Genomic DNA, 113,460 nt, shown 5'->3' with positions numbered 1-113,460 from the left:
TCCTATGCCGGCATGGCCGAACAGAAGGGGCTGGTCATCTACAGCTGTATCGATACCTCGACGCCGGCGTGGGTGGTGGGCGACGGCGGCCGTATCCGGCAGATTCTCAACAACCTGGTCAACAACGCCATCAAGTTCACCGATTCCGGCCATGTGGTGGCGCGGCTGCGCGCCGAGGTCCTGCCGGACGGCCGCGCCCGCCTGCATTTCCAGGTGGTCGACAGTGGCGTCGGCATCAGCGCCGAAAACCAGGTCTGCCTGTTCGAGCCGTTCTACCAGATCGATAGCGGATCGCACCTGGTGCGAGGCGCGGGCATCGGTCTGTCGATCTGCGCGCGCCTGGCCGAATTGATGGGGAGTACGATCCAAGTGACCAGTGAATTGGGATTGGGCAGCAGTTTTTCGATCGCCATCGACCTGGATACGGCCGAGCCTCCGCCCGGGCCGTCGCCGCGGTTGGACGGATTGCGCGTCTACGTGCGCAGCGCGCGCAAGGAGCTGAGCGAGAACATCTGCCAGTGGCTGGCCTATTGGGGCGCGCAGGCCAGCGTCGCGCCGGCGGTCATCGCGCGCGACGAGGACAGCGACGGCGTGCTGGTCGACGTGCACATCGTCGGCGATGCGGCGGCGCCGACCGAATGGCGGGGGCCGGTGGTCTCGGCCGGCGGCCGCGACGTGCGCGGCACCGCGCTGTACCGCGCCGACCGCCACTACCTGTCCAGCATCGGCTTCGCGCTCGAGCGATGGGCCCGCGGCGATACCGATACCGCCAAGGACACGGCGACGCCTCACTACGCGCCATTGAACCTGCGTATCCTGGTGGCCGAGGACAACCCGATCAACCAGGTGACGATGTGCGATCAGCTGGAGCAACTGGGTTGCCAGGTGACGGTGGCGCCGGATGGCGCCGAGGCGCTGGCGCAATGGAACATCGAGCCGTTCGACGTGGTGCTGACCGACGTCAACATGCCTCGCATGAACGGCTACGAACTGGCCGGTGCGTTGCGCGCGCAGGGCGTGACCGTGCCCATCATCGGCGTCACGGCCAATGCGCTCAAGGACGAAGAGGCCCGCTGCAAGGCGGCGGGCATGAGCAACTGGCTGGTCAAGCCGATCAAGCTGAGCCTGCTGTGGAGCCAGCTGCGCGCCGTTCGCGGCGAGCCGGCGGCGCCTCGGACGACGGCCGGCGCGGCCGAGGCCGCGAGCCCGCGCGCCGCGCCGCCCATCGTCGGCAAGTACCGCGAGGTGTTCCTGGAAACCATGACCCAGGACCTGGCGCGCATGGAACAGGCCGAGGCCGATGGCAACGCGCGCGACCTGCGCGCCGTGCTGCATCGCATGCGCGGCGGATTCGCCGCGGTGCAGGCGATGGATCTGTACCAGCAGGCCGAAAGCGCCGAGGACCGGTTGGTGGCCGATGGCCTGAACGACGCGGTGAGGGCGTTGCTGACCGCCCTGGCGGTATCGCTCAGGCAGACCCTGGCCGAACTCTGACGTCGGCCGCCCCGGCACGCGGTCACCAGCGATAGCTGACATTCAACATGCCGCCATAGCCGTGCTGGCTGTGGCTGCCCGTCTGGCCAAAGAGGTGGCCGGACACCTGCACCGCCTTACCCACCCGGCCCTCCGCGCCCACCTTCAGCTCGAGGGCGTTGCGCGAGGGTTGGGCCTGCAGCGTGGTGCTGCCCATGCGCACGGTCGGATCGTCGCTGCGGTGCAGCCAGTTGGTCTCCAGGAACGGGCGAACGCTGCTCTTGCCTGGCCGCGGCGTGACCTGCGGATAGAGCCGCACGCCGACGCGCGACTGCCAGCTGCCGTTGTCGCCGCTGCGCATGCGGGTGCCTTGCAGCGTGGCGTCCTGGGCGCGGTAGCGGCTGTAGACCAGTTGCGCGTTCGGTTCGATCACCAGGGCTTCCAGCGCCGACCCGGCGGCGAAGGGCTTGAGGGCATAGCCGCCTTCGAGCGAGGCGCTCCAGACGTTCGAGCGGTAGCGCACCGACCCGAGTTCGCTGCTGACCTGGTTGGTGTAGCGGCCGTACTGGATCCATGTGTCGGCGTAGGCGCCCAGGCGTGTGAGGTCGTTGGCATAGAAGGTGCCGTAGACGCCACCGGCATAGCCGGAAACCTTGCCGCGGGCGCGGGCATGGGTCGACTGCGTGGCGCCCGGCAGCATCAGGGTCGATACCGAACGCGAGCGCGCGTCGCCATAACCGCCCATCAGGCCCGCATAGAGGGCGCCTTCCCGGCCCAGCGGCGCCTTCAGCAGGTCGCCGCCCAGTTGCACCATCGCGCTGTCGGTGTCGACGTCGACACGCCCCTCGGACATGCGCAGGCCGCTGTCATGGCGGCCTTGCACGCGCGCCCACAGGCCGCGGCCATGGCGGGCGTCGGCGTCGCCGTCGGCATAGGCCGGCACGCGGTCATGCAGGCTGTGGGTGAAGAGCCGGGTGGCGGCGAGCCGGTTGCCGGCATAGGCGCCACTTTCGGGCGAGACGTTCTTGAAGCCGGGACCGCCCGGCAGAACGGGGTCCGGCGGGGTCACCGGACCGGTCGGATCGCCGGGGTCGGTCGGGTTGATCGGATCGACCGGATCGGGCGGCGTCACTGGCGGCGTGTAGTCGGAGGTCAGGTACCAGTCGGGCGCCACGGCACCATTGCCGCCGCGCACCAGGCTGTAGTCATAGCCGTTGAGCGACACGGTACGGGCGCTGGCGCGGTAGCCGGTCGAGCCACTGTCCAGGTGGAACGCATCCGCCGTGGTGGTGCCGCCGTTGATGGTTTCGACCACGCGAATGCCATAGGTGGTCTGGCCGCCGCTGCCGCCGGCGTTGACGATGCGCAGCGCGGTATTGCCGGACGTTGTGCCGCCGTCGATCACCAGCTTGTCGGTGGGCGAGGCGTCATCCCCCAATTGCGTGTTGAGCACCAGCGTGCCGCCGCCCACGTAATTGTTGACGGTCAGGGTCTTGAAGCCGGCGCCGCCCGCCGGGGCCGCGAAAGCGACGGTGCCGGCGTTGGACAGCGTGGCCAGGCTGGAATCGCCGCGCACGATCCAGGTGCTGGTGCCATCCAGCGTCAGGCCGTTGATGCGGCCCGTGCCGCGCTGCACCAGGGCGCCGTTCAGCGTCGAGCCGTTCGCCAGCGACACGTCCACCGTGCCGCTGTCGGCCAGCACGTCGCCGGTGAGCCGGGCGTTGGTGGCGTCGAGCGTGACCTGTTCGCTTTCGATGACGGTGGATACCCCGCCGCTGGTTACGGTCACCGCGCGCGAGTGCAGCAGCACGCCGCTGCCGACATCGCCGCCGGCGCGCGCGGTGATATCCGAGTCGGAGACCAGGAAAGTATGGCCGCCGCCCGAGGCGAGCAGGCCAACGCCGTCCTGGGTGTCGATGCGGCTGCCATTGCGCAGCGTGACGGTGTTGCTGACACCGGCGGCGGTGACGTAGCTCCAGATGCCATGGGCGCCCGCGCCGGCCAGCGTGAAGCCGGTGTTGTCCAGCGTGACCGCCGCGCGGTTGCTGACGGACAGGCCGGTCGCGTTGGCGCCGCTGGTGCTGACCTGGGTGTTGCGCGCCGACAGGCTGACGCCGGAGCCGCTGGCGAACAGACCATAGGCGCTGGCGCCCTCGGTGGTCACGCTGGCGTCCAGCAGTTCGATGGCGGCGCCGCTGGCGCGCGCCAGCACCCCGACCGCGCCGTCGCCACGGGTCTTGACGTTGACCTTGGTGGCCTTGATGGTGGCGGAGCTGCCGTATTCGCGGGATACATACAGGCCGTGGGCATTGGCATCGCGGGTCGTGACGTTGCCGTCGACCAGCGTGACCCGGCCCGCGCGGTTGTCCACGCCCACATGGGACGAGGTGAGATCAAAGCCGGTGGCCGTGAACGAGGTGCCGGTGGACGGCAGCCAGACGCCGGTGCCGTAGTAGCCCAGCGCCGAGATCGAAACGTTCTCGACCGCCGCGGAGGTGTCCTTGGCGTTGATGTTGATGCCATAGCCAAAGTCGCCGGTGGACGTCAGGGTGGCGTTGCGGATGTCGACGCTGGATGCGGCGCCGGTGCCCGAGCTGAGCATCACCGCCGAGCCGCCGGCGGTCAGGCTGCCGCCGTCCATCACGAGCCGGCCGCCCTCCAGCCGCGCGCCCATGCCGACGCCCACGTTGATCTCGGTGCCATACACGGACACCAGGGCATTGGCGCCGCGCACGCTGATGCCGTCGCCGTAATTGCCCGTGGTCGTGATCTTGCCGCCATGCAAGGTGATGCTGGCGCCGTTTTCGGCATAGGCGCCGCCGGCGTTGTACGCGGCGGTGGAGAGGACCACGTCGCGGGCGACGATGACCGAGCCGGCGCCCTCGGCGCTCAGGCCGCGGCTGCCGCTATTGGTGGTGGTGATGGTGCCGCCGTCCAGTTCGATGCGGCCGCCGGACTGCGCGTAGGCGCCGTGAGAATACGTGCCCTGGGTGCTGACGTCGCTGCCGCTCACGCTGACCACGCTGCCGGCGCCGCTGGCGGCCAGGGCATGCGCGCCCTGGCCGTCGCCCAGCGTCTTGATGGCGCTGTCCGACAGCGTCACCTTGCCGCCGGCGCTGGCGCGCACGCCGATGGTGCTGCGGGCGGAGGCCGATCCGGCCGTGACGGTGATGCCGGCGCCACGCACCGTGTTGCCGGCCACCGAGACATCGATGGCGGCGCCGGCGCCGGCATAGGTGGCGGTGTCGCCGTCGCCGAGCATCAGCTGCGTCGCGCCGGCGGCGTCGTTGACCAGCACCTGGCCGCGTTCGGCGGCGTCGGCCGAGCCGGCAAGGGCGGGCAGCGTGAGGGCAAGCAACCCGAGCATGATGGGGTTGAGGGGACAGTGCATAGGGGCTCCTTGGCCCTTGGCCTTGGCAACCCCATACACTTTTATCGATCAGATCCGGGCCCCGGACGAAACGGCGGCCACTGAAGCGTACTGGTGCGTATCGGACAAAGGCGATGACGTGGCAGTAGCGTCCATGGTGCGTTTCGGAAGCGCGCAGAAAAATAAGACGATTCTTAGAAGCGCTGTATAGATTGGAAGGAGAAGTAATGAATTGAAAACGGGCGCGGAAAGGCCGCATTTCCCGGCGGAAAAATGCGGCCTTTAAGAAAATTCTTGACTCCGCCGAAGCGGATTTCAGGTAGGAAAATGCGTCAGCCCAGCGCCGCCAACAGCGCGCGCGCCTGCGCCACGAGATCGCTGTCGTTGGGACGGAACACCACTTGCAGCGCCTGGGGCAGGCGCGTGAAATGGGCGTGGCTGCTGCGGGCATAAGCCGGGTCGTAGTGCTTGTCGATCAGCTCGCGCGCCAGGTCGGCGTCGCGGCCTTCGTCGACCATGCGCAGCCAGCCGCCGATGGTGTCGCGGCTGTGCAGGCCGACCAGGCGTTGCAACTGCGACTTGAACGCGGCGGGGTCGTCCAGCAGTTGCGCATAGTCCTGCCGCAGGAAGGCGGCGCGGTCTTCGGGGCTGGCAGAGACCGCGACGCAGGCGCCCTGGTGCATGGCGGCCAGCAGCGTGGCGGGCAGCGCCACCGCGCCGATCTTGCGGCTTTCGGCTTCGACGAATACCGGCCCCGAGGCGTCCAGCTCGCGCAGGCGCGCCGCCAGCAGCGTGTCGAAGCGTTTTTGCGTCGGTTGCGGCACGCCCGGCCGCGCGCCCAGCAGCGAGCCCCGGTGCGCGGCCAGCGCCTCCAGGTCCAGCGTCTGCGCGCCAGCCTGTTGCAGCGCGTTGAGCAGGCGCGTCTTGCCGCTGCCGGTGGGGCCGGTCAGCACCACGAAGCGCAGGCCGGCGGGCAGCGCGTCCAGCGCTTCCAGCGTGGCGCGGCGGTAGGTCTTGTAGCCGCCATCGAGCTGGCGCGCGCGCCAGCCGATCATGTTGAACATCACCGTCATCGAGCCCGAGCGCTTGCCGCCGCGCCAGCAGTAGATGAGCGGGCGCCAGCCTTGCGCCCGGTTGGCGAAGGTGGTGTCGAGGTGGCGGGCGATGTTGCGCGCCGCCAGCGCGGCGCCCAGGCGCGTGGCTTCGAAGGGCGATTGCCGGTACAGCGTGCCGACGCGGGCGCGCTCCTCGTTGCTGAATACCGGGGCGTTCAGCGCGCCGGGGATGTGGTCGTCGGCATACTCGAGTGGCGTGCGCACATCGATGATGTCGTCGAACTCATCTCGTCTGTCCAGGCCGACAAGCAGGTGTTTCAAGGCGGGAATATCCAGGGAAGAAGAGCGAATTCTCGCACGCCGCCGGGGGACCTGCCGGACTCGCTAGTCCAGGAACACCCGGTCGGGCCGCGCCATGAAGGCGAAGGCGCGTTCGATATCCTGCGCGGCGACCCGGTCGCGGCACAAGTGCGGCAGTCGGTCCGGCGCGAAGTAGGCGGCGTCGGCGGTTTCCGGTCCCGGGGCGGGAGCGCCGTCGTCCAGCCGCTGGCACAGGAAATACAGCTTGTAGAAGTCGCGCACGTCGGGGGCGAAGGGCCCCTTGGCCTTGTGCCGCACGCCGTACAGGGCGCTGGCGCGCACCTTCAGGCCGGCTTCCTCCATGACTTCCTTTTCGGCGTTTTCGGCGGCGGAATAGCCGATCTCGGCAAAGCCGCCCGGCAATGTCCAGCGGCCGTTGTTGCGTTCCTGCACCAGCAGGATGCGGCCGTCGCGGATGACGGCGGCGCGCACGTCGACCTTGGGCGTGGGATAGGCGCGGGCGTCGGGGGACAACTGGGCGATGCGCTCGACTGGAGCCGTGGCCAGGCGCGCCAGCATGCCGTTGGCGATGTCCAGGGTCTCCTGCAAGCGCTCGCGTTCGTAGTCGTCGTCGCAATAGGCCAGGCCGGTGCAGGCGATGGCCTGCAGGCGCTTGGCTTTGGCGAACCAGAAGTCTTCCATGGCGGAGCATCCTCGCGTTGGCGGGGCGGCGCAATTGCGCCGCCCCGGGGAAGATTCTAAGCCGTATCGGCGCGCGACGTTCAGGCGTTGAAGGCCAACGCGTTGGTCAGGTCGCCCATGGGCTGCTGGCCACGCGCTTTCATGGCGTCGTCGCGGGCTTTCAGGCCATCGAGGGTGGGCAGGTCGAACAGCCGCGCGGCCAGGCGCAGGATCGAGCCGGTATCGTAGATGGTGTGGTCCACGGTGCCTTTGCGGGCGAAGGGCGAGACCACCAGCGCGGGAACGCGGGTGCCAGGGCCCCAGCGGTCGCCCGCCGGCGGCGCGACATGGTCCCACCAGCCGCCGTTCTCGTCCACGGTGATGACCACCACCATGTTCTCCCATTGGGCGCTCTTGCGCAGGCTGTCGACGATGTGGGCGATGTGCCGGTCGCCCGAATCCACGTCGGCATAGCCAGCGTGCATGTTCAGGTTGCCTTGCGGCTTGTAGAACGTCAGCGGCGGCAGCTTGCCGGCTTCGGCATCGGCCAGGAACCGGTTGGTCGATGCCAGGTCGCCCAGGCCGCCGTCGCGCAGGTGCGCGGCGCGGGCCGCGGTGCCGGGGCCGGTGCTCTTGAAGTAATTGAAGGGCTGGTGGTGCGCCTGGAAATTGGGCGACGACGGAAAGCCGGAATTGGCGGTCGAGTCGACCGCCGCCTGCCAGCCGCCCGCATACCAGGCCCAGTCCAGGCCTTTGGCGTCCATCAGGTCGCCGATGTTGGGGTGTTCCTGCGGCACCATGGTCTGCGGGCTGGTGGCGTCGGCCAGTTCCGGATGCGCGGCGTCGCGTGAGAACGACGGCCAGTAGGGCGGGGCCATGGTGTTGACGCCATAGCCGTCCGGCGTCAGCGCGCTGGCGCCGAATTGCGGGATGCCGGTGAGGGCGCTGGCCGGCGAAGCGGGCTTGGGCTGCAGGCGCGGATCGGCCGGATCGCTGCTTTGCAATTGCGCGATCTGGGTGCTGGCGACCGAGGCGGCGGCGTTCGGATAGAACGGCGGACGACCGGCGATCAGGTACTGGTGGTTCAGGAACGAGCCGCCGAAGGCGCCCTGGAAAAAGTTGTCGCACAGCACGAATTCCTGCGCCAGCTTCCACAGGCGCAGGTTGTACGCGGAGTCGCCATAGTGGCCCATGACCAGCGCGCCCGAGTCGGCCCAGGCCACGAAGCGGTCGTTCTTGCCGCCGTTGATCTGCATCTGGTTCTGGTAGAACACGTGCCACAGATCGCGCGTGACCACGCCCTGCGGCAGCGGCTCGCCCTGCGGACCGCGCAGGTCGAACGGCGCGTTGGGCAGGTTGTTCATGTAGGGCGCGTTCTCGGCCACCTGATAGGCAACATGGTTGGCCTGCTGCGAGGTCGGCACCATGCCGCCCCACACGGGCGGCAGCACCGGCAGCGGCGTGCCGTCGCGATCGTTCTGCGTGTAGTCCGCGGCGGTCAGCGCCGACAGCGGTTTTTCCACGCCGGGGAAGTTGGCGAAAAGGTTGTTGAAGCTGCGATTCTCCGCGAAGATCACCACCAGCGTCTTGACGTTCTTGCGCAATTGCGCCGTCACGTCGACCGGCGCGGGGGCGGGGGGAGGCGTGTTGTCGTTGCCGTCGTCATCGTCGTCGCTGGAGCAGCCTGCCAGGGCGCCCATCGCGGCGGCGCTGGCGCCGAGCGCCGCGATGCCGGTCAGGAAGCCGCGGCGGGTCGCCCGGGCGGGGGCATTGGCATCCTGGGAATCGGCGGCGGTCGGTGTCGCGGCGGCGGGTGTGGCCGCGCCCTTTTCTTTTTCAGACATGTTGTAGACCTTGCGGTGTGGGCGGCGCCCTGTCATTGCGCCACGGGTCGCCGGATGACAGCCGGCTTGAAATGGGTTTGCAGGCCGGTAGGCTAGAGACCGCAGGTTCTATCGATGTGACCGTCCGCTGTCAGAAAGCTGTACGCTGGGGAGGCTGGCGCAAAATTCCCTTAGACTGGCGCCATGGATGAAATCCGAGTGAAAGCAATGACCGATCACACCGCAGACGACTCCGCGCACAGAACGGCGCCGTCCCGCACCAAGCCCGCGGAAGTGCGCCTGGACGAATTGATGGGCGCCGCGCAGGCGCTGTTCCTGGAAAAGGGTGTCGAGGCCACCACCATCAGCGAGATCACCGAGGCGGCTGGCGTGGCCAAGGGCACGTTCTACGTGTACTTCCCGTCCAAGCAGGAAATGCTGGTGGCGCTGGGTGAACGGTATGTGCGGGAGTTCGTCGAGCGGCTCGAGCGCGCGGTCGCCGCCTGCGCCGAGGACGACTGGGAGGGGCGGCTGCGCGCCTGGATCCATGCCAATGTGTCGATGTACCTGCGCACCTATCGCGTGCACGATATCGTCTTCACGCATCCGCACCATCATGCGCGCGAGGGTCATACGGAAAACCAGGTGGTCACGCAGCTGCAGGGAATCCTGCGGGCCGGCGCGCAGGCCGGCGCCTGGCGTCTCGACAATCCGCGCATGATGGCGCTGCTGATCTATGCCGGCGTGCATTGCGCGACCGACGATGCGATCCTGTCGCGCCAATCCGATGCCACCGATTTCGCCCGCGGCATCGCCGATGCCTATCTGCGCATGCTGGGCGCGCGGACTGATTCCGAGTAGCCGTCGGCGCCGCGTGAAGCGGAGTTCATGCGGACGACAACAGCGTGGCGTCCAGGTCGCCGGCCTGGACCTGCTGGCGCAATTGCGCGGGCGTGCCCTTGGCGACCAGGCGGCCGTGGTCCAGCACGAGCACGCGGTCGGCTACCTGCAGCGCGGCGGCGGCATCGGTCATGGCGATGACGGCGCGGATGCCCAGCTCGCTGGCCGCATGCTTGAGCAGGGCGGCGATGCGCGCCTGGCACGAGGCGGCCGGCGGGCCTTCGGGTTCGTCCATCAAGATCACGTCCGGCTTGCGGACCAGGGCCAGCGCCAGTAGCAGGCGCTGGCGGGCTTGCGCATCCAGCCGTTCCACCAGCAGGCCGGCGGCGTGCGCCAGGTCGGCTTGCCGCAAGCAGGCGTCGACCGCCTGGATCTCTTCGGTTCCGAGCGCCCAGCGCCCGCCTTGCTTGTGCGCCAAAAGCAAGGCCTCGAACACGCGCAGCGAAGGTACTGTCACGGGTGGCGCGGCCGCCAGGATGATGCGCGCGCCGCTCTCGCCGTCGGCCATGTCGCGCGCCAGCCGGCCGAGCAAGCCCGTCTTGCCGGACGCCGCCGGCCCCAGCACCACGGTGAGCATGCCGATCGGCAACGGGCCGGGGCGCAAGGGACCCAGCCCGGGCGGTGGCACGGGGCACGGCACGGGCGACGAAGCGGGGTGAGGGAAGCGGGCGATCATGGCGGTAGCGGGGCAAGCGGCGCGCCGATGTCGACGCGCGGTCCGAGACAGACTATAGATAATGACTGACCGCCAGTCAATGATAATGAGAGGTGTTGTCAAACAGTGCGCAGAATGCGACGCCCCTTGCCGCCGGCAAGGCCATGCTTGGTATAAGCACGCCCGCGGGCGGCATGCCGTGCAGGCGATCGCGGCACGCAACTTGCGCGGTTTGCGAAACAACGCTATGATTCAAGGCTTGCTTTTTCAAGCGCCCGTAGCTCAGCTGGATAGAGTACCTGGCTACGAACCAGGGGGTCGTAGGTTCGAATCCTGCCGGGCGCGCCATTGAAAATGCAAGACAGCAGTAAAAAGCAATGCAAAAAAAGCAGTGCAAAAAAACCTGCAGTGCGAGCGTGAAATTATTCTGATATAATTTTGCCTCTTTGCCGGAGCGCCCGTAGCTCAGCTGGATAGAGTACCTGGCTACGAACCAGGGGGTCGTAGGTTCGAATCCTGCCGGGCGCGCCAAAGTAAAAAACGAAAGGCCTTTGATTTTTTAATCGAAGGCCTTTTTGTTTTTCCGGCGACGCCTTGCTTGCGTGGTGAGGTGAGGCGTGGGTGTGCGAGGGGAAACGAGGCGGCGCGAAGTGAAGCCGCAGGGCGGGGGAAGGCCTTGAAACACCTCGCGGCGGGTTCAGCCCGCGGTGGTGGCCGCGACGGTTTTTTCCTCGCTGTCTTCCAGGTCCCAGTTGCCAACCGTGTACCAGTCGTCGCCCAGCAGTTCCGCCGGATGCATGGTGCGATCGGAACCGTTGCCACAGGCCAGCGCGTCGGTCGGGCAATAGCGGTCACAGCCCCAGCAGATGCGTTCGGGGTGCTTGGGATGCAACGGAAATTTCTTGGACATGCTGATGCCTCCATCCAGGCTGCCGGAGGGTGCGCGACAAGTTCGGGCTCGCCCGGTTTTTCTTCCGGGGGGCCGCGGATTTGCTGCCGCGCATTGATGGCTTCAGCGTAGCGCCGTTGGTCCGTGCGGGAATTGATCTGGCGCAAGGCGCGTGGGAGCGTGCCGGCCTGGGCCATGCTGTCCGGCGCATCGGTCCCCGGGTCCGAGGGACGCCGCTCCCGAATGTCGCTCCCGTGTTGCCTCCGAACCCGGCACGGGCGGGCCGATTTGCCGAGCCCAGCCGCTTCATGTTATAAACACGCCTCTTTAGCGCGCCCGTAGCTCAGCTGGATAGAGTACCTGGCTACGAACCAGGGGGTCGTAGGTTCGAATCCTGCCGGGCGCGCCACCTCATTTCGGGCAGCGCCACTGCACGCTCTTCATTGCACCAGACAGTGAGTTTGAGACCAGTGGTGAAACCAACGGTTGATGCAGCGCTGGGAAAGCACAGCGCGAACAGCATTGCGAAAAGCACTGGAAAAGGCCTGGCGGTCACTCGCCAGGCCTTTGTCATTGTGGGCGCGCGGGCGCCCGATGGCGCGGCACCGGGGGCGGGTTATTGCCGCAGGTCCTGTCGCTGGCGCTGGTAGTCGTCATGGGAGGTGGAGGCCGATCCCATGCAACGTTGGCGTTCCTGCATGTCGACGATCTTGCCGCATTCATTGCGTTGCCAGGCCTGGCCGGTATCGTAGGCCTGGCGCGAGGTGCAGGCGCTGGTCAGGGCGGAGGCGGCCAAGCAGGCCAATAGCAGGGCATGACGCATAGGGGTTCTCCCAAGGATGGGCCGAGTGTACATTCAGCCCTTTGCGCCGCCGCCATGATCCGCCTCGATATCCGACTTGTCGCCCTTGAAGATGCCGTCCACGTTGCGCCGTTGTTCGATGCCTATCGCCAGTTCTATGCGCAACCGGCCGATCCGTCGGCCGCGCTGGAATTCCTGCGCGCGCGCCTGGCGCGCGGCGAATCGGTGATCTTCCTGGCCGAGGACGCCGACAGGGGCGCGCCGCTGGGCTTCTGCCAGCTGTACCCCTCGTTCTGCTCGGTGCTCGCCGCGCCCATCTATGTGCTGTATGACTTGTTCGTGGCGCCGGCCGCGCGCCACGGCGGCATCGGACGCGCCCTGCTGCAGCGCGCCGAGGCGCATGCGCGCGCGGGCGGCTTCGCCCGCATGGACCAGACCACCGCCCGGACCAATCTGCCGGCGCAGGCCCTGTATGAATCCCTGGGCTGGCAGCAGGACCAGGTTTTCCTTGCCTACAACCTCGACCTGGTCGCCTGATGCCGCCATTGCTGTCGTGCGTCGCGCGGCAACGGCGGCACAGCGTTACCAGACGCGGTAGGTGCGGCCGGTCTGCGCGCCCTCCACACTGCGGCTGTAGGCCAGCGCGACGCGTTGCGCCGGCGCGGCTTCGAAGCCGGCGAAGTAAGGGCCGTAGCCCTCCCACGATTCGCGCAGCACGGTCGGACTGACCGAGTTGATGCGCACGTTGCGCAATTCCACGGCCGCGCCTCGCACAAAGCCGTCGATGGCCGAATTGACGGCGGAAGCGTTGGCGCCGAAGCGGATGGGTTCGTCGCTGACGATGCCGCTGGTCAGCGTGATGGAGCCGCCCTGGTTCAGGTAGTGCTGGCCGATCAGCGCCAGGTCGACCTGGCCCAACAGCTTGTCATGCAGGCCGATCCTGAACTGGTCCGCGGTCATCTCGGCCAGCGGGCCGAAGTGCAGCGTGCCGGCGGTCGAAACGATGGCGTCGACCTTGCCCACGCGCTCGAACAGCTCGCGGATGCTGTCGCTGCGCGTGATGTCGACCTGGTATTGACCCTGCGTCTTGCCCACGGCGATGATCTCGTGGCGTTGGCCGAGTTCCTGGGCGACGGCGCGGCCGATGGTGCCGCTGGCGCCGATAAGTGCGATTTTCATGGGGACTCCTGGTATGCGGGTTGGGGGCGCGGACGGGGTGCCGGCGCATGCAAGCATTCTGCGGATTCCATTCCTGTGGAAAAATCCACGAATGGTTGGAACTCTTCATACCCAGGGTGCGTAATTCAATGGATCGTCTGCTCAGCATGGAGATCTTCGTGGCGGTGGTCGAGCTTGGCAGCCTGACCGCCGCGGCCGCGCGCCACGAGATGTCCGCGGCCATGGCGGCCAAGCACATCAAGGGCCTGGAGACGCGGCTGGGACTACGCCTGATGAACCGCACCACGCGGCGCCAGAGCCTGACCGAGGCGGGGCAGGCGTATTACTCGCGCTGCAAGGCGATCCTGGCCGACATCCGCGAGGCCGAGCAGGGCGCCGAGGCACTGCGGATCGCGCCACGCGGCAATCTGCGGATCACGTCCACGGTGTCGTTCGGCTCGTTCGCGCTGGCGCCGGCGATTGCCGACTACCTGAATCTCTACCCCGACGTCAGTGTGGAGCTGGCGTTGAGCGACGCGGTCGAGGACCTGGTCGCGTCCCGCTACGACCTGGCGGTGCGCATCGGCGAGCCGCGTGATTCCGGCCTGGTGGCGCGCCCGATCGGCACCTACCAGATGATCATCTGCGCCGCGCCGGCCTACCTGGCGCGCCATGGCACGCCCGAAGCGCCCGCCGATCTGGCGCGCCATCAGTGCCTGGACTTTTCCTATTGGAGCCGCCGCACCGGCTGGCGCCTGGGCGGGCCGGAAGGCGCGGATGCCGACTTTCCGCCCACCAGCCGTTTCATCGCGAACAACGGGCAGGCGCTCAGGCAGGCGGCGCTGGCCGGATTCGGCATCGTGCTGCAACCCGAACTGCTGCTGGCCGAGGATGTGCGCGCCGGCCGCCTGGTGCCGATCCTGCAGTCCTATTGGCCGGCGGCGCGGCCGGTGACGTTGCTCTATCCGAAAGACAGGCAGGCGTTGCCCAAGCTCACCACGTTCGTGGAGTTCGTCGTGGCGCGCTTCACAGGCGGCGCGAAACGGCGTCAGGGCCCGGCGGGCCGGTGACGCCGTCAGCCGCCGCGCGGGCGGGGAGATGGAAGATCAGGCGCGTCGTCGGTCCACCGCCGTGAGCGACAGGCCGGTCTTGAGCAGTTGATAGGCCTGTCCCCCCAGCCAGGCGACTTTCTCGCCCGAGCTGGTGCGGCAGACACAGTGGGTCTTGGGGTCGAAGCGTGATGTGCCCAGCGCGGAATAGGCGTCAGGATCCGACACGAATCGCTCGATGCGATACAGCGTGCCGTCCGGGGCCGTGGCCAGTACATCGGTCAATCGTCTTGCGGTTCCGAGCATTTTTGATACCTCCCCATGCGCGGGCCGTTCTTGCGCGGCGCCAAAGTTGTTCGAACATCATTCATTGGCCGAGGCGGTTGCCGCCAGGCGTCAATGAAAATGTCCTCCTAACGATGAATCATCGAGCTGGTCGGGCGATACGCCCAGGGCTTCCGAAATGCGGTCCAGGATGATCTGGCGGGGCCGCGGGCGGGGCCTTTCCAATTCGATGTAGATGGAGTGGTCCACGCCAAGCCGGGCAGCCATATCAGTGGTGCTGATATTGAGGTGCTCACGCCAGGCGCGTATCAGGCTCCAATCGTTGCCGGTTTTTAGACTTGCTACAGCAGATGGTACGACGTTTTCCCGCGCCGCGTGCGGTTGGCGCGCGGTGGCGGGGCGGACGTCCCGCAGGGTGTTGCGGGCCTTCGCATTCTTGCGGGCTTCGGCCATGGGCGGCGCGGCGCCGGATTCGGCGGTGAAGATCGCGCCGCCATTGAGCTGGCGGTAGCGATTTTCGCCGATCCAGGCCAGCGCCTCGCCGTTGTCGAGCATGCATTCGCAATCCAGGTGGTAATTGCTGGGAATGCTCTCGAGCTTGGCGATGGTTTCCGTGGTCGTGGCGTGCCGCACCACGCGATGCAGGACACCGTCTGGCGAGCGTACGAACACGTCGGGAAGTCTCCAGGAAAACGGAATGATGATCTCCATGGCTGCACTGGTTCGCTACCACTGTATCCCTCTGCGTGCGCGATGGAATTTGGGGTTTCCCCTGCATCGCGGACGTTCGTTCATGGTAGTCCCGATCCACTCAAAACATCTTCACAAATCTTCACGTCGCCATCGGCTTTGAATGGCCGCAAGCCCGCAAGATGAGGGATTCGAGGCCAGAGTCGGCGTGATGGTTTTTGTTGTGACGGGCGCTTTGCGGGAGGCATCGGCCGCGCCCCGCGGTCGCGCGATGGCGTGGGGCGCGGCGGGGCTTGCCTGCTGCCTGCACGTGCTGGTGGCCTGCCTGTTGTGGCGGGCCGCCGATGATCGGCGCCCCGCGCCCGGGCGCGGAGACGATTTTTTCGTGACGTTGTTGCCCCCGCCCGCCGCCGCCCCGACGGCGCGCTCCCCCTACGCCGACGGGCCGCCACAAGCGGGGCCCGGGGAGCCATCGCCGCCGGCCTCGCGGCCATCCATGCCCGCGCCGCCGGCGGTGGCCGCGCCGGCGCGATCGGACGCTGCCGGCGCGGCGCCGCAAGGGCTGTCGCCGGCAGGCTCCAGGCCGGCGCCGCATGCCGCGCCGGCCGGCGCATCGCCGCGGCAACGGGCGTCACCGCCGCGCGATGCCGGGCCTTCGTCCTCGTCGGCGTCCGCGCCGCCCGCCGCCGCGCCCGCGCATGATTTTCGTTGGCGCGCCGAAGATGCGGCGGCACTGGGCGCGCCGCGCGCGCGCGGCCAGGCGCGGGTGGACCTGGCGCCCAAGGCGCCGGCCGAACCGTCCGTGCTGGCCAAGGGCATTGCGCAAAGCGCGCGGCCGCCTTGCCGGCAAGCGCATGCGCACCTGGGATTGCTTGCGGTCCCGTTCCTGCTGGCCGACACGGTGCGCGACAGCGGCTGCAAATGGTGAGGGGCAAGACCGGGTGAGGGTCAATACAGGGCGAAGGCGGGGCAGGCAACGCCGTGGGCGACGCTCTGCGATACGTGAGAAGAAGACGGCGCGTGGGAGCGCCTTGAGGCCTTCAGAAGCCGGCGGCGGCCAGCAGCCGTGGCAGGACCTGGGCGGCCGCGCCACGCAGATTGAAATCGGCATGCGCGTCCAGCGGCGTGGCCTGCGGATTGACCTGCACCACGGTCGCGCCGGCGCGCGACGCGCGCAGCGGCAGTTCGGCGGCGGGGTAGACCATGGCCGATGTGCCGATGCTCAGGAAAAGGTCGCATTGGCTGGCGGCCTCGCGCGCCGCGAACCAGGCGTCGGCGGGCAGGCTTTCGCCGAACCAGACCACCCCGGGACGTACGGCTGCCCCGCACCGCGCGCAGGCTGGCGGGGCGATGGCGCGGCCGGTTTCCGGTTCGTCGCCGTGGTTCGCCGCTGCGGCCGCGAATTCGGCGGGTTCACCGCAGGCGGCGCAGCGCGGCGCGTGCAGGCTGCCATGCAGATGGATCACGTCCTGGCTGCCGGCGCGTTCATGCAGGTTGTCGACGTTCTGGGTGATCAGCGTCAGCGCGGGCATGCGCCGCGCCAGCGCCGCGATGGCGTGATGGGCCGCGTTCGGTTCGGCGCGCGCCACCTGCGCCCGGCGCCACTCGTACCAGCCCCAGACCAGGTCCGGCTGCGCCGCGAACGCCTCAGGCGTGGCCAGGGCCTGCGCGTCAAAGCGCGACCAGAGGCCGGTCAGGGGATCGCGGAATGTGGCGATGCCGCTTTCGGCCGATACGCCGGCGCCGGTGAAGACGGTCACGCGCGAGGCGCGCGCCAAGGTGTCGGCCAGCGCGGGCGGAATGGGGGGATTGACGATTGCCATGCCGTGCGGCCGGTAATGAAAGAGTCCGCTACGCTGCACGCGCGGGCCCGCGTCTGTCAAGCGCGGCGTGGGAGGCCGCCTGGAGGCGGGGCGGCGGCCATTGCGGCGATCATCCCAAATCATGGATACTGGAAACCCCAATTGGGATGCCAAACCGACCTGCCCTCACGGGGGCGTGTCCGACCCGGAGATACGCAATGCCCGACGCCCTTGCCGGCCTGGACCGGCTGCGCCATTTCATCGCCACCGCCACCCGCCTGGCCACGCCCGCCGGCCTGGCGCAGTCGCCCGAACTGCAGGCCGCGTTCGCGGCGCTGATCGCGCACGACGACTGGCTGCCTGAAGCCTGTACGGCGCCGCATCCCCAGTACTACCAGCAATACCTGCTGCATTGCGATCCGCTGGAGCGTTTCTCCCTGGTCAGCTTCGTCTGGGGGCCGGGCCAGCAGACGCCGGTGCATGATCACGAGGTCTGGGGCTATGTCGGCATGCTGCGTGGCGCCGAGGTGAACCAGCGCTACGCGCGCGATGCCGATGGCCGGATGGCGCCGCTGGGAGCGCCGCAAACGCTGCGTCCCGGCGACGTCGAATGCCTGTCGCCGCAGGCGGGCGATATCCACCGGGTTTCCAACGCGTTCGACGACAAGGTGTCCATCAGCGTGCACATGTATGGCGGCAATATCGGCGCCGTGTCGCGCCACGTCTATGACCCGGCCACGGGTCAGGCCAAGCCGTTCGTCTCGGGCTATTCGGCGGCCAGCGTGCCGAACCTGTGGGACCGCTCCGCGGCAGTGCGGGCGGCCCTGCCGGCGGGGCCCGCCTGAGACCTGTTCGCGGCGCGCGGCCCGTGCTATGTTCGCGTCCTAAATAATGGGAAACCCAGGAAATGGACAAGACATTGCTCAAGGGGCTGATGGTGCTGGAGGCGGTCACCGACGTGGACGATCCGCCGCGCACCATCGATGCGCTGGCCGCGCGCGTGGGGCTGACGCGCAGCAACACCCATCGCACGCTGCAGACGCTGATCCATGCCGGCTACGTCATCAAGGACGAGGATGGCGGCGGTTATCGCGGCGCGGTGCGCTTGTTCGAGCTCGCCGCGCGGCAGCTCGGCCAGCTGGACCTGCGCAAGCTGGCGGCGCCATTCATGCGCACGCTGGCCGACCAGACCGGCGAGACCGTGCACCTGTCCGTGCTGGATGGCCTGGATGTGGTCTACGTCGACAAGATCGACAGTCCGCAGCCGATCCGCGCCTATTCGATGGTGGGCGGACGCGCGCCGGCCTACGCGGTGGCCACCGGCAAGGCGCTGCTGGCCTACCAGGCGGACGGATATGTGGAACGCTACGCCGACAAGCTGCTGCGGCATACGCCCGCCACCATCGTGTCGATGCCGTTGTTGAAGGACGAACTGCGCAAGGTGGCGCGCGCGGGTTATGCGGTCAATCGCGGCGAATGGCGGGAAGGCGTGGGCGGGCTGGCCGTGGCCCTGTTCAACAGCCTGGACCAGCCGGTGGCGGCGGTGGGCATTTCCGGACCGCTGGATCGCCTGAGCGCGGCCCGCATGAAGCAGCTGGCGCCGGACGTCGCCGCGTGCGCGCAGGCAATCTCGCGGGGCATGGGTTACCGACGCGGCTTCCTGGGGGAATGACGCCTCGGGGCCGGACCGTCAGGGAGATCAAGAAAATCCTATTTAATAGGATTTGAATTTCAATTAATGGTTTACCGAGAATTCTGCCCGGTGCTATGCTGGGCGCCGGATTCGTATAACGAGAGGTCGTCCATGACTCCTGGCTCGGCGTTGGCCGGCATTACCGTGCTCGAGATCTGCAACGTGGCGGCGGGGCCGTTCTGCGGCATGTTGCTGGCGGACATGGGCGCCGATGTGATCAAGCTGGAAAACCCGGATGGGGGCGACACGCTGCGCAGCTGGCCGCCCTTGAGCCAGGGCTACAGCGAGAACTTCGCCTCGCTCAACCGCAACAAGCGCTCGGTCACGCTGAACCTGAAGGATCCGGCCGACCTGGCGCTGGCGCGCGAGCTGGCCGCCGGCGTGGACGTGCTGATCGAGAACAACCGGCCCGGCGTGATGGATCGCCTGGGATTGGGCTACGCGGCGCTGCGCGAAGCCAATCCGCGCCTGGTGTATTGCTCGATCTCGGCCTATGGCCAGTCCGGTCCGCGCGCGCAGGAAGGCGGCTTCGACCTCACCATCCAGGCCATGAGCGGCCTGATGAGCGTCACCGGCGAGGCCGGCGGCGAACCGGTCAAGTGCGGCGTGCCGGTGGCCGACTTCTCGGCCGGCCTGTATGGCGCCTTCGCCATCGTGTCGGCGCTGCGCGCCGCGCAGGCCTGCGGCCAGGGCACGCACATCGACGTGCCGATGCTGGGCGCCACGCTGGGCATCGCGGCGCTGCAGACCTCGGAGTTCTTCGGCAGCGGGCGCGACCCGGTCAAGCTCGGTTCGGCCCACCCGCGCAACGCGCCCTACCAGGCGTTCCGTTGCAAGGACGGCTATTTCGGCATGGCGGCGGGCAACAACGCCTTGTGGAAGGGCGTGTGCGCGACGGTGGGCCGCGAGGACCTGCTGGCCGACCCGCGCTTTACCGACACCAGCGCGCGCGCGCGCAACCAGGACGCGCTGCGCGAGATCCTGGAAGCGATCTTCGCGGACGCTGACGCGCCGACGTGGCTGGCGCGCTTTCGCGCTGTCGGGGTGCCGTGCGCGCCCATCAACACCTATTCCGAAGTGCTGGCGGACCCGCAGGTCGAGCACATGGGCTGGGTGCAACCGCTGGAACTGCCGAACGGCGTGCGCACGCGCACCTTCGGCCTGCCGGTGCGCTTCGATGGCCAGACCACCGCGCTGCGCCGCCCGCCGCCGGCGCTGGGCGAGCACAACGACGCGGTGCTGGGGCCGCTGCGCAACAAGGGGAAGGGCGCATGAGCGCGGCGCTGCGGGTCGAGCGGCATGGCTCGGCGCAGGTATTGACGCTGGCGCGGCCCGAGAAGATGAACGCGTTGTCGGCCGGGCTGGTCGAGGCCCTGATCGCGGCGGTGGACGCCGCGCCGGCGCAGGGCGCGGACGTCATCGTGCTGCGCGGCGAGGGCCGCAATTTCAGCGCGGGTTTCGATTTCGGCGATTGGGAAGCGCAGAGCGAGGGCGACCTGCTGCTGCGCTTCGTGCGCATCGAGACGCTGTTGCAGCGCGTGGCGGCCTCGCCCTGCCTGACGGTCGGGCTGGCGCACGGCCGCAACTTCGGCGCCGGCGTCGACCTGTTCGGCGCCTGCAAGTGGCGCGTCGCCGCGCCGGACGCGAGCTTTCGCATGCCGGGCCTGAAGTTCGGGCTGGTGTTGGGCACGCGCCGCTTTGCCGCCCTGGTGGGCGCCGAGCGGGCCCGCGCCATCCTGGAGCAGGCCAGCGTGTTCGACGCGGCCCAGGCCCACCGCGACGGCTTCGTCAGCCACCTGGCGGCGCCCGACTCGTGGCCCGGAATCGAGCGCCAGGCGGGTGAAGCCGCGGGCGCCCTGACCGGCGCCAGCCGCGCGCAGCTGTACGGGGCGCTGTCGGCCGAGCAGCCCGATACGGACCTGGCGCGGCTGGTGCGGTCGGCCGCCGAACCGGGATTGAAGGCGCGGGTGGCGGCCTACCTGCAGGCGCGCTGAGTGCGCCGGCCCGGCTTCTTTTGGTGTGAACAGGCCCTGGCGAGGAGACGGCATGGGTTCGGGATTCAATCAGGCACACAAGCAGCGCTCGCTGGCCGAACTGGCCGCGCTGGTGCCGGACGGCGCGTCGATCGCCCTGGGCGGCAGCTTCCTGCACCGGGGGCCGTTCGCCTTCGTGCGCGAACTGGTCCGCCAAGGGCGGCGCAACCTGGAACTGGTCAAACAGTCGCCGGGCTATGACGTCGACATCCTTTGCCGCGCCGGCGCGCTGCGGCGCGTGCGCGCGGGCATCGTGGCGATGGAAGGCAACTTCGGCCTGGCGCCGTGGTACCGCAAGGCCATCGAGCGCGGCGAGGTCGAGCTGGAGGAGCACGCCTGCGCCAGCCTGACGGCGGGCCTGCGGGCCGCCGCCTATGGCGTGCCGTTCCAGCCCTGCGGCGGCCTGCACGGCAGCGACCTGCCGGCGCTGAACGGCTGGCACTGCCTGGACGATCCCTATGGCAGCGGCGAGCGCACCTGGGTGATCCCGGCGGTGCGGCCGGACTTTGCCGTGATCCAGGCCTCGGAAGTGGATGCGCGCGGCAATGTGCGGGTGCACGGCACGGCGCACTGGGACCGCATCATGTCGCGCGCCGCCGGCAGCGTGCTGGTGGTGGCCGAGAAGCGGGTGGACAGCGCGGTGTTCGAGGCGCAGCCCGAAGCCACGCTGGTGCCGTTTTTCATGGTGCAGGCGTACACGGTGCTGCCGCGCTCGGCCTGGCCCGGCTCATGCTGGCCGGACTATGCCATCGACTATCCGGCGGTGCAGGCCTACATGGACAAGGACGGCGACCTGGCGGCGCACCTGGCCTCGGCGCCGGAAATGCGGGCCCAGGCGCGGACGCACGCGGGAGAGGCGAATGGCTGAGCAATGGTCGGGGTTTTCGTACATCGTCACCAATCTGGCGCGCTTCATCCGGCCCGACGAGATCACCTTCAGCGGCGTGAATTCGACCTTGCCGATGCTGGCCTGCCTGCTGGCCAAGCGCGCCTACGACTGGGACTACGTCTACATCAACGTGGCCGGCGGGGTCGATCCGCGGCCCTCGCATATCCCCTTGTCCAGTTCCGATCCCGTGCTGGCCGAGCACAGCGCGTCGATCTTCGCCAACGAGGATTTCTACGACCTGTGCACGCGCGGCCGCATGGACCTGGCGTTCCTGGGCGCGGCCCAGATCGATGGCGCGGGCCGCGCCAACAATTCCTGCATCGGCGACTGGCACGCGCCCAAGGTGCGCCTGCCCGGAGGGGGCGGCGGCGCGGTGATGACGCCGACGGCGCGGCGTTGCTGCACCTGGCGTACCGAGCATTCGCGCCGGGTGTTCGTCGACAGGCTGGACTTCGTGACCTCGGGCGGCGGATTCGCCGGCGTGGCGACGCCGATCGCGGTGTTCGTCAGGCGCGACGGCCGGCTGGCGCTGCAGTCCTGGCACCCCGAATCCAGCCTGGAGGAAGTGCGCGAGCGCACGGCGTTCGACTTCGACGCGCAGGGCGCCGGCCCGACGCCGCCGCCGACGCAGGCGGAGCGGCGCGCCTTGCGCGAACTGGATGCGGATGGACGCTTCGAGCGCGACGCGGCGGTGACGTTGCGTCCCGACGCGCCCGCCGACAAGGGCGTTGGCGCCCGCTAGCCGCCAGGAGCTAGGAGCCGGCGCGCAGGCGCGCCAGTTCCGCCGAGAGTTCGGCCACCAGCGCCTGGGCGCGCGCCAGCGGATCGTGGCTGTCGGCCGCCGCCTCGACGCCGGCCACGGCCGCGTCGCGCAGGCGCGGCTGCACGCTTTCGTGGCCGACGCTGACGTCGACGTCGAACACCAGTTGTTCGGCGCGATGCCAGGTGCTGAACCATTCCAGCGGCTTGCCATGCTGGTCCATGCCCTGGCCTTCCAGCATCAGCAGCGGCGTGCCGGTGTCGGTCTGCAGCAGCGCGGCCAAGGCGGCATCGGCGGCCACCGCGCGGATCTGGTTGCGGCCGGCGCCGGGATGCAGGCCGAAACGCCGCGTCAGCACGCCGTGCAGCGAGGCATCGGCCAGGTCGTCGGCGCGCAGGCCGGGGACGGCGGCGGCCGGCAGCCACGTGCGCACATAGGCCAACGGCGCATCGGCCACGTGTCGCAGCCGTTCCAGCAGCAGCAGATCGGCGGTGCCGAAGAACTCGATCACGGCCTTGGGCGCTTCGCCCGGCGCCAGGCCCAGCACGCGTGTCTTGAGCGCCACGCCGGACTGCGCGAACTGTTCGTAAAGGCCGGTGGAACGCTGCACCAGGCGGCGATGCTCGCGCGGCGTGGCGACGACCGCGGGCCGTCCCGCCTCGCGCTGGATCAGCCCTTCCGCCGCCAGCGCCGACAAGGCCTGGCGCACCACGCTGCGGGCCACGCCGAAGCGTTCGCACAAGGCGGCTTCGCTGGGCAGCAGCGCGCCGGCGCCGAGCTTGCGGGTGCGGATGTAGCCGCGCAGCAGCGCCGCCACCTGGGCGTGCAGCGGCACGTCGCCGGAACGGTCCAGCGCGGGCAAATCTTCAGCGTTGGCGGGCGCCATGCAATCAACCTCCTGTTTGAGCCCGCGCAGTTTCCCATACATGCGTCCAGCCGGGGGCCAGATGCGCGGCGCGCTCGGCGGCCAGGATCAGACTGTCTTCGCGGGCGATGCCCTGGCCCGCGATGTCGAACGCGGTGCCGTGATCGACCGACACGCGCACCACCGGCAGGCCGACGGTGATGTTAACGCCGTCGTCGCCATAGACGGCCTTGAAGGGGGCGTGGCCCTGGTCGTGGTAACAGGCGATCACGAACTGCCACTTGCCGCGCACCGCCTGCGGGAACAGCGCGTCGGCCGGGATCGGGCCGGCGGCCAGGATGCCGGCGGCGTTGGCCTCGGCTACGGCGGGCGCCAGGATGTCGGCGTCCTCGGTGCCGAAGATGCCGTTTTCGCCGGCGTGCGGGTTCAGGCCCGACACCGCCACCGGGCGGTCGCCGCGGCCCAGGGCCTTGGCGAACGAGCCGGCCAGACGCAGCACCGCGCGCATGCGCGCCGGGGTCAGGTCCTCGATGGCCTGGCGCAGCGACACGTGGGTAGTGGCGTGGAAGATGTAGAGGTCGCCGGCGGACAGCACCAGCGAGAAGGTCTTGACGCCGAATTCGTGCGCCAGCAATTCGGTGTGGCCGGGCCATTTGTGGCCGGCGGCGTGCATGGCGGCCTTGTTGAGCGGGGCGGTGACGATGCCGTCGACCTCGCCGGCGCGCGCCAGGGCGCAGGCGGTGGTGACGAATCGCACCGAGCCGTCGCCGGCGTCGGCGCTGATCTCGCCCAGCTTGACGTGGCCCAGCGACGGGCCGGCCTGCAGCACTTCGATGGTGCCGGGCGTGTTGGTGGCGTCGGCGGGGCGTTCGACGCGGCGCACTATGGCGGGATCGCCGCCGAGGCTGCGTACCGCGTTGGCCATCACGTCGACATCGCCGATCACGACCAGGCGCGCCTTCTGGCGCAGTTCGTCATGGCCCATCAGCATCTTGGCCGTGATCTCCGGCCCGATGCCGGCCACGTCGCCGAGGGTGACGGCCAAGAGCGGCAGCTTGGGGGCGGGGGTTTGTGTCATCGCTTGAATCTCCTGTCGCGGATCGCGCGCACGGCGCGAACCAGTACGTCTTCGGCGCCAAAGCCGCCGGCCTTGGTCACCACGGGCAGGCCGTCGGCCGTGCCTCCGGTCAGCGTGCCCAGGGGCACGCCGCCCATCACTTCATCCACCAGGGCGATGCCGCTGGCGCCCAGCGCCAGCAGCACCTGGCGCGCGCCGTCGCCGCCGGTGGCGACTACGCCGGCGGCGCGCGAGGCGCCGATGGCCTGCGCGGCCAGCGTGCCCAGGCGCTGCGCCACGGTGTCGGAATCGAGTCCTTCGCGCTGGCCGGCGGGGGCCAGCAACAGCAGGGTGCCGGCGGCGTCGGCGCCGTCCTGCGCGTGGGCGCGCAGCCGCGGTTCGCACCAGGCGCGCCAGGCGGCGTCATCGGCCAGGTCCGCCAGTTGCGGCGCCCAGGTGCGCGCGCCGGCGGCTTGCAGCGCGGCGGCCTGCGCGCGGGCGGCGCTGTGCTGCGAGGTCACCACCACGACCACAGGGGCGGTCTGGTCGGCGCCGGCCCAGACACGGGCCAGCGGCACCGCCAGGCCGCCGGCGCCCACCGGCAGGGCGCGCGGCCCCAGGATGCCGATGGCGCGGGCCAGGCGTTCCAGGTCGGCGTCGTCGCGGGCGTCGACCACCACCGTGGCGCCGGCCTGCGCGATGCGCGCGGCCAGCGATTCGGGCGATTCACCCGCCTTGGCCGCGACGTGGGCGCAGCCCAGCAGGGTCGGGATATGGCTTTCGGTCACGGGCGTGACCGGGTCGGTGGCGGCCGACGTGGCGGTGACGGGTTGGCCGCCGACCATCAGCACGCCGTCTTCCACGGTGCGGCCGGTGGCGGGGAACGCCGGGCACACCACCGCGATGGCATCCGCGCCCCAGGCCTCGCGCGCCGCGTCGATCTCGGCCTTGAAGGCGCCGCGCAGCGTCGAGTCCACTTTCTTGTACAGGCGGGCGACGCCGGCGGCGCGCAGCCGCTCGACGTTGCGCCGGATCACCGCGCCCGCCTGCGCGGCGGGCAGGGCGCGGCTGTGGGTGGTGACCGCCAGCACGTCGACGTCGTCGGCGGCCGGCGCGGCCAGCGCCTCGTGCGCGCCGTCGATCGACAGACGGGTGGTCCAGCCGGCCCGCACGAACTGCACGGCGGTGTCGCCGGAGCCGGTCAGGTCGTCGGCGACGATGGCGATGGCGGGATTCAAAGGGCCTCCCCGCGCGCCTCGCGGTAGCCGCCGGCCGCCGCGTCGTCGGCGGCGTCCTCGGACTTGAGTTCACCGGCGCGCTTGAGGAAGTACGAGGCCAGCACCGGCGCCAGGATCGAACTGATCAGCACACAGGCGGCGACCTGCGCGGTGGCGGTCGAGACGTATTGCTGGAAGTTGGGGTCGGCGGCCGCGACCACGGCGGGCGTGGCGATGGCGTTGCCGGCGGTGGTGCCGGCCGCGAAGCCCAGGCCGCTCTTGCCGCCGCGGCGCAGGATCAGGCGATAGCCCAGGTAGACCAGGCCGCCGGTGATCGGGCTGATGATCAGGCCGAGGATCAGGCCGGTGACGCCGCCATTGACGACCGCGCCCAGGTTGATGCCGGTGCCCAGCGCGAAGGCGAAGAACGGGATGACGATGTTGGGCACGGGCTTGAGCACGTCGCGCCATTTGGGATCGAGGTTGCCGACCAGCACGCCCAGCAGGAACGGCACCAGCGCCGCCACCAGGGCGATCATGGGGATGTCGGCCAGGCCCGAGGCGCCCAGGAACAGCAGGCTGAAGAAGGGGCCGTCGTTGACCGCGCTGGCGACGTAGGCGCCACGGTCGCGGGCGTCGCCGTACTGGCCGGTGTAGGCCAGCCACAGGCCGCCGTTGCTGTTGTCGAAGGCGGCCAGCATGGCCAGGATCGACACGCCCAGCACGCCGTCCAGGCCGACGTAGCTGCCCAGGATGATGATAAGGGTGGCCGGAACCAGCGTCTTCATCAGCAGGATGGTGCCGGCGGTGGCCAGGATCGGGCCGCCGGTGCGCGCATTGACGTGGGTGCCGGTGGCGAAGATCAGCAGCGCGATCAGCGGCAGGGCGCTGTTCTTGAACAGGGCGGTGGTGAAGCCGCCGATGGCCAGCGCGTCGGGCGCGAAGGTGCCGAGCAGCGAACCCAGGATCAGCGGTACCAGCATCAGGCCGCCAGGGATTTTCTGCATTGTGCCAAAGAAGGGCGAACGGGGGGTTGCGGTCGTCACAATCGGAGTCTCCAGGGGGATTTTCTCGCGGCGCAGACGTTCATGCGTGCGTCTGTCAGGGGGTTGAAAGCCGTCAGTGTACACCTGTACGTACAGCATGTACGTACAGGGTCTTCCCGTGTGGCGCCAGCGCGACGTCCGCCCGCCGGCTCAGTCCAGCCCGACGAACCCCCCCGTCTGGTGGCTCCACAGCCGCGCGTACAGCCCGCCCTGGGCGATCAGGCTGGCATGGGTGCCGGATTCGACGATGCGCCCGCCGTCCAGCACGACCAGCCGGTCCATGCGGGCGATGGTGGACAGGCGGTGCGCGATGGCGATGACGGTCTTGCCCCGCATCAGCGCCTCCAGGCTTTCCTGGATCGCGGCCTCGACCTCGGAATCGAGCGCCGAGGTGGCTTCGTCCAGGATCAGGATGGGCGCGTCCTTGAGCAGCACGCGGGCGATGGCGATGCGCTGGCGCTGGCCGCCCGACAGCTTGACGCCGCGCTCGCCGACGTGGGCGTCCAGGCCGCGGCGGCCGTCGCCGTCGACCAGCGCGTCGATGAATTCGGCGGCGCGAGCGCGGTCGATGGCGTCGCGCAACTGCGCCTCGCTGGCGTCGGGCCGGCCGTACAGCAGGTTGTCGCGGATCGAGCGGTGCAGCAGCGAGGTGTCCTGGGTGACCACGCCGATCTGCGAACGCAGGCTTTCCTGGGTGACGCCGGCGATGTCCTGGCCGTCGATCAGGATGCGCCCGCCTTCCAGGTCGTACAGCCGCAGCAGCACGTTGACCAGGGTCGACTTGCCGGCGCCCGACGGGCCGATCAGGCCGATTTTCTCGCCGGCGCGCACGGTCAGGTCCAGGTGCGGGATGATCTGGCGGCCGCTGCCGTAGTGGAACGACATGTCCTCGAAGCGCACCTCGCCCTGCGTGATGCGCAAGGGCACGGCGTCGGGCCGGTCGAGCACCTGGCGTGGCTGCGAGATGGTGGCCAGGCCGTCCTGCACGATGCCGACGTTTTCCGAGATGCCGTTAACTTCCCACATGATCCAGGCGGACATGTTGTTGATGCGGATCACCAGGCCCAGCGCCAGCGTGATCGCGCCCAGGCTGATGCTGCCGATGCTCCACAGCCACAGCGCCAGGCCGGCGGTGCTGGCGATCAGGATGCCGTTGAGCGTGTTGATGGACACGTCCATGGCGGTGATGACGCGGGTCGACAGGCGCTGCTTTTCGGTCTGCTCGGTCATGGCCTGGCGCGCGTAGTCTTCTTCGCGGCGGGCGTGGGCGAACAGCTTGAGCGTGGAGATGTTGGTGTAGCCGTCGACGATGCGGCCCATCAGCCTGGAGCGCGCCTCCGAGGCGATGACGGCGCGCGACTGCATGCGCGGCACGAAGTACGCCAGCATGCCGCAGTAGATGGCGATCCACAGCACCAGCGGAATCACCAGGCGCCAGTCGGCCTCGGCGAACAGGTACAGCGCGCTGGCGGCGTACAGGATGACGTGCCACAGCGCGTCCACCGACTGCACCGCCGAATCACGCAGCGAATTGCCGGTCTGCAGCACGCGGTTGGCGACGCGGCCGGCGAAGTCGTTGTGAAAGAACGCCAGGCCCTGGTTCAGCACGTAGCGGTGGTTCTGCCAGCGCACCAGCGTGGTCAGGCTGGGCGAGATGGTCTGGTGCGACAGCAGGTCGTGCGCGGCGATCGACAGCGGCCGCAGCACCATCACCACGAACGCCATCCACACCAGCGTGTAGGCGTGTTCGCGGAAAAAGTCGGCCGGCGCGGTGTGCTGCGCCATGTCGACCAGGTCGGCCAGGAAGCTGAACAGCGCCACTTCCACCAGCGCGCCCGCCAGGCCCACCAGCAGCAGGATGGCGAAGATCGGCCAGACCTGCCACAGGTAATAGGCGTAGAAGCGCAGCACGCGTCCCGGCGGGGTGATGTCGGGGGCGTCGCGGAACGGGTCGATCAGGTTTTCGAAGTAGCGAAAGACGGGGTTCGATTTTGCGCCGGGCATGGCAGGTCCGTAGAAGGAGGCCGCCCAAGCGTATCAGGGTAACCCCTTAAAAATAAAGGGGCTGGGTGCCGTCATCCGTATTGCGCGCGCCGCGTTCCGCCTTCGCGCCGGCTGGCCTTGTCGGTGATGAGGTTGTCCTGCGCCATGCGCCGGCCGCGCCGCTCGATGCGGGTCAGCAGGTCGCGCAGCAGGGCGACCTCGGCGGCGTCCAGGTCCTGCACCAGCAGGTCGTTCAGGCGCAGGACCTCCGGCAGCAGGGCGCGGTAGCGGTCCAGGCCCTCGGCGGTGGCCTCGATGCGCACCACGCGCCGATCCGCGCTGTCGGGCAGGCGCCGCAGCCAGCCCTTTTCACACAGCGAACCCAGGGTGCGAGAGGTGCGGGCCAGGTCGAGCTTGGCGGCGGCCGCCAGTTCGGCCGAGGTCATGATGCCGCCCTCGATCGCACAGGCCAGCAGGCGCCATTCGCGCCGGGTGATGCCGAAACGGCCTTCGCACAGGCGCACGAAAACGGGGTTGGACTGCGCCCAGGCCTGGTACAGCTGGTACATCAGCATCCCGGCCAGGGGGTGTTCGACGGGGTGGGTCATATCGTTATGGCAAGTACTGGATTAGATCAAGCAATCTTCGCGGCGCTACAGTCGTCTCGCCTATCCAGGCCCAGGCCCGGCAAGCACAAACATAACCGACAGCGGGCCGTTGTCACCAGGGAGACTAGCGTGCGTAATTGGATATCCCGCGTCGCATTCGCGGCGCTTGCGGCGGCTTCGGCCGCGCCGGCCTGTGCCCAGCAGGCGCCGCTGGATGGCGCCTTGACCATCGTGGTGGGCTATCCGCCGGGGGGCAGTTCCGACCGCGTCGCGCGGCTGGTGGCCGACCGCCTGAAGGACCGGCTCGGCGTCACGGTGGTGGTCGAGAACAAGACCGGCGCCGGCGGCCGCATCGCGGCCCAGGGCCTGCATGCGCTGGCCGCGCGCCAGAACGTGCTGATGCTGGCCAATCCGGCGGTGATGGTGGTGGCGCCGCTGGTCTATGCCGAGCCGGGCTACGATGCCCGCCGCGATTTCCAGCCGGTGTCGCTGGTCAGCCGCTACAAGTTCGCGCTGGCGGTGGCGGCCAATTCGCCGATCCACGATGTGGCCGGATTGCGCCAGTGGCTGCGCGACCACCCGCGCCAGTTCACGGTGGGCGTGCCCGCCACCGGCAGCCTGCCGCATTTCTTCGCGTTGATGCTGGGCCGCGAGCTCAAGCAGGAACCCGAGGTGGTGGGCTATCGCGGTTCGGCGCCGCTGATTTCCGAGCTCATCGGCGGCATCCTGCCGCAGGCCGTCGACACCCTGGACACGCTGTTGCCGCAACACCGCGCCGGCAAGATCCGCATCCTGGCGACCTCGGGCGAGGCGCGCGCCCCGGAGCTGGCCGACGTGCCCACCTTCCGCGAGGCCGGCGTGGACCTGGCGGCCGATGGCTGGAATGCCTTCTTCGCCTCGTCCGCGATGGCGCCGGCCAAGGCCGTCCGGCTGGGCGAGGATATCGCCGCCGTGATGCGCGAGCCCGCCATGCAGCAGGCGGTGCGAGACTCGTACCTGGAGCCGGTGGCGGCCGATGCGGCGGCCACCGGACGCGACCTGGATGCCTACCGGGCCCAATGGGAACCAGTGGTGAAGGCCTCCGGCTTCACCGCGACGCAATAGGGCGGGCGACGATGAGTACCGTGCAGAATGTGCTGTTCATCATGGCCGACCAGCTGCGGGCGGACCACCTGAGCTGCTATGGCCATCCCTATTTGCGGACGCCCAGCCTGGACGCCCTGGCCGCGCGTGGCGCGCGCTTCGACCGCGCCTTCGTCAATTCCGGCGTCTGCGGGCCGTCGCGCATGAGCTATTACACGGGCCGCTATCCCTCGCGCCACGGCGCCACCTGGAACCGGGTGCCGCTGTCGGTCAACGAGATCACGCTGGGCGAGTACCTGGCCGGGCAGGGGCGCGACCTGGCGCTGGCGGGCAAGACCCACGTCATTCCCGACCGCGCCGGCATGGAGCGCCTGTCGATCGACGGCGGCTCAGAGCTGGGCGCGCTGCTGTCGCGCGGCGGCTTCATCGAGGTCGACCGCTACGACGGCCACCACGAGCCGGGCAAGGAAAGCGGCTATCCCGCCTTCCTGCGCAGCCAGGGCTACGACAGCGCCGATCCCTGGACCGACTACGTTATCGCCGGCGTCGACGCGCGCGGCCAGGTGGTCAGCGGCTGGAACATGCGCAACGTGCACCTGCCGTCGCGCGTGGCCGAGCCGCACTCCGAAACCGCCTACATGACCGACCAGGCGCTGCGCTTCATGCAGCAGCGCGGCGGCCAGCCCTGGGTGCTGCACCTGAGCTACGTCAAGCCGCACTGGCCCTACATGGCGCCGGCGCCCTACCACCAGCGCTACACGGCCGACCAGTGCCTGCCGGTGCGGCGCAACCGCGAGGAACTGGCCGGCGCGCATCCGGTGGTGGCGGCCTATCGCCAGCACGAGGAAAGCGTCAGCTTCTCGACCGACGAGTGCGTGCGCGTGGTGCGCCCGGCCTACCAGGGCCTGATCCGCCAGCTCGACGACCACCTGGGGCGGCTGTTCGACTACATGGAAGGCGCGGGCCTGATGCGCAACACGTTGATTGTGTTCACGGCGGACCATGGCGATTTCCTGGGCGACCACTGGCTGGGCGAGAAGGAACTGTTCTACGACACCGTGCAGCGGGTGCCCTTCATCGTCATGGACCCGTCGGCGGCGGCCGACGCCACCCGCGGCCAGGCGCTGGCGGACATGGTGGAAAGCGTGGACCTGGTGCCGACGGTGCTGCGCGCGCTGGAGGCGCCGCGGCCCTGGCACCGGCTGGAAGGGCGCGAATTGCAGACCGTGCTGCACGGCCGCGCCGCGGACGAGCCATGGCGCGACTGCGTGTTCTCGGAGCTGGACTACAGTTTCCGCCAGGCCCGCATCCTGCGCGGCAAGACCCCGCAGAACGCGCGCGCCTGGTCGGTGCGCACCGACCGCTGGCGCTACGTGTACTGGCTGGACGAGCCCGAGCAGTTGTATGACCTGCAGGCCGATCCCGACGAGTTCCAGGACCTGGGCGCCAGCGCCGCGCATGCGCCGGTGCGGGCGCAGCTGCGCGAGCGCCTGCTGGACTGGATGCTGCGCGGCAAGCGCCGCACCACCATGAGCGACGCGGCGGTCGAGCAGGGCACCAATGCGCACAAGCGCGCCGGGGTGTTCTTCGGGCAGTGGTGAGCGGGCAGGGGCGGCGGCGCCCGCCGCCGCGCCCGGGCCGGCGTCAGGCGCCGGCCGTATCCTTGTGCGGCGCGTCGGCCGTGGCCGGCTTGAGTTCGCGCCGCAGGATCTTGCCGACGTTGGTGCGCGGCAGGTCGTCGCGGAACTCGATGTAGCGCGGCACCTTGTAGCCGGTGAGCTGGGTGCGGCAATGCGCGATCAGCGTTTCGGCGTCCAGGTTCGGATCCTTGCGGATCACGTACAGCTTGACCGCCTCGCCCGAGCGTTCGTCGGGCACGCCGATGGCCGCCACTTCGCGCACGCCGGGATGCAGCGCCGCGGCGTCCTCGACCTCGTTGGGATAGACGTTGAAGCCGGACACCAGGATCATGTCCTTCTTGCGGTCGACCAGGAAAACGTAGCCGGTTTCGTCGACGTAGCCGATGTCGCCGGTGCGCAGGTAGCCATCGGGCGTCATCACCAGCGCGGTCTCGTCGGGCCGGTTCCAGTAGCCCTGCGTCACCTGCGGGCCGCGCACGCAGATCTCGCCGCGTTCGCCCACGCCCAGTTCGCGTCCGTCATCGTCGCGGATTGACAGGTCGGTCGATGGCACCGGCAGGCCGATGGAGCCGGTGAAGGCCTTGACGTCGAGCGGGTTGATGGTCACCGCCGGCGAGGTCTCGGTCAGGCCATAGGCCTGCGCCAGCGAGCGGCCGGTGACGGCCAGCCAGCGCTCGGCCACGGCGCGCTGCACCGCCATGCCGCCGCCCATGGTCAGCCGCAGGCGCGAGAAATCCAGTTTGGCGAAGTCGGGATGGTTGAGCAGGGCGTTGAACAGTGTGTTGACGCCGGTGAAGGCGCTGAAAGGCACCTTGGCCATCTCCTTGATCAGCCCGGGGATGTCGCGCGGATTGATGATGAGGAGGTTGCTGGCGCCGATCTTCATGAAGGCCAGGCAGTTCGCCGTGAGCGCGAAGATATGGTAGAGCGGCAACGCCGTGACGATGCATTCCTCGCCATCCTTGACCAGCGGCTTGATCCAGGCGTGGGCCTGGGTGACGTTGGCGGCCAGGTTGCGGTGGGTCAGCATGGCGGCCTTGGCCACGCCAGTGGTGCCGCCGGTGTATTGCAGGCAGGCCAGGTCGTCCTGGGTCAGCGCGACTTCCTCGAAGGGCGCGTCGCGGCCGGCCCGCAGCGCCTGGCCCAGGCGCAGGGCGCCGGGGATCGACCAGGCCGGCACCATGCGCTTGACGCGCCGTACCACGAAGTCCACCAGGCGGCCCTTGAGCGGACTGAGCAGTTCGCCGATCGAGGTCACCAGCACTTTCTCGACCGGGGTGTTGGGCAACGCCTTCTGCAGCGTGGCGGCGAAGTTGTCGGCCACCACGATGGCGCGCGCGCCGGCGTCGGCCAGCTGGTGCTCCAGTTCGTGGGCGGTGTACAGCGGGTTGCAGTTGACCACGACGCAGCCGGCGCGCAGCGTGCCGAACAGGCAGACCGGATATTGCAGCAGGTTGGGCATCATCAGCGCCACCCGGTCGCCCTTGCGCAGGCCGTTGGCGTGCAGCCAGGCGGCGAAGTCGCGCGTCAGGCGGTCGAGTTCGGCGTAGGTCATGGTCTTGCCCATGCTCAGGTACGCGGGCTTGTCCGCGAACCGCCGGCAGCTGTCACGCGCGATCGAGACCAGCGTGGTGGCGCTGTCGAGCTCGATGTCCCTGGGCACGCCCGCGGGGTAGCTCTTTTGCCAGATTCGTTCCATCTTTACGGGGCTCCCAACAGGGCTTTTTTCAGGGAGGATTGCGCCGGATTGTCGCCCAGCCAGACACGCAGCAGCGCGCGGCCGAAGGCGGGGTCGTCGATGCGCCCGCGCTGCCTGCCGTTGTCGGTGATCGTCACGCCGCGGGCATCGAAGTCCAGGTCGATCACGTCGCCTTCGCGGGCCGAGCCGATCTCGGCCATCAGGGCGGACAGGCGCGCGGCGGACGGTTGCAGGGCGGCGAGTTCCTGTTTGGACGTATTGTCGCGCAATCCTTCCTGCAGCGCCGCGTCCAGGCTCTTGCTGTCGACATCGCGCAAGAGTTGCAGGCGCATGCGGCGCGGCGCGTTGCTGTTGATCAAGGCCGCGGCGTCCTGGCTTTTGGCGCCGGCATACAGCGCCGCCACGTAGACCTTGACGACGAACTTGGTGCGCAGGCCGGCGCCGTTCAGCACCAGCGCCTGGCCGCCTTCGGACAACTGCGCGGGGACGCGCACACCAGCCACTTCCACGTCGGCGGCCAGCGCGGGGGCGGCCGCCAGGCAGGCGGCCAGGACCAGGCTCAGGGCGGCGGCGCGCCCTCCGGGGATGATGTCACGCATGGGTCTCCTCCAGTGGTTTTCTGCTTGTAGTACTTCTTGTCGGCGATGTAGATCGTGCGTTCCACGACGGCGTAGACGACGCCGTCCTTGTCTTTCAATTCCACGGTGTAGGTCCGGGTGGTCTCGTGGTCGCGCGCAAGGATCTTGCGTATGTCCGCGATTTCTCCCGGCGGCAGCCGGAAGTCCACATACAGCGTGGTATAGGCGGGCTTGCGGTAGCGGATGGATGCGGCCTTGTCCCACACGATGTGGTCCGCGCCCAGCGCCGCCATCAGCATGGTGGGATGGGCGCCGTCTGTCACCGCGAACAGCGAGCCGCCGTACATCGAGCCCACGATGTTGCGCGTGCGCCGCAGCAGGGGCAGCTTGATGCGGATGTGCTGGAAATCGTGCGACACGTGCAGCACCCGGCCGCCGGTGGCGCGGAACGCCGGATGCAGGTTGAATCCCACCCGCATCAGGCGCGCGCGCCAGGCCGGCGACAGGCGTTTGAACCAATAGGGCTTCACCGCTTTACATCGCCTCGGTCACATGGCCTCGAACAGGCCGGCCGCGCCCATGCCGGTGCCGATGCACATCGTCACCATGCCGTACTTGCCGCCGGTGCGGCGCAGGCCGTGCATCAGCGTGGCGGTGCGGATCGCGCCGGTCGCGCCCAGCGGGTGGCCCAGCGCGATGGCGCCGCCCAGCGGGTTGATCTTGGACGGATCGAGCTTGAGTTCGCGGATCACCGCCAGCGATTGCGCGGCGAAGGCCTCGTTCAGTTCGATCCAGTCCAGGTCGTCCTGGGCGATGCCGGCGCGCGCCAGCACCTTGGGGATGGCGGCCATGGGGCCGATGCCCATGATTTCCGGCGGCACGCCGGCCACCGAATAGCTGACGAAGCGCGCCATCGGGCTGAGGTTGAACTCGCGCAGCACGCGCTCGGACACCAGCACCACGGCGGCGGCGCCGTCCGACATCTGCGAGCTGTTGCCGGCGGTGACGCTGCCGCGCGCGGCGAACACGGGCTTGAGCCGCGCCAGTCCTTCGGCGCTGCTGTCGGGGCGCGGGCCTTCGTCGACTTCGACCAGGCGGCGGCTTTCGCGCACGTCGCCCTTGGAGCCGCCGGGCAGGCGCGTCACCACCTCGAACGGCGTGGTCTCGGCGCGGAAGTGGCCGGCGGCGATGGCGGCGTTGGCCTTCTGCTGCGAGGCCAGCGCGAAGGCGTCCTGGTCTTCGCGCGACACCTTCCATTGCTCGGCCACCTTCTCGCCGGTCAGGCCCATGCCGAAGGCCATGCCGACGTTCTCGGGATGCGAGAAGATGGCCGGGTTGAGCGACACCTTGTTGCCCATGATCTGCGGCATGGCGCTCATCGACTCGGTGCCCGAGCCGATCATGATGTCGACCTCGCCGCTGCGGATGCGGGCGGCGGCGTCGGCCACCGCTTGCAGGCCCGACGCGCAGAAGCGGTTGACGGTGACGCCGGCCACGCTTTGCGGCAGGCCGGCCAGCAATAGCCCGATGCGCGCCACGTTCATGCCCTGTTCGGCTTCCGGCATGGCGCAGCCGGTGATGACGTCGTCGATGCGCGCCGGATCCAGCCACGGCGTCTGCTTCAACACGCCCTGCAGCGCCGCCGCCAGCATGTCGTCGGGCCGGGTGGTGGCATACACCCCATTGCGCTTGCCCACCGGCAGCCGCGTCGCCGCAACGATGTAAGCCTCTTGAATCTGCTTGCTCATATCATTTCCTCGTATCCATAACGATCACCCTCTATGCACACCACGGTCCCCCACAAGCGGGGCCGCGCGGATCCGGCTTTGCCGGTCCGCCACCGGCGCCCCCTGGGGGGAAGCGCCGCAAGGCGCCTCGGGGGGGAGTCAGTTCCGCAATGGCTTGCCCGTGTCGAGCGTGTGGCGGATGCGGGCCTGGGTCTCGGGCGTGCGCAGCAGCGCCACGAACTCCTTGCGTTCGACCGCCAGCAGCCATTCCTCGTCGACCTTGGCGCCGGTCTCGACCTCGCCGCCGCAAAGCGCGACGGCGGCGCTGCGGGCCACGCGGTAGTCGTGGGCGCTGATCATGCCGCCTTCGCGCATGTTGACCAGCACCATCTCGAAGTTGGCGATGCCGTTGCGGCCGGCCACGGGCACGTCCTGCAGGCGCGGCGGCGGCGTGTAGCCGGCGGTGGCGGCGGCGCGCGCCTGGCCGATGGCCACGAACAGCAGCTCGCCCGGATGGAACAGCACGATGTCCTGCTCGCGCGCGAAGCCCAGGTCCACGGCCTCGATGGCGCTCTTGGCGACCCGCGCCATGGCGATGGTCTGGAACACCGGTTGCAGGAACGGGAACACCTCGCCGGGCGTGGCCGTCTTTGCCGCCAGCGCGGCGGCGCGGCCGGCGAATTCCTTGCTGCCGCCGCCGGCCGGGATCAGGCCGACGCCGGCCTCGACCAGGCCGATGTAGCTTTCCAGCGCCAGCACGCGGTGCGAGGCATGCATCAGGAATTCGCAGCCGCCGCCCAGCGCCATGCCCTGCACGGCCGCCACGGTGGGGATCTGCGCGTACTTGAAGGCCTGCGAGGTGCGCTGGAACTTCTCGACAGTGGCTTCCAGCATGTCCCATTGGCCGGCGGCGCAGGCTTCGGACACCTGCTGCAGGTTGGCGCCCACGGCGAACGGGGCGTCATGCCAGATCACCAGGCCGTCGAACTCGCGCTCGGCGCGCGCCACGGCCTGCAGGATGCCTTCCAGCACCTCGGCGCCCAGCGTGTGGTTCTTGGACGTGACCGACAGGATGGCGATGCCGGCGTCGACCTCGGGCAGGTTCCACAGGCGCACGCCTTCGTTTTCCCACACCGTGGTGCCGCGGTCGTCGGGGCCTTCGCCGAACACGCGCTCGGGGAACAGCTGGCGCCGGTAGACCGGCAGCGCCGAGCGCGGGTGCAGCTTGCCGCTGCGCGCCGAATACGAGCCGGCGGGCGTGTGCACGCCCTGGCGGTCGGGCTCCAGGGCCCAGGCCGGCAGCGGTGCGTCGCTCATGGCGCGGCCGGCGGCGATGTCCTCGGCCACGGCGCGGGCGATGGCCTGCCAGCCGGCGGCCTGCCAGGTCTCGAACGGGCCCTGGGCCCAGCCGAAGCCCCAGCGCATGGCCAGGTCCAGGTCACGGGCGTTGTCGGCCACCTGGCCGAGCTGCACCGCGCTGTAGTGGAAGATGTCGCGGAACAGGCTCCACAGGAACTGGGCCTGCGGATGGTCGCTGGCGCGCAGCGCGGCGAAGCGCCTGGCCGGATCGCGTTCCTTGAGCAGGGCGGCGACCTCGTCGGCGAGCTTGCCGGCGCTGGGGCGGTAGTCCTGCGCTTGCAGGTCCAGCACCTGGATTTCGCGGCCGGCCTTGCGGTAGACGCCGGCGCCGCTCTTCTGGCCCAGCGCGCCCTTGGCGATCAGGGCCGACAGCCAGGCGGGCAGCGTGAAATAGCGGTGCCAGGGATCGTCGGGCAGGTTCTTGTCCATGGTGCCGACCACGTGGGCCAGCGTGTCCAGGCCGACCACGTCGGCGGTGCGGTAGGTGGCGCTCTTGGGGCGGCCGATCCTGGGGCCGGTGAGGGCGTCGACCTCGTCAAAGCCCAGCCCCAGGCGCTGGGTGTGGTGCATGGCGGCCAGGATCGAGAACACGCCGATGCGGTTGGCCACGAAGTTGGGCGTGTCGAGCGCGCGGATCACGCCCTTGCCCAGGGTGGAGGTCAGCCAGGTTTCGAGCTGGTCCAGCACCGGCGCCTGGGTGTGCGCGGTGGCGATGATTTCCACCAGCCGCATGTAGCGCGGCGGATTGAAGAAATGGATGCCGCAGAAGCGGTCGCGCAGCGCGGCCGGCAGGGCGTTGGCCAGCGCGTCGATCGACAGGCCGGAGGTATTGGAGGCGATGATGGCGCCGGGCGCGACGTGCGGCGCGATGCGCTCGTACAGCGCGGTCTTCCAGTCCATGCGCTCGGCGATGGCTTCGATGATCAGGTCGCAGCCGCGCAGCTGTTCGATATGGTCGTCGTAGTTGGCCGGGGTGATCAGGGCCAGGCGCGAGGCGCTGGCCAGCGGCGCGGGCTCGAGCTTCTTCAGGCCGGCCAGCGCCTTCTTGACGATGCCGTTGCGGTCGCCTTCGGGCGCCGCAAGGTCGAACAGCGTGACGGGCACGCCGGCGTTGGCCAGGTGGGCGGCGATCTGCGCGCCCATGACGCCGGCACCCAGCACGGCGACGTGTTTGACGACGAACTTGCTCAAGGAAGTCTCCTGAAAATGCGGGCGGAAGACGGGACCGGCCCGTCATCCGCCCCGGCAAGGCTAGAAGCGGGACGACAGCTGCAGGCCGAAGATGTGGCCGCTGCTGTCATAGGTGCCCGCGACGCGGCCCTTCGTCAGCGCGTTGCCGGACGTGGTGTCGATATCCGTCTTGCGCAGGTACAGATAGGTATAGCCCAGGTCCAGCGTGGTGCTCTTGGTGGCCTGCCACTGCACGCCCGTCGAGAACCAGTAGCGGTCGTTGTCGGGCAGCGAGGTGGGCCGGTCCTCGGCCTTGTGGACCGGCGATTGATCGTAGGCCAGGCCGAACTTCCACTTCCAGTCCGGCGCGAACTTGTAGGTCGTGCCCACGGCGATGCGCCAGGTGTCGCGGAAGTTCAGCGGCAGGTCGTCATCGCGCGCGCCGGTGCCGGAGTTGCGGATCTTCAGGTCGGGGATGCTGCTCCAGCCGGTCCACGAGATGTCGCCCAGCAGTTCCCACTTCTCGTTGAGCTGATGGGTGGCGCTCAGGATCAGCGTATCGGGCAGGTCGACCGAGGCCTTGGCGTCGAACGAGACCGACTGGCCGGTGGGGCCGATGTGGTCGATATCGGTGTCGCCCTTGGCGGTGTGCTTGATCTTGGAACGGTACGACAGGCCGATGCGGGTGTCTTCGGTGGGTTGCAGCATGAAGCCCACGTTCCAGCCCCAGGCATCGCCCTTCAGGTTGAGGTCGGCGTCGCCGTTGGTGAAGACCGTGCGGCCGCCGGGCAGGGCCACGGGCACCACGGTCTTCTTCTTGTAGTTGGCGTCGATGTGCTGCCAGTTCACGCCGAAGCCCATCGAGAATTTCTCGTTGACCTTGTAGGCGATCGAGGGATTGATGTTGATCGTCTTGATCTCGAACTTGTTCGAGTGGTATTGGCCGGCCCAGCCGTCGTCGTATTCGGTCATGAGGCCGAACGGCGCGCCGATGCCCAGGCCGATGAACCACTTTTCGCTCAGCTGCCACGAGCCGTAGAGGTTGGGCACGACCCCCAGGTTGCCGGCGTCGCCGCCGTCGCCGCCGGTGGGTCGGGTGCCGCCCAGCGCGGTGGGATTGCGGCTGTCACCGTTGTCCGAGAACTTGAACGACGGCTTGATCAGGTTGACGCCGCCCGAGACATTGATGCCGGGCAGGTAGGTCATGCCTGCGGGGTTGTAGTAGATGATGCTGGCGTTTTCCGGATTTGCCGCCGAGCCCGCATAAGCGTTGCCCAGGCCGCTGGCATTCTGCTCCAGGAGCTGAAAGCCGGCGCCGTGGGCGGCGCTGGTGGCGCCCAGGCCGACCACAATGGCGGACAGGGTGCTCAGGGACAATGAACGTCTGCTCATGGTACTGCCTCCTCGATGTTGGATATGTGTGTCTCTATGGCACTGCCGGTCTCGTCGGCCCGGTCTAATCTCTCGGCATACGCCGGTTCTCTACTGCGCTACGCACTGCGACTGCTCTGGTAATGCAGGGGTCCGCCCGTGAACGGCGCGAACCCGGTCCCGAAAATCACGCCGGCGTCGGCCAGGTCGGCATCGGCCACCACGCCGGCCTCGACCCGCTCGCGGGTGGCGTCCACCAAGGGCTGGATCAGGCGTTCGGCCAGGCCGGCCGGCGCGCGGGCGGCGCCCTGGCCGTCCTTTACCGGTTTGCCGTCGCGCCAGGTGTAGAAGCCGCGGCCGCTCTTCTTGCCCAGGTCGCCGCGCGCCAGCTTCTCGGCCAGGCAGCGCGGCGGCTCGGCGCCGCCGGCCAGTTCCTGGCCCGCCGCGCGGGCGATGTCCAGGCCGACGGTGTCGGCCAGTTCCAGCGGCCCCATGGGCATGCCGAACGCCACCATGGCCGCGTCCACGGCGGCGGGCGACACGCCTTCGTCGACGCTGCGCATGGCCTGCAGCATGTAGGGCGCCAGCACGGCGTTGACCAGGAAGCCGGGCGCGCTGCGCACCGGCAGGGCCAGCTTGCCGATCTGGCCGACGAAGGCGCTGGCGCGCGCCAGCGTGTCGGCGGCGGTGCCGTCCGCATGCACCACTTCCACCAGCGGCATCTTGGCCACGGGGTTGAAGAAGTGGATGCCGACCAGCCGCTCGGGCCGCGCCAGGCCGGCGCCCAGCGTTTCCAGCGACAGGCTGGAGGTGTTGGTGGCCAGCAGCGCGTCGGCCTTCATGCGCGGCTCCAGCGACTGGTACAAGCCGCGCTTGGCCTCGGGGCTCTCGCTGATGGCCTCGATCACCACGTCGGCCAGCGGCACGCCGCCGCCGGCGGGATCGGGCACCAGCCGGTCGAAGGCGGCGCGGGCCGCGCGGCGGTCCTTCAGGCGGCGCGAGAACAGGGCCGCGGCGCGTTTGATGGCGGGCGCGATGCGGGTCATGTCCTGGTCCTGCAGTGTCACGGTCAGGCCCTTGAGCGCGCACCAGGCGGCGATGTCGCCGCCCATCACGCCGGCGCCGACCACGTGCACGTGGCGCACCGGGGCGATGCCGGCCTGGCGGCCGTTGGCCTTCAGGCGTTCCTGCAGCCGGAACACGCGCAGCAGGTTGCGGGCGGTGTCCGAAGCGATGATGGTGTCGATCAGCGCGGGCGCCTGCAAGGCGTTGCCGCCGTGCTTTTCCCAGAGTTCGATGATGGCCGGCGCGGCCGGGTAGTGACCCAGCGGGTCCTTGGCGGCGACCTGCTTGCGGGCGCGGTTGGCGGCCACCGCCTTGAGCGGCCAGCGGTTCAGCCAGGCGCCCAGGCCGCGCGCGCGCCGCGGCGGCTTGCCCGACAGCACCATGCCGCGCGCCGCCGCCTGCAGCAGGCGGGTCGGCACGCGCGCATCCACCAGCCCCAGCGCCGCCGCGCGGCGCGCATCGGCGCCGCGGCCGGTCAGCATCATGTCGAGCGCGGCCGGCGCGCCGATCACGGCGGGCAGGCGCAGCATGCCGCCCCAGCCGGGGAAGATGCCCAGCATGACTTCCGGCAGCGCCAGCGAGGCGCCGGGCGCGTCTTCCACCAGGCGGTAGCGGCAGGCCAGCGCCAGCTCCAGGCCGCCGCCCAGGCAGTGGCCCTGGATCAGCGCCAGCGTCGGGTAGCGCACCGCCGCCAGGCGGTTGAACAGGTTCCAGCCGCGCGCCACCAGGGCGCGGCCCTGTTCCGGCGTGTTCAGTTCGGCGAATTCATTGACGTCGGCGCCGACGATGAAGCCGGTGGCCTTGCCGGAACGGATCACCAGGCCCTTGGGCGGCTGGGCGTCGAGCGCGTCCAGCACCGTCGCCAGTTCCGCCATGGTGTCGGCCGACAGGGCGTTGACGGCGCTGCCGGCGCGGTCGAACGTCAGCCACGCCAGGCCGTCGGGGTCGCGCTCCAGGCGCCAGTGCGAGAGCGTCTCCAGCGCGTTCATTAGCGGTTCTCCAAGGTTTCGACCAGCATCGCGCCACCCAGGCCGCCGCCGATGCAGATGGCGGCCATGCCGCGCCGCGCGCCGCGGCGCTTGAGCGCCTCCAGCAGGTGCAGCACGATGCGGGCGCCCGAGGCGCCGACTGGATGGCCGATGGCGATGGCGCCGCCGTCCACGTTCAGGCGGGCCGGGTCGAGCGCGCCCCAGGCCGGCGTGCCGAAGTGTTCCTGGCAATAGGCCTCGTCCTGCCAGGCGGCCAGGCAGCCTAGCACCTGCGCGGCGAAGGCTTCGTTGATCTCCCACAAGTCCAGGTCATTCAGGCCCAGGCCGTGGCGTTGCAGGATCGGCGTGGCGGCATGCACCGGCCCCAGGCCCATCATGGCCGGATCCAGGCCGGCCCACTGGCTGTCGACGATGCGGCCCAGCGGTCGCAGGTTCCAGCGCCGCACCGCTTCCTCGGAGGCCAGCACCAGCATCGCGGCGCCGTCGGTGACCTGCGAGCTGTTGCCGGCGGTGATGTTGCCCCAGGGCTTGTCGAACACCGGCTTGAGCCTGGCCAGCTTTTCGGGCGTGGAGTCCTCGCGCACGCCGTCGTCGTCCGGGTACAGCTTGCCCTGGGTGTCGATCAGCGGCGTGATCTCGGCGAAGGCGCCGTTGGCGCGCCCGGCCAGCGCGCGCGCGTGGCTCTGCGCCGAATAGGCGTCCATGGCCTGGCGGCTGATGCCGAAGCGGGTGGCGACGTTCTCGGCGGTCTGGCCCATGGACAGGCCCACCACGGGGTCGGTCAGGCCCTTGAGCAGGCCGATCACCGGCGCCAGGTGGCGCAGGCGCAAGCGGCCGAGCGTGGCGAGCCTGGCGCCGATGCCGCGGGCCGCGTACCAGCTGGCCAGCCAGCGCACCATGTCGTCCGAGAACAGCACCGGCGCGTGCGACAGGGCGTCGGTGCCGCCGGCCAGCACCAGCTGCGAGCGGCCGGTCTGGATGTTGGCGATGGCGGAATCCAGGGCCTGCATGCCGGACGCGCAGTTGCGCATCACCGTCCAGCCCGGCACCTTGTTGCCGCAACCCAGGCGCAGGGCGATCACGCGGCCGATGTTGACTTCGTCGGCCGAGGGCGCGGCGCAGCCCACGATGACCTCGTCCAGGTCCGTGGGCGCATAGGGCTGGCGCAACAACAGGCCGCGTCCGGCCTGCACCGCCAGGTCGCCGGCCGCGAATGGGCCGGGGCCCGAGCGCGCTTTCAGGAAAGGGGTGCGGGCGCCGTCGACCACGTATACCGGTTTGAATGCCATCCGATCTCCTTGGTGTGAGGACGGGCCTCAGGCCGCCTTGCGTTCGGCCACGGGCTTGACCGCGCCGGTGATGCCGAGATCAAAAGGGAAATCATCCACTTTCACCACGGTGTCGCGCAAGGTATTCCGGCGCTTGACCACCGCATATTCTTCGGCGGTGATGCCGCCGGCGGCAAAGACGGCGTCGGCCAGGTCGCGCACGTTGGCCTGCGGGTTGCCTTCGAGCGCGCCGCTTTTCTCGAATTCGCGTATCTTCGATTCGATCGGTTCGGCTTCGAGCGTGGCGGCCAGCGCCTGTTCGATCGCGCCGACCGGTTCGTCGGCGGTCGCGGGCAGGTGGCAGCCGGCGGTCAGGCGGTCGCGGGTCGCGCCGGGGTTGATGAGCAATCGCGCCACGTCCTGGCCCAGCTGGTCGGACGGCAGCGACTGCGGCCGGCCCCAGGGGAAGACGATGCGGCGCAGGCTCCACGCCACCAGGCGGTTGGGATAGTTTTCCAGCACGCCGTCGATGGCGTCCTGCAGGCGGAACAGCGCGTCCTGCACCGACCAGTGCACCAGCGGCGCGTCGGCGCTCTGGCGGCCTTCGTCCTCGAAGCGCTTGAGCGCGGCGCTGGCCAGGTACATCTGCGACAGGATGTCGCCCAGGCGCGCCGACAGGCGCTCGCGGCGCTTGAGGCTGCCGCCCAGCACCAGCATCGAGGTGTCGGCCAGCAGCGCGAAGGCGGCCGAATAGCGGCTCAGCAACTGGTAGTAGCGCTTCATTTCGGGCGCGACGTCGGCGTCGATGCCGACGAAGCGGCCGCCGGTCAGGGCGGTGCCCAGCGCGCGCAGCTTGTTGCGCGCGACAAAGCCGACGTGGCCCCAGAAGGCGCGGTCGAAATCATCCAGCCCCTGCCTGCGGTCGGGCGACTGCGCCGCGCGCATCTCGGCCAGCACGTAGGGATGGCAGCGGATCGCGCCCTGGCCGAAGATGATCAGGCTGCGGGTCAGGATGTTGGCGCCTTCCACGGTGATGCCGATGGGGATCTGCTGGTAGGCGCGGCCCAGGAAGTTGGACGGCCCCAGGCAGATGCCCTTGCCGCCGATCACGTCCATGCCGTCGTTGACGACCTGGCGCGCGCGTTCGGTGACGTGGTACTTGACGATGGCCGACACCACCGAGGGCTTCTCGCCCAGGTCGACGGCGCCGGCGGTCATGCTGCGCGCGGCGTCCATCATGTAGGTGTGGCCGCCGATGCGGGCCAGCGCTTCCTCTACGCCCTCGAACTTGCCGACCGGGGTGCGGAACTGGCTGCGCACGCGGGCGTAGCCGCCGACCGCGCGGGCCGTCAGCTTGGACATGCCGGTGTTGGAAGACGGCAGCGAGATCGAGCGGCCGGCCGCCAGGCATTCCATCAGCATGCGCCAGCCCTGGCCGGCCATGGCCGGGCCGCCGATGATGAAGTCCAGCGGCATGAACACGTCCTGGCCGCGGGTCGGGCCGTTCATGAACATGGCGTTCAGCGGGAAGTGGCGGCGGCCGGTGTCCACGCCCGGATGGTCGTGCGGCACCAGCGCGCAGGTGATGCCGATGTCCTTCCTGCCGCCCAACAGGCCGTCCGGGTCGTACAGGCGGAAGGCCAGGCCCAGCAGCGTGCAGACGGGCGCCAGCGTGATGTAGCGCTTGTCCCAGCTGACGCGCATGCCGATCACTTCCCGGCCCTGCCATTCGCCCTTGCAGACGATGCCGCTGTCGGGGATGGCGGCGGCATCGGAACCGGCCCAGGGGCTGGTCAGCGCGAAGGCCGGCACTTCCTCGCCGCGCGCCAGACGCGGCAGGTAGTGGTTCTTCTGTTCCTCGGTGCCGTAGTGCAGCAGCAGCTCGGCGGGGCCGAGCGAGTTGGGCACCATCACCGACACCGCCAGCGCCGACGAGCGCGTCGACAGCTTGGTCACGATCTCGGAGTGGGCATAGGCCGAGAAGGCCAGGCCGCCGTATTCCTTGGGGATGATCATGCCCAGGAAGCCGCTGCGCTTGAGATAGTCCCAGACCTCGGGAGGCAGGTCGAAGCGTTCCTGCGTGATGTTCCAGTCATTGACCATGCGGCAGGCTTCTTCGGCCTGGTGGTCGAGGAAATGCTGTTCTTCTTCGGTCAGGCGCGGGCGCGGATAGGCCAGCATGCGCTTCCAGTCGGGGCGGCCGCGGAACAGCTCGCCTTCCCACCACACCGTGCCGGCCTCGAGCGCGTCGCGCTCGGTGTCCGACATCTGCGGCAGCACCTTGCGGTAGAGATTGAAGATCGGCGCCGACAGCAAGGCCCGCCTGACCGGGCGCACGCCCAGCAGGACGACGGCCAGCAGCGCGATGACGACCAGCGCGACGATGACTGCGTTCATTTCCTTGTCTCCTTTCTCGATATCTTCTGGAACCGCCGCACCGCGCTGACCCCTGGGGCCTAAGTGGCGGGATGCTGCGGCAGGGGAGCGCGCAGGCCGCCGAGCAGGAAGCTCATCAGGCGGGGCAGCAGCAGCTCGGGGTTGTCGGGTTGCTCGGCTTCGTCCAGCGTCCAGCCGGTCACCGAGCGCAGCAGGTCGGTGCCGATGATGGCGTAGGAGGTTGCGCCCAGCATGAACTGGAAACGCCACACGATCTCGGCGCGCGGCACGTCGGGCAGCGCGGCGAAGAGGGCATTGCGGTAGCGCTCGAGCACGTCGGCGTATTCCTCGGCGAACAGGGCGCGAATGAAGCCGGCCGGGTCGGTCATGGTGCGTTCGAGCAGCGGCAGGAAAGTGCTGCCGGCCTGCTCCGGATCGGCGGCCAGCCGCAGCAGCGTGCCGAAGAAGGCGTCGACGATCTGCGACGGCTTGAGGGGCTTGCCCTGGGCCTGCGCCTCAAGCTCGTCGAGCAGGCGCAGCCGCTCGCGGTTCAGGACTTCCAGGCGGCGCTTGAGCACGGCCTGCACCAGCGATTCCTTGGAGCCGAAGTGATAGTTGACCGACGCCAGGTTGACGCCCGCCGCGCCGGTGATCTGGCGCATGGACGTGCCGTCGTGGCCCTGCTGCGCGAACAGCGCTTCGGCGGTGTCGAGGATCGATTCGCGGGTGCTGGAGGATCTGAGTTCTTGCATTAGGTTGAATTCAAACGTTCGTTTGAAAGAAGTATGCGCGCCCCGGTGCCGGCAGGCGATAGTGGTTATCCCTAGCTGGTGCGCCTGAATCCCGAGGCGGCCCGGACGACCCGCCTCGTTCCTTTGCACGAGAGGCCGTTCCGTTGGCCGAGGACGGGCGCCGGGCCTCGCCCAAACGGCACTGCGCCGTTTGTCCTCGGACGAGCGCCCTAGGTTGAAAGCCGTCTGGAAGACCTCGCCGAAACGCCGCAGTATCAGCGCGAGGACTTGAGAGCGTTGCACCGTGGATGCGGCTGGCGAGCCCGATCGCCGTTCCGGTGCCGCAGGCCAGATCGCCCTGACACAGGAGCAGGAGACATGACGACCTACAGAGTGGGGCTGTTGGTGGACGGGACCGACCAGCCCGGCTGGATCCACGACATGGCTGAGTGGCTCGCGCGCAGCCAGGATTTCGATTTCTCGGCCTTGCTGGTATTGGAAAAGGCGACCACCGGTCCCGCGCCGCGCCTGAGCGCCAAGGCGCTGTTCGGCACCTTGTCGCGGCTCGAGTCGCGGCTGCTGCCCGTCCGGCAACGGCAAATGCTGACCTGCCACGACATGCGCGACGGCTTGCCGCCGTCAACGGCGTTGCTGACACTGCCGGCCGATCCCGACGACGGCGGACGCGATGACGGCGTGGCCGCGCTCGGCCTGGACCTGGTGATCATGCTGGGGGGCCTGCCATCGCTGCGCGCCCGCATGGCCGACTGGGCGCGGCTGGGGGTATGGCAGCTGAGCTATTCCGATATCGCCGTGTCCACCAGCCGCTATGCGGGATTCTGGGAGGTCTACCAGCGCGCGGACCACACCACGGTGAAACTGTGGCGCATGGGGGCCAGCGCCGAGGAGGACGCGTTGCTGGACCAGCGCAGCTTCAATACCGAAGTGTTCTGGCTCAAGAACCAGACCCGCGCCTTCAGCCTGGGCAACTTCATGATCTACGACGCCTTGCAGGCGTTGGCGCGGGCGCGGCCGGGCGCGGCGCTGCCCGGCATGCAGATCATGAGCGGCGAACGCCGCGACGATCCGGCCGAATGGGACAGCGCCGCCTACATCGCGCGCCAGGCCTGGTTAATGGGCGATTTGATTGTGCGGCGCGTCATGAAACGCAATGTGCGCTGGCGCATTGGTATGTTTCCCTCGACCCGGCAGCAGGCGGTGATTTCCGAAGCGATGGTATTGCAGCCACCGAAGGGCCGATTTTTCGCGGATCCCTTCGTATATACCAAGGACAAGAATCCATATATATTTTTCGAGGATTACGATTTCAATTCGCGGAAGGGCACGATTTCGGTCGCAACCTACTCGGACGGGGCTTTCCGGCTATTGGGGACGGCCTTGAACCTGCCCTACCATTTATCTTTTCCGTATGTTTTTGAATATGAAGGCGTGACCTACATGGTTCCGGAAACCTGCGGAAATCGCAGCATAGAATTATGGAAATGCACCGATTTTCCATTGAAATGGGAGTTGGACTTAACCCTGATGACGAATATTTCCGCCGTCGATACCATTATTTTCAAGCGCGGCGAATACTGGTGGCTGTTAACCAATATCGATCGCACGGACGGCCAGAGCCACTGCGACGAATTGTTCGCCTTTTTCGCCGACTCGCCGCGGTCCAGCCATTGGACGCCGCACGCCTGCAACCCCATCGTGCGCAACCCCATGCGGGCCCGCAACGCGGGAATCGTTGTCTCGCCTGGCGGAGAGGTGATCCGCTGCGCCCAGTACCAAGGCTTCTGCCACTACGGCAAGGGCGTCTCGCTGAACCGGATCGAAGAGCTGTCGCCGTCCACCTACGTCGAGACGGATGGCGAAATCCATTACGCCAGCTTTTTGAGAAAACGCCATGCTTCAATGCACCATTGGCACCACCAGGGCGGTCATACGGTATTCGACTTCGCCTATATGGAGTAAATGACGGCGTGATGGGCGAAAATAAAAGTGTTACCTATATTTCGATTGCGATGGCGATGTCCGGGCTTAATGTGTCAGCGGAAACATATCGACAAGCCTGCCGGCGAATTCCACCTCTTCCCGCCGTTCCCGCGGTCCGCGGCGATGGCGCCTGCCGGCGCCGCGCGCCGGCCTGAGCGCGGCGTCCCGGCGGGGCCTTTGCCCAGGCGGCACAGAGGGTGGGGCGCCGTGGCCTGCCCGGGAATCTCGGTAAAAACCCTAGCGGATGAAAGGATGATGGCGGTTCCTCATCCTGATTTACGAGGGTGATTAAGGCTAACGAATGATTTCTGTTTTTGTCGGATTATATCGCCTGCAAGCGTCTTGATTTTGCCAATTTCGAACCATAAGATGGGTTCATGCCATCCGTTATGTTGGCTACGAAAGTCTCCCAGCCCAAATGGCCCGGTGCAGCGTCATTAGATATTCCGGGATATTGCGGACCACCCCCGCGAGGGCTGGAAAAAAATAGTCTTCAGCACAGCGAAGATCCCTTCTAGGCCTGTTGAACAACCGGGAGGACACCATGGCCAAGATGGTCCTGATTGAAGCCCATCCGCTCTTGCGGCTGGGGTTATGGCAGATTCTGAGCAAGTTGGACGATGTGTGGGAAATCGAGGGGATGGGGTTGGCCGATGTTTCCAAGGCCAACGGCGCGCATGCGGGCGCCGATCTGTTGATCTACGGCCTGCCCGTGGACAGCGAGGAAGCCTGGAGCACCTTGCATGAAATCCAGCGCGAACTCAGCCCGAAGCGCATTCTGCTGTTGACCGATGTCATGCCGTTGCCGATGCCGGTGCAGGGCTTGCCCGGCGCCAGCGTCTACGGCTGCCTGATGAAAACGGCATCGGTGGAAATCCTGGAAGCGGCGATCCGCCTGGTCATGGCGGGCGGCCAGTGCTTTCCAAGCGAACAGGCCTTGCAGTCGCCTTCGCAGGCGGCGTGCGCCTTGCCGGCGCGCGATGTCGACGAGGGCGCCAAGGGCACCATGCCGGTCAGCGCCGGCGCCCAGCTGCTGCAGATCACGCCGCGCCAGTACGAAGTGCTGGTGCTGCTGGCACGGGGCTATCCGATCAAGACGGTCAGCCGCATGCTCAATATCTCGGTCGCAACGGCCAAGACGCATGCCTGCACGCTGTATCAGCGCCTGCACGTCAAGAACAAGGGCGAAGCCGTGTACGCGGCCCTGCAACGCGGCGCCACGCTGGAATGGCACGAGCCCAACGGCCGCGAAGTGGACGCGGGCCAGCTTTACGGGCGCAAGCTGGGATAGGGGCCTGGCGGGCCGGCCCCGCCATCCCGCCTAGGGCGTAGATCCTGCAGCATCGGCGGTCGCCGTGCCGCAGCATTCCTCCTCCAATCATCCTCCTGAACGAGATTCAGCGAACGTAGCCGCTGATAGCATGGGTCGTGTCCGCAAGCATGGATCGAAATGGCGAATCACAATGCCCGCCCTGACGATGCCGCGCGGCGGACGAGATTCCCGTGAGCCTGGCGACGTGCTGGAACCAGCGTCGCAGCCGTGCGCAGCCCGGCCATGGGAACCGTGTCTGGGCCCTGCGTCACAAGGTTCCCCCCGGGATGACAACCGTTCTAATCGAAGACTACGCTCTGCTTCGTGTCGCCATCCAGCATGTGCTGGAGCGGGTACGGAACGCCGAGGACATTCTGGCGATCTCGCCAGCCCATCTTGTGAACATGCCCGGTTCGATCAACCGGCCGGTGGAATTGCTGGTGATCGGCTGCAGCGGCGTGGCCGAACCCGACATCGGCCTGCTGTCGCAGGCCATGGCGCTGTTCATGCCGCGCCTGGTGCTGGCCCTGTACTCGGTGCTGGACCAGAGCATGATGGCGGCCTGCGCCCGCGCGGGAGTGGCCGGCTATCTGCCCAAGGCTTCCAGCCCCGACGCGCTGGCCGCCGCGGTCAGCCTGGTGCTGGCGGGAGGCGAGTGCTATCCGCAACCCACCGCGCGCCCGCTGGCGACCGCGCATGCGCCGCTGCAGGAACTGCGCGAGCTGACCCAGCGGCAGGAAGAGATCCTGCAATTGCTGGTGCAGGGCAAGACCATGCGCGAAATTGGCCAGCAGGTGGGGATTTCCGTGGCCACCGTGAAGAGCCACGCGCGCACGCTGTACTGGAAACTGAATGCGCGCAACCAGGCCGAAGCGGCCTACATCGCGGTACAGATGGGCCTGGTGCGCGGCAACGACGCGGCGGCGGGCAAGCGCGACGACACGCCGTAGCGGGCCGCGGCTTCAGCGGCCGGCGTCGCGGCGCGCGCCATCGGCCGCTTGCGGCGCGGGCGCCGCGCGGGGGCCGATGACCGCGGCGAATTCGCGTTCGGCGGCCGCCAGCACCGCGTCCACGTGCAGGTGATCGAGCGCATGGCGGCGGGCCGCGGCGCCCAGCGTTTCGCGGACCTGGGCATTGCCGGCCAGCTTGCGCACCGCCTCGGCCATGGCCACGGCGTCCTCCGGCGGCGTCACCAGGCCGCAGTGCGCCACCACCCCCGCCAGCTCGGTGCCGCGCGCCGCGCCGCATACCACCGGACGGCCGCTGGCCAGCATGCCGGTGAGCTTGGACGGCATCACCAGGTCCGCGGCGCCGGCGCGTTGCGGCAGCAGATGGATGTCGGCGGTGTTCAGCAGCGCCGCCAGGCGCTCGGCGGGTTGCAGGTCCAGGAAGCGCACCCGCGCCAGTCCCTGGCACTGCGCCTGCAGCGGCGCCCGCGCCGGGCCCTGGCCGCAGAAGACGAACCAGAGGCGTTCGTCGCCTTCCAGCAGGCGGGCCACCTGCGCCAAGGTCTCCAGGCCCTGCTTGCCACCCATGTTGCCGGAATACAGCGCCACCACCGCATCGGCCGGGATGCCGAGTTCGGCGCGCAGGTCGCCGGCGCGGTCCGGCGCGATGGCGTGGACATCGATCCAGTTGGGCAGCAGCACCGCCTTGTCCGGTTCGACGCCCTTGTACAAGGCAAGGTCGAGCATGCGCCCCGAAATGGTCGACACGCGATCGAAGCGCCGCATCAGCCAACGTTCCGCGCGCCGCGCGGCGGCGCGCAGCCAGGCGCCCTTGAGCAGCCCCAGGTCGAAGGCGGCGTCGACCTCGTAGTCCTGGATGTGCAGCCAGGCGCGCGCCCCGCACAGGCGCGCGGCGAGCCAGGCGGCCGGCGCGCAGAACAGGGCCGGCTCGACCACCAGGATCAGGTCGGGCCGGCCGGCGGCCGCGCGCAACAGCGACGGCAGGCTGGAAAGGGCGAAGCTGGCCAGGTGCAGCAGGCGTTTGGCGCCGCCGGGCCGGGCCGGCACCCACAGGGGCGCGCGCCTGACCGTGACGCCGGCGCGGGTTTCCTTGCGGTAGCGGCCCGCGCGGTAGCCGTCATGCACGCGCCATTGCGGATAGTAGGGCGGCGCCGTGACCACGCTGACGTCATGGCCGCGGGCCGCCAGCCACTCGGCCAGTTCGGCGCTGTATTTGCCGATGCCGGTCAGCTCCGGCGCGTAGTTGATGCCGTACAGGAGGATCTTCATGCCGGCGGCGCCACGCGCGGTTTGACGGGGCGGCAGGGGTTGCCCAGGCACACCATGGCGGGCGGCAGGCTGCGGAATACCGAGCTGCGCGCGCCCACCACCGCCTCGCGGCCCACCGTGACGCCCGGGCCGACGAACACGTCGGTCGCGACCCAGGCGCCGTCCTCGATGCGCACGGCGCGCTCGCGCAGCGGAAAATCCGGTTGCGCCGCGTCGTGGTCGGCCGCGCACAGGTAGCTGCGTTGCGAGACCACCGCGTGCGCGCCGACGTGGATGGGGCCCAGGCTGTAGAGCACCGCGTCGTCGCCGATCCAGGCGTAGTCGCCGATGTCCACTTTCCAGGGATAGGTCACGGTGGCGCTGGGCCGTATCAGCACCTTGCGGCCGATCTGCGCGCCGAAGCAGCGCAGCAGCCAGCGCCGGAAGCCATAGGCGACCTGCGGCGACCAGCGGAACAGCGTGCCCTGCACCAGCCACCACAGTTGCACCGTGAGCGCGGACCGGCCGCGCTGGCCGGGCGCCAGGGAGAACCGGTCGAGCCGCTGCAGCGCGCTCATTTGGCGGCTCCGGGCAGGGCGTCGCCTTGCGAGTCTGCGGCGGCGGCGCGCCGCGCCTGCTGGATTTCCTCGGTCTTGATGCGGATCTGCCAGTAGTACATGGCGCGCGCCACGGCGTAGTCGAAACCGGCGCGGCCATCGAGAAAGCCCAGGCGCAGCAGGTAGGAATGCAGGAACGACACCGGCGCCTTGAACGGCATGGCCTGGAACAGGCGCTTGAGCAGCGCCCGCGCGCCCACGTTGGCCTCGCGCGGATCGTTCATCAGGCCCTTTGTCCGCAGATTGGCTTCCCAGTCAGAGTAGCGGTTGTGCTTGTCGAAGTAGTGGTAGAGCGAATCATGGTCGTTGTGCACCATGCGCGCCCGCAGCGCGAAGGTCTCGCCTTGCACCTGGGGCTGGTAGTGGCCCTCGACCTCCCACATGTGGGCCACGTCCAGGTCGTCGTAGTCCAGGAAGCGCGAGCGCTCGCGCGCCAGCAGCGCCAGCTTGTAGACGCGATGGCCGTGGCGCAGCTTGCGGCCGCAGAAGACGTAGTCGAACGGCACGAAGGCGCCGCCGGCGCCGGCCGCAAAGCGCGGCAGCGTGGCGCGGATCTCCGCGGCCAGTTCGGGCGTCATCTCTTCGTCGGCGTCCACGTACAGCACCACCGGATGCGTGAAGGGCAGCTGTTCCAGGCACCATTGCTTTTTCTTGGGGTACTTGCCGTTCCACTGGAAATGGCTGATCCTGGCGCCCAGCGCGGTGGCCAGGGCGCAGGTGGCGTCGGTGCTGTCGGAGTCGACCACGAAGACTTCGTCGAAGTCGGCCAGCGCCTTCAGGCACTTGACGATGTTGCGTTCTTCGTTCTTGGTCATGACGACCACGGATACCGGTATCTTGGACATGATGCTTTCCTGTTCAGGACGCGCCGCGCTGCATCAGCGGCTGGAACAGCTCGATGACGTCGCGGCAATGCCGTTCTAGTGAAAAGGCGTCGGCGCGGCCGGGGCCGTCGGCCGCCAGCCTGGCGCGCATGTCGCCGTCGTAAGCCAGGCGGCGCACCGCCGCGGCCAGGGCCGCCGCGTCGCCCACCGGCACCAGCAGCCCGTAGCGGCCGGCATCGAGGATCTCGGCCGGCCCGTGCGGACAATCTGTGGAAATGACCGGAATGCCCAGGCACAGGGCCTCCACCAGCACATTGCCGAAACTTTCGCGCACCGAGGTCAGGGCGAAGGCGCCGGCGCCGGCGATCACCGGAAACGGGTTGTCGATGTGGCCGGCCAGGGTCACCCGGCTGCGCGAGGGGCGCGCGTCGATGCGCCGTTGCAGGGCGGCATGTTCCGAGCCTTCGCCCAGGATGGTGAAGCGGATGCCGGGATCGTCCAGCAACGCGGCCGCGTCGATCAGGGTGGCGTAGTCCTTGACCGCCTCCAGCCGACCGACCGCGACGACGTGATACGGCGCCGCGTCGGATGCCGGAGCCGGCCGCGCCGCGCCCTGCTCGCGCACGTCGTCCAGCGGCACGCCGTTGTAGATGGTGCGCACCTTGCCGCGCAGCGGCGGGAACATGCTGACCAGGTCTTCCTTGACCCCGCGCGAAACGCCGACGACGGCGTCATGGCGGCGATAGGTCTGGCTCACCAGAAAGCACTTCAGGCGCCGCATGCGCGAGGCGCCATAGTGGATCGCCGGGCTGCTGTGCTCGAAGGCGACGGTGGCGAAGTTGCCGCGCAGGATCTTCCTGGCCAGCACCACCAGCATGTTGCACAGCAGGCCGTGCGAGCAGACGATGGCCGGCCGCTCGCGGCGGATCTGCGCCAGCAGCCGCGCAAACGCCAGCGGCAGCATCAGCCGCAGCGAGGCGGGCGACTCCACCACGGGCAGCGCCCGCGTCACGCGCGGGTTGGCGACCGGATATTCGCGGTTGCGCGAGCGCAGCAGGAACAGCGAGGCGTCGACGCCGCGTTCGGGCAAGGCGTCGGCGATGAAGGCGACGCATCTTCCGACGCCGCCGTGCAGGTCGGGCGCGACAAACAGGACATCAGGCATGGGGCATTACTCGCGGTGGAGCCCGGCGCGCGGCGACCGGGCGTTGGCTGGAGGCCGCGGCCGCGGGCCGGGGCACGGGCAGCGCCCGGGCATTGCGTATCAGCGACAGGCAGTAGCACAGCAGAAAGCCGGTAAAGGCGGTCTTGGGCGCGTAGGCCAGGCCGCCGGAGAGCGAGTCGACGAAGATATAGATCGGCGCGGTGGCCAGCAGGTAGCGGCGATGCAGCTCCAGCCCCGGGTGCGCGTAGCGCCGGAACAGCGAAAGCAGCAGGATCAGCAGCGGCGGCAGCATGATCATCACGGTGCCGACGATGCCGAACTTCATCAGGTAGAAGGCCCAGGAGTTGTGCGCGAACGTGCTGAGTTCGAAGCCGTTCTCGCCCATCACCCAGCTGCGAAAGCCGGCGCCCTTGCCGAACACGGGGCTCTCGGCGAAGGAATCCATCTGGCCCTGCATTTCCTGGATGCGGGCGCCGTAGCTGGAGTCCTCGTCCAGGCGCTCGACGCTGAAGACGCGGTTGGTCAGTACGTCCAGGTAGCCGATGCTGGCGAACACCAGGATGCCGGCGACCGCCGCCGGGGCGAAGATCAGCACCACCCGGCGGCGCACCTCGGAACCCGAGGCCAGCATCACCGCCATCAGCACCGCCACCATCAGCTGCAGGTATTGGCTGCGGTTCAGCGAGAACACCAGCGCCAGCAGCATGTAGACGGTGAGCGCATAGGCCTTGGGCCCGGACACGTTGAGGGTCTTGCGGAAGTACAGCAGCGACACCACGCCGAACGGAATCGCCCATACCCCCAGCCGGACGTTGCGCAACGGGTTGGCGACGCTGAAGCCCTGCAACTGTTCCAGCAGCATCAGGGTGGCGACCGCCAGGCAGGCCGCCACGATGTACTTCTGCAACACGGCGTAGGCGGCGGGCCCGTCGATGTCCTTGTAGCAAAGGAACGGCGTGCACAGGAAATAGAACACGATGCGCAGGTCGCGCGCGACGTCGCCGGTCTCGATGCCCGGATGGTGCAGCGACACCAGCACCAGGTAGATCACCGACAGCACCTGCAGGCCCAGCAGCATGCCGAGCGCGCCGCGCGGCAGGGCATAGGCGGCGGGGTCCGCCAGCCGCAGCGCCTTGACCACCAGGATGGCCACGAACAGCAGGTCGAAGGGCGACAGCTTGAAACTGCCCACGCCCAGGATGAAATGGTCGTCGTTCAGCGCCAGCGCGGTGAACGCGAACAGGCCCAGCAGGTGCAGCGTGGAAAGGCGGCGGTGCGGATGCATGACGGCTCCATGGCGGGGAAGGGGCTGGGTCGGGGATGTCGCGGGCTTGGGCGAGGCTCCTTTCAGTGCCAACGGGCCCTAGTGCGCGGCCCAGTCGTCGCGCCCGAACAGCTTGATCGCCAGTTTCTCCACCAGGTAGGACAGGTCGCCCTGGCGCGCATGCGCCGCCACCTGCGAGGCGCGGCACGACAGGCCGTACAGCTTGCCCATGCCCGGCTCGGTGCGGCGGATGCGGTCGACGATCTGTTCGCGTTCCTCCAGCAGCACGTCCTGCATCAGCGCGGTCTTGGTCTCGTCGTGGGCGGTGTAGACGCCCATGGCGTCGGGCACGATCAGGTTCCTGCCTTCGCGCAGCAGCCGGCTCCACAATTCCAGGTCCATGCAGTAGCGCATGCTCTCCTGCAGCAGGCCGTGCTTGCGCAGCAGGTCGCGGCGGAAGATGGCCGACTGGTTCGGGATCGAGGCCTTGACCACGGTCAGCGTGCCGCGGTTGACCGGGGTGTAGTGGATCTTGCGGAAGATGCGGTTGTCGGCATCGGCCACGAACAGGTTGCCGCTGACGATCGGCGCCCGGCCGCGGGCCGCCGCCGCGCCCAGCTTGCGCAGCGCGCCGGGATAGTACAGGTCGTCGGAGTTCTGCCAGCCGACGTAGTCGCCGGTGGCGCGCTCGAAGCCCTTGTTGATGGCATGCGATTGGCCGCGGTCCGGCATGCTTTCCCAATAGGTCAGGTGGCGTTCGTACTTGCGGATGATGTCGACGCTGCCATCGGTCGAGCCGCCGTCGATGATGATGTACTCCAGCCGCGGATAGCCCTGGTTCAGCACCGAGATGATGGTCCGCTCCAGGAAGCGGGCCTGGTTGTACGAGGGGGTCACGATGGTCAGCTTGGGCAGCAGGCCAGCGGCAATGGGGGCGGGCGGGCGCAACTCGCGCACGAAATCGATGAGCTGGCGCGAGTATTCGGTGTGACGCTTGCGCATATATGACCTCAACATGGTGGCTACCGGGTGGCCGCAGGCAGGGCGCCGGGGTAGTCTGGCCGGGATTGACGGATGGCGAGCGCCACGCCGGCCAGCGTGATCGCCGCGTAGGCCATGCGGCCCCAGGCCGCGGCATGCTCGCCCGCCGCCTGCACCAGGGCGGCCATGATGCACAGCATGGCCAGGCCGCCCAGGCCATTGAGAATCGCCACGGCGCGGGAGTTCCCCAGCCCGAGCAGCGAAAAATGGGCCGCGGCGTTCAGTGACAGCAGCCCCGAGGCCGCGATCAGCAGCCGGAAGGTGCCCAGGTGTCCGTCGGCCAGGGCGTGGCCCAGCAGCAGGTCCAGCAGGGGCCGGCTGACCGCCAGCACCGCGACCGTGGCGCCGGCCGACAGCGCCAGGTTCCACAGCATCAGGCGGCGGATTTCCTCTTCGGCCGCGCCCGGATGCGGCGGCGCGGCGGACAGGCGGCTGACGCGCGGCATGGCTTTCTGGAAAATCGCCACGGACGCCGTGTGGATCATCTGGCCGACCTGCACGCCGACGGTGTAGATGGCCAGCGCGGCGGGTCCCATCAGGCTGCCCACCAGCACCCGGTCGACGGAGCCGAAGGCCAGCGCGCTCAGGCTGTTGAGCCAGGACCAGCGCGAGAAGCGGAAGGCGTCCAGCATCGCGCCGCGGTCGCGCACCGGCCGCACCAGCACGTGGCCATAGCGGCGCGCGAACACCCGCATCTTGACCGACCCGGCCAGCAGCAGGCCGGCGGCCTGGGCCAGGCCGGTCCAGGTGGGCGAGGCGGTGAGCCAGGCGGCGACGCAGGCCAGTCCCATGGTGCCGCTGCGGCTGAAGACTTCGCACAGCGCGGTGGCGCGGAAATCCTCGCGGCCCTTCAGGCAGCCGGACATCAACTGGTCGTACTGCTGGGTCAGGTAGACCGCCAGCGCCGGCATCGCCAGCAGCGTCACCGCCACGCCGCCGAAGGTGGCGGCGGGCCAGCCCCAGCGCACCGCCAGCCACAGCAATGCCGCCGCCAGCGTTACCACGCCGAGCGCGCAGCCGATCAGCGACATGGCCACGCCGGCCGCGCGGTAGGCGCCGCCCGGCTCGTGCATGCGTTCGGACACCAGCTTGGTGGCGGTGACGGCGGCGCCCAGGTTGGCGGCATTGCCGAAGCCGGCCAGCGCGATGATCATCGAGTACTGGCCGAAACCCACCGTGCCCAGCTGGCGGAACAGGATGGGCAGCGCCACCAGCGCCGCGACCGGGCCGATGCCGTATTCCACCAGCCCCCAGAACGAGGCATTGCCGGCGACGTGCTTCCTGATGAGTCGGTACATCGGAATGCCTGTTCTCGATAGGCGTGGCCTCAGGCCACGGGCAGCGGTTGGCGCGCCTGCTCGCGCAGGAAATGGCCGTAGGCCAGCGTCACGCCATGAGTCAGCGATATCTCCGGCTTCCAGCCCAGCGCGCGCACCCGCGACGAATCCATCAGCTTGCGCGGCGTGCCGTCGGGCTTGCTGGCGTCGTAGTCCACGCGGCCCTGGTAGCCCACTACCTGCGCCACCACCCGGGCCAGTTCGGCGATCGACAGGTCCTCGCCGGCGCCGATGTTGTAGATGCCCTCGGCGGCGGGCGTTTCCATCAGCATCACGCAGGCCCGCGCCAGGTCGTCCACGTACAGGAACTCGCGCAGCGGCTTGCCGCTGCCCCACAGGGTGACGCTGTCCTGGCCGGCCTCGCGGCCTTCATGGAACTTGCGGATCAGGGCCGGCAGCACATGGCTGCTGTGCAGGTCGTAGTTGTCGTGCGGCCCGTACAGATTGGTCGGCATGGCGCAGATGAAGCGCGCGCCATATTGCCGCTGGTAGGCTTCGCACAGCTTCAATCCGGCGATCTTGGCGATGGCGTAGGGCTCGTTGGTGGCTTCCAGGGGCCCGGTCAGCAGCGCGTCCTCGCGGATCGGCTGCGGCGCCTCGCGCGGATAGATGCAGGACGAACCCAGGAACAGCAGCTTGCGCACGCCGGCCGCGTAGGCGGCGCGGATCACGTTGCACTGGATCATCAGGTTGCGGTACAGGAAATCCACCGGATGGTTCTGGTTGGCCAGGATGCCGCCGACCTTGGCGGCGGCCAGGTACACCACGTCGACCGGCGTGGTCGAGAAGAAGCGGTGCACCTGGTTCTGGTTTTCCAGGTCCAGTTCGCTGTGGCTGCGCGTGATGATGTCGCGGTAGCCGCGCTCCTGCAGTTCGCGCACCAGGGCGGCGCCCACCATGCCGCGATGGCCCGCCACGAACACGCGTTGGTCCAGGTTGCTCATGGCGGACTACTCCTTGTAGGCGTAGATTTCGTAGCCGTTCTGTTCCACCAGCGCATCGCGCCGGGCGTCCTTCAGGTCGCTTTCCACCATTTCCTTGACCAGCTGGGCGAAACTGGTGCGCGGCGACCAGCCGAGCTTTTCGCGCGCCTTGGTCGGATCGCCCAGCAGGGTCTCGACCTCGGTGGGGCGGAAGTAGCGCGGGTCGACCCGCACAATGACCTGGCCCGGCTTGATGTCGTGCACCGGGCTGAACAGCACCGTGGCGGTTTCCTCCAGCCCTTCGCCCTCCCACGCCAGCAGGATGCCCAGCTCGCGCGCTGCCGTATTGATGAATTCACGCACGCTGTATTGCATGCCGGTGGCGATGACGTAGTCCTCCGGCGTGTCCTGTTGCAGCATCAGCCACTGCATTTCGACGTAGTCGCGCGCATGGCCCCAGTCGCGCAGCGCCGACAGGTTGCCCAGGTACAGGCATTCCTGCAGGCCGAGCACGATACGCGCCAGGCCTCGGGTGATCTTGCGCGTCACGAAGGTTTCGCCGCGCTTGGGCGATTCGTGGTTGAACAGGATGCCGTTGCAGGCATACATGCCGTAGGCCTCGCGGTAGTTCACGCTGATCCAGTAGGCGTACAGCTTGGCGGCGGCGTAGGGGCTGCGCGGATAGAACGGCGTGGTTTCCTTCTGCGGGGTTTCCTGGACCAGGCCGTACAGCTCCGAGGTCGAGGCCTGGTAGAAGCGCGCCTTGTCCTCCAGCTTGAGGATGCGGATGGCTTCCAGCAGGCGCAGGGTGCCCAGGCCGTCGGCGTTGGCGGTGTACTCCGGCTCTTCGAACGACACCCCGACGTGGCTCTGCGCCGCCAGGTTGTAGATCTCGTCGGGCTGGACCGATTGCACGATGCGGATGAGGCTGCACGAGTCCGTCATGTCGCCGTGGTGCAGCACGAAGTTGCGCGGCTGGTCATGCGGATCCTGGTACAGATGGTCGATGCGCGCGGTGTTGAACAGCGATGCGCGCCGCTTGATGCCGTGGACTTCATAGCCCTTGGCCAGCAGGAACTCGGCCAGGTAAGCGCCGTCCTGGCCGGTGACGCCGGTAATCAGTGCCCGTTTTGGCATGGTTTTATCCTTAAGACTTAGTCACTGCACGAAAGGAGCCGAAGGCTGCGGAACCGATGTTCAACGAGATTACTGTCGCACCCGCCGCAGAGATATCGGCCAAAAGGTCTAAGAGTTCGGCCTGTCGATAGGCAAAAAAGGACTGGATTCCTTCATCCAGCGCGCCCAGGGCGGAAACGGCCAGCAGCGCCGTCAGGCCCGGCCGCCGCTGCACCGAGAGGTAGACCAGCACCGTCAGGAAGGCGTAGGCCGCCAGGTGCAGGCGCTTGTCGCCGAAGGCGTCGGACATCTCGGCGGCCAGGCCCGGTAGGTTGCCCACCGTCACCAGCGTGGCGAAGAACAGCGCCGCCAGCGGCAGGCAGATCCGCGCCAGGCCCGGCCGCCAGAAGGATGAGGCCGCGCGCCGGGACTCAGACACGGCCGTACATGTCCTGGAAGCGGACGATGTCGTCCTCGCCCAGATAGGCGCCGGATTGCACCTCGATGATCTCCAGCGGGATCTTGCCGGGGTTCTCCAGGCTGTGGACCTCGCCCAGCGGGATGTAGGTCGACTGGTTTTCGGTCAGGAGGTACTGCTTGTCGCCGTTGTAGATGCGCGCCGTGCCCGACACCACCACCCAGTGCTCGGCGCGGTGGTGGTGCATCTGCGACGACAGGCGCGCGCCCGGCTTCACCGTGATGCGCTTGACCTGGTAGCGCGGGCCCTGGCCGACCGAGTCGTACGAGCCCCACGGGCGCTGCACCTCGCGGTGGTGGTTCAGTTCGCTGCGGTGCTGCACCTTGAAGGCCTCCACCAGCCGCTTGACGTCCTGCGAGCGCGTCTTGTGGGCGACCAGCACGGCGTCGGCCGTTTCGATCACCACGATGTCGTCCAGCCCCACCGAGGCCACCAGCCGGCTGGTCGAATGGATGAGGCAGTTGCGCGAGTCCTCGACCATCACGTCGCCGGTGGTGGAATTGCCCTCGGCGGTCTTGCGGGCGATGCCCCAGACCGCGTCCCAGGCGCCGACGTCGCTCCACGGCGCGGCCAGCGGAATCACCACCGCGCTGTCGGTGCGTTCCATGATGGCGTAGTCCATCGAGTCGCTCGGGCAGGCCTCGAAGGCCGGGCCGTCCAGTTGGAACAGCGCGTTTTCGCCATGGCCCGCGGCCACCGCCGCCCGGACCTGTTCGAGGATGCGCGGCGCCAGCCGTTCCAGTTCGGCCAGGAAGACCGAGGCCTGGAAGGCGAACATGCCGCTGTTCCAGTAGTAGCTGCCGTCCTCGATGAAGCGCTGCGCCACTTCGGGCGAGGGCTTTTCGACGAACCGGCGCACCTTGCGGGCGGGCGCCATGGCGCCGGGTTCGGCCGCCTGGATGTAGCCGTAGCCGCTCAGTGGCGCGGTCGGGGTGATGCCGAAGGTCACCAGCGCGCCCTGGCGGGCGGCCTGGTAGGCCTGGGCGAAGGCCGCCGCCAGCACCGGGCCATCCTCCAGCACATGGTCGGAAGGCATGATGAGCATGACCGGATCCTCGCCGTCGCGCATCGCCCGCAGCGTGGCCGCGGCGATGGCGGGCGCGGTATTGCGCGCATACGGCTCCAGCACGATTTCGGCGTCGTGGATGTCCAGTTCCAGGGCCTGCTCGGCGGCGATGTAGCGGTGGGCGTCGTTGCAGACCAGCATGGGGCGCGCCTGGGCGCCGGCGGACCCCAGCCGCAGCAGGGTGTTCTGCAGCAGGCTGCGGTCATCGGTCAAACGGATGAACTGCTTGGGCAGCAGCTCGCGCGACAGCGGCCACAGGCGCGAGCCGGACCCGCCGCAGAGAATGACGGCCCGATACGGAGGATGGGGGTTGGTCATGGCGCTGACTCCTTGAAGTAGGCCTGGGTGTAGGGGTGCGCGCCCGGATCGGCGGCGATGGCCGCCGCGGGCTGCCAGCGGTAGCGGCGGTGCTGGCCCAGCGGCAGGCTGGCGGTGTCCAGCGTGAGTTCCGCCTCATAGGCGAGGACGATGTAATGGGTGGAGCGGCCGGCCTCGCCGGCAAAATTGGTGCCATAGAAGTGTTCGTACACGCCCCGGGGGCGCCAGGCCTGCGGCGGCAGCGTCAGGCCCAGTTCCTCGCGGACGATGCGTTGCAGCGCGCGCGGCAGCGTCTCGTTCTTGCGGATGCGGCCGCCCGGCACGAACCACGAACCCTGCGCCGGCGGATTGCTGCGCAGGCCGGTCAGGTAGCGGCCTTCGGCATCGCGCAGCAGCAGGTCGATGGACACCAGCGGCAGCATCTCCACCGCGCGGCGGAAATCGTTCTCGGCCAGCAGGCCGGGCGGCTGGGTCGCCGGCGCGGGCGCGCAGCGGGCGCGTGGCGGGGCGAAAGGGGGCCAGCCCAGCGGTTCAGTAGACATTTCGCCCCGTCCATCCGGATACCGCCGTGCGGGCGATGATCATCAGGTCCATCCGGAACGTCCAGTGCTGGATGTAGTAGATGTCATGCTCGACGCGGTCGCTCATCTTGCGCAGCGTATCGGTCTGGCCGCGCAGGCCATTGACCTGGGCCCAGCCGGTGATGCCGGGCTTGACCCGGTGGCGCATCATGTAGCGCTGCACCAGGTCCTTGTACAGCTCGTTGTGCTCCAGCGCGTGCGGGCGCGGCCCTACCACCGACATGTCGCCGCGCAGCACGTTCAGGAATTGCGGCAACTCGTCCAGGCTGGTGCGGCGCAGGAAGCCGCCGATGCGGGTGACGCGCGCATCGTCGCGGGTGGCCTGCGTGACCACGCCGTGCTCCTGGTGCACGGTCATGGTGCGGAACTTGTAGACATGGAAGACCTTGCCGTCCACGCCCAGGCGCGGCTGGGTGAACAGCACCGGGCCGCGCGAGGTCAGCTTGACCAGGCAGGCGATGGTCAGCATCAGCGGCGACAGGCCCAACAGCGCGCACAGCGCGAAGGCGCGGTCGAATGCTTCCTTGGCCAGGCCGCGCACGCCGGCGGCGGGCAGGCTGTTGAGCTGGATCGCGGGCAGGCCGAGGAATTCCCCGATGCGATGGCCCAGCAGCTGGATCGACATCACGTCGGGAATCCAGCGGATGTCCACCAGGTCGTTGCGCAGGTGATAGAGCACTTCGCGCAATTCCTGGCCGGCCTCCATCGGCAGCACGATCCAGACCTCGCGCACATTGTGTTCGCGCACGAAGCCGTGCAGGGCATCCAGCTCGTGCAGCCGGCGCACTTGCGGCGGCAGGTTTTCGTGGGGCTCGGCGTAGATGCCGGCGACCTCGTAGCCGGCCTCGCGATAGCGTTCCACGCGGCGCCACAGATCGTGGCCCAGCGCGCCGAAGCCGACCAGCAGCACGCGCTTGCGGTCCAGGCCGCGGTCGCGCGCTGCGCCCAGCACCGCGTAGGCCGCCAGGCGCACGCCGGCCAGCGCCAGGGCGGCGGAGCCGAACCAGGTCGCGGCCCACAGGCGCGATACCGACGCGCTCTGGTGCATGAGGAAACTCACCAGGATGCCGAGCGCGAACACCAGCGCCCATGCCGCCAGGCTGCGCACGACCAGGTCCATCAGCCGGCGGCCGCGCCATGACACGTACAGGCTGAACGCCGGGAACAGGGCGATGACGCCCAGGCCGCAGAGATAGATCAGGAACAGGTGGATCTGCGGCGGATCGATCATCGCCTCGTCCGAGAACTTCAGCTCGGTCACGGCCAGGCCGCAGATGATGACGATCGCCGCATCCAGCAGGCGGTACAGATAGCTGGATCGGCTCGATCTCGCCGACGTGTCCGTAAGGGACGGGTCCATCGCGTACTCCTTTGTTCGGGGAGTCGCCCTGCGGCCGCGGGGAAAACAGCGGTGCACCGCCGCAAAGCATGTGGCTACCGTCGAAATCTTATTGAGTGCCCGGCGTACCCGAAACCTCCAAACGATGTAGGAGAAGGCTTAGGGCATCCGTCGAATGTGCGGGGGCGTGAAAAGAGAGTGGAATGTCGCAACCCGTTACGCATCGGGCTCCTTTCCAAGCAACGAAGTCATTCACTGTGGATCCGCCATGACGACATTTTTCGGAACGTTGAGCCGAGCCATCGCTGCCATCGCGCTCGTGTCCTCGCTGGGCGCTTGCGCCCTTTCTCCCGGCATGACCTTCAATTCCAAGCATCTCGTCGATCCGCTGGATCCGAATTCCGTGGCCGAGATCAAGGAAATCACGCCTTCGCTGGTGCTTGCCGATCACCGCGCCCGCCAGGCGCTGCTGGACAATGATGGCGTTTCGCGCCTGGTCGACAAGACCGAGCCCTATCGCATCGGCCCCGGGGACATCCTTTCGATCGTGGTCTGGGATCACCCCGAACTCGTACTTCCGACGCAAACCTACGCCATCGGCACCGGGGTGACAGAACTAGCCTTCGGGGATACCGCCTCGGGCATTCCGGGCTATACGGTCTCATCCTCTGGATACATCCAATTTCCCTATACGGGATTGCTGAAAGTGGCGGGGTTGACGGAACTGCAGGCGCGCAATCTCATAGTGAATAGTTCAGGCAAGTACATCCAGGATCCGCAGATCACGGTGCGGGTGCTGGGTTACCGCAGCAAGCGAGTCTACGTCGAGGGCGAGGTGAAAACGCCGGGCACCGTCGCGATCAACGACATCCCCATGACCCTGCTGGAAGCGATCAATCGCGCGGGCGGCATCCTGCCCACCGGCGATCGCAGCAGTGTCTATGTGATCCGCGACGGCAGGAAGACGCGCGTCAACCTGCCCGCCTTGATCGAGCGTGGCCAGGACCTGAACCAGGTGATGCTGAAGTCGGGCGACATCGTCCGGGTGACGCCGCGCGACGAAAGCAAGATTTTCGTGACGGGCGAAGTGACCACGCCCGCCGCGATAACGATGCGGGATGGAAGGCTGACGTTGAACGAAGCGCTGGGCGAGGCGGGAGGCCCCAACCAGTTGACCGCGGACTCGTCACAGGTGTTTGTGGTGCGCAGTACCGAGCAGGCGACGCCGCTGGTGTTCCATCTGAACGCGGCTTCGCCGCAGGCATACGCGGTGGCGGAGAAGTTCGAGTTGCAACCCAAGGACGTCGTCTTCGTGGACACGGCGGCGCTGGTGCGGTGGAACCGCTTCATCAGCAACCTGTTCCCGAGCGCGCAAACGGTGCAGACCGTGCATTCAATCAAGTAATCGACCCTCGGAACCCGCCTCGCGCCGCTGGACGCGCGCGGCGGGTCCCGGCCCACGCCTTTGGGGGCGTCGCGACCGCGGCGGCGCCTATTCTTGGAGAGCTGCATGTCGTTGCCTATCGAATCGTTCGAGCCCTCCGTCCCGGCTCGCCAGCAGGAAACCCCGCTGTCCTCGCACGTGGACGCCATTTTCTCCAATCGTTGGCTGATCATCGCCATCACGCTTATCGCGCTGCTGGGCGCGGTCACCTACGTCATGGTGACGCCTTCGGTCTATTCGGCCGACATCATCGTCCAGGTGGAGGAGGAGATGCCGCAAGGCCAGAGCCGCAGCCTGCTGGGCGACGTCTCGGCCATCTTCGACACCAAGGCCGAGACCTCGGGCGAAATGGAAGTGCTGCGTTCGCGCATGGTGGTGGGACCCGCCGTCGACAAGTTCATGCTGTACATCCACGCCAAGCCGCGCTATTTCCCGGTGGTCGGCGAGTGGCTGGCGCGGCGCTACGAAAGCCTGCCGTATCCATCGGGCCTGCCGCGCGGCGGCTATGCCTGGGGCGGCGAAACCATCCAGGTATCGCAGCTGGACGTGCCCAACGAATGGCTGGGCAAGCCCTTTCGCATCACCACCCTGGGTGAGGGCGCCTATACCCTGAGCGACAAGATCACCGGCGCCACGTTCAAGGGCACGGTTGGCAAGCCCGAACATTTCCTGCTGCCTGGCGGCGGCGCGCTGGACGTGCACATCGATGCGCTCAGCGGCCGGCCCGGCACCGAGTTCACCGTGTCGCGCACCTCGCGCCTGGCGGCGATCGAGGACGTGCAGTCGCGCCTGGGAATCTTCGAGCGTGGCCGCACCTCGGGCGTGATCGGCGTGACGCTGGAAGGCAACGATCCGGCGCTGACCACCGCGGTGCTGAACCAGATCGGCCAGGAATACGTGCAGCAGAACGTCAACCGCAAATCGGCGCAGGCCGAGAAGTCGCTGGCGTTCCTGGACGAGCAGTTGCCGCAGCTCAAGCGCGAGCTGGACGCGGCCGAGACCAAGTACAACTCGCTGCGCAACAAGCGCGGCACCATCGACCTGAGCGAAGAGGCCAAGCTGATCCTGGCGCAGTCGGTCGACGCCCAGACCAAGGTGATGGAGCTGCGCGCGCGGCGCCAGGACATGATCACGCGGTTCGCGCCGACCCATCCCAGCATCATCGCGATCGATCGGCAGATCGCCTCGCTGACCGGCGACGTCAACCGCATCGGCAACAACATCAAGCAATTGCCCGATCTGGAGCAGGACGTGGTGCGGCTGGTGCGCGACGTGCGCGTCAACACCGAGCTGTACACCGGGCTGCTCAACAACGCGCAGCAGCTGCGCCTGATCCGCGCGGGCAAGGTCGGCAACGTGCGCATCCTCGATGCGGCGGTGCAGCCGGACAAGCCGGTGCGCCCCAAGGCCGCCATCATCATCGCCGTGGCCACGGCCATCGGCCTCATCTTCGGCCTGCTGTGCGCGTTCGTGCGCAATGCGCTGTTCGGCGGCCTGTCCGAGCCCGACGACGTCGAGCGCTACACCGGCCTGCCGGTGCTGGCCGCGATTCCGCACAGCGACCTGCAGGACAAGCTGTGGCGCCGCAGCCGGCGCAAGAACGCGACGGTGCCGGCGCTGCTGGCGCAGAGCCAGAGCACCGCGCCGCCGATCGAGAGCCTGCGGTCGTTCCGCAATGTGTTGCAGGCCTCGCTGCAGCAGTCCACCAACAACATGGTCATGTTCACCGGGCCGGTGGCCGGCGTGGGCAAATCGTTCCTGTCGGCCAACTTCGCCTTCATCCAGGGCGGGGTCGGCAAGCGGGTGCTGCTGATCGACGCCGATTTCCGCAAGGGCCAGTTGAACCGCTATTTCGGCGTGCCCAAGGAAGACGGCCTGTTCGAGGTGCTGTCCGGCACGCTGCCGCTGGAGCGGGTGCGCAAGCACAGCGTTTCCGAGGGCGTGGACTTCATCGCCACCGGCGCGGTCAGTTTCGATCCGTCGGAACTGCTGGCCTCGCCGATCTTCGGCCAGACCCTGCGTGAACTGGCCAGCCAGTACGACATGGTCATCCTGGACACCGCGCCGGTGCTGTCCTCGCCCGACGCGGCGGTGGTCGGCACCCACGCGGCCGCGGTCATGGTGGTGGTGCGCTCCGGCATGAACACCGTGGGCGAGATCCGCGAGACCGCCAAGCGCCTGATCCAGGCTGGCGCGCCGGTCGACGGGGTGCTGTTCAACGGCCTGAAGCTGATGCCCGAGCGTTTCGGCTTCCGCTCCAAATACGGCGGCTATCGCTACTCGCGGGCCGCCTACTACGGTGATTTCAAGCAGAACGGCCCCAAGTAACCTCCGCGGAGAACTGGCATGCATGGAACGTTTGGCTGGGAAACCCCGCAGATCCTGGATGCGGTCTTCAAGGCATACGACATACGCGGCACCGTGCCCGATGAAATCGACGCGCGCTTCGCCCACAGCCTGGGCATGGCGGCGGGCGCGCGGGCGCTGGAGCTGGGCGCGCGCGCCATGGTGGTCGGACGCGACGGTCGCCTGAGCAGCGTGGAGCTGGCGGCGGCGCTGCAGGCCGGGCTGCGCTCGGCCGGGCTGCACGTCATCGACATCGGCATGGCGACCACGCCCATGGTGTACTTCGCCACCCGCCTGATGGATACCGGCGCGGGCATCGCCGTCACCGGCAGCCACAATCCGCCGACCCACAACGGCTTCAAGATCGTGCTGGACGGCGCCTCGCTGTATGGCGAGGGCATCACCGCGCTGCGCGACGCGATGCGCCTGCCGATTGAATCGGCCAGCGTCGCCGGCGGCCGCACCCAGATGCAGATCCAGCCATGCTACGCGGCGCGGCTGGTCGGCGACATCCGCATGGCGCGGCCGATGAAGATCGCCATCGATTGCGGCAGCGGCGTGGCCGGCGCGGTGGCGCCCGCGTTGTTCCGCGCGCTGGGCTGCGAGGTCACGGAATTGTTCTGCGAGGTGGACGGGTCCTTTCCCGGACATCATCCGGACCCCGCCGATCCGCAGAACCTGCAGGACCTGATCTATTGCCTGCGCTACTCGGATTGCGAAGTGGGGCTGGCGTTCGATGGCGACGGCGACCGGCTGGGCGTGGTCACCAAGTCGGGCCAGATCATCTGGCCCGACCGGCAACTGATCCTGTTCGCGCGCGACGTGCTGGCGCGCAATCCGGGCGCGGAGATCCTCTACGACGTCAAGTGCAGCCGCCATGTGGCGCGCGCCATCGTCGAGGCCGGCGGCAAGGCCACCATGTGGAAGACGGGACACTCGCTGATCAAGGCCAAGATGCGCGAGACCGGCGCGCTGCTGGCCGGCGAAATGAGCGGCCACGTGTTTTTCAAGGAACGCTGGTACGGCTTTGACGACGGCATCTACGCCGCCGCGCGGCTGCTGGAGATCCTGTCGGCCGCGCCCAATCCCTCGGCGCTGCTGGAGAGCCTGCCGCAATCCTGCGCCACCCCGGAAATCAAGCTGGAAACCACCGAAGGCGAACAGTTCGAACTGGTGACGGCCTTGCGCGAAGGCGGGACGTTTCCCGGCGCGCTGTCCATCAACGACCTGGACGGGGTGCGTGTCGACTACGCCGACGGCTTCGGCCTGGCGCGGCCGTCCAACACCACGCCGACGGTGGTGCTGCGTTTCGAAGGAGACTCCGTGGCCGCCCTGGCCCGTATCGAGGAGGACTTCCGCAATGCGTTCCGGCGCGTTGCGCCTCATATCCGTTTACCGTTCTAAGGAGCATCACGCGATGGGAAAGGCGAATTTTGCGAGAGAGGCCCGGGCCGGGACCGAGGTGGACAGCCTGGCCGCCAGCCCCGAATGGCAGGCGTTCGCGCAGGCGGCGCGCGGCGCCGCGCTCGACGCGGCGGCGCTGAAGGTGATCGAGGCGGCCGGCCTGTGCGTGGACCTGACCATGCAGCGGCAGTCCGCCGCGTTGGACACGGCCGCCGCGGCCCTGCTGCGCGCCCGCGGACTGGACGCGGCGCGGCAGGCATTGTTCTCCGGCGGGCCGGTCAACTGGACCGAGGGCAAGCCGGCCTGGCACACCGCGCTGCGGGCCGGCCGCACGCGCGAACAGCCGGACGGGCAGGACCAGGATTCGGTGTGCGAGTACTCGCGCATGGCGGATTTCGTGCGGCGCATCGACCAGACCGCCGATTTTTCCTCGGTGTTGCACGTGGGCATCGGCGGCAGCGACTGGGGGCCGCGCCTGGCGATCCAGGCCTTCGGCGGCCCGGGGCAGCGGCGCCAGATCCGTTTCGTCTCCAACATCGACGGCCACGCCTTCCATGACGCGGTGGCCGGGCTGGACCCGCGCCGCTGCCTGGTGGTGGTGTCGTCCAAGTCCTTCACCACCGCCGAAACGCTGCACAACGCCCGCGCCGCCATTGCCTGGCTCAAGCAGGGCGGGGTGGCCGACCCGTCCACGCACCTGGCGGCGGTCACCGCCAACGTGCCGGCCGCGCGCGCCCTGGGCGTGCCGTCGAGCCAGGTGTTTCACATGTGCGATTGGGTCGGCGGGCGCTATTCCGTCTGGTCGGTGGCGGGCCTGTCGATCGCCCTGACCGTGGGGGTCGACGTGCTGATCGGCATGCGCGCCGGCGCCGAAGCCATGGACCAGCATTTCCAGCAGGCGCCCCTGGCGGCCAATGCGCCGGTGCAGCTGGCGCTGGCCGGACTGGTCAATTGCAGCGTGCTGGGTCACGGTTCGCTCAACATCGCCGCCTACAGCGCGCGCTTGCTGCACCTGGTGACCTATCTGCAGCAGCTGGAAATGGAATCGCTGGGCAAGCGCGTCGGCGGCGATGGCGCCGAGGTCGACGTGCCCACCGCGCCGATCATCTGGGGCATGCCCGGCACCGACGGCCAGCACACCTTCTTCCAGTGGCTGCACCAGAGCGCGCAGGGCGCGCCGGTCGATTTCATCGCCAGCCTGCAGGGCCATCCGGACAGTCCCGACGCCCATCGCATGCTGCTGGCCAACTGCCTGGCGCAGCGCCAGGCGCTGCTGCGCGGCAAGAGCCTGGAACAGGCGCTGCTGGACGTGGCCCAGGTCGATGATCCCGACAAGGCCTTGAGCCTGGCGCACCACATGGTGCATCCGGGCGGGCGGCCCTCGACCCTGATCGTGCTGCGCCAGCTCGATCCGCGCGGCTTGGGCGCGTTGTTGGCGCTGTATGAGCACAAAGTGTTCGTGCAGAGCGTGGTATGGGGCGTCAACCCCTTCGACCAGTGGGGCGTGGAACTGGGCAAGCGGCTGGCCACCGGCATCGAGCGCGAGCTGGCGGTGCCGGTGTCGGCCGGCGTGGTCGACTGGGGCCACGACGCGTCGACCTCGTACTGGATCGACCGCTACCGCGGCCACGCCCAGGCGCCGCGCCCGCGCCATGCCTGGGTGCCGGGCGTGGCGGCGCATCTTTGAACGGAGAGCGGCATGACGGACATGCGCGTGCTGGTCACCGGCGGCGCCGGCTACATCGGCGCCCACACCCTGGTGGCGATGCTGGCGGCGGGCCAGCGGCCGCTGGTGCTGGACAACTTCAGCAACGGCAGCCCGGAGGCGGTGCGGCGGGTCGAGCGCCTGTGCGGCGCGTCGATCCCGCTGGTCGAGGGCGACATCCGCCAGACCGGGCTGGTGCAGGCGCTGCTGGCGCGCGAGGCGCGGCGCGGCGATCCGGTGCGGGCGGTGCTGCACCTGGCCGGCTGCAAGGCGGTCGGCGAATCGGTGGCCGATCCGCTCAAGTACTACGACACCAACGTGTCCGGCTCGGTGGCGCTGTTGCGCGCCATGCGCGAGGAGGGCGTGACGCGGCTGGTGTTCAGCTCGTCGGCCACCGTCTATGGCGAGCCGCGCGCGCTGCCGTTCACCGAGGCGCATCCGCTGGCGCCGGCCAACCCCTACGGCCGCAGCAAGCTGATGGTCGAACAGATGCTGCGCGACCTGTGCGCCGCCGAGCCGGCGTTCGGCGCGGTGACGCTGCGCTACTTCAACCCGATCGGCGCCCATCCCAGCGGCCAGATCGGCGAAAGCCCGCGCGACGTGCCCAACAACCTGTTTCCCTACATCACCCAGGTGGCGGTGGGGCGCCAGCCGTTCCTGAACGTGTTCGGCGATGACTACGCCACCGAGGACGGCACCGGCGTGCGCGATTACCTGCACGTCATGGACCTGGCGCAGGGCCACGTGCAGGCGCTGGCCTATGCCGCCGATCACGCGGGCTTCGTGGCGGTCAACCTGGGCACGGGGCAGGGCACCAGCGTGCTGGAACTGGTGCGCGCCTTCGAGCGGGTCAGCCAGCGCCGCATCCCGTTGCGCAAGGCGCCGCGCCGGGCCGGCGACATCGAGCGGATGTGGGCGGATCCCGCGCTGGCGGCGTCGCTGCTGGGCTGGCGCAGCACCCGCGGGGTCGAGGCCATGTGCGCCGATGGCTGGCGCTGGCAGCAGGGCAACCCGCACGGCTATGAGGCCGAGCCGCCCGCGCCATAACCCCAACGGCGTGTCGGATGGGTTCCGCGAAGCGGGCCGAGCGGTTACAGTTGACGGAAATATTGCGAAGCAGCATCGCCGCGCGGCCCCGCCGTCACGCGCGATGCACCGTCACCGAGGCACTGTCATGCTCGATTCCCTTCCGTCCGCCGGCCCGGCCGGCATCCTGCCGGGGCTGTTCCAATGAGCGGCCCGGCCTACCTTCCCACCGCCCACTGGAACCTGGACAGCATCGTCTCGGGCCTGCGCCAGGCGCGCGTGGCCTGGCGCGGCCCACGCGGCCGCCTGCGCGAAGACGCCGGTCTGCGCGAGTTTCCGTCGCAGGAAGCCCTGCGACAGATCATCAAGGACCTCTGTGGCGCCTTGTTCCCGATGCGGCTCGGGCCCATCGACCTGCGCGAGGAAGTCGAGGACTTCTACGTCGGCCACACCATCGGCGCGGCGCTCGATGCGCTGCTGCACCAGGTCAACCTGGAACTGCAATACGTCGGCCGCGACGATCCGGCGCAGCAGGCCGTTTCGCAGCAGCGGGCCATCGACATCGTGCGCCAGTTCGGCGCCGAATTGCCGCGGGTGCGCGCCGCGCTCGACCTGGACGTGACCGCCGCCTATCAGGGCGACCCGGCCGCGCACAGCGTCGACGAGGTGCTGCTGTGCTATCCGGGCGTGGCGGCCATGATCCATCACCGCCTGGCCAACGTGCTGTACCGCCTGGGCGTGCCGATGCTGGCCCGCATCGTGGCCGAGATCGCCCACGCCGACACCGGCATCGACATCCACCCGGGCGCCACCATCGGCCGCAGCTTCTTCATCGACCACGGCACCGGCGTGGTGATCGGCGAAACCGCCATCATCGGCGACCGCGTGCGGCTCTACCAGATGGTCACGCTGGGCGCCAAGCGCTTCCCGCCGGGCGAGAACGGCGAACTCAAGAAAGGCCTGGCGCGCCACCCGCTGATCGAAGATGATGTGGTGATCTACGCGGGCGCCACCATCCTGGGGCGCGTCACCATCGGCAAGGGCTCGACCATCGGCGGCAACGTCTGGCTTACGCGCAGCGTGCCGCCGGGCAGCAACGTCACCCAGGCCAGCCTGGTCAGCGACATGCCGGACTGCGGCCTGGGCGGCTGAGACGGCGTCCGCGTTTCGGCTGGGCGGCCCTGGCGCCGCCCGCTTCTCGCCCGGGCGGCGCTGGCGTCCGGGATTCGCTACGGGAGCCTGGATGGACACACGTGTTTCGGATCTGGCCGCGCTGCGCGGCTTCGTCGACCGCCACCCGCGGCTGTTCGTGCTGACCGGGGCGGGCGTCAGCACCGATTCCGGCATCCCCGACTACCGTGACACCGACGGCGAATGGAAGCGTTCGCCGCCGATGACGCTGCAGACCTTCATGGGCGGCGAATACGCGCGCGCCCGCTACTGGGCCCGCAGCATGGTCGGTTGGCGCCGCTTCGGCCAGGTGCAGCCCAACGCCTCGCACCGCGCGCTGGCGCAATTGCAGCAGCGCGGCCGGGTGTCGATCCTGGTGACGCAGAATGTCGACGGGCTGCATGAAGCCGCGGGCAGCCGCGACGTGGTCGACCTGCATGGCCGGCTCGACCAGGTGCGCTGCATGAACTGCGACTGGCGCGGCCATCGCGATGGCTGGCAGCAAACGCTGCACCAGCGCAACCCCGGCTGGATCGCCTTCGAGGCCGACGACGCGCCCGATGGCGATGCCGACCTGGATGGCGTGGACTTCGCTTCGTTCCAGGTGCCGCCCTGTCCGGTCTGCGGCGGCATCGTCAAGCCCGACGTGGTGTTCTTCGGCGAGACCGTGCCGCGCGAGCGGGTCGACCGCGCCAACGCCGGCCTGATGGCGGCCGACGCGGTGCTGGTGGTGGGCTCGTCGCTGATGGTCTATTCGGGCTACCGCTTCGTCACGGCGGCCTCGCGCAACGGCATGCCGATCGCCGCCATCAACCTGGGCCGCACGCGGGCCGACAACCTGCTGACGCTGAAGGTCGAGCTGCCCAGCGCCATGGCCCTGGAGGCGCTGACAGCCCCCTAGAAGGGGACGGGGTGGCGGCCGGTTTTTGACCGGTTTAACCAAGTACCCGCCCTGTAAGGATTTTTTTGTGCCGTTACAGACCTTTCCATAGGGTTGTCCACAGATACTGTGGATAATTCCTAGGGATTACCCCCATTTTGCAAGGATTTCCCGGTGTGTTGGCGGGGATTGTCAAGCCTCGGCGTCGGCAATCGCGTCGCCCAGCAGCACCTTGCGCGCGGCATGCCAGCTGCCCGCGTCGGGGGCGTACAGCAGCCCGCCGCTGCGGTGGGTGGGCTTGTAGGGCGAGCCGTCGAAGCGCGCCGCGTAGCCGCCGGCCTCGCGGTGCAGCAGCCAGCCGGCCGCGTGGTCCCAGGCAGTCAGCTGGTTGTACAGGGCGACGTGGCTGTGGCCGGCCGCCAGCATGCGGTATTCGTGGGCGGCGCAGCGCAGGCTGGCGGTGCTGCCCAGGCGCGACAGGTTGCCGTTGACGGTGGTGCGCAGCGGCTCGGGCAGGGCGCCGGTCGAGATCAGGCCGTCCATGTCCTCGGGCGGCGCGGGGCTGGCCACGGCCAGCGGCGCCTGCTTGCCGTTCTCGTATTCCATCCAGGCGCCTTCGCCACGCACGGCCAGCGCGCTGTCGCGGTTGACCGGGTCGTAGATCACGCCGGCGATCACGTCGCCGCGATGACAGGCCGCGATCATCATGCCGAACAGCGGCAGGCCGGCAACGTAGTTGCGGGTGCCGTCGATGGGATCGATCAGGAACGCCAGGTCGGCGTCGACCAGCATGTTCAGCAGGGCCGGGTTGCGGGTCGAGGCTTCCTCGCCGATCAGCACCGCGCCCGGGTGCAGCCTGGCCAGGCGCGCGGCGATCAGGCGCTCGGCGGCCTCGTCGGCATCGGTGACCAGGTCGCGCGGCGAGCTCTTGTCGCGCACGCTGCCCTCGGGCAGGTTGCGAAAACGCGGCATGACCTCCGCCTGCGCGGCCTCGGCCAAAATGCCGGCCAGCTTGCGGGTGTCCTCACGGGTAAAAGTTCTGCTCATGGTCGCTCGTCCAGGGAACGCGCAAATCTATCACGCCTGGGCGGCATTTGATCGCGATTTATAACCGCATGAACTCAAAGGGAATTTTCCACCTGTGCAGGAGTTATCTGCCAGGTTGTCCACAATTCCTGGGGATAAACGGGACCGGAGCCCCGTTTATCTTCCCCCCCGGGCGGGCGCCCGGGGGAGGCAGGACGCGCTCAGGCGCCCAGGTCAACGCAGAGGTACTTGATCTCGAGGTATTCCTCGATGCCGTACTTGGAGCCTTCGCGGCCCAGGCCGGACTGCTTGACGCCGCCGAAGGGGCCGACTTCGTTGGAGATCAGGCCGGTGTTGATGCCGACGATGCCGTATTCCAGCGCCTCGGACACGCGCCAGATGCGGGCGTAGTCGCGGGTGAAGAAGTAGGCGGCCAGGCCGAAGATGGTGTCGTTGGCCATGCCGATGACTTCTTCCTCGGACTCGAAGCGGAACAGCGGCGCCACCGGGCCGAAGGTTTCCTCGGTCGCGAAGCGCATCGACTGGGTCACGTCGCGCACCACGGTGGGCTCGAAGAACGTGCCGCCCAGCGCATGCGGCTTGCCGCCGGCGATGACCTTGGCGCCGTGCGCGGTGGCGTCGGCGATGTGTTCCTGCACCTTCTCGATGGCGTTGGTATCGATCAGCGGACCTTGCGTCACGCCGTCCTCGAAGCCGTCGCCGACCTTCATGGCGTTGACCTTGGCCACCAGGCGCTTGGCGATTTCCTCGTACACGCCGGCCTGCACGTAGATGCGGTTGGCGCAAACGCAGGTCTGGCCGGCGTTGCGGTACTTGGAGGCCAGGATGCCGTCGACCGCGCGGTCCAGGTCGGCGTCGTCGAACACGATGAAGGGCGCGTTGCCGCCCAGTTCCAGCGACAGCTTCTTGATGGTGGGGGCGCATTGCTCCATCAGCGTGCGGCCGACTTCGGTCGAACCGGTGAAGCTCAGCTTGCGCACCACGTCGCTTTCGCACAGCGCCGCGCCGATCTCGCGCGAGCTGCCGGTGATGACGTGGAACACGCCGGCCGGCACGCCGGCCTCTTCGGCCAGCACCGCCAGCGCCAGCGCGGTCAGCGGCGTCTGCTGGGCGGGCTTGACCACCATGGTGCAGCCGGCGGCCAGGGCCGGGCCGACCTTGCGGGTGATCATGGCGGCGGGGAAGTTCCACGGCGTGATGGCGGCGGTGACGCCGATCGGCTGCTTCAGGGCCAGCAGGCGCTGGCCGGCCTTGGGGCTTTGCAGCACGTCGCCGTCGATGCGCTTGGCTTCCTCGGCGAACCATTCCAGGAACGAGGCGGCGTAGGCGATTTCGCCGGCGGCCTCGGTCACGGGCTTGCCCTGTTCCGAGGTCATGATGGCGGCCAGGTCCTGCTGGTTCTGCATCATCAGCTGGGCCCACTTCAGCAGGATCGCGGCGCGTTCCTTGCCGGTCTTGGCGCTCCAGGCGGGCAGGGCGGCCTGGGCGCTGGCGATGGCCTGCTCGGTCTCCTTGCGGCCCAGCTTGGGCACCGACACGATGGTCTTGCCGGTGGAGGGGTTGTCCACGGGGATGGACGGACCGTTGCCGGCGGATACCCACTTGCCGTCGATGTAGCAGGCGTCGCGCAGCAGTTCGGGGCGCGACAGGGGATGGGTCAATGACGTCATTGCAATAGTCTCCTATATAGGAACGCGGCCGCCGGGGCGGAACTGACGCGGGCGCAGCGGAAATCCGCTACGCCCGCAATCGCCGTGCCCGACGGCCGGAAAACCGGATGATCGGATTGGCGCTTAAGCGGCCAGCGACTCGGCCAGGATGTCCAGCGCGCGGTCGAACTGGGCGTCGGGAATGGTCAAGGGGTACAGGAAGCGCAGGACGTTGCCGTACACGCCGCAGCTTAGCAAGATCAGGCCTTGCGCGATGGCGCGGGCCTGCACCTTCTTGACCGCCTCGGCGTCGGGCTTGCCGTTGGCGTCGTTCAGTTCCAGCGCCACCATCGAACCCAGGCCGCGCACGTCGGCGATGCCCGGCACCTTGGCGCGCAGGCCCTCGAGGCGGGCGCGCAGCTTGTCGCCCAGTTGCACCGCGCGTTCGCACAGCTTTTCCTCGGCGATCACGTCCAGCACGGCGTGGGCCGCGGCCACCGCCAGCGGGTTGCCGGCGTAGGTGCCGCCCAGCCCGCCGGCGGCCGGGCCGTCCATGACGTCGGCGCGGCCGACCACGCCCGAGATCGGGAAGCCGCCGCCCAGGCTCTTGGCCATGGTGATCAGGTCGGCCTGCACCGAATGGTGCTCCATGGCGAACAGCTTGCCGGTGCGGCCGAAGCCGGTCTGCACTTCGTCGGCGATCAGCAGGATGCCGTGCTCGTCGCAGATCTTGCGCAGCGCCGTCATCAGTTCGGGCGGGGTGATGTTGAAGCCGCCTTCGCCCTGCACCGGCTCGATGATGATCGCGGCGACGCGCTTGGGATCGATGTCGACCTTGAACAGCAGGTCCAGCGCCTTGAGCGAGTCGGCCACGGTGATGGACTGGGTGCCGTTGGGGAACGGCACGTGGTAGATGTCGCCCGGCATCGGGCCGAACGACAGCTTGTAGGGGGCGACCTTGCCGGTCAGCGCCATGCCCAGCATGGTGCGGCCGTGGAACGAGCCCGAGAAGGCGATGACGCCCGAACGGCCGGTGGCCGAGCGCGCGATCTTGACGGCGTTTTCGACGGCTTCGACGCCGGTGGTGAAGAAGGCCGACTTCTTCAGGCCGTCGATCGGGGCCAGGCGGTTGATGCGCTCGGCCAGCGACACATAGCCTTCGTACGGCACGATCTGGTAGGCCGTGTGGGTGAAGTTGTCGAGCTGGGCGCTGACGGCGGCCTTGATCTTGGGGTGCAGGTGGCCGGTGTTCAGCACCGCGATGCCGCCCGCGAAATCGATGTATTCCTTGCCGTCGGCATCCCACAGCGTGGCGTTCTCGGCGCGCACGGCGTAGAAATCACACATGACGCCGACGCCGCGCGGCGTGGCCAGGGAACGGCGGGTATTCAGGTCCTGATTCTTCATCTCAGCCTCGGATGGCAAGTGGGCGGTAAAGCCTTACTTTAATGCTACTATGGCCCCATTGGTGGGAACCACTTTTATAAATCAGGTAGAACCAATTGCGGTCCATCGTTGGAGACTTGCTGCAACTGCGCCTGGCCGATGCCGCCGGCGGGCCGATGAACAAGCGCCTGTACCACGGCATCCGCGAAGCCATCCTGGATGGATCCATCGCCGCCGACTCGCGCCTGCCCGCCTCGCGCGACCTGGCCGCCGAACTCGGCATCGCCCGCAATACCGTGGTGCACGTCTATGGCCAGTTGCTGGCCGAAGGCTACACCCGCAGCCTGCAGGGCAACGGCACCTTCGTCAATGCCTCGCAGCCCGACTCCTATCTGGCCAGCGGCCGCCAGTCGCGCCGCGCGCCGGTGCCGCAACCGCGTCCGGCGCTGTCGGCGCGCGGCGCCGCCATCGTCGACGGCGTGTCGGCCTCGCCCTACCAGTGGGGCGCCTTCATGCCGGGCGTGCCCGACCTGACCGAATTTCCGCACAAGAAGTTCGGCCGCATCTTTTCCGCGCTGTGGCGCAACCCCACCCCCGACCTGCTCACCTACGCCTATGGCGGCGGCCTGCCGGCCCTGCGCGAGGCGCTGGCGCAGCACCTGGCGCTGACGCGCTCGATCGACTGCGATCCCGACCAGATCCTCATCACCGAAGGCTCGCACCAGGCCATCGACCTGGCCACCCGCATCCTGGGCGAGGCGGGCGAGACCGCCTGGGTCGAGGACCCGGGCTACTGGGGCGCGCGCACGGTGCTGCAGGCCAACGGCCTGCACACGGTGCACCTGCCGGTGGACGAGGAAGGCATGCGGCTGCCGGACGCCGACCTGGCGCCCGGCATGGCGCCGCCGCGCTTCATCTTCGTGACCCCGTCGCACCAATATCCGCTGGGGCCGGTGATGTCGCTGGCGCGGCGCCGGCAGTTGCTGGCGGTGGCGCGGCGCCATGGCAGCTGGATCATCGAGGACGACTACGACAGCGAATTTCGCTTCTCGGGCCGGCCGATCGCCTCGCTGCTGGGGCTGGAGCCGGACGCGCCCGTGATCTACATGGGCACCTTCAGCAAGACGCTGTACCCGGGGCTGCGGGTCGGCTACCTGGTGCTGCCCAAGACCTTGACCGCGGCGTTCCAGGCGGCCCACGCCGAGCTCTACCGCGAAGGCCACCTGATGACGCACGCGGCGCTGGCCACCTTCATCGCCGAGGGCCACTACGCCGCCCACATCCGCCGCATGCGCATGTTGTACGGGCGGCGCCGCGCCATGCTGGTCAACCTGATCGAACGGCGCCTGGGGCCCGACTGGCTGCACCGCGACGCCAGCCTGGCCGGCCTGCACCTGGTGCTGACGCTGCCGCCGCACCTGGACGACCTGCGGGTGGTCGAGGTGGCGCGGCGCAAGGGCGTGCTGACGCGCGCGCTGTCGCGCTACTACGTCGGCGCCGAAGGCCGCCGGCCCGGCCTGCTGCTGGGCTATGCCTGCGTGCCGGAGCACGACATCGCGCGCAAGTTCGAGGTGCTGCTGGAAAGCCTGGCCGAAGTGGCGCGCATGACGCCCGCGGCGCCCGCGCTGGTGGCGCAGCCGGCCTGACTGCCGGCGTTGAAGGCCGGCGCCGCCGCACGGGCCTTGAAAGCCGGTGGCGGGCTGCCGGCGCTTGCAGCCTGCGCGCCGCGACCACACGGCGCGAGGGCCTCAGCCCCGGCGGTCCTGTCCGCCGCCCAGCGCCGCCGCGAAGGCCGCGGCGTTGCGCATGCCCTGGTCCTCGAAGTTGGTGTTGAACACCGCATGCGCCTGCGCGCTCCGTTGCGCCAGTTCCTGGAAGCGGCGCGCCAGTTCGGCCAGCTCGGCCTCCGAATACTCATATTGGAAGCGCCCTGACGAGGCGGCGCCGCCGGCGTTCCAGGTGGCGACGTTGCGGCCATGCAGCCGCAGCAGCGTCAGCTCGGGGTGGCTGCATTCCCAGACCGCCGGCACGCTGTTGTCGAAGCCCTGCGGCGCGTCCACCACGGTGTGCACCAGGCCCAGCTCGCGCTCTAGCGCCAGCGTTGCAGCCGTGGCCTCGGAGGAGTCGAACCAGCTGCGGTGGCGGAATTCGACCGACAGCAGGTGCTCCGGCAGGCGCCGCGCGCATTCGGCCACCAGCGCCTCGCCGCGCGCCCCGCGCCGCAGCCAGGGCGGGAACTGGAAGTGCACCGCGCCCAGCTTGCCGGCCATGCGCAAGGGTTCCAGCGCCAGCGTGTAGCGGCGCCAGAGTTCATCGCGCAGGTCGTCCGGCATGGCGTGGTGGTAGATGACCGGCTCGGGCCAGTCGGCCAGCTCGCGGCGGATGTCGGGGGGCAGGGCCGCCAGCGGCGTCTGGTGGCCGGTGAAAAGGCGGTAGGCCTTGATGTTGAAGACGAAATCGTCGGGCGTGCGCTGCGCCCACAGGTAGGCGGTCTCGGCGCTGGGCAGGGCGTAGTAGCTGGAATCGACCTCGGCCAGCCCGAAGCGGGTGGCGTAGAAGCGCAGCCGCGATTGGGCGTCGTGCGCCTCGCGCGGGTAGAAGCGGCCGCACGCCAGCAGCGTGGGGTCGGTCCAGGAAGCGGTGCCGGCAAGCAGGCGCATGGGGAAAACGGCGGTAGCGGGAGCGGGGGGCGATGCGGTTATGATACCTGGATATATCCCCAGGTGTCGGGCCGCGCCGACCGCGCCCGCCGCCGACCATTCCACGCCCCATGTCCGACCAGAATTCCGCCCACCCGTCCAGCCGTCCCGATCCCCTGGCCGACCTCAACCCCGCCCAGCGCGAGGCCGCCGAATTCGGCGTCGGCGGCGCGGGCGACGACGGCCCGCTGCTGGTGATCGCCGGCGCCGGCTCGGGCAAGACCAACACCCTGGCGCATCGCGTCGCCCACCTGATCCTGAACGGCGCCGATCCGCAGCGCATGCTGCTGTTGACCTTCTCGCGCCGCGCCGCCCAGGAAATGGAGCGCCGCGTCGGCAGCGTGCTGCAGCGGGTCATGAACCTGCGCGGCACCCAGCAGGCGCCGTCGCTGCCGTGGGCCGGCACCTTCCACGCCATCGGCGCGCGCCTGCTGCGCGACTGCGCCCAGCGCATCGGCCTGTCCGAGGCCTTCACCATCCACGACCGCGGCGACGCCGAGGACCTGATGGGCATGGTGCGGCACGAGCTCGGCCTGTCCGCCACCAAGTCGCGCTTTCCGCTCAAGGGCACCTGCCTGGCGATCTACTCGCGCGTGGTCAACAGCCAGACGCCGGTGGCCGACGTGCTGCACGGCACCTTCCCGTGGTGCGCGCAATGGGAGGACGAGCTCAAGAACCTGTTCCGCGCCTACGTCGCCGCCAAGCAGGACCAGCAGGTGCTCGACTACGACGACCTGCTGCTGTACTGGGCCGAGATGATGGGCGACGCGGCCATCGCCGCCGACGTCGGCGCCCGCTTCGACCACGTGCTGGTGGACGAATACCAGGACACCAACCGCCTGCAGGCCGCCATCCTGCTGGCCATGAAACCCGACGGCCGCGGCCTGACCGTGGTGGGCGACGACGCCCAGTCGATCTATTCGTTCCGCGCCGCCACGGTGCGCAACATCCTCGATTTCCCGGCCCAGTTCCCGCAGCCGGCCCGCGTCATCACGCTGGACCGCAACTACCGCTCGACCCAGCCCATCCTGAACGCCTCCAACGCCGTCATCGGCCTGGCCGCCGAACGCTACGCCAAGGATCTCTGGAGCGACCGGCAGTCGTCGCAGTTGCCCGAGCTGGTCACCGTCAGCGACGAGGCCGGCCAGGCCCGCTGGGTGGCCGACCAGGTGCTGGCGCAGCGCGAGGGCGGCGCCACGCTCAAGTCGCAGGCGGCGCTGTTCCGCACCTCCAGCCACAGCGCCGCGCTCGAACTGGAGCTGACCCGCCGCAACATCCCCTTCGTCAAGTTCGGCGGCCTGCGCTTTCTGGAAGCGGCGCACGTCAAGGACCTGCTGTCGCTGCTGCGCTGGGCCGAGAACCCGCGCGGGCGCATGGCGGGGTTCCGCGTGGCGCAACTGCTGCCCGGCATCGGTCCGGCCACCGCCGCCAAGCTGATGGACGCCATGACGCAATCGGCCGAACCGCTGCGCGCGCTGCGCGAATTCAAGCCGGGGGCGGCGGCGCAGGTGGAGTGGGGCGCGTTCGCCGACACCTACGCGGCGCTGGCCGACCCAAGCCTGCGCTGGCCGGTCGACGTCGACCTGGCGCTGCGCTGGTACGCCGGCCAGCTTGAACGGCTGTACGACGATGCGCGGGTGCGCAAGACCGACCTGGACCAGCTGGCGCGCATCGCCGCCGGCTACCCGTCGCGCGAGCGCTTCCTGACCGAGCTGACGCTGGACCCGCCCGACGCCACCAGCGACGAATCCGGCGCGCCATCGCGCGACGAGGACTACATGATCCTGTCCACCATCCACTCGGCCAAGGGCCAGGAATGGAAGGCGGTCTACGTGCTGAACGTGGTCGACGGCTGTATCCCGTCCGACATGAGCACCGGCAGCGCCGAAGAGATCGAGGAAGAAAGGCGTCTGCTGTACGTGGCCATGACGCGCGCCAAGGAACGCCTGCAGCTGATCGTGCCGCAGCGCTTCTACGTGCACCAGCAGACCGGCATGGGCGACCGCCACGTCTACGGCTCGCGCACCCGTTACATCACCAACGCCATGCTGCCGCTGTTCGACCACCTGCCCAAGCCGCCCGACCTGCCCGCGCGCGAGGCCAAGGCGCCGCAGGCGCCGAGCGTGGACGTGGCCAGGCGCGTGCGCAACCTGTTCGCGTAGGGCGCGTTCGCCGGGGCGCGGACCCCGCGCGGACGCCGCCGCGCGGCGGCGCCGGTGGGCTATCATCGGCCGATACGTTGGATACGCTGCACCCGCAGGGCTCGCATCGCCAAAGGATGTCTATGTCTACCGAAGCAACCGCCGCCGTCGCCGCGCCGCCCCAGGGCGAAGTCGTGGCCTCCATCGCCTATGTGAATGGCCGGCGCGACCACGAGGTGCCCATCGAGGAGGTGGGCAGGCACGTCGATCCCAAGCACGGCATGGTGTGGATCGGCCTGCGCAATCCCAGCCCCGAACGGCTTGCCGACGTCGTCAACCAACTGGGCGCCTGCGACAAGAACATGGAAGAAATGCTGGAGTCGCACCGCCGGCCCAAGATCATCGACTACGGCAACATGGTGCTGATCGTCGCCATCACCGTCGAGGTCGAGGCCGAGCGCCCCATCTTCGGTGAAACCCAGTTCCTGATCGGCGAAGGCTTCCTGGTCACCGTGCGGCGCGGCGCCACCGCCGGCCACAGTCCCTTGCGCGAACGGCTGGAGGCCTCGCCCGACCTGCTCAAGCGCGGCAGCGACTACGTCGCCTCCGAACTGCTGGACTGGCTGGTGGACCGCTACGTGGCGGCGGCCGGCAAGATCGAGTCGGTGGTCGAGGGCGCCGAGCAGAAGCTGCTGATCCGCGGCGCCAAGGACTCCGACATCCGCAGGCTGTACCGCCAGCGCCGCGACCTCCTGCGCATCCACACCGTGGTGTCGCCGCTGGCCGAGATCTGCCGCCGCCTGGCGCGGGTCGAGATGTCGGCGGTCGATGAACACGCGCGACCGTATTTCGGCGAGGTGGCCGACCGCGTGCTGCGGGTCGATGAACTGTTCAATTCGCTGCGCGAGTCGCTGGCCTTCGCCTTCGAAGCCAGCCTGATGATCGGCCAGGCCGCGCAGAACGACACCACCCGCAAGCTGGCGTCATGGGCCGCCATCCTGGCCGTGCCCACCGCCATCGCCGGCATCTACGGCATGAACTTCAAGTTCATGCCCGAACTGGATTCGCCGTTCGGCTATCCGGTCACGCTGGGCGTGATCGTGTCGGTCTGTTCGCTGCTGTACTGGCGCTTTCGCAAGTCGGGCTGGCTGTAGCGCGGCGGACGGCGGCGCCGTGCCGGCGGCGACACACTGGCGCGCGCGGCGCCGGCCCGGCTGTGGCAAACTGCCTGCGTTTCTGATTCCGGAGCCCGGCTCGTGCGCGGCAAATCCCCCTTCGGCGGCAGCAAGCTGACCGCCCTCGTCGTCGCCCTGATCCTGGCCGCGGCCGGCGCCCTCGTCAACTGGCTGCAGCCTGCCCGGCAGGGGGGCGAGCGGCCGGCCGAACGACCCGCCGCCAGCGCGCCCGCGCCGCGCGGCAAGCCCGGCGCGGCCCTGGCCGGCGACGTTCCCGCCGGCAGCTATACCCTGACCGGCATGATCGTCAACGTCGCCGACGGCGACACCGTGACGCTGCGCGCGCCCGACGGCCAGCGCCGCATCCGCATGGACAGCATCGACGCGCCGGAAGAGGGCCATGGCAACGAGCAGCCCGGCCAGCCCTACGCCGAGGCCGCGCGCCAGCACCTGGCCGGCCTGGTGGCCGGCAAGACCCTGACCGCCCAGTGCTACCAGAAGGACCAGTACGGCCGCGACGTCTGCGCGCTGATCCTGGACGACGGCCGCTCGGCCAACCGGCTGCAGGTCGAGGCCGGCTACGCCTGGGCCTACACCGCGCGCCAGGGCGACTACCTCAACGACAAGGCCATGCCCGAGTTGCAGCGCCAGGCCAGGGCGGCCGGCCGCGGCCTGTGGGCCGGCAAGGATCCGATGCAGCCCTGGAAGTGGCGCTACGACTGCTGGCGCCAGCGCCAGTGCGGCTGATTGGCGCAGGCCGGCGGGGGTAATCCGTCCTGGTGTGTGTGGAGAGCCGCCTGCGCAAGTTCCCTAGGGGGATGCCAGGGTACTGGGGCGGATATACCTTTGCTATCCTCTGTCGCACTGAATAGAAGGAAAGGTTTCCATGCGTGCTTTGATGCGGCTCTGGGCGGCGGCCATGATGCTGTTGCTGGCGTTGGCGGGCTGCTCCCGGGACGGCAGTCCCATCAACAGCCCTTATCCGTCCGGCGCCGAAGGCCGGAACACCCTGTATTCCGCCTTCGTCAAGCGCTCGCCCAAGTACCTGGACCCGGCCAGCTCTTATTCCGGCGATGAAACCCCTTATACCTACAGCATCTATGAGACGCTGTACGGCTACCACTACCTCAAGCGGCCCTACGAACTGATCCCGCGCGCCGCGGCCTCGATCGACCCGCCGGTCTACCTGGACGCGCAGGGCAAGGTGCTGCCGGCCGACGCGCCGGGCGAGCAGATCGCCCAGAGCATCTACGACATCAGGATCAAGCCCGGCATGCGTTTCGCGCCGCACCCGGCCTTCGCCCGCAAGACCGACGGCAGCTACGACTACTTCCCGATCGCGCCCGAGGACCTGGCCGACAAGTTCGCCATTCCCGACTTTCCGCGCACCGGCACCCGCGAACTCACCGCCGACGACTACGTCTACGCCTTCCGCCGCCTGGCCAGCCCGCGCGTGGTGTCGCCGATCTATTCGCTGATGGCCGAATACGTGAGCGGCCTGAAGGAATATGGCGACCGCCTGCGCGAGCGTGACAAGGCGCTGCGCCGCGACCTTCCCGGCGGCGGTGGCGCGTCGTGGCTGGACCTGCGCGAGCCGGACGGCTTCACCGGCGTGCAGGCGCTCGACCCGCACACGCTGCGCATCCGCGTCAACGGCAAGTACCCGCAGTTCAAGTACTGGCTGGCCATGACCTTCACGGCGCCCGTGCCCTGGGAGGCCGACCGCTTCTACAACCAGCCCGGCATGGCCGAGCACGACCTGTCGCTCAACACCTGGCCGGTCGGCACCGGCCCCTACATGCTGGCCGAGTCGCTGCAGAACCGCCGCCACGTGCTGGCGCGCAACCCCAACTTCCACGGCGAACCCTATCCCTGCGAAGGCGAGCCGGGCGATCGCGCCGCCGGCCTGCTGGCCGATTGCGGCAAGCCCACGCCCTTCATCGACCGCGCCGTGTTCAGCGTCGAGAAGGAAGCCATTCCGCTGACCGGCAAGTTCATGCAGGGCTACTACGACGTGCCGCAGATCGAGCGCGGCGAGTACGGCGTGGCCATGCTGGTGGCCGCTGGCGACAGCCAGGACAAGGCGCGCAAGTACGCCGAGCACGGCATCCGCCTGCCCACCACGGTCGAGACCGCCAACTGGTACATGGGCTTCAACTGGCTCGACCCGGTGGTGGGCAAGGGCGACACGCCCGAGCAGGCCGAGAAGAACCGCAAGCTGCGCCAGGCCATCAGCATCGCCTTCGACTGGGAAGAATACGTGGCGGTGTTCGAGAACAGCCAGGCCTCGGTGGCCTACGGCCCGGTGCCGCCCGGTGTGCTGGGCTACCGCGAACCGCCCGAGGGCGTGAACCCGGTGGTCTACGACCTGGTCGACGGCAAGCCGGTGCGCAAATCCATCGAGACCGCGCGCAAGCTGCTGGCCGAGGCCGGCTACCCCGACGGCCGCAATGCCGTCACCGGCGCGCCGCTGGTGCTGTACTACGACTCCATGACGGGCGGCGGCTCCAACCCGCAGTTCGACTGGATGCGGCGGCAGATGGCCAAGATCGGCGTGCAGATGGACGTGCGCTCGACCGACTACAACCGCTTCCAGGACAAGATGCGGCGCGGGTCGGCGCAGATCTTCCTGTGGGGCTGGAACGCCGACTACCCCGACGCCGAGAACTTCCTGTTCCTGCTGTACGGCCCCAACGCCAAGGCCAAGGGCGGCGGCGAGAACGCCGCCAACTACGACAGCCCCGAATACGACAGGCTGTTCGAGCAGATGAAGTTCCTGGACGATGGCCCCGAAAAGGAAGCGCTGATCCAGCGCATGGTCGCCATCGTGCAGCGCGACGCGCCCTGGATGTTCGGTTACTTCCCGATGTCGGGCGGCGCCTACCAGCAATGGGTCGGCAACGCCAAGCCCACCCAGATGGTGCGCAACACGCTGCAGTACATGAAGATCGATCCCGCCCTGCGCGAGCGCAAGATCGATGAATGGAATTCCCCCATCTGGTGGCCGGTGGGCCTGTTCGTGCTGCTGATCGCGCTGGCGATCTGGCCGTCCTACGTGGCGCTCAAGCGGCGCGAACGGCAGACCGCCTTCGCCCAGGCTTCCCGCAAGGAGCATCAATCATGATCGGCTACGTCATCCGCCGGCTGCTGTACGGCGTGCTGATTCTGATCGGCGTGAACCTCTTCACCTTCATCCTGTTCTTCGCGGTCAACACGCCCGACGACATGGCGCGCCTGGCCATCGGCGGCCAGCGCGTCAGCCAGGACGCGGTCGAGAAATGGAAGGTCGAGCACGGCTACGACAAGCCGCTGTTCTACAACGCCCAGGCCAAGGGTTCGGCGCAACTGACCGACACCGTGTTCTACCAGCGCTCGGTGCCGCTGCTGGCGATGGACTTCGGCGCCTCCGACGGCGGCCGCGACATCGGCCGCGAGATCCAGACGCGCATGGGGCCGAGCCTGGCGCTGGCGGTGCCGACCTTCTTCCTGGGGCTGTTCGCCAGCATCGTGTTTTCACTGACGCTGGTGTACTTCCGCGCCACCCGGCTGGACTTCTGGGGCGTGGTGGTGTGCGTCATCCTGCTGTCGATCTCCAGCCTGTTCTACATCATCGCCGGGCAGTGGATGTTCGCCAAGCTGCTGCGGCTGGTGCCGTTCTCGGGCTTCGAGGGCGGCCTGGACATGATCAAGTTCCTGGCGCTGCCGGTGCTGGTGGCGATCGTCTCGCGCCTGGGCCCCGAGGCGCGCTTCTACCGCACCCTGTTCCTTGAGGAAATCGGCAAGGACTACGTGCGCACCGCGCGCGCCAAGGGGCTGGCCGAGCGCGTGGTGCTGTTCCGACACGTGCTGCGCAACGCCATGCTGCCGATCCTGACCAGCACCGTGGCCGCCTTGCCGCTGCTGTTCATGGGCAGCCTGATCGCCGAGTCCTTCTTCGGCATCCCGGGCCTGGGCAGCTACACCATCGACGCCATCAACGCGCAGGACTTCTCCATCGTGCGCGCCATGGTGTTCCTGGGGGCGTCGCTGTACATCGTCGGGCTGATCCTGGCCGACATTTCCTACACGCTGGCTGACCCCCGCGTCCGATTCGAGTAGCCGCCATGCCCAAGTTCGTATTCCTCTGGACCGACATTGCGCTGTGGCTCATGGTGCTGGGCGCGCTGGCCTACGCCTGGCGGGTGCGGCGCAGCCCGAACCTGCGTTCGACCTGGGCGCGGGTGGCGCGCGACACGCCGGCCATGTGCTCGGCGGTGGTGCTGGCGGCGTTCGCGCTGGTCGGCCTGCTCGATTCCGTCCATTACCGGCCGCAGCTGCCGCCCGCGCCGGGCGCGGCCGCCGACGCCGCGCCGGTCTACGCGCCGGCGGTCAAGTCGGCGCTGGACGGCCTGTTGCGCGGCAGCGTGCTGACCCAGCCCGAGAAGACCTATTCCAGTCCGTTGGCGGTGCGCCAGTTCACCAAGGAAACCCTGCTGGTCGACGACAAGCCGGTGCGCGATTTTCCGCGCCTGCGGGCGGCCGGCACGCACCTGGCCGACCCCGACCGCGACCACCTGGGCGACGTCTACTACCGGCTGGGCCTGGGCCTTGCGGCGGGGCTGGCGGTGGCGCTGATCGGCGCCGGCCTGCTGTTCGCCTGCCTGGCGCGGCGCGGCGGCGCGTCGGCGGCGGCCGAGGCCCTTCTGGGCGGGCGCGCCGAGGTGCCATGGCGCGCCATGGCCATCACCTTCACCCTGCTGTGCCTGGTGGCGGGGGCGCTGGCCGGGCTGTCCAGCGGCTACCACGCCCTGGGCACCGACCGCATCGGCAACGATGTGCTGTGGCAGGCGCTCAAGAGCATCCGCACCGCGCTCGTCATCGGCAGCCTGACCACGCTCGCGATGCTGCCGCCGGCCATCGTGTTCGGCATCGCGGCGGGCTACTTCAAGGGCAGGATCGACGACGCCATCCAGTATCTCTACACCACCATCACCTCGATCCCGGGCGTGCTGCTGGTGGCGGCCTGCGCGCTGATGATGCAGGTGTACATCGACAACCACGCCGAGCTGTTCGACACCTCCGCGGCGCGCGCCGACCTGCGCCTGTTCCTGTTGTGCATGATCCTCGGCTTCACCGGCTGGGCCGGGCTGTGCCGCCTGCTGCGCGCCGAGACCCTCAAGCTGCGCGAGCTGGAATACGTGCAGGCCGCGCGCGCCTTCGGCGTATCGCACTGGCGCATCATGACGCGCCACCTGCTGCCCAATGTCGCGCACCTGGTGCTGATCACCGTGGTGCTGGAATTCTCCGGCCTGGTGCTGTACGAGGCGGTGCTGTCCTATCTGGGCATCGGCGTCGATCCCAGCATGAATTCGTTCGGCTCGATGATCGACGGCGCCCGCCTGGAAATGTCGCGCGACCCGATGATCTGGTGGAACCTGATGACCGCGTTTCTTTTCATGCTGGCCCTGGTGCTGGCCGCCAACCTGTTCGCCGACGCGGTGCGCGACGCCTTCGATCCGCGCACCCGCCGCTACAAGCCGGGCCGCCTGCCCGGCATGGGCTGGTTCGGCCGCCGTCCGGGCGCCGCGCTGGCGGCCGACGCCCGCGCCACCAAATCCGGAGACGCGCCATGAGCCAGCAGGATAACCGCCAGGACACGCCCCTGCTGGCCGTGCGCGGGCTGGACGTCGACATCGCCGGCGACAGCGGCATGACGCACGCGGTCAAGCGCCTGCAGCTGGCCATCTCGCAGCGCGAGACCTTCGCCCTGGTGGGCGAGTCCGGCTGCGGCAAGAGCATGACGGCGCTGGCGCTGTTGCGCCTGCTGCCGGACGCCGGCCGCATCGTCGGCGGCCAGATCGACCTGGACGGCGAAGACCTCAACCGCCTGCCCGAGAGCGCCATGCGCGGCGTGCGCGGCGGCCGCATCGGCATCATCTTCCAGGAACCGTCCACCAGCCTGAATCCCGTCATGCGGGTCGGCGACCAGATCATCGAGACGCTGGTGGCGCACACGCCGCTGCGCGGCGCCGCGGCGCGCGCCCGGGCCATCGACTGGCTGCGGCGGGTCGGCATCCCGGAGCCCGAGCGGCGCGTGGACGATTACCCATTCCAGTTCTCCGGCGGCCAGAAGCAGCGCGTCATGATCGCCATCGCGCTGGCGGCGGAACCCCTGCTGCTGATCGCCGACGAGCCCACCACCGCGCTGGACGTCACCGTGCAGGCGCAGGTGCTGGACCTGCTGGCGGGCATCCAGCGCGAGATCGGCATGGCGGTGCTGCTCATCACCCATGACCTGGCGGTGGTGCGCAACGTGGCCCATCACGTGGCCCTGATGCGTGGCGGCGAAATCGTCGAAAGCGCCAGCGCCGAGGAATTCTTCCGCGCGCCCAAGCATCCCTACGCGCGTCAGTTGTTCGACGCCATTCCCACCTTTGAAAAGCGCGGCGTGCCTCTCAGCCAGGCCGGCCGCGCGGCCCAGGCGCAGGACGCGGCCCGCAAGCGACCGCGCGAGCCGGGCGTGGTGCTGGACGTGCAGGACCTGAAGGTCCATTACCCGGTGCGCAAGGGCCCGCTGCGGCGCGTGGCCTCGTGGGTCAAGGCGGTCGACGGCGTGACGTTCACGCTGCGTGCCGGCGAAACCCTGGCGCTGCTGGGCGAGTCCGGTTGCGGCAAGACCACCACCGGCAAGGCGCTGCTGCGCCTGATCGACGGCGCCCGTATCTCGGGCCGCGCCATGCTGCAGGGGCAGGACCTGCTGACCGCCGACCGCGCCCGCTTGCAACGGCTGCGCCAGGACATCCAGATCGTGTTCCAGGACCCATACGCATCGCTCGATCCGCGCATGCGGGTCGGCGACATCCTCGACGAAGGCCTGGAGTCGCTGCGCCGCGGCATGGGCGCGCGCGAGCGACGCGACCGCGCCGTCCGCCTGGTCGAGCGCGTCGGCCTGCCGGCCAACACGCTGGCGCGCTATCCGCACGAGTTCTCCGGCGGCCAGCGCCAGCGCATCGCCATCGCCCGGGCCCTGGCGGTCGAACCCAAGGTGCTGATCTGCGACGAGCCGACCTCGGCGCTGGACGTCTCGGTGCAGGCGCAGATCCTCGACCTGCTGCGCGAGCTGCAGGGCGAGCTGGGCATCGCCTACCTGTTCATCACCCACAATTTCGGCGTGGTCGAGTATCTGGCTGACCGCATCGCGGTCATGGACGGCGGCCGCATCGTCGAACTGGGCGAGGCCGACGCGGTGCTGCACGCGCCGCGCCAGGACATGACGCGCCGGCTGCTCGACGCGGTGCCGCGGCTGCAATTCGGCGCGCCCGAATGAAAACCGCGCCCCGATCCTATGGCGGATCGGGGCGCGGCATGCGCGCGCCTGGGCGGCTCAGTCGTGGGCGTTGCGGGTTTCGAGCCAGACCAGCGTGTCGTGCCGCAGGGCGCGGACACATTGCGCCAGGAAGGCATGCACCACTTCCAGCTCGCCGGCGTCGTAGCGCCGGGCCATCAACACCACCGCCTCGGCCACCCACTGGCGTTCCTGGGTCAGTTGCTGGCATTGCTCCTCGACCGGCCGGATCACGATCATGCGGCGATCCAGCGGATGGCGGCCGCGTTGCACATAGCCGGCCGCTTCCAGGCGGTTGATCAAGGCGGTGGCGCCGCCGGAGCTGATGCCCATCAACTGGGCCAGTTGCCCGGTGGGCAGGGCATCGAACTCCATCACCAGTTCCAGCGCTTTCAGATCCGCCAGGGGGATACCCAGTTTCTCCGCCAGGGCCGACTGGCACGCCGCGTTGTACACGGCGAACTGCCGGCCCAGCATCAGGGCGATATCGTCAAGCATTCCGGGACGCAGGTCACTATTGCGGGATTCAGGCATCACGGTCACATGCTCGTGGTGGACGATGGTTTCTTGTTGCAGCATGGCGTCGCTCCCTCACGGATCCCGTCGATTACTTCTTGGCGGTCAGGCCGCCGAGCAGGCCGCCCAGCAAGCCGCCGTTGGTGGTGCCTCCGGTGCTGGCGCTGCCGCTGACGCCGGCCGTCACGCCGCCCAGCAGGCCGCCGAGCAGGCCGCCGTTGCCGGCCGTGCCCGTGGCGCCGCCACCGGCGCTGGCGCCCGCGCCCGCGCTGGCCGTCGCGCCGCCCGTCAGGCCGCCCAGCAGGCCGCCCAGCAGGCCGCCGTTGGCGCCCGCGGCGCCGCCGGCCGTGCCACCGGTGGCGCCGGTCACGCCGCCCAGCAGGCCGCCCAGCAAGCCGCCGTTGGCCGCGCCGCCCGTGGCCCCGCCCAGGTTGCCGGTCACGCCGCCGAGCAGGCCGGTCACCGGAGCCAGCAGGCCGCCGTTACCGCCCGCCGCGCCGCCGGTCACGCCACCCAGGATGCCGGTGATCGGGCTGAGCAGGCCGCCGTTGTTGCCGCCCACCGCGCCGCCCAGGCCCAGGCCACTGGTCAGGGAGGCGACCGCGCCGGTGGCATTGGCCAGCGTGTTGCCGAGCGGGTTGGTGTTGCCGGGCGTGGCATTCAACAGGCCGCCGGCACTGCTGACCGCGCCGCCCAGGCCTTGCAGCACGCCATTCAAACCGGCCACGTTGCCGCCGGGCAATTGCGTGCCCAGGTTGCTGACGGTGCCGCCCAGGGTGTTGAGCAGGCCGGCGACCGGCGCGCCCAGCTTGGTGGTGGCGCCCACTTGCTGGGTCAGGCCGACCACCGTGCCGGCCAGGGGGCTGGCCGTCGGGTCGAGCGCCGCGCCGATGCCCCCGAGGGTCGGTTGCAGGCCCAGCGGCAACACGTTGTCGACGGTCTTGCCGACGTTGCCGAGGGCCGGTTCGAGCAAAGGCTTGGACGGTCCGCCCAGCACGCCGCCGGTCACGCCGCCGACCAATTGGGTCACGGGGTTCAGCAGGCCGCCCTGGCCGGACAGGCCGGCGGTCAGGGCGCCCACCGCGTTGGTGGCATTGCCCAGCACCGTGGTCAGTGGTTGCGGATTCTTGGGATCGGCATTGAGCAGGCCGCCGGTGCTGGCGACCGTCTTGCCCAGGCCTTCGACCAGGCCGCCGACGCCGCTGCTCAGGCCGCCGGGCAGCCCGGTGCCCTTGACCGTGGTGCCCAGGCCTTCGACCAGGCCGCCCACTTGCTTGACGGTGCCGTCGACAGGCTGGCCCAGGCCAGTGGTGGCGCCGACTTGCTGGGTCAGGCCGACGACGGTATCGACCACCGGCTTGACGGTGGGGTCGAGCGCCTTGCCGACGCCGCCCAGCGTGGTGCCGAGATTCAAGGGCAGGGTATTGTCGACGGCCTTGCCCGTATTACCCAGCGTGGTTTGCAGCAAACCCGTCGCGACCGGATCGGTCGGGTTGTTCGGATTATTCGGGTTGTTCGGGTTGTTCGGACCGCCGGGATTGGTGGGAATATTCGTGCCGGGCAGGGAAGCCGAACTCTTGTGGCCACCACCACCGCCGCCGCATGCGGCCAGCGCGCTCATCAGAGCGGCCGCCATGACGGTGGAGGTCAGAATACGTTGTACGCGCTGCGTTTCAATCTTGGCATTCATGGCGAGCTCCTGTGGGGGAAGTGTCAGGCGTCGAAACTGCCCGATACATCCCTACATGCATAAACCGTGCCAATATTTTTCGAATGCCGTCCGGCAACGCGGCGGGGTATTTTTATTTCGTGAAAAAATCCTTTTAAATCAATATGTTATTTGTCTATTAGAGGGTTTGTACCAATGTTTTGAATCCCCCATTTTTACGATCACGCCTGACCTGCGAATGTTACGCCGAAGGGGGTAACAGCCGTTACGTTACGGGCCACGTTACGTAACGCGGTGTATGGAACAGGCCAAAAAAAACGCCTGTCGAAACAGGCGTGGTGGCGGGCGGGTATATGGACCCCCAGGTATGGATGCCCAATCAGAATGCGTCGTAATACAGCGAGTAATTGGCGTTGAAGCGCAGGTCGCGGTCGTTGTTCACCGTCGCCGAACCGATAGGCTTGGCCACATTGAAATCGAACAGGTAGTACTTGTCGTCGGTAAAGCGCAGTCCCAGCGCCACCGAGGAAAGGTGACGCTGATTCAATTGCTGCAAGCCGGAATTGTTGTACCAGGTGCGCGCATAGTCGATAAGCGCGTAAGGCTGCACATTCGTCAGGTATTCCCAGCCGATGCCGAAGCGGCGATTGACTTCGGCGGAAACCCCCACGCCCTTGTCGCCACTTTGCTCGCCCTGCGGATAGCCCATCGCGTAGCGCCAGCTGCCGTACGACACTTGCTCCGACGACGGCAGGATGTTGCTGGAATACTGGGCCGCGCCGGACAGGGTCAGGCCGAACTGGGCTGGCAGGGCGAAGGTCTGCTTGGCGTTCAGGTTGTAGCGCGTGAAATCCAGGTCGAGGACGGGAACGGCGGAATAGCCATAGTTGGTGCTGATCTCCTTCTTCGCGCCGGCCGCGTCGAAGCCCTTGGCCACGCCCAGCGTCACGTCGGTCGTCATGGATTCCGACACCTGGATATAGCGCATTTCGAGGTTGGCGGCGCGCACCTGCGAATCCTGCTGCAGCCAGCGATCGGAATTCTTGGCTTCGTAGCGATCCTTGGAGTTGGCGGCGTAGACGCCCAGCGTGCCGGTCAGCGAACGGGTGTTGTTCAACAGGAACGGATAGCTGACGCCGATGCCGATGCGGTCGTTCTTGACCCGGCGATTGAAGCCCAGGTATTCGATCGCCTCGTCCTCGGGCCGCGCATCATAGTGATAGCCGTCCACCTTGACGGCCAGGCCGTCGTTGCCCAGCGGCACGCGGATCTCGCCGGACACGTATTTGACGTCGTCGGTATTGAACGGGATCGACGCCGTCAGCTTGACCTGCTCGCCCAGTGGCGTGAGGCTGTTGGTGGCGGCGTTCACCAGGGGTTGCATACCGGTGCCCAGGTCGGCCACGCCGCCGGTCAGGCTGACCGGCTGACGCGAGGCGGCCAGCACCAGTTCGGTGGCGCCGTCGGCGCGCCGCGGCAGGTCCAGCGAAGGCGTGAACTTCACGCCCGGCACGGTCCGCATCAGGTTCAGCACGCGCTCCAGCGTGGCCTGCTTCAGCGGTTTCTCCTGCTTGAGCGGCTCGGCCAGCGATTCCAGCCGGTCCTGGGCGTTGCCGATATCGCCTTCGATGCGCACCGTGCCGATATAGCCTTCGACCACGGTGACGACCACCAGCCCATTGGCGAAGCTCTGGTTCTGGACCAGCGCGAACGACAGCGGATAGCCGCGGTCGCGGTACAACTGCGTGATCTTGTCGACCTGCTGCACCAGTTCGCCCAGGCTGATCTCCTTGCCCGAGAGCGGCGCGAGCAGGGCGGAGACCTCCTCGAACGGCATTTCGTGCACGCCCGTGACATCGAAATGCCGGGGCACGATGCGTTGCGCCAGCCGCGCCTGCAGCGCCAGTTGTTCCGGCGTGGCGGCCTGTACCACCGGGGGAGGCTGGGTGGCGCCGGGCGGCCGTTCGATCTGCGGCATGGCATCGACCGGGTTGCCGCGTAAGGGGCCGTCGGCCCGCGCCGCGCCGACGGCGGCCAGCATGCAGAAAAGGGCAAGGGAAAGCGGACTTGCGGGAAGCGTACGTCTCATGCCTGGTGGTCTCTCGTTTGCCGCTGACGCCGTTTAAACAGGCCGAAGATAAATACCTGAATAAGGGCGTGACTGAATGGGGCCGCTTTATAAGGAGTTAAACCGTGCGCGTCGTTCAGGCGGTATGTTGCCAGCGCGGCAAGCCAATGACAAATTATTTCATTGTGACTGGCCGGAAACGTGGATATAACAACAGCGCGCAATGAAAGGCAATCCGGACGGCGCCTGATCGCGGGTTTTCCGGGGTATTTGAAAATGAAGCTGGCTAATTTCCGGGTATTCGTTACAAGTAAGCTGTCGCAGCATTGCGAATACTGGTATAAACCCTGATGTGTATTAATTGTTAATAGATAAGACTATATAAACGTTTCAAAACACATCGGGTTTACTGGCTTTCGGGAGTCCGCAAGATGGACCAGGATGACCGCAACAGAATCGTCGTATGCCGGCCCGCGAGATGCGTCCGTCGGCGGCCGGCTCACAGGAGCCGCGCATGAACCCGGGCGATATCGTTCCGCTGTCGTTCCATGCCGGGCTGGTGGCGTTGTCGTTCCTGATCGCGGCCCTCGGCTCCTACGTCGCCTTGCTTGCCGCGGTGGGCATCCGGGCGGAAACGCGGGACGGCGAGATCCGCATCGGTTACATCATCATCGGCGCGCTGGCGATGGGCGGGGTGGGTATCTGGAGCATGCATTTCATCGGCATGCAGGCGCAGCAGCTGCCGTTCGAGGTGGGTTACCAGACGGGATTGACGGCGCTCAGTTTCCTGGTGGCCGCCGGTTTTTCCGGCTGGGCCTTCTGGTATGTCGGCCGCGACCGTTTCACATTTATGCGCTGCCTGGTGGGCGGCCTGGCCGCCGGTCTCGGCGTGGCGGCCATGCATTATGTGGGCATCAGCGCCATGCGCATGCCGGCGGTATTCATGTGGAATCTGCCGATGGTGGTTTTATCGGTGCTCATAGCCGTTATTGCCGCGTCAGCCGCATTGTGGCTGGCCTTCAACACGCAGAATGAGTTTCAGCGCGCCGCCTCGGCCATTTTGATGGCGGTGGCGGTGTGCGGCATGCATTACACGGGCGTGGCGGCCGGCACGGTGGTCTGCACCACGCCGCGCGAATTCTCCAGCATGCAGATCGGCGGGGTGATGCTGCCGTATATCGCGTTCGCGCTGTCGGCGGTCATGCTGCTGGTGATGCGTTGGCATTTGCAGCGGGCCTCGCGCCGTTTCCGCGCGCGCCTTGCGCAACGTATCGATTCGATCATTGAATCGGCGCCGGCGGCGGAGGGGGGCAGGGCGCCCGGCTCCACGCTGGGGCCGGGTTGAGGGTGAGTCAAGGGCCTTTGCGGCCTGAGTACCCCGGAAGCGCGCGGGCGTGGAACATGCCAGCGCGCCGCTTGCACCGGGTTTAGGGGGCCACTGCCGCCCCGCGGCATGGCTCGATTATCAAGCGAGACCTCAGGAGCTCGACATGAAAGCGAAACTTGCGCAGTTCTGGAACGAAGAAGAAGGCATCACCGCCCTGGAATACGGCCTGATCGCGGGCACCATCGCGGTGGCGCTGGTAGCGGCTTTGGCGACATTCACGGGCGCGCTCGGCGACCTGTTCACGTCGCTGCAAGCAAAGCTGGCCGCCGCGTCCACGTGAGGCCGAAGGCCCCGGCCGATCCGGCGGGCCTGGTCCCAACCAGGCATGCGCGGAAGGCCGGGTCCCCGCCCCGCCTGGCGCGGAGCTGATGTTGGCAACACTTCCCGCGCGGCGATTTCGGGCGGTTGCGGATTGACGGCGTTGCGCGCATCGGCTCCCGGGGGCCGCGCGACCATGTATTGCCGCATTGAAACCGAAACCGTCGGAAGGTCCTGCCTTGTATCCAGGGGAAGTGCTGTGGTGGCTGTTGTTCGCATGCTGGAATCTGGTGTTGATATACACCGATCTGCGCTATCGCCGCGTACCCAACACGCTTATCGTCGCGGGCTTCGCGGGACAGGCGCTGTGGCTGCTGGCGGCATGGCTGGCGCCGGCATGGGGGTATCCGCCGCGCTGGGCCGGCTGGTCCATGGCATTGGCCGGATTCGCGCTGGCCTTGCCGTTCTTTCCGCTCTGGAGCCGGCGCCTGATGGGCGCGGGCGACGTCAAGGCGATCGCCATCCTCGGGTTGCTGGCGGGCTTCGCGCCGCTGGTGATGACGTTGGTGGCCGCCAGCCTGCTGGCCGGCCTGCATGCCTTGTCGTACCTGTTTCTTTCCCGAAGCCGGGCGCTGCCGCTTCGGGCCCGCCAGACGCCGTACGGCGCCTATCTGGGCGTTGCCGCGCTCAGCGTGGCGCTTATTCCCTTGAATTCGGCCTGGTATTCGTGGTGTTTTTCCTGGTGTTCTACGCGATCCTGACGTACGCACTGGTCTTCACCGCCCAGCATTCAGTCACCCTGGCGGCGCAGGACGGCGCCCGCAAGGTCCTGCAGTGGCAGCCGGGCGCCGCGTCCCTTACGGTGCGGGCCAATGCCGGCCGCGATACGGCGCTGGATCGCTCGGGCTGGATCACCGCCATGTCCTCGGCCGCGGTGGCGGTGGCGGTGTGCGGCCCCGGCGGCACGCTCAGCAGCACCGGCGGGGGCACCTGCAGCGGCTTGCCGTTGACCGCCGACCAGATCGAAGTCACTGTCAGCTACCCCTATGGCGCCAACCCGCTGATCCCCAATCTGCCGTTGCTGGCCCAGGCCCTGATGCCGCCTTCGAGTGTGTTGACGGCCCGCGCCACGGTCCACCTGGGCAATGCGCTGGACGGGAGCAATTGACATGGACAGGCACCGCGATCCCGATGAGCCCCGCGGCCGCCGGCGTGTCCAACGCGGCATCGCCACGCTCGAGTTTTCGCTGACGGTGACCATGCTGCTGATGTTCGTCTGCGCCGTGGTCGGCTATGGCGTGCTGTTCTGGATGCAGCAGCAATTGGCATCGGCCGCGTCCGAAGGCGCGCGCGCGGCGGTCCATGCGCGCTTCGCCGGCCAGGCGGACGTGCCGACCGTGGCCTGTGCGGCGGCGATGAGCGTGTTCGGCGCCGGATCGGCGGTGGCATGCTCGACCACCAATGCGCAATGTTCCTGGGAGGGGGCGGAGGGCAAGACGGCGACGTGCGCCACGGTCACCATGGCTTTCAAGGTGGACGACTGGCCGGTGCTGTCGACCTTCCAGGCCCTGATTGCCATGTTACCCGGGACGGACAAGAACTGGATTCCGACCCGCCTGTCATCAAAGGCCATCGTGCAAATTTCGCAAGGGACACCATGAGCAGCCTGAGCAAGATCATCGCGGGTGTGTTGCTGGCGGCGGGGCTGGTGCTGGCGTTCGTGGCGTGGCGCCTGGCCTCGCAGCCTTCCCCCCCGCCACCGGCCCCGGCCAGCCCGGTCGCCACCCAGGCGAGCGCGCCGGCCGAGCCGCCGGCCAAGCGCTATCCGGTGGTGGTGGCTGCCGCCGCGATCCCGGCCGGCACCCGCATCGATGGCGCCAGGATGCTCAAGGTGGACCAATGGCAGGTGGCGCTGTCGGGCAGCTACAGCTCGCCCGCGCCGCTGCAGGGCGCCTATGCCCGCGTCGATATCGCCGCGGGCGATCCGCTGTTGCCCAGCATGCTGGCGCAGGGCCTGGGCCGCCAGCTCAAGCCGGGCGAACGCGCGGTGGCGATCGCGGTGGACGAAGTGGTGGGCGGCGGCAACCGCATCGCGCCGGGGGACCTGGTGGACGTGTTCTTCCTGCTGGAGAAGGGCGTCGAGATCCAGGCCGGACAGGCCCGGCTGCTGCAGTCGCGGGTGCGCGTGCTGGCCTATGGCACGGCGTCGGTGGACGGCCCCGAGGACAAAGGCACGCTGCCGGGCCCGCCGGGCCAGCCGGCCAGGACCGCGGTGCTGGCGGTGCCGGTCGAGCAGGTCAGCGAGTTGCTGTTGGCGGGCCGCTCCGGCCGCCTGCAACTGGCCTTGCGCCCGGTCGGCGATGACGGCGGGCCCGATACGCAGTTGTTCGCGCAGCGTGGCGCCGTGCTGCCGCCGCGGCCGGACCTGACACCCGAGCAGCGCGCCTTGCTGCAGAGCGGCCCGAACCGCGCCTACGCCGGCGAAAGCCTGGCGCAGCTCGAGGGCACGACGCCGGCGGCCAAGCCCGCGGCGGTCCGCGCCACCGGCGGTGGCGGCGGGCGCAGCGTCGAAATATTGCGAGGAGACAAATCCGAGCGCGTGCGCTATTGAAACGTGGCTGCGCGTGGCCAGGTGCCGCCCGCGGCTGGACCTAACCTGTCAAACCAGATCCAGCACAATGATGAGATTTCAGCGCACCACCCTGATCTGCGTCCTGTCGGCCGCAGCGGCAATGACCTGCGGCGCGGCCAGCCTGGCGCAGACCTCCCCGGCGGCGGGCGCCAGCGCGCCGGCCCGCGACATCGCGGTTGCCGTCAAGGGCCAACAGGCGCTCATGCTGGACGGCGCGCCGGTCCGCATCGCCATCGGCGATCCGGATGTCGCCGACGTCAAGGTGCTGGCGGCCTCGGGCAAGCGGCAGGCGTCGGTGCTGCTGTATGGCAAGAAGGCCGGCACCACCCAATTGCAGATCTGGACCGGCGCCAACGCCGCGCCGCAGGTCTGGACCGTGCGGGTGGCGAGCAACGTGCAGCAGGTCATGGCCGGACGGGGTGTGGCCGGCGGCGCCAACGTCGACGTGGCGGGTGAGCGCGCGGTGGTGTCGGGCCAGGCCGAATCGCCGTTGACGCACCAGGCCTCGGTGGCGGCGGCCGGCGCGGCGGTGGGCGACAAGAACGTGGTCGACGTATCGACCGCCGGCACCGGCGGCGTGGTGCAGGTGGAAGTCAAGGTGGTCGAGGTGTCGCGTTCGGTGATGAAGCAGGCCGGCATCAGTTTCGCCGGCCGCAGCGGCCCGTGGGGCAGTACCAATTCGATCACCCCGGACGGCTTCCCGGCGCCGCTCGGATTCAACAAGGGAGCGGCCCTGGCCTCGGGCTTTTCGCTGTTCTACGACTCCAATGACTTCAGCGCCCGCCTGCGCCTGCTGCAGAACAATGGCATGGCGCGCGTGCTGGCCGAGCCGACGCTGGTCGCCTTGACAGGCCAGAGCGCCAGCTTCCTGGCGGGCGGCGAGCTGCCGATTCCCGAGGCCGGCGGCCTGGGCACCACCACGGTGACGTTCAAGCCGTTCGGCATCGGCCTGACGGTGACGCCCACGGTGCTGTCGCGCGAGCGGATTGCGTTGAAGGTGGCGCCGGAAGCCAGCGAGCTGGACTACAGCAACGCCATCGCGGTGTCCAACGGCACCAATTCGACCACGCTGATCCCGGCCCTGCGCACGCGTCGCGCCGACACCACGGTCGAGTTGGGCGATGGCGAAAGCTTCGTGGTCAGCGGCCTGGTGTCGCGCCAGACCAGGGCGCTGGTCAACAAAGTGCCGATGCTGGGCGACCTGCCCATCATCGGCTCGTTTTTCCGCAGTGTCGACTACACCCAGGAGGATACCGAGCTGGTCATCGTGGTGACGCCGCGCCTGGTGCGGCCCATTGCGCGCGGCGTGACGTTGCCGTTGCCGGGGGCCAAACAGGAAGCGGCCGATACCGCGTTCAACGCTTGGGGCTATTACCTGATGGGCCCCGTCGGCGGGCAGCAAATGCCGGGTTTCTCACGGTGAGCGATATGAAGACACATGCCAGGGAGTGGGTTGGCTTGCAGAACGGCAACCGGTTTCTATTTTGTTCCAAGGGCGACGGCGTCGCCGCGCAGCTCGGGCAGGCGCTGGGCGACATGGGCCTGCTGACCCAGGAAGTGCCCGGCGTCGAAGAACTGGGCAGGCGCCTGGCCGAGATCGAACCCCAGGTGGTGTTCCTGGATTTCACCTTGAGCGAGGACGAGCCGGGCAAGCTGTTCAAGTCGGCCGAACTGGCGCGCCTGCTGGCCCGCATCGCGCCGGCGATTCCGCGGGTCGCGGTCGGCCTGCTGAGCCAGCCGGAAGGCGCCATCGCGGCCCTGCGTGCCGGTGTCAGCGATTTCGTCGACCCGACCGTGGCGCCGCAGGAGGTCAAGGACGTGGTGCAGCGGCTGCTGGACGTGCCGGTCAGCGGCGGCCGCATGGATGGCTCGCGCCGCAGCGTGCTGCTGCTGGGCGCGCGTCCGGGCGTGGGCACCAGTACCCTGGCGGTGCACCTGGCCGGCATGGTGCAGGACCGGCTCAAGCAGCAGCACCTGTCGCGCGCAGCGGCGGCGGGCGCCAAGGCCGCCAAGCCCGCGGCCGACGCCGGCAGCCATCTGCCGCTGAGCAGCCGGGTGGCCCTGATGGACCTGGGCTGGCCGGTGGGCGACTGCCAGCTGTACCTGAACATCGGCGGCGACTTCGACTTCGCCGAGGCCGCGCGCAACCTGCGGCGGCTCGACTCGACCTTGCTGGGTTCGGCCATGTCGCATACCCCCAACGGCCTGAGCGTGCTGGCGCTGCCGCGCGACCTGGGCCAGATGCGCGACGTGTCGCAATCGGATTCGCTGCTGGTGTTCGAGCGCATGCGCCAGCATTTCGGCGTGGTGGTGGCCGATTCGGGCGGCTTCACCAATCCCGAATTCGTGGCCGGGCTGGCGCGCGCCTCGCAGCAGAACTGGATCGTCACCGACCAGAGCGTGGGCGCGCTGGTGTCGCTGGCCGGACTGTTGCAGGAGCTGGAGCAACTGCACGTGGAGCGGCGCAGCCTGGGCCTGATCGTCAACCGCTACGACGAGCGCTACGGCATGACGGCGCAGCAGATCGCCGAGCGCTTCCAGCTGGAGCTGGTCGGCACGCTGCCGGATCGCACGCTGGCGCTGATGGTGTGTACCAACCAGGGGCACCTGCTGCACGAGGAGGCCGAGCGCGACATCTACGTGCGCGCGGTGCAGGCGCTGGCCGAGAAGCTGAGCGCGGAAGAAAACACCCCCGGCGGCCGGGCGAGTTGGCTGGCCACCTGGCTGCCCGGCGTGCATCGCCGCATGGTGGTCGAGTAACGGACGGCGGCGGAACCGACATGATCATGACTGCGACCATAGAATTCGGCGGCGATGGCGACAAGGGCTTCACGTCGTCCAACCGCTTCCAGGAAGTGAAGACGGCGGCCTACGAGCACCTGCTCTCGCGCATCGAGGAGCTGGGCGCGGAGTTCGGCCGCTGGGCGCGTTCGGCGATCCAGGAATTCGTCGACATCGAGGTGGCCAGCTTCGTGCGCCTGCGCCGCGTGCCGATCAACGAAGGCGAAATGCGGCAGATCGCCGAGGCCCTGACCAAGGAATTGGCCGGCCTGGGGCCGCTGGAGGACCTGCTGGCCGACCCCGCGGTCGAGGACATCCTGATCAACGGCTACGACAACGTGTTCGTGTCGCGCCGCGGCGTGCTGGCGCGCGAGACGCTGCGCTTCACCGACAACCAGCACGTGCTGCGCATCGTGCGCCGCATCCTGGCGCCGATCGGCCGCCGGCTGGACGAGTCCAGTCCCATGGTGGACGCGCGCCTGCCCGACGGCGGCCGCCTGAACGTGGTGATCGAACCGCTGGCCGTGGACGGCCCGATGGTGTCGATCCGGAAATTCCGCCAGGACCCGCTCAAGCCGGCCGACCTGCTGACGCTGGGCACCTTCGACGAAGAAATCTACCGCCTGCTGAACGAAGCGGTGAAGAACCGCTGCAACATCCTGGTGTCCGGCGGCACCAGCTCGGGCAAGACTTCGCTTTTGAACGCGCTGGCCTTCTTCATCCCCGAGACCGAGCGCGTGGTGACGGTGGAGGACACCGCCGAACTGTCGCTGAACCACCCGCATGTGGTGCGGCTGGAATCGCGCCAGGGCGGCTTCGACGGCAGCGGCGCGGTCAGCATCCGCGAGCTGATCCGCAACAGCCTGCGGATGCGTCCCGACCGCGTGGTGGTGGGCGAGGTGCGCGGCGCCGAGGTCATGGACATGCTGCAGGCCATGAACACCGGCCACGAAGGCTCCATGGCCACGATCCACGCCAACTCGCCGCGCGAATGCCTGTACCGGATCGAGATGCTGGCGGGCTTCGCCGGCTTCCAGGGCAGCGAGGACAGCCTGCGGCGCCAGATCGCCAGCGCGCTCGACTTCATCGTGCAGATCGGCCGCCTGTCCAACGGCAAGCGTCGGGTGCTGTCGGTGACCGAGGTCACCGGCATGGGCGACAACGTGATCTCGACCCAGGAACTGTACCGCCACGAAGCCTTCGCCACGCCCGAGGGCGAGGAGAAGGACCGCTGGAACTGGCTCGGCATCCATCCGCACACCCCCAAGCTGGCCAGGCTGCGCAATGAACAGCGGCCTGTCGACAACGCGCCGCCCGAACCCGACGGCGGCGGCTTCTGGAGCAGGAGACGCTGATGCTGCAAGCCGGGGTGGTCGCGGGTCTGGCGCTGGTGCTGGCCTTGGCGGCGGTACTGCTGTGGCGCCACGCCAACAGCGGCCAGCGGCGGGCCGCCAGTTCCGCGTTCCTGGAAGACCAGTTGCGGCGCAGCCGCGGCGCGCCGGTGAGCGACAAGATGCCTTTCGCGCAGGGTTCGCGCGCCCTGCGCAGCGGCTTTTCGCGCTGGGACATGCTGCTGCTGCAGGGCGGCGTGCGCCAAAGCCCGGCCTTCTACGCCAGGCTGGCGCTGCCGATCCTGGCCGGTGCGCTGCTGGCCTGGACGTTGCTGGGCTGGCTGTCCGGGCTGGTGACGCTGGTGCTGCTGGCGGTGTTCGCCTATTTCCTGCTATGGCTGCGCGCCGACCGGCGCCAACGCCGGCGGGTGTCGCAACTGCCGGCTTTCCTGGACAACATCGTGCGCCTGGTCACCATCGGCAACAGCATGGCGGCGGCCTTCCAGACCGCGGCGGCCAGCACCGACGAGCCGCTGCGCGAAGTGGTCGAGACCGCGGCCGCGCTGAGCCGCTCGGCCAAGGAACTGGACGCCGCGCTGGTGCAGGTTTCGCGCCAGTACGACATGAAGGAGCTCTATCATGGTGGCGGCGGTGGTCTCGGTGGCGCTGCGCTTTGGCGGCCGCAGCGACCAGGTGCTCGAACGCATGGCGGCGTTCATGCGCGATATCGGCCAGGCGCGCGCCGAACTGTCGGCCAGCTCGGCCGAGATCCGGCTGTCGGCCTGGATCCTGGCGCTGCTGCCGCTGGGCATCGCCGGCTTCATCATGGTGGCCAACAATGACCTCTTCATGGGCCTGTGGGTCGACCCGCTAGGCTTCAAGATGCTGCTGACGGCGGTCTGCCTGCAGGTGGCCGGCTCGTACATCCTGTATCGCATGGCCAAGGCCATCTGAGGGCGCTCCCATGCAAGCGATCCAATCCTGGAATGTCTCGACCGTGCTGGCGGTGGCGCTGATGCTGGTCGCCGCCGCCATGCTGATCCTGGGCCTGAGCCTGGCGCGGCGCCTGCGCGGGCAGGACCGCAGCCGCCAGGTGGTGGACCAGGCCCTGGCCACGCGCGAGGGCCGCGTCCCGGCCTTGGCCGCCGCGCCGGCCGACGGCGCGCAGGGCGGACGCCTAGCGGCGGCCACGCGCGCCGCCGACTCGTTCGGCAAGCGCCTGAGCGAAGGCCGTTTCGCCGAGGCCCTGCTGGCTGGCGAGGACCGCAAGCTGGTGGACCTGGCGGGCTACGAGAACCCGGGCACGGCGCGGCTGCGCTTCATCGTGGCGCGCTTCACGCTGGCGCTGCTGCTGCCGGCGGCGGCGGTGGCGCTGGACCTGGGGCGCGGCATCGGCGGCTCGTCGCTGGGCCTGTTCGTGGCGGCGTTCTTCGGTTTCGCCATCGGCTACATGCTGCCCAAGTGGTTCGTGCGCAGGCGCGTGTCGCGGCGCCGCCGGCAGGCGGCCAACGAACTGCCGCTGCTGATCGACCTGCTGCGGCTGCTGCAGGGGGTGGGCCTGTCGATCGACCAGAGCCTGCAGGTGTTGATCAAGGAATTCGCCCAGGTGCTGCCGGTGCTGGCCTACGAGCTGCGGCTGGCGTCCGAACTGTATGTGCGCGGCCGCACCCGCGAGCAGTCGCTGGCGCGGCTGGCGGCGGGGTTCGACAACGACGACCTGTCGGCCATCTGCCGCCTGATCGCCCAGGTCGACCAGCACGGCGGCGCGGTGCAGGAACCGTTGAACCGTTTCGGCGAACGGCTGCGCGAGAAGCGCCGCCTCGAATTGAAGGAAAAGGTGGGCAAGACCACCGTCAAGATGACGGCGGTGATGATCGTGACCCTGCTGCCGGCATTGTTGATCGTGACCGGCGGCGCGGGCTTCGTGGCGGTATTGCGCGGCTTGTCGCGCATGGGGGGCATGTGATGGCGGGCGGCATGGGAAGGGCGCGTGGCAGCGCGCGGCGCGCGGGGCGTTGGATGCTGGTGGCGGCGCTGGCCGCGGGAACGGGGACGTTGGCGGGTTGCCAGACCAACAACGCCGAGACCGCCTGGCAGCTGATCCAGCAACAGCAGCAGGAGCAGGCGCTGATGCGCCAGCGCGAGGACGAGGCGGAGAACCGGCGCAAGCCGGCCGAGCCGGAAATGATGCTGTCCATGATCGCCGAATCGCAGCGCCAGGAGCGTTATTTCGCTTCGCTGGCATACATCGACGCGTTCCAGCAGAAGTTCGGCAACGATCCGCGCATCGCGGTGCTGCGCGCCGAAGCGCTGCGCCAGACCGGGCAGACCGCGTCGAGCGAACAGGCGTACCGCGCCTTGATCGGCACCGCGCAGGCGGCCGAGGGCTGGCACGGGCTCGGGCTGATCGCCGGTTCGCGCGGCCAGTTCGACCAGGCGGCCGATTATTTCGCGCGCGCCGCCAAGCTGTCGCCGATGGACCCGCGCATCCTGGGCGACCTGGGCTATGCGCGCCTGCGGGCCGGCGATCCTGCCGGCGCCCGCGTGCCGCTCGGCCAGGCCGCCGAACTGGCGCCGGACAGCGGCAAGGTGCTGGCCAACCTGGCCTTGCTGTTGCTGGTGGAAGGCGAACCGGCGCGGGCGCAGCAAGTCATGGACCGGGCCAAGCTCGGCGACGAGGCGCGCAGCCAGGTGCTGCGCCTGGCATCCGAGATCCGCAGCCAGGCGACGGCGCCGGTGGCGGCCGCGCCGGCGGCCGATGCCGCGTCCACCCGCGTATCGCGCGGCGACAGTTTCGTGATGCCCGTCATGAGCCCCTTGATGGACAGACTGGGCAACGGCCCGATCATGCGCTAGCGCGCTCTCAGGAACCACAACCATGCCCCGAACCCTTTTCCTCGCTCCGTTCTCCCTCGCGCTGGCCCTGGCGGCCGCCATGCCCGCGACCGGCCGCGCGCAATCGAACGCTCCCCTGACCGGCGCCATGAGCGGCGGCGGCGTGGCCCAGGCCACCCCGGTGCCCGCCACGGCGCCCACGGCCGCGCCGGCCGCGGCCGCGCAGATGCCGGCGCGGCCGGTGGTGCAGCAGGTGCAGACGCCGATGCCGCAGGCGGCTCCCCAGGCTGCCCCCGCCGAACCGGCGCCCGAGGCCTTTGGCGACATCACGCGCGGCCTGCTGGCCGCCCAGGCCGATGGCCGCCGCGCGGGCGCGGCGCTGCCGGTGCTGGGCGCGGTCTCCACCGCCGCCTGGAACCGCTACGTGAACAGCTTCACCCGGCCGATTCCCGAATGGTTCACCAAGCGGGTGGAAACGGAAAACACCAACTGAGGCCGGTCCCACCGAATCCCGGAGCCGCGATCATGCCAGCCCATTCACGTCCTGCGTTTCCCGTGCGACAGCGTGGCAGCATGACCGTGGCCATCGTTTTCGCCGTCATCGTCGGCCTGGTGCTGCTGGGCGTGGCCCAGCTGGGCTATGCCTATTACATGAAGCGCGAGATACAAAAGGCCTCGGACCTGGCCGCGCTGTCGGCGGTGCAGGTGCTGGGCCTGGGCGCGCCGGCCGATTGCGCGCGGGCGCAGCAGGCCGGCAGGACGGCGGTGCTGGCCAACGTGCCCGCAATCCTCGACACGTTTTCCGCGGACGACGTCACCGTCGAATGCAAGGTGTGGGACAGCACGCGCGCCGACGCCAGCGGCATGTACGTGTTCGACCCGGCCGCCGGGCAGACGCCGAACGCGCTGCGCATCACGGTCAACAAGACCCTGAGCAGCCTGCTGCCGGACATCGTCGTCGACGGCGCGCCGGTCCGGGTGGTCTCGGTGGCGGTCAGCACGCGGCCGATGGCCGTGTTCACGGTCGGCTCGCGCCTGGTGCGCCTGCAGAAGGGCGGCCTGCTGTCGCAGCTGCTGGCCACCGTCGGCGCCACGCCGGCGCAGCTGGACATTCTTGACGCCGCCGGCCTGGCGAGCGTCAACATCACGCCGTCCGGCCTGCTGGAAGCGCTGGGCCTGCCGGTGTCGGTGGCCACCGGCGTCGGCACGCCGGCGCAACTGGCCGCGCTCAACAACCTGACGCTGGGCCAGCTGCTGCAGGCCACGCTGACGGTCATGAACAAGGCCGGCGACACCGCCAACGTCGGCATCGGCCTGCTGGGCAGCGCCATCGACGAGGTGCTGAAGGTGATGCCGGTCAACATTCCGGTGAAACTGTTCGGCGATGGCGGCGTGCTCGATCTGAACCTCGCGAGCGGCGACATCAATTCCGCCCTTCAGGCCAACGTCAATGCGCTCAACGTGCTGGAGACGGCGCTGGTGATCGCCAATGGGCAGAACCTGGTGAACCTGGGCCTGAACGTGCCGTTGCTGGGAGTGCAGGCGCAAGCGCGCATCGTCGAGCCGCCTTCCATCGGCGTGGGCGGCGTCGGCGCGCAGGCCACCAGCGCCGGCATCCGGGTCTATCTGCGCGCCAACACCAGCAACATTCCGCTGGTCGGACCCTTGCTGGCCAACACGCTCGGCACCAGGATCGACCTGCCCATCATCATCGACGTGGCGCAGTCCACCGGCACCGTCTCCAAGCTGTGCCAGGCGCCGCTGACCGAGTCGCAGGCCACCATCGACGTAACGTCCTCGGTGGCCAATATCTGCCTGGGGCGCTTCCCGGGCATGGCCTCGGACACCGACGACCTGAAAAACAATTTCCTGTCTCTCACCAACAGTTGCCAGCCTAGCTCGTTCGCGGCGATCCAGCCCTACCGGGTGCTGAACGTGCTGAATCTGCTGCCGCTCACGAGCAAGGTCACGCTGCCGATCTTCAATTCGACCGCGCCGGTCTCGGTCACGCTGACGGAGCCTCCGTCGCCCAATTCCACGGCCACGGTCACGGCCACTTCAGTCAACCTGGGGGCGCTGGCCTCGAACCTGGCCGACGCCGTGGTCGGCGGCATCCTGGGCGACCTGATCGGTACTGGCACGCCGCTCACGCCGGCGCAGCGCACGGGGCTGGCCACCACTCTGGTGGGCGGCGGTGGCAACAATGCCGGCAAATCCATCTCGCAGGTGGTCAACGATATGCAGTGGTCCTCGACCGCGCTCAACCAGCTGGGCCAGCGCATGTCCACCGGCGGCCTGACCGGCTTGCTGGGCGGGACGTTGCAGGTGGTCGGCAACCTGCTCAATTCCTTGCTGTTTGCACCGCTGGGCGACCTGAGCTGCGCGCTGACCTTCACGCCGGACGCCCTGCGCCAATGCCGCATCAACGGCGTTTCCACGCTGGCGCTGAGCGGCAGCAACCAGGTGGGCGGCGTGCTGTCGATCGTGGTGACGTTGCTGCAGCCGCTGCTGGGCATGCTGTCGAGCCTGTTGCAGCAGCTGTTGGACCTGCTTGGCCTGAGCGTCGGCCAAACCGATGTATCGCTGCTGTCGGTGGACTGCGGCAAGCCCCGTCTGGTGTACTGATGATGAAGCCCATGATTTCCGCCCAACCCCGGCCGGCGCGAGGGTCGCCATGACCCAGAAATTCGCGCGCGAAGAGTTCGACGTCTACGTCTGGGAAGGCACCTCCGACATCGCCAGCCGCGCCGAACGCTGCCTGGCCGGCATGGATGTCTCGCTGGTGCGGGCCGACGCCGGCACCGCCTTCCCGCCGCCGCGCGATCCGTCGCGGCCGGCGGTGGCGCTGGTATCGGTCTCGGTCATGGGCGACAACCGCTTCAGCGGCTACGACTGGCTGTCGGGCCAGGCGATGCCGGTGATCTGGGTGGCGGCCGAGGCCCGCGGCCGCGATCCGCGTTATTACCCGCCCGAATACTCCTACACGCTGCCGCTGGCCTTCACCACCTCGGACCTGCGCAAGCTGCTGTTCGAGCTGCTCGGCACGCTGGACCAGTTCAGCCGCAGCGCGCCGCGCCGCGAGCAGCCGCTGATCGCGGTGTCCGAACCGATGCGGGCGCTGCTGGCCGAGGCCGACATGTTCGCCGACTGCCGCAGCAACGTGCTGATCCACGGCGAGACCGGCGTGGGCAAGGAACGCGTCGCGCGCCTGCTGCACGATCGCGCCGCCTGGTCGGACGGGCCGTTCGTGGCGGTCAATTGCGGCGCCATCCCCGAAGGCCTGTTCGAGGCGCATTTCTTCGGCCATGCCAAGGGCGCATTCACCGGCGCGGTGGGCGCGCACAAGGGCTACTTCGAGCAGGCCAATGGCGGCACCCTGTTCCTGGACGAAATCGGCGACCTGCCGCTGTATCAGCAGGTCAAGCTGCTGCGCGTGCTGGAGCAGAGCGCGGTGACGCGGCTGGGCTCGACGGTGGAAGTGCCGGTCGATTTCCGCCTGGTGGCGGCCACCAACAAGGACCTGCGCGTCCTGGTGGGACAGGATGAGTTCCGCGCCGACCTCTATTACCGGCTGGCGGTGATCGAGCTGCGCATTCCCAACCTGGAGCAGCGCGGCCCCGATGAGAAGGCGGCGATCTTCCGCGCCTTGCTCGAACGGCTGGGCGCCGAGGGCGAACCGCCGGACTGGCTGATCGAGCGCGTGGCGCGCACCCGCTACGCCGGCAACGTGCGCGAGCTGTCCAACGTGGCCGAGCGCGTGGCCATCGTGCGGCGCCAGTTCCAGGCCTGGGACCGGCCGCGCATCGAACGCATCTTCGATCAGCTCGCCGAGCCGCTGCGCGGGCCGGGCGCGCTGGCCGCCGCCAGCGCCAGCGCCAGCACGCAGTGCGAACCGCCCGTCTTCACCGATGCCGAACGCGCCGAACGGGCCCGCATCCTGGCGGCGCTGGACGTCAACGGCTGGCGCCGCCAGGACACCGCCAATACCCTGGGCATCAGCCGCAAGGTGCTGTGGGAAAAGATGCGCAAACTGCATCTGGGCGGCGGCCAGGGCGAAACCGCGGACGGCATCGTGGAGGCCTCATGAGGCGCAATAGGGAATGGCCCTTAGGGCGCGACAGCGGGGGCGCGGCACATGTAAGCGCGTCAGCCGCGAACGAAATAAATTGCTATAGTTCCGCAACGATTTTTTTGGGGAAGGCATGAACGTCCACTTTATCCGTGCCGCTGCGCGCATGGCGCTGTTGGGTACGGCCCTGTCCGGCCTGGCGGCCTGCGCCAGCGCGCAATCCGAGCCCCCGCGTCCCACGGTGCAGCAGGTCGAGGACAAGCAGGCCGCGTCCACGCCGGTGACCCCGCCCGCGCCGGCGCCCGCCGCGCGCCCGGCCTCCACCGTGTCCGAGCTGCAGGGGCTGATCCAGAACCGCCAGGTCTCCGAGCTGCGCACCAGCTACAACGGCACGTACGGCGCCAGCCTGCTGTTCAAGCCGGACGACCTGACCTACTACGTGGCCCTGTTCCAGCAGAAGGATTTCTGGCGGGTGCTCAAGACCAAGTCGGACAAGCAGGCCGAAGCCACCTACCGCGCTTTCGTCGCCCAGTCGGCCGACCTGGCCGAGGTAGACATCAAGCGCATCAAGCTGCAGGCCGAGTACACCCATGCCGAGAAGCTGCTGGCCGCCCGCAGCGCCGAACTGAGCACGCTGCAGGCCGACCGCAGCCTGCGCATGCAGCAGGAAGAACAGGTCGCCGCGCGCCAGGAGCAGTCGCGCCAGGAAGCCACCGCGCTGGCCGACCAGCAGAAGGACGTGCGCCAGCAACTGCGCGACCTGCAACGCCAGATCGACGCCTTGCAGGCGCAACAGGCGCAGATCGGCCAGGCGCCGGCCACGCCCAAGCGCGGCAAGTAAGCGCCTCGCGCGCCAGGAAGCGGGCCCCAGGGCCCGCTTTTTCTTTGGCTTTCTTGTATTCTGGTCGCTAGCCCCCATATTTCCATCATGGCTCTCAAAGTTTTCGACCTCCAGTGCGACCACGGCCACATCTTCGAGGGCTGGTTCGGTTCGCACGAAGACTATGACGCGCAGCAGGCGCGTGGCCTGGTGTCGTGTCCCGTCTGCGGCTCGGCCAGCATCACCAAGCGCCTGTCCGCCCCGCGCCTGAACGTGGCGCACCTGCATGCGCCGGCCACGCAGCCGGCGCCGCCGGCCGGCGCCTCCGAGGCCGAGAAGATGGCCGCGCTGCAGGCGGTGGTCATGCGTCAGGTGCGGGCGCTGTTGCGCAATACCGAAAACGTCGGCGCGCGTTTCGCCGAGGAAGCGCGCCGTATCCATGACGGCGATGCCGACGACCGCCCCATCCGCGGCACCGCCACGCGCGAAGAGCGCGAGGCCCTGGCCGAGGATGGCATCGACGTGATGGCCGTGCCCGACTTCCTGGACGACGAGCGCCTGCAGTAAGCCAGCTGCCCCGGGCGCTCGCGCGCGACGGCCAAAAAAAAGCGCCAGACCCCGAAGGGCTGGCGCTTTTTCGTACCTGCTGCCGGATCAGTTGTTGACGCGGCTGCGGTATTCGTTGGTGCGCGTGTCGATTTCGATCTTGTCGCCGATGGCGCAGAACAGCGGCACGTTCAGTTCGTAGCCGGTGTTGATCTTGGCGGGCTTGGTCACCTTGCCCGACGTGTCGCCGCGGACGGCCGGTTCGGTGTAGGTGATTTCGCGCACGATGGTCGTGGGCAGTTCCACCGAGATGGCGCGGCCGTCGTAGAAGACCACTTCCACGGGCATCGCTTCTTCCAGGTAGTTCAGCGCGTCGCCCATGCTTTCGGCTTCGATTTCGTACTGGTTGTACTCTTCGTCCATGAAGACGTACATCGGGTCGCCGAAGTAGGAGTACGTGCACTCCTTGCGATCGAGCTGGACGACTTCGAACTTTTCGTCGGCCTTGTAGACCGATTCGCTGGCCGAGGCGGTCAAGAGGTTCTTGAACTTCAGCTTGACGACGGCGGCGTTACGGCCGGACTTGTTGTATTCGGCCTTCTGGACCACGAGGGGATCCTTGCCGACCATGACCACGTTGCCGACTCGCAATTCCTGAGCGGTTTTCATCGATAAAACTCCGGGGGGAAAGGGTGCACTCGCCGTGCTTGCAGGAAGCCGCCGCAAATGAAGGCGCCAGGCGCCGGTGCCGCGAGGCCCGTCCGTCCTGAGCCCGAAGGCCCGCAAAGGGGCCCGCACACTCGGCTTCATGCACACCCCGGGAGGCGTCATAGTTGAGGCGCCGAAAATTCCAGGCGTCTCAGAAAACTCTCTATTCTAGCGTTTCTTGGCCAACTCTGCGCAAAAGCCGGCCAGATTTTCCGCCAGGTCGGGACGGGCGGCCTGCGCCGCGTCCCAGTCGCGCGCGGCGCGGGCCCAGGCCTGCCAGGCCGGCGGCGCCAGCGCGGCGGCCAGCGCCGCGGCGGTTGCCGCGCCCGCGCCGGGCTGGTTCCAGGCGCGCATGAGCGCGGTGGCGGTTTCAGGGGCCGGATAGCGAGCCAGCCAGGCGTCCAGCTTTTCCAGATGGATGTTCTCGTCCTGGGGGTAGATCTGCCAGACCAGCGGCCTGGCGGCCCAGGCGGCGCGCACGAAGGAATCCTCGCCGCGCACGAAGTTCAGGTCGGCGCACCACAGCACGCGGTCGAAATCCGGCTGGGCCACGAACGGCAGGCGCGCCACGGCCGGGCCGCCGGGCATGGCGCAGGCCGCTTCCAGGCCCGGGGCGACCCCTTCCGGCGCCAGCAGCAATGCCGGCCGCGGGTCCGCGGCCAGGGCTCGCGCCAGGCCGTCGACGGGGGCGTCCGGATAACAAAACA

At 68.7% G+C, this 113,460-nt stretch carries 96 protein-coding genes, 3 tRNA genes and 1 pseudogene (2 of these 100 running past the window's edge); 51 read left to right on the top strand and 49 right to left on the bottom strand.

The annotated features are described in order from the left end of the window. Positions 1–1,494 carry the end of a hybrid sensor histidine kinase/response regulator gene (locus AC6CR5_RS12160; RefSeq protein WP_049055008.1) on the top strand. Its footprint begins 1,743 nt before the window's first position, so the window shows 1,494 of its 3,237 coding nt (coding positions 1,744–3,237); its start codon lies off the left edge, out of view; the stop codon is at positions 1,492–1,494. Positions 1,495–1,516: 22 nt separating this feature from the next. Here the strand turns inward: AC6CR5_RS12160 and AC6CR5_RS12155 are convergent, their stop codons facing one another. From AC6CR5_RS12155 to acpA, 4 genes are all read right to left on the bottom strand, one after another. Next, a complete protein-coding gene (locus AC6CR5_RS12155; protein ID WP_238926564.1) occupies positions 1,517–4,864 on the bottom strand; it encodes an autotransporter family protein in 3,348 nt (1,115 codons plus the stop codon). Between the two features lie 311 nt (positions 4,865–5,175). Then, positions 5,176–6,219 carry a tRNA 2-selenouridine(34) synthase MnmH gene (mnmH, locus tag AC6CR5_RS12150; protein WP_172999732.1) on the bottom strand — a complete coding sequence of 348 codons (1,044 nt, stop codon included), beginning with the start codon at positions 6,217–6,219 and terminating at the stop codon, positions 5,176–5,178. A 63-nt stretch (positions 6,220–6,282) separates the two neighbouring features. After that, complete coding sequence (locus tag AC6CR5_RS12145) at positions 6,283–6,900, bottom strand: NUDIX hydrolase (RefSeq protein WP_024069843.1); 618 nt, start codon at positions 6,898–6,900, stop codon at positions 6,283–6,285. An 80-nt stretch (positions 6,901–6,980) separates the two neighbouring features. Continuing rightward, complete coding sequence (gene acpA / locus AC6CR5_RS12140) at positions 6,981–8,723, bottom strand: acid phosphatase (RefSeq protein ID WP_045953284.1); 1,743 nt, start codon at positions 8,721–8,723, stop codon at positions 6,981–6,983. A gap of 207 nt (positions 8,724–8,930) precedes the next feature. Here acpA and AC6CR5_RS12135 point away from each other — a divergent pair, with 207 nt between their 5' ends. Next, on the top strand, positions 8,931–9,563 hold the full coding sequence (locus AC6CR5_RS12135; RefSeq protein WP_026385058.1) for a TetR/AcrR family transcriptional regulator: 633 nt from the start codon (positions 8,931–8,933) through the stop codon (positions 9,561–9,563). Between the two features lie 25 nt (positions 9,564–9,588). On the opposite strand, the gene AC6CR5_RS12130 is transcribed toward AC6CR5_RS12135, so the two are convergent. Continuing rightward, positions 9,589–10,278, bottom strand: coding sequence for an ATP-binding cassette domain-containing protein (locus tag AC6CR5_RS12130; protein WP_045953282.1), 690 nt, complete (start codon positions 10,276–10,278; stop codon positions 9,589–9,591). A 250-nt stretch (positions 10,279–10,528) separates the two neighbouring features. On the opposite strand from AC6CR5_RS12130, the gene AC6CR5_RS12125 reads away from it, so the two are divergent. Further along, positions 10,529–10,605: transfer RNA gene (locus AC6CR5_RS12125), tRNA-Arg, on the top strand. A 106-nt stretch (positions 10,606–10,711) separates the two neighbouring features. Beyond that, positions 10,712–10,788, top strand: a tRNA-Arg gene (locus AC6CR5_RS12120). 166 nt (positions 10,789–10,954) lie between these two features. Here AC6CR5_RS12120 and AC6CR5_RS12115 read toward each other — a convergent pair. Continuing rightward, positions 10,955–11,167 (bottom strand): DUF3079 domain-containing protein, encoded by a 213-nt coding sequence (locus AC6CR5_RS12115; RefSeq protein WP_148318448.1) that lies wholly within the window; start codon positions 11,165–11,167, stop codon positions 10,955–10,957. 311 nt (positions 11,168–11,478) lie between these two features. On the opposite strand from AC6CR5_RS12115, the gene AC6CR5_RS12110 reads away from it, so the two are divergent. Continuing rightward, positions 11,479–11,555 (top strand) — tRNA-Arg (locus AC6CR5_RS12110). A gap of 207 nt (positions 11,556–11,762) precedes the next feature. Here the strand turns inward: AC6CR5_RS12110 and AC6CR5_RS12105 are convergent. Then, positions 11,763–11,969, bottom strand: coding sequence for a hypothetical protein (locus AC6CR5_RS12105; protein ID WP_026385056.1), 207 nt, complete (start codon positions 11,967–11,969; stop codon positions 11,763–11,765). Positions 11,970–12,023: 54 nt separating this feature from the next. Between AC6CR5_RS12105 and AC6CR5_RS12100 the strand changes: the two genes are divergently transcribed. Next, positions 12,024–12,485: a GNAT family N-acetyltransferase gene (locus tag AC6CR5_RS12100; RefSeq protein ID WP_498085671.1), complete on the top strand. Its 462-nt coding sequence runs from the start codon at positions 12,024–12,026 to the stop codon at positions 12,483–12,485. 45 nt (positions 12,486–12,530) lie between these two features. Here the strand turns inward: AC6CR5_RS12100 and AC6CR5_RS12095 are convergent, their stop codons facing one another. Continuing rightward, positions 12,531–13,127 (bottom strand): short chain dehydrogenase, encoded by a 597-nt coding sequence (locus AC6CR5_RS12095; RefSeq protein ID WP_498085670.1) that lies wholly within the window; start codon positions 13,125–13,127, stop codon positions 12,531–12,533. A 128-nt stretch (positions 13,128–13,255) separates the two neighbouring features. On the opposite strand from AC6CR5_RS12095, the gene AC6CR5_RS12090 reads away from it, so the two are divergent. Then, on the top strand, positions 13,256–14,176 hold the full coding sequence (locus AC6CR5_RS12090; protein WP_498085669.1) for a LysR family transcriptional regulator: 921 nt from the start codon (positions 13,256–13,258) through the stop codon (positions 14,174–14,176). Between the two features lie 36 nt (positions 14,177–14,212). Here the strand turns inward: AC6CR5_RS12090 and AC6CR5_RS12085 are convergent, their stop codons facing one another. Both AC6CR5_RS12085 and AC6CR5_RS12080 read right to left on the bottom strand, forming a co-directional pair. Beyond that, positions 14,213–14,461 carry a hypothetical protein gene (locus tag AC6CR5_RS12085; RefSeq protein WP_006387700.1) on the bottom strand — a complete coding sequence of 83 codons (249 nt, stop codon included), beginning with the start codon at positions 14,459–14,461 and terminating at the stop codon, positions 14,213–14,215. Positions 14,462–14,551: 90 nt separating this feature from the next. Then, positions 14,552–15,151, bottom strand: a complete 600-nt coding sequence (locus AC6CR5_RS12080; RefSeq protein WP_006387701.1) for a helix-turn-helix domain-containing protein — start codon at positions 15,149–15,151, stop codon at positions 14,552–14,554. A 475-nt stretch (positions 15,152–15,626) separates the two neighbouring features. On the opposite strand from AC6CR5_RS12080, the gene AC6CR5_RS12075 reads away from it, so the two are divergent. Beyond that, positions 15,627–16,058, top strand: coding sequence for a hypothetical protein (locus AC6CR5_RS12075; RefSeq protein ID WP_498085668.1), 432 nt, complete (start codon positions 15,627–15,629; stop codon positions 16,056–16,058). Positions 16,059–16,170: 112 nt separating this feature from the next. Here AC6CR5_RS12075 and AC6CR5_RS12070 read toward each other — a convergent pair whose 3' ends face one another. Next, positions 16,171–16,953, bottom strand: a complete 783-nt coding sequence (locus tag AC6CR5_RS12070; RefSeq protein ID WP_241116802.1) for an SIR2 family NAD-dependent protein deacylase — start codon at positions 16,951–16,953, stop codon at positions 16,171–16,173. Positions 16,954–17,150: 197 nt separating this feature from the next. Between AC6CR5_RS12070 and AC6CR5_RS12065 the strand changes: the two genes are divergently transcribed. The 6 genes from AC6CR5_RS12065 to AC6CR5_RS12040 all read left to right on the top strand — a co-directional run bounded on the left by AC6CR5_RS12065 (position 17,151) and on the right by AC6CR5_RS12040 (position 22,289). Next, positions 17,151–17,777, top strand: coding sequence for a cysteine dioxygenase family protein (locus tag AC6CR5_RS12065; protein WP_026382000.1), 627 nt, complete (start codon positions 17,151–17,153; stop codon positions 17,775–17,777). A 62-nt stretch (positions 17,778–17,839) separates the two neighbouring features. Next, positions 17,840–18,604 (top strand): IclR family transcriptional regulator, encoded by a 765-nt coding sequence (locus AC6CR5_RS12060; RefSeq protein ID WP_006387706.1) that lies wholly within the window; start codon positions 17,840–17,842, stop codon positions 18,602–18,604. A gap of 132 nt (positions 18,605–18,736) precedes the next feature. Further along, complete coding sequence (locus tag AC6CR5_RS12055; protein ID WP_498085667.1) at positions 18,737–19,900, top strand: CaiB/BaiF CoA transferase family protein; 1,164 nt, start codon at positions 18,737–18,739, stop codon at positions 19,898–19,900. Continuing rightward, positions 19,897–20,619, top strand: coding sequence for an enoyl-CoA hydratase/isomerase family protein (locus tag AC6CR5_RS12050; protein WP_498085666.1), 723 nt, complete (start codon positions 19,897–19,899; stop codon positions 20,617–20,619). The genes AC6CR5_RS12055 and AC6CR5_RS12050 overlap by 4 nt, the downstream gene beginning before the upstream one ends. A 52-nt stretch (positions 20,620–20,671) precedes the next feature. Further along, on the top strand, positions 20,672–21,526 hold the full coding sequence (locus AC6CR5_RS12045; RefSeq protein WP_498085665.1) for a CoA transferase subunit A: 855 nt from the start codon (positions 20,672–20,674) through the stop codon (positions 21,524–21,526). Further along, the gene (locus AC6CR5_RS12040; RefSeq protein WP_054482955.1) at positions 21,519–22,289 is read left to right on the top strand and encodes a CoA-transferase subunit beta; all 771 of its coding nucleotides are present in this window, start codon (positions 21,519–21,521) and stop codon (positions 22,287–22,289) included. Before AC6CR5_RS12045 ends, AC6CR5_RS12040 begins: the two co-directional genes overlap by 8 nt. A gap of 10 nt (positions 22,290–22,299) precedes the next feature. Here AC6CR5_RS12040 and AC6CR5_RS12035 read toward each other — a convergent pair whose 3' ends face one another. The 6 genes from AC6CR5_RS12035 to AC6CR5_RS12010 all read right to left on the bottom strand — a co-directional run bounded on the left by AC6CR5_RS12035 (position 22,300) and on the right by AC6CR5_RS12010 (position 29,083). Next, complete coding sequence (locus AC6CR5_RS12035; protein WP_024069834.1) at positions 22,300–23,193, bottom strand: GntR family transcriptional regulator; 894 nt, start codon at positions 23,191–23,193, stop codon at positions 22,300–22,302. 4 nt (positions 23,194–23,197) lie between these two features. Further along, positions 23,198–24,250 (bottom strand): 4-hydroxythreonine-4-phosphate dehydrogenase PdxA, encoded by a 1,053-nt coding sequence (gene pdxA, locus AC6CR5_RS12030; protein WP_054472788.1) that lies wholly within the window; start codon positions 24,248–24,250, stop codon positions 23,198–23,200. After that, positions 24,247–25,467, bottom strand: coding sequence for a D-threonate kinase (gene dtnK, locus AC6CR5_RS12025; RefSeq protein ID WP_498085664.1), 1,221 nt, complete (start codon positions 25,465–25,467; stop codon positions 24,247–24,249). Before dtnK ends, pdxA begins: the two co-directional genes overlap by 4 nt. After that, entirely contained in the window at positions 25,464–26,492 is a 1,029-nt protein-coding gene (locus AC6CR5_RS12020; RefSeq protein ID WP_006387713.1) for a 2-keto-3-deoxygluconate permease, read from the bottom strand. The genes dtnK and AC6CR5_RS12020 overlap by 4 nt, the downstream gene beginning before the upstream one ends. Before the next feature lie 150 nt (positions 26,493–26,642). Continuing rightward, positions 26,643–28,496 (bottom strand): ABC transporter ATP-binding protein, encoded by a 1,854-nt coding sequence (locus AC6CR5_RS12015; RefSeq protein ID WP_020928846.1) that lies wholly within the window; start codon positions 28,494–28,496, stop codon positions 26,643–26,645. A 71-nt stretch (positions 28,497–28,567) separates the two neighbouring features. Beyond that, complete coding sequence (locus AC6CR5_RS12010) at positions 28,568–29,083, bottom strand: MarR family winged helix-turn-helix transcriptional regulator (protein ID WP_058664956.1); 516 nt, start codon at positions 29,081–29,083, stop codon at positions 28,568–28,570. 141 nt (positions 29,084–29,224) lie between these two features. Between AC6CR5_RS12010 and AC6CR5_RS12005 the strand changes: the two genes are divergently transcribed. Both AC6CR5_RS12005 and AC6CR5_RS12000 read left to right on the top strand, forming a co-directional pair. Next, positions 29,225–30,187 (top strand): tripartite tricarboxylate transporter substrate-binding protein, encoded by a 963-nt coding sequence (locus AC6CR5_RS12005; RefSeq protein WP_371318090.1) that lies wholly within the window; start codon positions 29,225–29,227, stop codon positions 30,185–30,187. An 11-nt stretch (positions 30,188–30,198) separates the two neighbouring features. Then, positions 30,199–31,767 (top strand): sulfatase-like hydrolase/transferase, encoded by a 1,569-nt coding sequence (locus AC6CR5_RS12000; protein ID WP_498085663.1) that lies wholly within the window; start codon positions 30,199–30,201, stop codon positions 31,765–31,767. Between the two features lie 43 nt (positions 31,768–31,810). On the opposite strand, the gene AC6CR5_RS11995 is transcribed toward AC6CR5_RS12000, so the two are convergent. From AC6CR5_RS11995 to AC6CR5_RS11950, 10 genes are all read right to left on the bottom strand, one after another. Next, positions 31,811–33,505 (bottom strand): long-chain-fatty-acid--CoA ligase, encoded by a 1,695-nt coding sequence (locus AC6CR5_RS11995; protein ID WP_024069828.1) that lies wholly within the window; start codon positions 33,503–33,505, stop codon positions 31,811–31,813. 2 nt (positions 33,506–33,507) lie between these two features. After that, positions 33,508–34,104 carry a chalcone isomerase family protein gene (locus tag AC6CR5_RS11990; RefSeq protein ID WP_026384905.1) on the bottom strand — a complete coding sequence of 199 codons (597 nt, stop codon included), beginning with the start codon at positions 34,102–34,104 and terminating at the stop codon, positions 33,508–33,510. Then, positions 34,065–34,613, bottom strand: a complete 549-nt coding sequence (locus tag AC6CR5_RS11985) for a DUF4442 domain-containing protein (RefSeq protein WP_006387720.1) — start codon at positions 34,611–34,613, stop codon at positions 34,065–34,067. The genes AC6CR5_RS11990 and AC6CR5_RS11985 overlap by 40 nt, the downstream gene beginning before the upstream one ends. A gap of 18 nt (positions 34,614–34,631) precedes the next feature. Further along, on the bottom strand, positions 34,632–35,831 hold the full coding sequence (locus AC6CR5_RS11980) for an acetyl-CoA C-acyltransferase (RefSeq protein WP_054516209.1): 1,200 nt from the start codon (positions 35,829–35,831) through the stop codon (positions 34,632–34,634). A gap of 138 nt (positions 35,832–35,969) precedes the next feature. After that, entirely contained in the window at positions 35,970–38,360 is a 2,391-nt protein-coding gene (locus tag AC6CR5_RS11975; protein ID WP_498085662.1) for a 3-hydroxyacyl-CoA dehydrogenase NAD-binding domain-containing protein, read from the bottom strand. Positions 38,361–38,420: 60 nt separating this feature from the next. Then, positions 38,421–39,731, bottom strand: coding sequence for an OmpP1/FadL family transporter (locus AC6CR5_RS11970; RefSeq protein WP_024069825.1), 1,311 nt, complete (start codon positions 39,729–39,731; stop codon positions 38,421–38,423). A 98-nt stretch (positions 39,732–39,829) separates the two neighbouring features. After that, positions 39,830–41,764 (bottom strand): 3-hydroxyacyl-CoA dehydrogenase NAD-binding domain-containing protein, encoded by a 1,935-nt coding sequence (locus AC6CR5_RS11965; protein WP_054470576.1) that lies wholly within the window; start codon positions 41,762–41,764, stop codon positions 39,830–39,832. After that, positions 41,764–43,053 (bottom strand): acetyl-CoA C-acetyltransferase, encoded by a 1,290-nt coding sequence (locus AC6CR5_RS11960; protein WP_024069823.1) that lies wholly within the window; start codon positions 43,051–43,053, stop codon positions 41,764–41,766. Before AC6CR5_RS11960 ends, AC6CR5_RS11965 begins: the two co-directional genes overlap by 1 nt. Before the next feature lie 27 nt (positions 43,054–43,080). Then, positions 43,081–45,429 carry an acyl-CoA dehydrogenase gene (locus AC6CR5_RS11955; protein WP_076468140.1) on the bottom strand — a complete coding sequence of 783 codons (2,349 nt, stop codon included), beginning with the start codon at positions 45,427–45,429 and terminating at the stop codon, positions 43,081–43,083. Between the two features lie 59 nt (positions 45,430–45,488). Then, on the bottom strand, positions 45,489–46,160 hold the full coding sequence (locus AC6CR5_RS11950) for a TetR/AcrR family transcriptional regulator (protein WP_026384898.1): 672 nt from the start codon (positions 46,158–46,160) through the stop codon (positions 45,489–45,491). Positions 46,161–46,517: 357 nt separating this feature from the next. Between AC6CR5_RS11950 and AC6CR5_RS11945 the strand changes: the two genes are divergently transcribed. The 3 genes from AC6CR5_RS11945 to AC6CR5_RS11935 all read left to right on the top strand — a co-directional run bounded on the left by AC6CR5_RS11945 (position 46,518) and on the right by AC6CR5_RS11935 (position 50,402). Next, entirely contained in the window at positions 46,518–48,119 is a 1,602-nt protein-coding gene (locus AC6CR5_RS11945) for a glucosamine inositolphosphorylceramide transferase family protein (RefSeq protein WP_498085661.1), read from the top strand. A gap of 565 nt (positions 48,120–48,684) precedes the next feature. Beyond that, entirely contained in the window at positions 48,685–49,431 is a 747-nt protein-coding gene (locus AC6CR5_RS11940; protein ID WP_026384896.1) for a response regulator transcription factor, read from the top strand. A gap of 308 nt (positions 49,432–49,739) precedes the next feature. Beyond that, positions 49,740–50,402, top strand: coding sequence for a response regulator transcription factor (locus AC6CR5_RS11935; protein ID WP_498085660.1), 663 nt, complete (start codon positions 49,740–49,742; stop codon positions 50,400–50,402). A 12-nt stretch (positions 50,403–50,414) separates the two neighbouring features. Here AC6CR5_RS11935 and AC6CR5_RS11930 read toward each other — a convergent pair whose 3' ends face one another. The 13 genes from AC6CR5_RS11930 to AC6CR5_RS11870 all read right to left on the bottom strand — a co-directional run bounded on the left by AC6CR5_RS11930 (position 50,415) and on the right by AC6CR5_RS11870 (position 63,758). Further along, a complete protein-coding gene (locus AC6CR5_RS11930) occupies positions 50,415–51,689 on the bottom strand; it encodes a glycosyltransferase WbuB (RefSeq protein ID WP_498085659.1) in 1,275 nt (424 codons plus the stop codon). Then, positions 51,686–52,246, bottom strand: coding sequence for a putative colanic acid biosynthesis acetyltransferase (locus tag AC6CR5_RS11925; RefSeq protein WP_006387734.1), 561 nt, complete (start codon positions 52,244–52,246; stop codon positions 51,686–51,688). Before AC6CR5_RS11925 ends, AC6CR5_RS11930 begins: the two co-directional genes overlap by 4 nt. Next, positions 52,243–53,130, bottom strand: coding sequence for a glycosyltransferase family 2 protein (locus AC6CR5_RS11920; RefSeq protein ID WP_006387735.1), 888 nt, complete (start codon positions 53,128–53,130; stop codon positions 52,243–52,245). Before AC6CR5_RS11920 ends, AC6CR5_RS11925 begins: the two co-directional genes overlap by 4 nt. A 13-nt stretch (positions 53,131–53,143) precedes the next feature. Then, on the bottom strand, positions 53,144–54,274 hold the full coding sequence (locus tag AC6CR5_RS11915; RefSeq protein ID WP_054440011.1) for a glycosyltransferase: 1,131 nt from the start codon (positions 54,272–54,274) through the stop codon (positions 53,144–53,146). Continuing rightward, a complete protein-coding gene (locus AC6CR5_RS11910; protein ID WP_020928831.1) occupies positions 54,267–55,559 on the bottom strand; it encodes an O-antigen ligase family protein in 1,293 nt (430 codons plus the stop codon). The genes AC6CR5_RS11915 and AC6CR5_RS11910 overlap by 8 nt, the downstream gene beginning before the upstream one ends. Before the next feature lie 78 nt (positions 55,560–55,637). Further along, positions 55,638–56,540, bottom strand: coding sequence for a glycosyltransferase family 2 protein (locus AC6CR5_RS11905; protein WP_006387738.1), 903 nt, complete (start codon positions 56,538–56,540; stop codon positions 55,638–55,640). A 20-nt stretch (positions 56,541–56,560) separates the two neighbouring features. Further along, positions 56,561–57,877 (bottom strand): lipopolysaccharide biosynthesis protein, encoded by a 1,317-nt coding sequence (locus AC6CR5_RS11900; protein ID WP_006387739.1) that lies wholly within the window; start codon positions 57,875–57,877, stop codon positions 56,561–56,563. Between the two features lie 29 nt (positions 57,878–57,906). Further along, a complete protein-coding gene (locus AC6CR5_RS11895; RefSeq protein WP_020928830.1) occupies positions 57,907–58,860 on the bottom strand; it encodes a GDP-L-fucose synthase family protein in 954 nt (317 codons plus the stop codon). 6 nt (positions 58,861–58,866) lie between these two features. Then, positions 58,867–59,976 (bottom strand): GDP-mannose 4,6-dehydratase, encoded by a 1,110-nt coding sequence (gene gmd / locus AC6CR5_RS11890; protein WP_006387741.1) that lies wholly within the window; start codon positions 59,974–59,976, stop codon positions 58,867–58,869. 10 nt (positions 59,977–59,986) lie between these two features. After that, a complete protein-coding gene (locus AC6CR5_RS11885) occupies positions 59,987–60,394 on the bottom strand; it encodes a VanZ family protein (protein ID WP_232067163.1) in 408 nt (135 codons plus the stop codon). Further along, on the bottom strand, positions 60,387–61,817 hold the full coding sequence (locus AC6CR5_RS11880) for a mannose-1-phosphate guanylyltransferase/mannose-6-phosphate isomerase (protein WP_020928828.1): 1,431 nt from the start codon (positions 61,815–61,817) through the stop codon (positions 60,387–60,389). The genes AC6CR5_RS11885 and AC6CR5_RS11880 overlap by 8 nt, the downstream gene beginning before the upstream one ends. After that, on the bottom strand, positions 61,814–62,275 hold the full coding sequence (locus tag AC6CR5_RS11875) for a GDP-mannose mannosyl hydrolase (RefSeq protein WP_197745567.1): 462 nt from the start codon (positions 62,273–62,275) through the stop codon (positions 61,814–61,816). The genes AC6CR5_RS11880 and AC6CR5_RS11875 overlap by 4 nt, the downstream gene beginning before the upstream one ends. A gap of 73 nt (positions 62,276–62,348) precedes the next feature. Continuing rightward, the gene (locus AC6CR5_RS11870) at positions 62,349–63,758 is read right to left on the bottom strand and encodes an undecaprenyl-phosphate glucose phosphotransferase (protein WP_498085658.1); all 1,410 of its coding nucleotides are present in this window, start codon (positions 63,756–63,758) and stop codon (positions 62,349–62,351) included. 247 nt (positions 63,759–64,005) lie between these two features. Here AC6CR5_RS11870 and AC6CR5_RS11865 point away from each other — a divergent pair, with 247 nt between their 5' ends. The 7 genes from AC6CR5_RS11865 (at position 64,006) to AC6CR5_RS11835 (ending at position 73,733) form a co-directional block, all read left to right on the top strand. After that, positions 64,006–65,142, top strand: a complete 1,137-nt coding sequence (locus AC6CR5_RS11865; RefSeq protein ID WP_006387746.1) for a polysaccharide biosynthesis/export family protein — start codon at positions 64,006–64,008, stop codon at positions 65,140–65,142. A gap of 105 nt (positions 65,143–65,247) precedes the next feature. After that, entirely contained in the window at positions 65,248–67,509 is a 2,262-nt protein-coding gene (locus tag AC6CR5_RS11860) for a GNVR domain-containing protein (protein WP_020928826.1), read from the top strand. An 18-nt stretch (positions 67,510–67,527) separates the two neighbouring features. Further along, positions 67,528–68,931 carry a phosphomannomutase/phosphoglucomutase gene (locus AC6CR5_RS11855; protein WP_006387748.1) on the top strand — a complete coding sequence of 468 codons (1,404 nt, stop codon included), beginning with the start codon at positions 67,528–67,530 and terminating at the stop codon, positions 68,929–68,931. A 13-nt stretch (positions 68,932–68,944) separates the two neighbouring features. Continuing rightward, positions 68,945–70,618, top strand: coding sequence for a glucose-6-phosphate isomerase (gene pgi / locus AC6CR5_RS11850; protein WP_498085657.1), 1,674 nt, complete (start codon positions 68,945–68,947; stop codon positions 70,616–70,618). A gap of 12 nt (positions 70,619–70,630) precedes the next feature. Next, the gene (gene galE, locus AC6CR5_RS11845) at positions 70,631–71,683 is read left to right on the top strand and encodes a UDP-glucose 4-epimerase GalE (protein WP_498085656.1); all 1,053 of its coding nucleotides are present in this window, start codon (positions 70,631–70,633) and stop codon (positions 71,681–71,683) included. A gap of 183 nt (positions 71,684–71,866) precedes the next feature. Beyond that, positions 71,867–72,814, top strand: a complete 948-nt coding sequence (epsC, locus tag AC6CR5_RS11840; RefSeq protein ID WP_006387751.1) for a serine O-acetyltransferase EpsC — start codon at positions 71,867–71,869, stop codon at positions 72,812–72,814. 91 nt (positions 72,815–72,905) lie between these two features. Continuing rightward, on the top strand, positions 72,906–73,733 hold the full coding sequence (locus AC6CR5_RS11835; protein WP_020928824.1) for an NAD-dependent protein deacetylase: 828 nt from the start codon (positions 72,906–72,908) through the stop codon (positions 73,731–73,733). Positions 73,734–73,904: 171 nt separating this feature from the next. Here AC6CR5_RS11835 and AC6CR5_RS11830 read toward each other — a convergent pair whose 3' ends face one another. The 3 genes from AC6CR5_RS11830 to gabT all read right to left on the bottom strand — a co-directional run bounded on the left by AC6CR5_RS11830 (position 73,905) and on the right by gabT (position 77,815). Continuing rightward, positions 73,905–74,759, bottom strand: a complete 855-nt coding sequence (locus AC6CR5_RS11830) for an inositol monophosphatase family protein (protein ID WP_498085655.1) — start codon at positions 74,757–74,759, stop codon at positions 73,905–73,907. A gap of 200 nt (positions 74,760–74,959) precedes the next feature. Continuing rightward, on the bottom strand, positions 74,960–76,429 hold the full coding sequence (locus AC6CR5_RS11825) for an NAD-dependent succinate-semialdehyde dehydrogenase (protein ID WP_026384648.1): 1,470 nt from the start codon (positions 76,427–76,429) through the stop codon (positions 74,960–74,962). Positions 76,430–76,552: 123 nt separating this feature from the next. Next, the gene (gene gabT / locus AC6CR5_RS11820; RefSeq protein WP_006387755.1) at positions 76,553–77,815 is read right to left on the bottom strand and encodes a 4-aminobutyrate--2-oxoglutarate transaminase; all 1,263 of its coding nucleotides are present in this window, start codon (positions 77,813–77,815) and stop codon (positions 76,553–76,555) included. A 95-nt stretch (positions 77,816–77,910) separates the two neighbouring features. Here gabT and pdxR point away from each other — a divergent pair, with 95 nt between their 5' ends. Beyond that, positions 77,911–79,440 carry a MocR-like pyridoxine biosynthesis transcription factor PdxR gene (pdxR, locus tag AC6CR5_RS11815; protein WP_353630597.1) on the top strand — a complete coding sequence of 510 codons (1,530 nt, stop codon included), beginning with the start codon at positions 77,911–77,913 and terminating at the stop codon, positions 79,438–79,440. A gap of 102 nt (positions 79,441–79,542) precedes the next feature. Here the strand turns inward: pdxR and AC6CR5_RS11810 are convergent, their stop codons facing one another. Then, complete coding sequence (locus AC6CR5_RS11810) at positions 79,543–80,454, bottom strand: DUF72 domain-containing protein (protein WP_498085654.1); 912 nt, start codon at positions 80,452–80,454, stop codon at positions 79,543–79,545. 110 nt (positions 80,455–80,564) lie between these two features. Here AC6CR5_RS11810 and AC6CR5_RS11805 point away from each other — a divergent pair, with 110 nt between their 5' ends. From AC6CR5_RS11805 to AC6CR5_RS11775, 7 genes are all read left to right on the top strand, one after another. Next, positions 80,565–82,655 carry an ATP-dependent helicase gene (locus tag AC6CR5_RS11805; RefSeq protein WP_238920829.1) on the top strand — a complete coding sequence of 697 codons (2,091 nt, stop codon included), beginning with the start codon at positions 80,565–80,567 and terminating at the stop codon, positions 82,653–82,655. 122 nt (positions 82,656–82,777) lie between these two features. Continuing rightward, on the top strand, positions 82,778–83,788 hold the full coding sequence (locus AC6CR5_RS11800; RefSeq protein ID WP_006387759.1) for a magnesium and cobalt transport protein CorA: 1,011 nt from the start codon (positions 82,778–82,780) through the stop codon (positions 83,786–83,788). Between the two features lie 102 nt (positions 83,789–83,890). Next, positions 83,891–84,556, top strand: a complete 666-nt coding sequence (locus AC6CR5_RS11795) for a thermonuclease family protein (RefSeq protein ID WP_187378308.1) — start codon at positions 83,891–83,893, stop codon at positions 84,554–84,556. A 139-nt stretch (positions 84,557–84,695) separates the two neighbouring features. Next, positions 84,696–86,933 carry an ABC transporter substrate-binding protein gene (locus AC6CR5_RS11790; protein ID WP_024069813.1) on the top strand — a complete coding sequence of 746 codons (2,238 nt, stop codon included), beginning with the start codon at positions 84,696–84,698 and terminating at the stop codon, positions 86,931–86,933. After that, complete coding sequence (locus AC6CR5_RS11785; RefSeq protein WP_006387762.1) at positions 86,930–87,907, top strand: ABC transporter permease; 978 nt, start codon at positions 86,930–86,932, stop codon at positions 87,905–87,907. The genes AC6CR5_RS11790 and AC6CR5_RS11785 overlap by 4 nt, the downstream gene beginning before the upstream one ends. A 5-nt stretch (positions 87,908–87,912) precedes the next feature. After that, positions 87,913–89,421, top strand: coding sequence for an ABC transporter permease (locus AC6CR5_RS11780; RefSeq protein WP_024069812.1), 1,509 nt, complete (start codon positions 87,913–87,915; stop codon positions 89,419–89,421). Beyond that, on the top strand, positions 89,418–91,115 hold the full coding sequence (locus AC6CR5_RS11775; RefSeq protein WP_026384639.1) for an ABC transporter ATP-binding protein: 1,698 nt from the start codon (positions 89,418–89,420) through the stop codon (positions 91,113–91,115). Before AC6CR5_RS11780 ends, AC6CR5_RS11775 begins: the two co-directional genes overlap by 4 nt. Positions 91,116–91,172: 57 nt before the next feature. Here the strand turns inward: AC6CR5_RS11775 and AC6CR5_RS11770 are convergent, their stop codons facing one another. The 3 genes from AC6CR5_RS11770 to AC6CR5_RS11760 all read right to left on the bottom strand — a co-directional run bounded on the left by AC6CR5_RS11770 (position 91,173) and on the right by AC6CR5_RS11760 (position 95,407). After that, positions 91,173–91,712, bottom strand: a complete 540-nt coding sequence (locus tag AC6CR5_RS11770; RefSeq protein ID WP_020928813.1) for a MarR family winged helix-turn-helix transcriptional regulator — start codon at positions 91,710–91,712, stop codon at positions 91,173–91,175. A 28-nt stretch (positions 91,713–91,740) separates the two neighbouring features. Beyond that, entirely contained in the window at positions 91,741–93,339 is a 1,599-nt protein-coding gene (locus AC6CR5_RS11765) for a collagen-like triple helix repeat-containing protein (protein WP_498085653.1), read from the bottom strand. A 358-nt stretch (positions 93,340–93,697) separates the two neighbouring features. Beyond that, entirely contained in the window at positions 93,698–95,407 is a 1,710-nt protein-coding gene (locus AC6CR5_RS11760; protein WP_035183252.1) for a ShlB/FhaC/HecB family hemolysin secretion/activation protein, read from the bottom strand. Between the two features lie 493 nt (positions 95,408–95,900). Here AC6CR5_RS11760 and AC6CR5_RS11755 point away from each other — a divergent pair, with 493 nt between their 5' ends. The 17 genes and pseudogenes from AC6CR5_RS11755 (at position 95,901) to AC6CR5_RS11675 (ending at position 112,066) form a co-directional block, all read left to right on the top strand. Next, positions 95,901–96,731, top strand: coding sequence for an MHYT domain-containing protein (locus AC6CR5_RS11755; protein ID WP_498085652.1), 831 nt, complete (start codon positions 95,901–95,903; stop codon positions 96,729–96,731). A 145-nt stretch (positions 96,732–96,876) separates the two neighbouring features. Continuing rightward, positions 96,877–97,053, top strand: coding sequence for a Flp family type IVb pilin (locus tag AC6CR5_RS11750; protein ID WP_006387769.1), 177 nt, complete (start codon positions 96,877–96,879; stop codon positions 97,051–97,053). Between the two features lie 232 nt (positions 97,054–97,285). Next, positions 97,286–97,792 (top strand): A24 family peptidase, encoded by a 507-nt coding sequence (locus AC6CR5_RS11745; protein WP_053074749.1) that lies wholly within the window; start codon positions 97,286–97,288, stop codon positions 97,790–97,792. Beyond that, positions 97,759–98,199, top strand: coding sequence for a TadE/TadG family type IV pilus assembly protein (locus AC6CR5_RS11740; RefSeq protein ID WP_232066928.1), 441 nt, complete (start codon positions 97,759–97,761; stop codon positions 98,197–98,199). The genes AC6CR5_RS11745 and AC6CR5_RS11740 overlap by 34 nt, the downstream gene beginning before the upstream one ends. A gap of 1 nt (position 98,200) precedes the next feature. Continuing rightward, entirely contained in the window at positions 98,201–98,692 is a 492-nt protein-coding gene (locus tag AC6CR5_RS11735) for a TadE/TadG family type IV pilus assembly protein (RefSeq protein WP_006387772.1), read from the top strand. Further along, positions 98,689–99,642, top strand: coding sequence for a Flp pilus assembly protein CpaB (gene cpaB / locus AC6CR5_RS11730; protein WP_110059388.1), 954 nt, complete (start codon positions 98,689–98,691; stop codon positions 99,640–99,642). Before AC6CR5_RS11735 ends, cpaB begins: the two co-directional genes overlap by 4 nt. Positions 99,643–99,709: 67 nt before the next feature. Further along, entirely contained in the window at positions 99,710–101,086 is a 1,377-nt protein-coding gene (locus tag AC6CR5_RS11725; RefSeq protein ID WP_498085651.1) for a type II and III secretion system protein family protein, read from the top strand. Continuing rightward, entirely contained in the window at positions 101,083–102,423 is a 1,341-nt protein-coding gene (locus AC6CR5_RS11720; RefSeq protein WP_045953278.1) for a MinD/ParA family protein, read from the top strand. The genes AC6CR5_RS11725 and AC6CR5_RS11720 overlap by 4 nt, the downstream gene beginning before the upstream one ends. Before the next feature lie 20 nt (positions 102,424–102,443). After that, complete coding sequence (locus tag AC6CR5_RS11715) at positions 102,444–103,799, top strand: TadA family conjugal transfer-associated ATPase (RefSeq protein WP_006387776.1); 1,356 nt, start codon at positions 102,444–102,446, stop codon at positions 103,797–103,799. Beyond that, positions 103,799–104,729, top strand: a pseudogene (locus AC6CR5_RS11710) (type II secretion system F family protein). The gene AC6CR5_RS11715 and the pseudogene AC6CR5_RS11710 overlap by 1 nt, the downstream one beginning before the upstream one ends. A 10-nt stretch (positions 104,730–104,739) precedes the next feature. Continuing rightward, complete coding sequence (locus tag AC6CR5_RS11705; protein WP_024069805.1) at positions 104,740–105,741, top strand: type II secretion system F family protein; 1,002 nt, start codon at positions 104,740–104,742, stop codon at positions 105,739–105,741. Positions 105,742–105,752: 11 nt separating this feature from the next. After that, positions 105,753–106,631, top strand: a complete 879-nt coding sequence (locus tag AC6CR5_RS11700) for a tetratricopeptide repeat protein (RefSeq protein WP_054483033.1) — start codon at positions 105,753–105,755, stop codon at positions 106,629–106,631. Between the two features lie 22 nt (positions 106,632–106,653). Beyond that, the gene (locus AC6CR5_RS11695; protein ID WP_047991400.1) at positions 106,654–107,103 is read left to right on the top strand and encodes a DUF3613 domain-containing protein; all 450 of its coding nucleotides are present in this window, start codon (positions 106,654–106,656) and stop codon (positions 107,101–107,103) included. A 32-nt stretch (positions 107,104–107,135) separates the two neighbouring features. Further along, the gene (locus AC6CR5_RS11690; RefSeq protein ID WP_498085650.1) at positions 107,136–109,235 is read left to right on the top strand and encodes a pilus assembly protein TadG-related protein; all 2,100 of its coding nucleotides are present in this window, start codon (positions 107,136–107,138) and stop codon (positions 109,233–109,235) included. Positions 109,236–109,284: 49 nt separating this feature from the next. After that, positions 109,285–110,697 carry a sigma 54-interacting transcriptional regulator gene (locus AC6CR5_RS11685; RefSeq protein ID WP_498085649.1) on the top strand — a complete coding sequence of 471 codons (1,413 nt, stop codon included), beginning with the start codon at positions 109,285–109,287 and terminating at the stop codon, positions 110,695–110,697. A gap of 115 nt (positions 110,698–110,812) precedes the next feature. Beyond that, positions 110,813–111,520 (top strand): DUF2968 domain-containing protein, encoded by a 708-nt coding sequence (locus AC6CR5_RS11680; protein ID WP_026383344.1) that lies wholly within the window; start codon positions 110,813–110,815, stop codon positions 111,518–111,520. Positions 111,521–111,607: 87 nt separating this feature from the next. Then, positions 111,608–112,066 carry a DUF1178 family protein gene (locus tag AC6CR5_RS11675; protein WP_006387784.1) on the top strand — a complete coding sequence of 153 codons (459 nt, stop codon included), beginning with the start codon at positions 111,608–111,610 and terminating at the stop codon, positions 112,064–112,066. 87 nt (positions 112,067–112,153) lie between these two features. Here the strand turns inward: AC6CR5_RS11675 and efp are convergent, their stop codons facing one another. Both efp and earP read right to left on the bottom strand, forming a co-directional pair. After that, positions 112,154–112,714 (bottom strand): elongation factor P, encoded by a 561-nt coding sequence (gene efp / locus AC6CR5_RS11670; protein WP_006220534.1) that lies wholly within the window; start codon positions 112,712–112,714, stop codon positions 112,154–112,156. Between the two features lie 207 nt (positions 112,715–112,921). Continuing rightward, positions 112,922–113,460 carry the end of an elongation factor P maturation arginine rhamnosyltransferase EarP gene (gene earP / locus AC6CR5_RS11665; RefSeq protein WP_498085648.1) on the bottom strand. It continues 577 nt past the right edge of the window, so 539 of the gene's 1,116 nt are visible here — the last part of the coding sequence; the start codon falls outside the window, past its right edge; its stop codon occupies positions 112,922–112,924.

Source organism: Achromobacter sp. EG18 (genome assembly GCF_059759395.1).
The sequence above is the reverse complement of the archived record's forward strand: the minus strand, read 5'-3'. Positions and strand labels throughout refer to the sequence as shown.

Excerpts from the sequence above, each read along its gene's own strand:
- AC6CR5_RS12155 (WP_238926564.1), bottom strand. The coding sequence starts at position 4,864 with ATGCACTGTCCCCTCAACCCCATCATGCTCGGGTTGCTTGCCCTCACG.
- AC6CR5_RS12145 (WP_024069843.1), bottom strand. The coding sequence starts at position 6,900 with ATGGAAGACTTCTGGTTCGCCAAAGCCAAGCGCCTGCAGGCCATCGCC.
- acpA (WP_045953284.1), bottom strand. The coding sequence starts at position 8,723 with ATGTCTGAAAAAGAAAAGGGCGCGGCCACACCCGCCGCCGCGACACCG.
- AC6CR5_RS12135 (WP_026385058.1), top strand. The coding sequence starts at position 8,931 with ATGACCGATCACACCGCAGACGACTCCGCGCACAGAACGGCGCCGTCC.
- AC6CR5_RS12130 (WP_045953282.1), bottom strand. The coding sequence starts at position 10,278 with ATGATCGCCCGCTTCCCTCACCCCGCTTCGTCGCCCGTGCCGTGCCCC.
- AC6CR5_RS12115 (WP_148318448.1), bottom strand. The coding sequence starts at position 11,167 with ATGTCCAAGAAATTTCCGTTGCATCCCAAGCACCCCGAACGCATCTGC.
- AC6CR5_RS12105 (WP_026385056.1), bottom strand. The coding sequence starts at position 11,969 with ATGCGTCATGCCCTGCTATTGGCCTGCTTGGCCGCCTCCGCCCTGACC.
- AC6CR5_RS12100 (WP_498085671.1), top strand. The coding sequence starts at position 12,024 with ATGATCCGCCTCGATATCCGACTTGTCGCCCTTGAAGATGCCGTCCAC.
- AC6CR5_RS12095 (WP_498085670.1), bottom strand. The coding sequence starts at position 13,127 with ATGAAAATCGCACTTATCGGCGCCAGCGGCACCATCGGCCGCGCCGTC.
- AC6CR5_RS12090 (WP_498085669.1), top strand. The coding sequence starts at position 13,256 with ATGGATCGTCTGCTCAGCATGGAGATCTTCGTGGCGGTGGTCGAGCTT.
- AC6CR5_RS12085 (WP_006387700.1), bottom strand. The coding sequence starts at position 14,461 with ATGCTCGGAACCGCAAGACGATTGACCGATGTACTGGCCACGGCCCCG.
- AC6CR5_RS12080 (WP_006387701.1), bottom strand. The coding sequence starts at position 15,151 with ATGGAGATCATCATTCCGTTTTCCTGGAGACTTCCCGACGTGTTCGTA.
- AC6CR5_RS12075 (WP_498085668.1), top strand. The coding sequence starts at position 15,627 with ATGCCCGCGCCGCCGGCGGTGGCCGCGCCGGCGCGATCGGACGCTGCC.
- AC6CR5_RS12070 (WP_241116802.1), bottom strand. The coding sequence starts at position 16,953 with ATGGCAATCGTCAATCCCCCCATTCCGCCCGCGCTGGCCGACACCTTG.
- AC6CR5_RS12065 (WP_026382000.1), top strand. The coding sequence starts at position 17,151 with ATGCCCGACGCCCTTGCCGGCCTGGACCGGCTGCGCCATTTCATCGCC.
- AC6CR5_RS12060 (WP_006387706.1), top strand. The coding sequence starts at position 17,840 with ATGGACAAGACATTGCTCAAGGGGCTGATGGTGCTGGAGGCGGTCACC.
- AC6CR5_RS12055 (WP_498085667.1), top strand. The coding sequence starts at position 18,737 with ATGACTCCTGGCTCGGCGTTGGCCGGCATTACCGTGCTCGAGATCTGC.
- AC6CR5_RS12050 (WP_498085666.1), top strand. The coding sequence starts at position 19,897 with ATGAGCGCGGCGCTGCGGGTCGAGCGGCATGGCTCGGCGCAGGTATTG.
- AC6CR5_RS12045 (WP_498085665.1), top strand. The coding sequence starts at position 20,672 with ATGGGTTCGGGATTCAATCAGGCACACAAGCAGCGCTCGCTGGCCGAA.
- AC6CR5_RS12040 (WP_054482955.1), top strand. The coding sequence starts at position 21,519 with ATGGCTGAGCAATGGTCGGGGTTTTCGTACATCGTCACCAATCTGGCG.
- AC6CR5_RS12035 (WP_024069834.1), bottom strand. The coding sequence starts at position 23,193 with ATGGCGCCCGCCAACGCTGAAGATTTGCCCGCGCTGGACCGTTCCGGC.
- pdxA (WP_054472788.1), bottom strand. The coding sequence starts at position 24,250 with ATGACACAAACCCCCGCCCCCAAGCTGCCGCTCTTGGCCGTCACCCTC.
- AC6CR5_RS12015 (WP_020928846.1), bottom strand. The coding sequence starts at position 28,496 with ATGCCCGGCGCAAAATCGAACCCCGTCTTTCGCTACTTCGAAAACCTG.
- AC6CR5_RS12010 (WP_058664956.1), bottom strand. The coding sequence starts at position 29,083 with ATGACCCACCCCGTCGAACACCCCCTGGCCGGGATGCTGATGTACCAG.
- AC6CR5_RS12000 (WP_498085663.1), top strand. The coding sequence starts at position 30,199 with ATGAGTACCGTGCAGAATGTGCTGTTCATCATGGCCGACCAGCTGCGG.
- AC6CR5_RS11995 (WP_024069828.1), bottom strand. The coding sequence starts at position 33,505 with ATGGAACGAATCTGGCAAAAGAGCTACCCCGCGGGCGTGCCCAGGGAC.
- AC6CR5_RS11990 (WP_026384905.1), bottom strand. The coding sequence starts at position 34,104 with ATGCGTGACATCATCCCCGGAGGGCGCGCCGCCGCCCTGAGCCTGGTC.
- AC6CR5_RS11980 (WP_054516209.1), bottom strand. The coding sequence starts at position 35,831 with ATGAGCAAGCAGATTCAAGAGGCTTACATCGTTGCGGCGACGCGGCTG.
- AC6CR5_RS11970 (WP_024069825.1), bottom strand. The coding sequence starts at position 39,731 with ATGAGCAGACGTTCATTGTCCCTGAGCACCCTGTCCGCCATTGTGGTC.
- AC6CR5_RS11965 (WP_054470576.1), bottom strand. The coding sequence starts at position 41,764 with ATGAACGCGCTGGAGACGCTCTCGCACTGGCGCCTGGAGCGCGACCCC.
- AC6CR5_RS11960 (WP_024069823.1), bottom strand. The coding sequence starts at position 43,053 with ATGGCATTCAAACCGGTATACGTGGTCGACGGCGCCCGCACCCCTTTC.
- AC6CR5_RS11955 (WP_076468140.1), bottom strand. The coding sequence starts at position 45,429 with ATGAACGCAGTCATCGTCGCGCTGGTCGTCATCGCGCTGCTGGCCGTC.
- AC6CR5_RS11950 (WP_026384898.1), bottom strand. The coding sequence starts at position 46,160 with ATGCAAGAACTCAGATCCTCCAGCACCCGCGAATCGATCCTCGACACC.
- AC6CR5_RS11945 (WP_498085661.1), top strand. The coding sequence starts at position 46,518 with ATGACGACCTACAGAGTGGGGCTGTTGGTGGACGGGACCGACCAGCCC.
- AC6CR5_RS11940 (WP_026384896.1), top strand. The coding sequence starts at position 48,685 with ATGGCCAAGATGGTCCTGATTGAAGCCCATCCGCTCTTGCGGCTGGGG.
- AC6CR5_RS11935 (WP_498085660.1), top strand. The coding sequence starts at position 49,740 with ATGACAACCGTTCTAATCGAAGACTACGCTCTGCTTCGTGTCGCCATC.
- AC6CR5_RS11930 (WP_498085659.1), bottom strand. The coding sequence starts at position 51,689 with ATGAAGATCCTCCTGTACGGCATCAACTACGCGCCGGAGCTGACCGGC.
- AC6CR5_RS11925 (WP_006387734.1), bottom strand. The coding sequence starts at position 52,246 with ATGAGCGCGCTGCAGCGGCTCGACCGGTTCTCCCTGGCGCCCGGCCAG.
- AC6CR5_RS11920 (WP_006387735.1), bottom strand. The coding sequence starts at position 53,130 with ATGTCCAAGATACCGGTATCCGTGGTCGTCATGACCAAGAACGAAGAA.
- AC6CR5_RS11915 (WP_054440011.1), bottom strand. The coding sequence starts at position 54,274 with ATGCCTGATGTCCTGTTTGTCGCGCCCGACCTGCACGGCGGCGTCGGA.
- AC6CR5_RS11910 (WP_020928831.1), bottom strand. The coding sequence starts at position 55,559 with ATGCATCCGCACCGCCGCCTTTCCACGCTGCACCTGCTGGGCCTGTTC.
- AC6CR5_RS11905 (WP_006387738.1), bottom strand. The coding sequence starts at position 56,540 with ATGCGCAAGCGTCACACCGAATACTCGCGCCAGCTCATCGATTTCGTG.
- AC6CR5_RS11900 (WP_006387739.1), bottom strand. The coding sequence starts at position 57,877 with ATGTACCGACTCATCAGGAAGCACGTCGCCGGCAATGCCTCGTTCTGG.
- AC6CR5_RS11895 (WP_020928830.1), bottom strand. The coding sequence starts at position 58,860 with ATGAGCAACCTGGACCAACGCGTGTTCGTGGCGGGCCATCGCGGCATG.
- gmd (WP_006387741.1), bottom strand. The coding sequence starts at position 59,976 with ATGCCAAAACGGGCACTGATTACCGGCGTCACCGGCCAGGACGGCGCT.
- AC6CR5_RS11880 (WP_020928828.1), bottom strand. The coding sequence starts at position 61,817 with ATGACCAACCCCCATCCTCCGTATCGGGCCGTCATTCTCTGCGGCGGG.
- AC6CR5_RS11870 (WP_498085658.1), bottom strand. The coding sequence starts at position 63,758 with ATGGACCCGTCCCTTACGGACACGTCGGCGAGATCGAGCCGATCCAGC.
- AC6CR5_RS11865 (WP_006387746.1), top strand. The coding sequence starts at position 64,006 with ATGACGACATTTTTCGGAACGTTGAGCCGAGCCATCGCTGCCATCGCG.
- AC6CR5_RS11860 (WP_020928826.1), top strand. The coding sequence starts at position 65,248 with ATGTCGTTGCCTATCGAATCGTTCGAGCCCTCCGTCCCGGCTCGCCAG.
- AC6CR5_RS11855 (WP_006387748.1), top strand. The coding sequence starts at position 67,528 with ATGCATGGAACGTTTGGCTGGGAAACCCCGCAGATCCTGGATGCGGTC.
- pgi (WP_498085657.1), top strand. The coding sequence starts at position 68,945 with ATGGGAAAGGCGAATTTTGCGAGAGAGGCCCGGGCCGGGACCGAGGTG.
- galE (WP_498085656.1), top strand. The coding sequence starts at position 70,631 with ATGACGGACATGCGCGTGCTGGTCACCGGCGGCGCCGGCTACATCGGC.
- epsC (WP_006387751.1), top strand. The coding sequence starts at position 71,867 with ATGAGCGGCCCGGCCTACCTTCCCACCGCCCACTGGAACCTGGACAGC.
- AC6CR5_RS11835 (WP_020928824.1), top strand. The coding sequence starts at position 72,906 with ATGGACACACGTGTTTCGGATCTGGCCGCGCTGCGCGGCTTCGTCGAC.
- AC6CR5_RS11830 (WP_498085655.1), bottom strand. The coding sequence starts at position 74,759 with ATGAGCAGAACTTTTACCCGTGAGGACACCCGCAAGCTGGCCGGCATT.
- AC6CR5_RS11825 (WP_026384648.1), bottom strand. The coding sequence starts at position 76,429 with ATGACGTCATTGACCCATCCCCTGTCGCGCCCCGAACTGCTGCGCGAC.
- gabT (WP_006387755.1), bottom strand. The coding sequence starts at position 77,815 with ATGAAGAATCAGGACCTGAATACCCGCCGTTCCCTGGCCACGCCGCGC.
- AC6CR5_RS11810 (WP_498085654.1), bottom strand. The coding sequence starts at position 80,454 with ATGCGCCTGCTTGCCGGCACCGCTTCCTGGACCGACCCCACGCTGCTG.
- AC6CR5_RS11805 (WP_238920829.1), top strand. The coding sequence starts at position 80,565 with ATGTCCGACCAGAATTCCGCCCACCCGTCCAGCCGTCCCGATCCCCTG.
- AC6CR5_RS11800 (WP_006387759.1), top strand. The coding sequence starts at position 82,778 with ATGTCTACCGAAGCAACCGCCGCCGTCGCCGCGCCGCCCCAGGGCGAA.
- AC6CR5_RS11790 (WP_024069813.1), top strand. The coding sequence starts at position 84,696 with ATGCGTGCTTTGATGCGGCTCTGGGCGGCGGCCATGATGCTGTTGCTG.
- AC6CR5_RS11785 (WP_006387762.1), top strand. The coding sequence starts at position 86,930 with ATGATCGGCTACGTCATCCGCCGGCTGCTGTACGGCGTGCTGATTCTG.
- AC6CR5_RS11780 (WP_024069812.1), top strand. The coding sequence starts at position 87,913 with ATGCCCAAGTTCGTATTCCTCTGGACCGACATTGCGCTGTGGCTCATG.
- AC6CR5_RS11775 (WP_026384639.1), top strand. The coding sequence starts at position 89,418 with ATGAGCCAGCAGGATAACCGCCAGGACACGCCCCTGCTGGCCGTGCGC.
- AC6CR5_RS11770 (WP_020928813.1), bottom strand. The coding sequence starts at position 91,712 with ATGCTGCAACAAGAAACCATCGTCCACCACGAGCATGTGACCGTGATG.
- AC6CR5_RS11765 (WP_498085653.1), bottom strand. The coding sequence starts at position 93,339 with ATGAATGCCAAGATTGAAACGCAGCGCGTACAACGTATTCTGACCTCC.
- AC6CR5_RS11760 (WP_035183252.1), bottom strand. The coding sequence starts at position 95,407 with ATGAGACGTACGCTTCCCGCAAGTCCGCTTTCCCTTGCCCTTTTCTGC.
- AC6CR5_RS11755 (WP_498085652.1), top strand. The coding sequence starts at position 95,901 with ATGAACCCGGGCGATATCGTTCCGCTGTCGTTCCATGCCGGGCTGGTG.
- AC6CR5_RS11750 (WP_006387769.1), top strand. The coding sequence starts at position 96,877 with ATGAAAGCGAAACTTGCGCAGTTCTGGAACGAAGAAGAAGGCATCACC.
- AC6CR5_RS11735 (WP_006387772.1), top strand. The coding sequence starts at position 98,201 with ATGGACAGGCACCGCGATCCCGATGAGCCCCGCGGCCGCCGGCGTGTC.
- cpaB (WP_110059388.1), top strand. The coding sequence starts at position 98,689 with ATGAGCAGCCTGAGCAAGATCATCGCGGGTGTGTTGCTGGCGGCGGGG.
- AC6CR5_RS11725 (WP_498085651.1), top strand. The coding sequence starts at position 99,710 with ATGATGAGATTTCAGCGCACCACCCTGATCTGCGTCCTGTCGGCCGCA.
- AC6CR5_RS11715 (WP_006387776.1), top strand. The coding sequence starts at position 102,444 with ATGATCATGACTGCGACCATAGAATTCGGCGGCGATGGCGACAAGGGC.
- AC6CR5_RS11705 (WP_024069805.1), top strand. The coding sequence starts at position 104,740 with ATGCAAGCGATCCAATCCTGGAATGTCTCGACCGTGCTGGCGGTGGCG.
- AC6CR5_RS11700 (WP_054483033.1), top strand. The coding sequence starts at position 105,753 with ATGGGAAGGGCGCGTGGCAGCGCGCGGCGCGCGGGGCGTTGGATGCTG.
- AC6CR5_RS11695 (WP_047991400.1), top strand. The coding sequence starts at position 106,654 with ATGCCCCGAACCCTTTTCCTCGCTCCGTTCTCCCTCGCGCTGGCCCTG.
- AC6CR5_RS11690 (WP_498085650.1), top strand. The coding sequence starts at position 107,136 with ATGCCAGCCCATTCACGTCCTGCGTTTCCCGTGCGACAGCGTGGCAGC.
- AC6CR5_RS11685 (WP_498085649.1), top strand. The coding sequence starts at position 109,285 with ATGACCCAGAAATTCGCGCGCGAAGAGTTCGACGTCTACGTCTGGGAA.
- AC6CR5_RS11680 (WP_026383344.1), top strand. The coding sequence starts at position 110,813 with ATGAACGTCCACTTTATCCGTGCCGCTGCGCGCATGGCGCTGTTGGGT.
- AC6CR5_RS11675 (WP_006387784.1), top strand. The coding sequence starts at position 111,608 with ATGGCTCTCAAAGTTTTCGACCTCCAGTGCGACCACGGCCACATCTTC.
- efp (WP_006220534.1), bottom strand. The coding sequence starts at position 112,714 with ATGAAAACCGCTCAGGAATTGCGAGTCGGCAACGTGGTCATGGTCGGC.